The organism is Streptomyces sp. NBC_00005 (assembly GCF_045160215.1).
GTDB lineage: Bacteria > Actinomycetota > Actinomycetes > Streptomycetales > Streptomycetaceae > Streptomyces.
On record NZ_CP108316.1, the window covers coordinates 6,150,686 to 6,263,074 of the forward strand.

The 112,389-nt window shown below is 69.7% G+C and carries 109 protein-coding genes, 2 tRNA genes and 1 pseudogene (2 of these 112 only partly in view); 65 read left to right on the forward strand and 47 right to left on the reverse strand.

Annotated elements, in window-relative coordinates; all coding sequences use genetic code 11:
• A protein-coding gene (locus OG303_RS28310) for an MFS transporter (RefSeq protein ID WP_405871834.1) crosses the window boundary here: on the forward strand, positions 1-510 show its 3' end. It extends 681 nt beyond the left edge of the window; 510 of the gene's 1,191 nt are visible here — the last part of the coding sequence; the start codon falls outside the window, past its left edge; the stop codon is at positions 508-510.
• Here the strand turns inward: OG303_RS28310 and OG303_RS28315 are convergent.
• Positions 455-1,285, reverse strand: a complete 831-nt coding sequence (locus OG303_RS28315) for a slipin family protein (protein ID WP_405871835.1) — start codon at positions 1,283-1,285, stop codon at positions 455-457. The genes OG303_RS28310 and OG303_RS28315 overlap by 56 nt on opposite strands.
• Positions 1,286-1,418: 133 nt before the next feature.
• On the opposite strand from OG303_RS28315, the gene OG303_RS28320 reads away from it, so the two are divergent.
• Positions 1,419-2,873: a flavin-containing monooxygenase gene (locus OG303_RS28320; RefSeq protein WP_405871837.1), complete on the forward strand. Its 1,455-nt coding sequence runs from the start codon at positions 1,419-1,421 to the stop codon at positions 2,871-2,873.
• A 47-nt stretch (positions 2,874-2,920) separates the two neighbouring features.
• Here OG303_RS28320 and OG303_RS28325 read toward each other — a convergent pair whose 3' ends face one another.
• From OG303_RS28325 to OG303_RS28340, 4 genes are all read right to left on the reverse strand, one after another.
• The gene (locus OG303_RS28325; RefSeq protein WP_405871839.1) at positions 2,921-3,844 is read right to left on the reverse strand and encodes an N-acetylmuramoyl-L-alanine amidase; all 924 of its coding nucleotides are present in this window, start codon (positions 3,842-3,844) and stop codon (positions 2,921-2,923) included.
• A 112-nt stretch (positions 3,845-3,956) separates the two neighbouring features.
• On the reverse strand, positions 3,957-4,460 hold the full coding sequence (locus tag OG303_RS28330) for a hypothetical protein (RefSeq protein WP_405871841.1): 504 nt from the start codon (positions 4,458-4,460) through the stop codon (positions 3,957-3,959).
• A gap of 106 nt (positions 4,461-4,566) precedes the next feature.
• Complete coding sequence (locus OG303_RS28335) at positions 4,567-6,246, reverse strand: TROVE domain-containing protein (protein ID WP_405871842.1); 1,680 nt, start codon at positions 6,244-6,246, stop codon at positions 4,567-4,569.
• Between the two features lie 200 nt (positions 6,247-6,446).
• Entirely contained in the window at positions 6,447-7,055 is a 609-nt protein-coding gene (locus OG303_RS28340) for a TetR/AcrR family transcriptional regulator (RefSeq protein WP_405871844.1), read from the reverse strand.
• 61 nt (positions 7,056-7,116) lie between these two features.
• Between OG303_RS28340 and OG303_RS28345 the strand changes: the two genes are divergently transcribed.
• Positions 7,117-8,247, forward strand: a complete 1,131-nt coding sequence (locus OG303_RS28345; RefSeq protein WP_405871846.1) for an alpha/beta fold hydrolase — start codon at positions 7,117-7,119, stop codon at positions 8,245-8,247.
• A gap of 104 nt (positions 8,248-8,351) precedes the next feature.
• On the opposite strand, the gene OG303_RS28350 is transcribed toward OG303_RS28345, so the two are convergent.
• Entirely contained in the window at positions 8,352-8,582 is a 231-nt protein-coding gene (locus OG303_RS28350; protein WP_405871847.1) for a hypothetical protein, read from the reverse strand.
• Between the two features lie 42 nt (positions 8,583-8,624).
• A complete protein-coding gene (locus tag OG303_RS28355) occupies positions 8,625-8,846 on the reverse strand; it encodes a hypothetical protein (protein ID WP_405871849.1) in 222 nt (73 codons plus the stop codon).
• Between the two features lie 661 nt (positions 8,847-9,507).
• Between OG303_RS28355 and OG303_RS28360 the strand changes: the two genes are divergently transcribed.
• Both OG303_RS28360 and OG303_RS28365 read left to right on the forward strand, forming a co-directional pair.
• Positions 9,508-10,530 (forward strand): DNA-directed RNA polymerase subunit alpha, encoded by a 1,023-nt coding sequence (locus tag OG303_RS28360; protein ID WP_405871851.1) that lies wholly within the window; start codon positions 9,508-9,510, stop codon positions 10,528-10,530.
• 480 nt (positions 10,531-11,010) lie between these two features.
• Entirely contained in the window at positions 11,011-11,349 is a 339-nt protein-coding gene (locus tag OG303_RS28365) for a carboxymuconolactone decarboxylase family protein (RefSeq protein ID WP_405871853.1), read from the forward strand.
• 215 nt (positions 11,350-11,564) lie between these two features.
• On the opposite strand, the gene OG303_RS28370 is transcribed toward OG303_RS28365, so the two are convergent.
• A complete protein-coding gene (locus OG303_RS28370; protein ID WP_405871854.1) occupies positions 11,565-12,086 on the reverse strand; it encodes a hypothetical protein in 522 nt (173 codons plus the stop codon).
• Positions 12,087-12,846: 760 nt separating this feature from the next.
• Here OG303_RS28370 and OG303_RS28375 point away from each other — a divergent pair.
• A complete protein-coding gene (locus OG303_RS28375; RefSeq protein ID WP_405871855.1) occupies positions 12,847-13,215 on the forward strand; it encodes an amphi-Trp domain-containing protein in 369 nt (122 codons plus the stop codon).
• A 128-nt stretch (positions 13,216-13,343) separates the two neighbouring features.
• Here OG303_RS28375 and OG303_RS28380 read toward each other — a convergent pair whose 3' ends face one another.
• From OG303_RS28380 to OG303_RS28400, 5 genes are all read right to left on the reverse strand, one after another.
• A complete protein-coding gene (locus OG303_RS28380) occupies positions 13,344-14,654 on the reverse strand; it encodes a diacylglycerol/lipid kinase family protein (protein ID WP_405871857.1) in 1,311 nt (436 codons plus the stop codon).
• 1,130 nt (positions 14,655-15,784) lie between these two features.
• Positions 15,785-17,617: an endo alpha-1,4 polygalactosaminidase gene (locus tag OG303_RS28385; RefSeq protein WP_405871858.1), complete on the reverse strand. Its 1,833-nt coding sequence runs from the start codon at positions 17,615-17,617 to the stop codon at positions 15,785-15,787.
• A 565-nt stretch (positions 17,618-18,182) separates the two neighbouring features.
• Entirely contained in the window at positions 18,183-18,344 is a 162-nt protein-coding gene (locus OG303_RS28390; protein WP_405871859.1) for a hypothetical protein, read from the reverse strand.
• 31 nt (positions 18,345-18,375) lie between these two features.
• A complete protein-coding gene (locus tag OG303_RS28395; protein ID WP_405871860.1) occupies positions 18,376-19,044 on the reverse strand; it encodes a response regulator in 669 nt (222 codons plus the stop codon).
• Complete coding sequence (locus OG303_RS28400) at positions 19,041-21,077, reverse strand: ATP-binding protein (protein WP_405871862.1); 2,037 nt, start codon at positions 21,075-21,077, stop codon at positions 19,041-19,043. Before OG303_RS28400 ends, OG303_RS28395 begins: the two co-directional genes overlap by 4 nt.
• A gap of 210 nt (positions 21,078-21,287) precedes the next feature.
• Between OG303_RS28400 and OG303_RS28405 the strand changes: the two genes are divergently transcribed.
• Together OG303_RS28405 and OG303_RS28410 are read left to right on the forward strand one after the other, a co-directional pair.
• Positions 21,288-21,761, forward strand: a complete 474-nt coding sequence (locus OG303_RS28405; RefSeq protein WP_405871863.1) for a hypothetical protein — start codon at positions 21,288-21,290, stop codon at positions 21,759-21,761.
• A 624-nt stretch (positions 21,762-22,385) separates the two neighbouring features.
• Complete coding sequence (locus OG303_RS28410) at positions 22,386-22,760, forward strand: hypothetical protein (protein ID WP_405871864.1); 375 nt, start codon at positions 22,386-22,388, stop codon at positions 22,758-22,760.
• A gap of 313 nt (positions 22,761-23,073) precedes the next feature.
• Here OG303_RS28410 and OG303_RS28415 read toward each other — a convergent pair whose 3' ends face one another.
• From OG303_RS28415 to dhaM, 5 genes are all read right to left on the reverse strand, one after another.
• Positions 23,074-24,246: a hypothetical protein gene (locus tag OG303_RS28415; protein WP_405871866.1), complete on the reverse strand. Its 1,173-nt coding sequence runs from the start codon at positions 24,244-24,246 to the stop codon at positions 23,074-23,076.
• A 982-nt stretch (positions 24,247-25,228) separates the two neighbouring features.
• Positions 25,229-25,615 (reverse strand): hypothetical protein, encoded by a 387-nt coding sequence (locus OG303_RS28420; RefSeq protein ID WP_405871868.1) that lies wholly within the window; start codon positions 25,613-25,615, stop codon positions 25,229-25,231.
• Positions 25,616-26,430: 815 nt separating this feature from the next.
• Positions 26,431-26,850: an ATP-binding protein gene (locus OG303_RS28425; RefSeq protein ID WP_405871869.1), complete on the reverse strand. Its 420-nt coding sequence runs from the start codon at positions 26,848-26,850 to the stop codon at positions 26,431-26,433.
• 112 nt (positions 26,851-26,962) lie between these two features.
• Positions 26,963-27,256 (reverse strand): HPr family phosphocarrier protein, encoded by a 294-nt coding sequence (locus OG303_RS28430; protein WP_405871870.1) that lies wholly within the window; start codon positions 27,254-27,256, stop codon positions 26,963-26,965.
• Positions 27,240-27,632 (reverse strand): dihydroxyacetone kinase phosphoryl donor subunit DhaM, encoded by a 393-nt coding sequence (dhaM, locus tag OG303_RS28435; protein ID WP_405871871.1) that lies wholly within the window; start codon positions 27,630-27,632, stop codon positions 27,240-27,242. Before dhaM ends, OG303_RS28430 begins: the two co-directional genes overlap by 17 nt.
• Before the next feature lie 61 nt (positions 27,633-27,693).
• On the opposite strand from dhaM, the gene OG303_RS28440 reads away from it, so the two are divergent.
• The 10 genes from OG303_RS28440 to OG303_RS28485 all read left to right on the forward strand — a co-directional run bounded on the left by OG303_RS28440 (position 27,694) and on the right by OG303_RS28485 (position 37,993).
• Complete coding sequence (locus tag OG303_RS28440) at positions 27,694-28,473, forward strand: IclR family transcriptional regulator (RefSeq protein ID WP_266516198.1); 780 nt, start codon at positions 27,694-27,696, stop codon at positions 28,471-28,473.
• 292 nt (positions 28,474-28,765) lie between these two features.
• On the forward strand, positions 28,766-29,536 hold the full coding sequence (locus OG303_RS28445; protein ID WP_405871872.1) for an MIP/aquaporin family protein: 771 nt from the start codon (positions 28,766-28,768) through the stop codon (positions 29,534-29,536).
• Entirely contained in the window at positions 29,533-30,531 is a 999-nt protein-coding gene (gene dhaK / locus OG303_RS28450) for a dihydroxyacetone kinase subunit DhaK (protein ID WP_266516191.1), read from the forward strand. Before OG303_RS28445 ends, dhaK (OG303_RS28450) begins: the two co-directional genes overlap by 4 nt.
• A gap of 135 nt (positions 30,532-30,666) precedes the next feature.
• On the forward strand, positions 30,667-31,329 hold the full coding sequence (gene dhaL / locus OG303_RS28455) for a dihydroxyacetone kinase subunit DhaL (protein ID WP_405871873.1): 663 nt from the start codon (positions 30,667-30,669) through the stop codon (positions 31,327-31,329).
• The gene (locus OG303_RS28460) at positions 31,326-33,014 is read left to right on the forward strand and encodes a phosphoenolpyruvate--protein phosphotransferase (protein WP_405871875.1); all 1,689 of its coding nucleotides are present in this window, start codon (positions 31,326-31,328) and stop codon (positions 33,012-33,014) included. Before dhaL (OG303_RS28455) ends, OG303_RS28460 begins: the two co-directional genes overlap by 4 nt.
• A gap of 18 nt (positions 33,015-33,032) precedes the next feature.
• Entirely contained in the window at positions 33,033-34,025 is a 993-nt protein-coding gene (dhaK, locus tag OG303_RS28465) for a dihydroxyacetone kinase subunit DhaK (protein WP_405871876.1), read from the forward strand.
• 58 nt (positions 34,026-34,083) lie between these two features.
• A complete protein-coding gene (dhaL, locus tag OG303_RS28470; RefSeq protein WP_405871878.1) occupies positions 34,084-34,737 on the forward strand; it encodes a dihydroxyacetone kinase subunit DhaL in 654 nt (217 codons plus the stop codon).
• Positions 34,718-35,017 (forward strand): hypothetical protein, encoded by a 300-nt coding sequence (locus tag OG303_RS28475; protein WP_405871880.1) that lies wholly within the window; start codon positions 34,718-34,720, stop codon positions 35,015-35,017. Before dhaL (OG303_RS28470) ends, OG303_RS28475 begins: the two co-directional genes overlap by 20 nt.
• Before the next feature lie 170 nt (positions 35,018-35,187).
• Complete coding sequence (locus OG303_RS28480) at positions 35,188-37,221, forward strand: nitrate- and nitrite sensing domain-containing protein (RefSeq protein WP_405871882.1); 2,034 nt, start codon at positions 35,188-35,190, stop codon at positions 37,219-37,221.
• A 553-nt stretch (positions 37,222-37,774) separates the two neighbouring features.
• Positions 37,775-37,993 carry a hypothetical protein gene (locus OG303_RS28485; protein ID WP_405871883.1) on the forward strand — a complete coding sequence of 73 codons (219 nt, stop codon included), beginning with the start codon at positions 37,775-37,777 and terminating at the stop codon, positions 37,991-37,993.
• Between the two features lie 232 nt (positions 37,994-38,225).
• On the opposite strand, the gene OG303_RS28490 is transcribed toward OG303_RS28485, so the two are convergent.
• On the reverse strand, positions 38,226-38,414 hold the full coding sequence (locus tag OG303_RS28490; protein WP_405871885.1) for a hypothetical protein: 189 nt from the start codon (positions 38,412-38,414) through the stop codon (positions 38,226-38,228).
• Between the two features lie 286 nt (positions 38,415-38,700).
• Complete coding sequence (locus OG303_RS28495; protein WP_266517444.1) at positions 38,701-39,243, reverse strand: hypothetical protein; 543 nt, start codon at positions 39,241-39,243, stop codon at positions 38,701-38,703.
• Positions 39,244-39,755: 512 nt separating this feature from the next.
• On the opposite strand from OG303_RS28495, the gene OG303_RS28500 reads away from it, so the two are divergent.
• Positions 39,756-42,368, forward strand: coding sequence for an NB-ARC domain-containing protein (locus tag OG303_RS28500; protein WP_405871886.1), 2,613 nt, complete (start codon positions 39,756-39,758; stop codon positions 42,366-42,368).
• 349 nt (positions 42,369-42,717) lie between these two features.
• Here the strand turns inward: OG303_RS28500 and OG303_RS28505 are convergent, their stop codons facing one another.
• From OG303_RS28505 to OG303_RS28515, 3 genes are read right to left on the reverse strand one after another with little or no spacing between them, the layout of a single operon-like run.
• Entirely contained in the window at positions 42,718-43,113 is a 396-nt protein-coding gene (locus OG303_RS28505) for a hypothetical protein (RefSeq protein ID WP_405871887.1), read from the reverse strand.
• Positions 43,107-43,535 carry an ATP-binding protein gene (locus OG303_RS28510; RefSeq protein WP_405871888.1) on the reverse strand — a complete coding sequence of 143 codons (429 nt, stop codon included), beginning with the start codon at positions 43,533-43,535 and terminating at the stop codon, positions 43,107-43,109. Before OG303_RS28510 ends, OG303_RS28505 begins: the two co-directional genes overlap by 7 nt.
• Before the next feature lie 46 nt (positions 43,536-43,581).
• Positions 43,582-43,989, reverse strand: coding sequence for an NUDIX hydrolase (locus tag OG303_RS28515; protein WP_405877518.1), 408 nt, complete (start codon positions 43,987-43,989; stop codon positions 43,582-43,584).
• Between the two features lie 106 nt (positions 43,990-44,095).
• On the opposite strand from OG303_RS28515, the gene OG303_RS28520 reads away from it, so the two are divergent.
• The 11 genes from OG303_RS28520 (at position 44,096) to OG303_RS28570 (ending at position 51,166) form a co-directional block, all read left to right on the forward strand.
• Complete coding sequence (locus OG303_RS28520) at positions 44,096-44,884, forward strand: GntR family transcriptional regulator (RefSeq protein ID WP_405871889.1); 789 nt, start codon at positions 44,096-44,098, stop codon at positions 44,882-44,884.
• A gap of 168 nt (positions 44,885-45,052) precedes the next feature.
• Positions 45,053-45,424: a hypothetical protein gene (locus OG303_RS28525; RefSeq protein ID WP_405871890.1), complete on the forward strand. Its 372-nt coding sequence runs from the start codon at positions 45,053-45,055 to the stop codon at positions 45,422-45,424.
• A complete protein-coding gene (locus tag OG303_RS28530) occupies positions 45,424-46,800 on the forward strand; it encodes an FtsK/SpoIIIE domain-containing protein (protein WP_405871891.1) in 1,377 nt (458 codons plus the stop codon). Before OG303_RS28525 ends, OG303_RS28530 begins: the two co-directional genes overlap by 1 nt.
• An 85-nt stretch (positions 46,801-46,885) precedes the next feature.
• A complete protein-coding gene (locus OG303_RS28535; RefSeq protein ID WP_405871892.1) occupies positions 46,886-47,512 on the forward strand; it encodes a DUF2637 domain-containing protein in 627 nt (208 codons plus the stop codon).
• A 12-nt stretch (positions 47,513-47,524) separates the two neighbouring features.
• Positions 47,525-47,710 carry a hypothetical protein gene (locus OG303_RS28540; RefSeq protein ID WP_405871893.1) on the forward strand — a complete coding sequence of 62 codons (186 nt, stop codon included), beginning with the start codon at positions 47,525-47,527 and terminating at the stop codon, positions 47,708-47,710.
• Between the two features lie 2 nt (positions 47,711-47,712).
• Positions 47,713-47,904: a mobile element transfer protein gene (locus OG303_RS28545; protein WP_240865278.1), complete on the forward strand. Its 192-nt coding sequence runs from the start codon at positions 47,713-47,715 to the stop codon at positions 47,902-47,904.
• Between the two features lie 15 nt (positions 47,905-47,919).
• Positions 47,920-48,114 carry a hypothetical protein gene (locus OG303_RS28550; RefSeq protein ID WP_389294896.1) on the forward strand — a complete coding sequence of 65 codons (195 nt, stop codon included), beginning with the start codon at positions 47,920-47,922 and terminating at the stop codon, positions 48,112-48,114.
• Between the two features lie 23 nt (positions 48,115-48,137).
• A complete protein-coding gene (locus OG303_RS28555) occupies positions 48,138-48,383 on the forward strand; it encodes a SpdD protein (RefSeq protein WP_405871895.1) in 246 nt (81 codons plus the stop codon).
• 140 nt (positions 48,384-48,523) lie between these two features.
• Complete coding sequence (locus tag OG303_RS28560; RefSeq protein ID WP_405877520.1) at positions 48,524-49,837, forward strand: replication initiator; 1,314 nt, start codon at positions 48,524-48,526, stop codon at positions 49,835-49,837.
• Positions 49,830-50,012, forward strand: a complete 183-nt coding sequence (locus OG303_RS28565) for a helix-turn-helix domain-containing protein (RefSeq protein ID WP_405871896.1) — start codon at positions 49,830-49,832, stop codon at positions 50,010-50,012. Before OG303_RS28560 ends, OG303_RS28565 begins: the two co-directional genes overlap by 8 nt.
• Positions 50,012-51,166 carry a tyrosine-type recombinase/integrase gene (locus OG303_RS28570; RefSeq protein WP_405871897.1) on the forward strand — a complete coding sequence of 385 codons (1,155 nt, stop codon included), beginning with the start codon at positions 50,012-50,014 and terminating at the stop codon, positions 51,164-51,166. The genes OG303_RS28565 and OG303_RS28570 overlap by 1 nt, the downstream gene beginning before the upstream one ends.
• Before the next feature lie 68 nt (positions 51,167-51,234).
• Here the strand turns inward: OG303_RS28570 and OG303_RS28575 are convergent.
• The 3 genes from OG303_RS28575 to OG303_RS28585 all read right to left on the reverse strand — a co-directional run bounded on the left by OG303_RS28575 (position 51,235) and on the right by OG303_RS28585 (position 54,758).
• Positions 51,235-51,310, reverse strand: a tRNA-Arg gene (locus tag OG303_RS28575).
• Positions 51,311-51,438: 128 nt separating this feature from the next.
• A complete protein-coding gene (locus OG303_RS28580) occupies positions 51,439-53,151 on the reverse strand; it encodes an IclR family transcriptional regulator C-terminal domain-containing protein (protein WP_405871898.1) in 1,713 nt (570 codons plus the stop codon).
• 329 nt (positions 53,152-53,480) lie between these two features.
• Positions 53,481-54,758, reverse strand: coding sequence for a M6 family metalloprotease domain-containing protein (locus OG303_RS28585; RefSeq protein ID WP_405871900.1), 1,278 nt, complete (start codon positions 54,756-54,758; stop codon positions 53,481-53,483).
• 336 nt (positions 54,759-55,094) lie between these two features.
• Between OG303_RS28585 and OG303_RS28590 the strand changes: the two genes are divergently transcribed.
• Positions 55,095-55,739 carry a TetR/AcrR family transcriptional regulator gene (locus tag OG303_RS28590; RefSeq protein WP_405877522.1) on the forward strand — a complete coding sequence of 215 codons (645 nt, stop codon included), beginning with the start codon at positions 55,095-55,097 and terminating at the stop codon, positions 55,737-55,739.
• Positions 55,740-55,921: 182 nt separating this feature from the next.
• Entirely contained in the window at positions 55,922-57,463 is a 1,542-nt protein-coding gene (locus OG303_RS28595; protein ID WP_405871901.1) for an MFS transporter, read from the forward strand.
• A 107-nt stretch (positions 57,464-57,570) separates the two neighbouring features.
• Here the strand turns inward: OG303_RS28595 and OG303_RS28600 are convergent, their stop codons facing one another.
• The gene (locus OG303_RS28600) at positions 57,571-58,098 is read right to left on the reverse strand and encodes a MarR family winged helix-turn-helix transcriptional regulator (protein ID WP_405871902.1); all 528 of its coding nucleotides are present in this window, start codon (positions 58,096-58,098) and stop codon (positions 57,571-57,573) included.
• 98 nt (positions 58,099-58,196) lie between these two features.
• Between OG303_RS28600 and OG303_RS28605 the strand changes: the two genes are divergently transcribed.
• A complete protein-coding gene (locus OG303_RS28605; RefSeq protein WP_405871903.1) occupies positions 58,197-58,988 on the forward strand; it encodes a dioxygenase in 792 nt (263 codons plus the stop codon).
• A gap of 59 nt (positions 58,989-59,047) precedes the next feature.
• Here OG303_RS28605 and OG303_RS28610 read toward each other — a convergent pair whose 3' ends face one another.
• The gene (locus OG303_RS28610; protein WP_405871905.1) at positions 59,048-59,566 is read right to left on the reverse strand and encodes a GNAT family N-acetyltransferase; all 519 of its coding nucleotides are present in this window, start codon (positions 59,564-59,566) and stop codon (positions 59,048-59,050) included.
• Between the two features lie 203 nt (positions 59,567-59,769).
• On the opposite strand from OG303_RS28610, the gene OG303_RS28615 reads away from it, so the two are divergent.
• Together OG303_RS28615 and OG303_RS28620 are read left to right on the forward strand one after the other, a co-directional pair.
• Entirely contained in the window at positions 59,770-60,768 is a 999-nt protein-coding gene (locus OG303_RS28615) for an RNA polymerase sigma factor RpoD/SigA (protein ID WP_405871907.1), read from the forward strand.
• A gap of 517 nt (positions 60,769-61,285) precedes the next feature.
• Positions 61,286-61,933, forward strand: a complete 648-nt coding sequence (locus OG303_RS28620; RefSeq protein WP_405877524.1) for a TetR/AcrR family transcriptional regulator — start codon at positions 61,286-61,288, stop codon at positions 61,931-61,933.
• A 30-nt stretch (positions 61,934-61,963) separates the two neighbouring features.
• Here OG303_RS28620 and OG303_RS28625 read toward each other — a convergent pair whose 3' ends face one another.
• Complete coding sequence (locus OG303_RS28625; RefSeq protein WP_405871908.1) at positions 61,964-62,929, reverse strand: helix-turn-helix transcriptional regulator; 966 nt, start codon at positions 62,927-62,929, stop codon at positions 61,964-61,966.
• Between the two features lie 96 nt (positions 62,930-63,025).
• Between OG303_RS28625 and OG303_RS28630 the strand changes: the two genes are divergently transcribed.
• The 5 genes from OG303_RS28630 (at position 63,026) to OG303_RS28650 (ending at position 69,271) form a co-directional block, all read left to right on the forward strand.
• Positions 63,026-64,558, forward strand: a complete 1,533-nt coding sequence (locus OG303_RS28630; protein ID WP_405871909.1) for an MFS transporter — start codon at positions 63,026-63,028, stop codon at positions 64,556-64,558.
• 281 nt (positions 64,559-64,839) lie between these two features.
• On the forward strand, positions 64,840-65,601 hold the full coding sequence (locus tag OG303_RS28635; RefSeq protein WP_405871910.1) for a DeoR/GlpR family DNA-binding transcription regulator: 762 nt from the start codon (positions 64,840-64,842) through the stop codon (positions 65,599-65,601).
• On the forward strand, positions 65,598-66,545 hold the full coding sequence (gene pfkB / locus OG303_RS28640; protein WP_405871912.1) for a 1-phosphofructokinase: 948 nt from the start codon (positions 65,598-65,600) through the stop codon (positions 66,543-66,545). The genes OG303_RS28635 and pfkB overlap by 4 nt, the downstream gene beginning before the upstream one ends.
• 220 nt (positions 66,546-66,765) lie before the next feature.
• The gene (locus tag OG303_RS28645; protein ID WP_405871913.1) at positions 66,766-68,847 is read left to right on the forward strand and encodes a fructose-specific PTS transporter subunit EIIC; all 2,082 of its coding nucleotides are present in this window, start codon (positions 66,766-66,768) and stop codon (positions 68,845-68,847) included.
• Between the two features lie 181 nt (positions 68,848-69,028).
• Positions 69,029-69,271, forward strand: coding sequence for a hypothetical protein (locus tag OG303_RS28650; RefSeq protein WP_405871914.1), 243 nt, complete (start codon positions 69,029-69,031; stop codon positions 69,269-69,271).
• 58 nt (positions 69,272-69,329) lie between these two features.
• Here the strand turns inward: OG303_RS28650 and OG303_RS28655 are convergent, their stop codons facing one another.
• From OG303_RS28655 to OG303_RS28670, 4 genes are all read right to left on the reverse strand, one after another.
• Positions 69,330-70,076 carry a DUF6227 family protein gene (locus OG303_RS28655; RefSeq protein WP_405871915.1) on the reverse strand — a complete coding sequence of 249 codons (747 nt, stop codon included), beginning with the start codon at positions 70,074-70,076 and terminating at the stop codon, positions 69,330-69,332.
• Positions 70,077-70,273: 197 nt separating this feature from the next.
• Positions 70,274-71,506, reverse strand: coding sequence for an Ig-like domain-containing protein (locus tag OG303_RS28660; protein WP_405871917.1), 1,233 nt, complete (start codon positions 71,504-71,506; stop codon positions 70,274-70,276).
• Positions 71,507-71,607: 101 nt separating this feature from the next.
• A complete protein-coding gene (locus tag OG303_RS28665; RefSeq protein ID WP_405871918.1) occupies positions 71,608-72,699 on the reverse strand; it encodes a P1 family peptidase in 1,092 nt (363 codons plus the stop codon).
• Between the two features lie 39 nt (positions 72,700-72,738).
• On the reverse strand, positions 72,739-73,986 hold the full coding sequence (locus tag OG303_RS28670; protein ID WP_405871919.1) for a low temperature requirement protein A: 1,248 nt from the start codon (positions 73,984-73,986) through the stop codon (positions 72,739-72,741).
• Positions 73,987-74,141: 155 nt separating this feature from the next.
• Here OG303_RS28670 and OG303_RS28675 point away from each other — a divergent pair, with 155 nt between their 5' ends.
• On the forward strand, positions 74,142-74,312 hold the full coding sequence (locus OG303_RS28675; protein WP_405871921.1) for a hypothetical protein: 171 nt from the start codon (positions 74,142-74,144) through the stop codon (positions 74,310-74,312).
• An 85-nt stretch (positions 74,313-74,397) separates the two neighbouring features.
• On the opposite strand, the gene mscL is transcribed toward OG303_RS28675, so the two are convergent.
• The 6 genes from mscL to OG303_RS28705 form a co-directional block, all read right to left on the reverse strand.
• Positions 74,398-74,856, reverse strand: coding sequence for a large conductance mechanosensitive channel protein MscL (gene mscL, locus OG303_RS28680; protein ID WP_405871923.1), 459 nt, complete (start codon positions 74,854-74,856; stop codon positions 74,398-74,400).
• Between the two features lie 138 nt (positions 74,857-74,994).
• Positions 74,995-75,540: a hypothetical protein gene (locus tag OG303_RS28685; RefSeq protein ID WP_405871925.1), complete on the reverse strand. Its 546-nt coding sequence runs from the start codon at positions 75,538-75,540 to the stop codon at positions 74,995-74,997.
• A 268-nt stretch (positions 75,541-75,808) separates the two neighbouring features.
• Positions 75,809-76,642, reverse strand: coding sequence for an S-methyl-5'-thioadenosine phosphorylase (locus OG303_RS28690; RefSeq protein WP_405871926.1), 834 nt, complete (start codon positions 76,640-76,642; stop codon positions 75,809-75,811).
• Between the two features lie 100 nt (positions 76,643-76,742).
• Entirely contained in the window at positions 76,743-77,087 is a 345-nt protein-coding gene (locus tag OG303_RS28695) for an FmdB family zinc ribbon protein (protein ID WP_405871928.1), read from the reverse strand.
• A 67-nt stretch (positions 77,088-77,154) separates the two neighbouring features.
• Positions 77,155-78,417, reverse strand: a complete 1,263-nt coding sequence (locus tag OG303_RS28700) for an MFS transporter (RefSeq protein ID WP_405871930.1) — start codon at positions 78,415-78,417, stop codon at positions 77,155-77,157.
• 313 nt (positions 78,418-78,730) lie between these two features.
• Positions 78,731-80,266 carry a potassium/proton antiporter gene (locus OG303_RS28705; RefSeq protein WP_405877526.1) on the reverse strand — a complete coding sequence of 512 codons (1,536 nt, stop codon included), beginning with the start codon at positions 80,264-80,266 and terminating at the stop codon, positions 78,731-78,733.
• Between the two features lie 240 nt (positions 80,267-80,506).
• Here OG303_RS28705 and OG303_RS28710 point away from each other — a divergent pair, with 240 nt between their 5' ends.
• Positions 80,507-83,278, forward strand: a complete 2,772-nt coding sequence (locus OG303_RS28710; protein ID WP_405871932.1) for a penicillin acylase family protein — start codon at positions 80,507-80,509, stop codon at positions 83,276-83,278.
• A gap of 83 nt (positions 83,279-83,361) precedes the next feature.
• Here the strand turns inward: OG303_RS28710 and OG303_RS28715 are convergent, their stop codons facing one another.
• Entirely contained in the window at positions 83,362-83,982 is a 621-nt protein-coding gene (locus tag OG303_RS28715) for a 5-formyltetrahydrofolate cyclo-ligase (protein ID WP_405871934.1), read from the reverse strand.
• Between the two features lie 94 nt (positions 83,983-84,076).
• On the opposite strand from OG303_RS28715, the gene galU reads away from it, so the two are divergent.
• The 7 genes from galU to OG303_RS28750 all read left to right on the forward strand — a co-directional run bounded on the left by galU (position 84,077) and on the right by OG303_RS28750 (position 89,629).
• The gene (gene galU / locus OG303_RS28720; RefSeq protein WP_405871935.1) at positions 84,077-84,979 is read left to right on the forward strand and encodes a UTP--glucose-1-phosphate uridylyltransferase GalU; all 903 of its coding nucleotides are present in this window, start codon (positions 84,077-84,079) and stop codon (positions 84,977-84,979) included.
• A 5-nt stretch (positions 84,980-84,984) separates the two neighbouring features.
• Positions 84,985-86,307: a gephyrin-like molybdotransferase Glp gene (gene glp, locus OG303_RS28725; protein WP_405871936.1), complete on the forward strand. Its 1,323-nt coding sequence runs from the start codon at positions 84,985-84,987 to the stop codon at positions 86,305-86,307.
• A 131-nt stretch (positions 86,308-86,438) separates the two neighbouring features.
• Positions 86,439-86,951 (forward strand): cyclic pyranopterin monophosphate synthase MoaC, encoded by a 513-nt coding sequence (gene moaC / locus OG303_RS28730; protein WP_405871937.1) that lies wholly within the window; start codon positions 86,439-86,441, stop codon positions 86,949-86,951.
• Complete coding sequence (locus tag OG303_RS28735; protein ID WP_405871938.1) at positions 86,948-87,454, forward strand: molybdenum cofactor biosynthesis protein B; 507 nt, start codon at positions 86,948-86,950, stop codon at positions 87,452-87,454. The genes moaC and OG303_RS28735 overlap by 4 nt, the downstream gene beginning before the upstream one ends.
• Positions 87,451-88,077, forward strand: coding sequence for a GNAT family N-acetyltransferase (locus OG303_RS28740; protein WP_405877528.1), 627 nt, complete (start codon positions 87,451-87,453; stop codon positions 88,075-88,077). Before OG303_RS28735 ends, OG303_RS28740 begins: the two co-directional genes overlap by 4 nt.
• A gap of 185 nt (positions 88,078-88,262) precedes the next feature.
• Positions 88,263-89,465, forward strand: a complete 1,203-nt coding sequence (glpR, locus tag OG303_RS28745) for a gephyrin-like molybdotransferase receptor GlpR (protein WP_405871939.1) — start codon at positions 88,263-88,265, stop codon at positions 89,463-89,465.
• Between the two features lie 90 nt (positions 89,466-89,555).
• A tRNA-Ala gene (locus OG303_RS28750) sits at positions 89,556-89,629 on the forward strand.
• Positions 89,630-89,720: 91 nt separating this feature from the next.
• Here OG303_RS28750 and OG303_RS28755 read toward each other — a convergent pair.
• Both OG303_RS28755 and OG303_RS28760 read right to left on the reverse strand, forming a co-directional pair.
• Positions 89,721-92,189, reverse strand: coding sequence for an ABC transporter permease (locus OG303_RS28755; RefSeq protein ID WP_405871941.1), 2,469 nt, complete (start codon positions 92,187-92,189; stop codon positions 89,721-89,723).
• On the reverse strand, positions 92,183-92,920 hold the full coding sequence (locus OG303_RS28760) for an ABC transporter ATP-binding protein (RefSeq protein WP_405871942.1): 738 nt from the start codon (positions 92,918-92,920) through the stop codon (positions 92,183-92,185). Before OG303_RS28760 ends, OG303_RS28755 begins: the two co-directional genes overlap by 7 nt.
• Positions 92,921-93,087: 167 nt before the next feature.
• Between OG303_RS28760 and OG303_RS28765 the strand changes: the two genes are divergently transcribed.
• Positions 93,088-94,353 (forward strand): sensor histidine kinase, encoded by a 1,266-nt coding sequence (locus OG303_RS28765; protein WP_405871944.1) that lies wholly within the window; start codon positions 93,088-93,090, stop codon positions 94,351-94,353.
• Positions 94,326-94,987: pseudogene (locus tag OG303_RS28770) on the forward strand (response regulator). The gene OG303_RS28765 and the pseudogene OG303_RS28770 overlap by 28 nt, the downstream one beginning before the upstream one ends.
• Before the next feature lie 3 nt (positions 94,988-94,990).
• Here OG303_RS28770 and OG303_RS28775 read toward each other — a convergent pair.
• A complete protein-coding gene (locus OG303_RS28775) occupies positions 94,991-95,467 on the reverse strand; it encodes a GNAT family N-acetyltransferase (RefSeq protein ID WP_405871946.1) in 477 nt (158 codons plus the stop codon).
• A gap of 47 nt (positions 95,468-95,514) precedes the next feature.
• Here OG303_RS28775 and OG303_RS28780 point away from each other — a divergent pair, with 47 nt between their 5' ends.
• A complete protein-coding gene (locus OG303_RS28780; RefSeq protein ID WP_405871947.1) occupies positions 95,515-96,339 on the forward strand; it encodes an exodeoxyribonuclease III in 825 nt (274 codons plus the stop codon).
• On the opposite strand, the gene OG303_RS28785 is transcribed toward OG303_RS28780, so the two are convergent.
• A complete protein-coding gene (locus tag OG303_RS28785) occupies positions 96,336-96,968 on the reverse strand; it encodes a MerR family transcriptional regulator (RefSeq protein WP_405877530.1) in 633 nt (210 codons plus the stop codon). The genes OG303_RS28780 and OG303_RS28785 overlap by 4 nt on opposite strands.
• Positions 96,969-97,145: 177 nt before the next feature.
• On the opposite strand from OG303_RS28785, the gene OG303_RS28790 reads away from it, so the two are divergent.
• The 4 genes from OG303_RS28790 (at position 97,146) to OG303_RS28805 (ending at position 100,861) form a co-directional block, all read left to right on the forward strand.
• Complete coding sequence (locus tag OG303_RS28790; protein ID WP_405871949.1) at positions 97,146-98,705, forward strand: flavin-containing monooxygenase; 1,560 nt, start codon at positions 97,146-97,148, stop codon at positions 98,703-98,705.
• Positions 98,702-99,628 (forward strand): alpha/beta fold hydrolase, encoded by a 927-nt coding sequence (locus OG303_RS28795; protein WP_405871950.1) that lies wholly within the window; start codon positions 98,702-98,704, stop codon positions 99,626-99,628. Before OG303_RS28790 ends, OG303_RS28795 begins: the two co-directional genes overlap by 4 nt.
• Entirely contained in the window at positions 99,625-100,509 is an 885-nt protein-coding gene (locus OG303_RS28800) for an SDR family oxidoreductase (RefSeq protein WP_405871952.1), read from the forward strand. The genes OG303_RS28795 and OG303_RS28800 overlap by 4 nt, the downstream gene beginning before the upstream one ends.
• Positions 100,510-100,594: 85 nt before the next feature.
• Positions 100,595-100,861 (forward strand): hypothetical protein, encoded by a 267-nt coding sequence (locus OG303_RS28805; protein ID WP_405871954.1) that lies wholly within the window; start codon positions 100,595-100,597, stop codon positions 100,859-100,861.
• Positions 100,862-100,915: 54 nt separating this feature from the next.
• Here the strand turns inward: OG303_RS28805 and OG303_RS28810 are convergent, their stop codons facing one another.
• On the reverse strand, positions 100,916-104,305 hold the full coding sequence (locus OG303_RS28810) for a S41 family peptidase (protein ID WP_405871955.1): 3,390 nt from the start codon (positions 104,303-104,305) through the stop codon (positions 100,916-100,918).
• Between the two features lie 172 nt (positions 104,306-104,477).
• Between OG303_RS28810 and OG303_RS28815 the strand changes: the two genes are divergently transcribed.
• From OG303_RS28815 to OG303_RS28830, 4 genes are all read left to right on the forward strand, one after another.
• Positions 104,478-105,074 (forward strand): TetR/AcrR family transcriptional regulator, encoded by a 597-nt coding sequence (locus tag OG303_RS28815; RefSeq protein ID WP_405871956.1) that lies wholly within the window; start codon positions 104,478-104,480, stop codon positions 105,072-105,074.
• Positions 105,075-105,231: 157 nt separating this feature from the next.
• The gene (locus OG303_RS28820) at positions 105,232-107,460 is read left to right on the forward strand and encodes an MMPL family transporter (protein ID WP_405871957.1); all 2,229 of its coding nucleotides are present in this window, start codon (positions 105,232-105,234) and stop codon (positions 107,458-107,460) included.
• Positions 107,461-107,614: 154 nt separating this feature from the next.
• Positions 107,615-108,007 carry a hypothetical protein gene (locus OG303_RS28825; protein ID WP_405871958.1) on the forward strand — a complete coding sequence of 131 codons (393 nt, stop codon included), beginning with the start codon at positions 107,615-107,617 and terminating at the stop codon, positions 108,005-108,007.
• A gap of 41 nt (positions 108,008-108,048) precedes the next feature.
• A complete protein-coding gene (locus tag OG303_RS28830) occupies positions 108,049-108,600 on the forward strand; it encodes a cysteine hydrolase family protein (RefSeq protein ID WP_405871959.1) in 552 nt (183 codons plus the stop codon).
• Between the two features lie 4 nt (positions 108,601-108,604).
• Here the strand turns inward: OG303_RS28830 and OG303_RS28835 are convergent, their stop codons facing one another.
• A complete protein-coding gene (locus tag OG303_RS28835; RefSeq protein WP_405871960.1) occupies positions 108,605-109,027 on the reverse strand; it encodes an ATP-binding protein in 423 nt (140 codons plus the stop codon).
• 137 nt (positions 109,028-109,164) lie between these two features.
• Between OG303_RS28835 and OG303_RS28840 the strand changes: the two genes are divergently transcribed.
• The 4 genes from OG303_RS28840 to OG303_RS28855 are packed head-to-tail and all read left to right on the forward strand — an operon-like array spanning position 109,165 to position 111,593.
• Positions 109,165-110,010, forward strand: coding sequence for a helix-turn-helix domain-containing protein (locus OG303_RS28840; protein ID WP_405871961.1), 846 nt, complete (start codon positions 109,165-109,167; stop codon positions 110,008-110,010).
• Entirely contained in the window at positions 110,007-110,192 is a 186-nt protein-coding gene (locus OG303_RS28845) for a DUF397 domain-containing protein (protein WP_405871962.1), read from the forward strand. Before OG303_RS28840 ends, OG303_RS28845 begins: the two co-directional genes overlap by 4 nt.
• 49 nt (positions 110,193-110,241) lie before the next feature.
• A complete protein-coding gene (locus OG303_RS28850) occupies positions 110,242-110,751 on the forward strand; it encodes a YbaK/EbsC family protein (RefSeq protein ID WP_405871963.1) in 510 nt (169 codons plus the stop codon).
• The gene (locus OG303_RS28855) at positions 110,748-111,593 is read left to right on the forward strand and encodes an EamA family transporter (RefSeq protein WP_405871964.1); all 846 of its coding nucleotides are present in this window, start codon (positions 110,748-110,750) and stop codon (positions 111,591-111,593) included. Before OG303_RS28850 ends, OG303_RS28855 begins: the two co-directional genes overlap by 4 nt.
• Before the next feature lie 8 nt (positions 111,594-111,601).
• Here the strand turns inward: OG303_RS28855 and OG303_RS28860 are convergent, their stop codons facing one another.
• On the reverse strand, positions 111,602-112,006 hold the full coding sequence (locus tag OG303_RS28860) for a RidA family protein (protein ID WP_405871965.1): 405 nt from the start codon (positions 112,004-112,006) through the stop codon (positions 111,602-111,604).
• 153 nt (positions 112,007-112,159) lie between these two features.
• Here OG303_RS28860 and OG303_RS28865 point away from each other — a divergent pair, with 153 nt between their 5' ends.
• Positions 112,160-112,389 carry the 5' portion of a DUF1876 domain-containing protein gene (locus OG303_RS28865; protein ID WP_405871966.1) on the forward strand. It continues 46 nt past the right edge of the window, so only the first 230 of its 276 coding nucleotides appear in the window; the start codon lies at positions 112,160-112,162; the stop codon falls past the right edge of the window.

Here is a 112,389-nt window from a genome sequence, read left to right on the forward strand (position 1 = left end):
GGCCTGATGGTCGGCTGCGAGTCCCTCTACGTCTCCTACGCCCCGCACGCGGCGGGCGCACTGTTCGCGTGCGGGGCGCTGGGCATGTTCGTGGGTGACATGACGGTCGGCCGTCTTGTCCCGCCCGGGCTGCGCCGGCGGCTGGCCGTCCCGCTGCTCCTGCTGCTGGCGACGCCGTACCTGTTCTTCGTCCTGCAGCCGGGAGTCGCCCTGGCGGCGGCCGCCGCGACCGTGTCCTCCGTCGGCTTCGGCGCGAGCCTCGTGCAGCAGGAGCGGCTGATGGAACTCACCCCCGACGAACTCACGGGCCACGCCCTGGGGTTGCACTCGGCGGGAATGCTGACCATGCAGGGCGTAAGCGCCTCGCTGGCGGGTTCGGTGGCCCAACTCACCTCGCCCGCCACGGCGATGACCGTGATGGCGCTCGCGTCGGTGTGCGTGACGCTGATGCTGGCTACGGCTGCTCGACGGGGGGCGCCGGAGCCGGCACCGGCACTGCAGGAGTCGTAGGCGCCTCGGACCCGAAGTGCTTGGCCGCCTTGTCGAAGTACCGCAGCAGCTCCACCGGGAACGGCATCACGAGCGTCGAGTTCTTCTCGGCCGCGACCTCGACGACCGTCTGCAGCAGGCGCAGCTGCATGGCCTCGGGAGTGTCCGACATGATGCGGGAGGCGTTGGCGAGCTGCTGCGCGGCCTGGAACTCGCCGTCCGCGGTGATGACCCGGGCCCGCCGCTCGCGCTCTGCCTCGGCCTGCCGGGACATGGACCGCTTGAGCGACTCCGGCAGCTGTACGTCCTTGATCTCGACGCGGTCGATGTGGACGCCCCAGCCGGCGGCCGGGCTGTCGATCATCAGGGCGAGCCCCTCGTGCAGCCGCTCACGGTCGGACAGCAGGTCGTCCAGGTCGCTCTTGCCGATGATGGAACGGAGCGAGGACTGGGCGACCTGCCCGACGGCGAAGACGTAGTCCTGGACCTCGATGGCGGCCCGCAGCGGATCGGTGACCCGGAAGTACACGACGGCGTCGACCTTGACGGAGACGTTGTCCCGGGTGATGCCCTCCTGGGTGGGCACCGGCATGGTCACGATCTGCGTGTTGACCTTCCGCATCCGGTCGACGAACGGGATCAGGAACGTGACGCCCGGCTGCCGGTGCGAGGGCAGTGCCTTGCCCATCCGGAACACGACGCCGCGCTCGACCTGGTTGACCACCCGCATCCCGCTGCGCAGCACGATCAGGGCCGCCACGGCCACCAGGACGACCGCGACCACAGTGCCTTCCATGTCACTCCATTCCTCGTAAGGATTCCCCGTAGGGATTGAGACACGGAAGAGGACACCGAACGGGGCGGGTTGGATGCGGTCGCAAGCGTCAGGAGATCGTCAAGAAACGGGTCCCGCACCAAGGGTCGTCGTCGTGGGCGCGGGCTTCGGCGGCATCGCCGTGGCCGCCGAACTCCTGCGGCACGGGCTGGACGACGTGACCCTGCTGGAAGCGGCGCCCGGGCCCGGCGGCACCTGGCACCACAACCGCTATCCGGGCGCCGCCTGCGACGTGCCGAGCCACCTGTACTCGTACTCCTTCGCCCAACGCGCCTCCTGGGCCCACGTGTTCTCCCACCAGGGCGAGATCCTGCAGTACGCGCGGGAGACGGCGGACGCGCTAGGGATCACCCCGCGGATCGTCACGGACACGACGGTGACCTCGTGCACCTGGGACGACGGCACGCGCACGTGGACGGTGCGCAGCCGCCGTACGGGATCGGACGGGCCGCAGGAGGAGCGGGTGGCGGACGCCGTCGTCCTGGCCACCGGACAGCTCGACAAGCCGGCCCTCCCGGCCGTGGAGGGCCTCGCCGACTTCGCCGGGCGCAGCTTCCACTCCGCCCGCTGGGACCATGCGTACGATCTGCGCGGCAAGCGGGTGGCGGTCATCGGGACCGGGGCGAGCGCGACCCAGCTGGTGCCCGAAATCGCGCCGCTGGTGGGCCACTTGACGGTGTTCCAGCGGACCGGCAACTGGTTCCTGCCGCGCAAGGACCGCCCGATGCCGGCCGCCCTGGACCGGATCCTGCGCCGGCCGTGGGCGCGCCGGGCCTGGCGCCGGCTCCTCCACCACGTGATCGAGCTGATCACGCTCTGCGTACGGCATCCCCGTACCGCCGGCCGCGTCGGCGCCCTGTTCTCCGCCGCGCACATGCGCCGCCAGCTGCCCGACGCGGAACTGCGCCGCAAGGCCTGGCCGGACTATCCCTTCGGCTGCAAACGGGTCCTGCTCAGCTCCGACTTCCTGCCCGCCCTGCGCCGCCCGAACACCGAGCTGGTGACGGACCGCATCGTCCGCATGACGCCCGAGGGCCCGCTGACCGAGGACGGCCGTGTGCACGAGGTCGACTGCGTGATCCACGCGACCGGGTTCCGTACCCACACCTTCATGCTGCCGATGGAGGTGCGGGGCGCGGGCGGCCGCTCGATCGAGGAGGCATGGGCGCGGGGCGCCCAGGCCCACCTCGGCATCATGGTCTCGGGATTTCCGTCCCTCTTCCTCATGTACGGCCCGAACACCAACACCTCCGGCGGCTCGATCCTGTTCTTCCTGGAGGCCCAGGCCGGGTACGTCCGCCGGGCCCTGCACCTGACCCGCCGCGCCGGAGCGGCGGCCCTGGACGTCCGTCCGCAGGTGCAGGAGGCGGGCCTGAACGCCGTGCGCGCACGGTTCGAGGGCACGGCCTGGACGCAGTGCTCGTCCTGGTACCGCACCCCCGACGGCCGCAACGTCGCCAACTGGCCCGGCTACATGGGGGAGTACGCGGCCCGAACCCGTCGCCCGACCCCATCGGAGTTCAGGTTCATCGGAGTCCGGGTGCGATGAACCGTCCTGCCCTTACGACCTCCTACGACCTCCTACGGCCTCCTACGTCAGGCGACCACGGTGAACAGGCCGGTCCGGTCGCCGAGTCTGCCCAGGGAGATCTTGCCGGGGATGCCGTCGGCCTCGGCTCCGGTGTAGCCGAGGTGGCGCTGCCACTTGGCGTACGCGGCGATCGTGGTCGTACCGAAGGAGCCGTCGCCCGCGTACGTCTTGGCGAGATAGCCCAGTTCGGCCAGGGCCGCCTCGGTGAGGTTCGTGCCCGCCATGTACGTGACGTGGCCCTGCTTGGCGCCGGGGTCGGTCTTCGCCGCCTCGACGAGGCGGGAGACGTCGACGCGGGGCTTGCCCGGCTTGGCGGTGGGAGGGGTGGCGGTCGTGCCCGGCGTCGTCGCGAGCTGCTTCTTCACCTCGGCCCGGAAGTCGTCCATGTCGAAGCTGGGATCGATCTTGCCGGGCTGGGTCTCCTTGTGCCCGGCGACGGACTTCTCGGTCCAGCCGTGCGCCCGGCACAGGGCGGCGGCCCACAGCACGGCCTGCCGGTACTGCTCCGGCGGGTAGGGGTCGTTGCTCTTGCCGGTGTTCTCGATCTCCAGGCCGTACAGGGAGTCGTTGCCGTCCGCGGTGGCCCGGTCGTCGTGCGGGAGCGTCGCCTCGACGCGCAGGGCGCTCAGCACGTCGGGGTCGGCGAGCCCGGCGTGGTTGGCACGGCCGTGCCCGATCATCCACAGACCGTCGGTCTTGCCGAGCCAGGAGTGACACAGCGGTCCCGGCAGTCCGGGTCTGCCGTTGAAGCAGAGCTCCTTGTCGCCGTGCCCGGCGGTGTGGTGGATCAGCACGCCGATCACGGGTCCGAAGGTCTTGCCGGTCGCCGCGTCGCGGTTGTGGGTCGACCAGCCGTCGTGCTCGTGCACGGTGAGGCCCTCGGCCTTCAGCGCGGCGAGCGTCTCGGCGGCGGACAGGGGTGTGGCCATGGCTGCGGTCCTTTCGAGGCGGTACGGAACTGGGCTCCGCGTGAGGGGAGTTGACGCGTAGGGCCGCAGTGCGGGCGGCAATCGCTTTCGTACCGTGTCGGGACCGCGGAGGCTACGCGCCGCGCGGGGCGAAACCGAGCTGTTGCCCACGTCCGCCGTGGCCCGTGCCGCGGGTGGCCAGCCACACCCCGCGGAACAGCGCCCAGAGCACCAGCCCGGCCACCACCGGCCCGCCGAACATGAGCGTCAGGCCGGCCCCGATGTTGGCGCCGACGACGCCCGCGGTCATGATCCGCCACCCCACCCCGACCACCAGCCCGGCGAGGGTCAGCGGCCCCAGGACCTGCCACCAGCGCCGGTCCAGCGCACCGCGGAGCGTGGCCCGCGCGAGCAAGGTCACGCCAACCGCCGCCACCAGCAGGGCGGTTGCGCCGATCGCCGCGGCGGTGCCGTCCGCGACGGCCCACGGCTGGAACGCGTGGTCGAGTTCGGACGCCGACAGTCCCTCGGCGTCCTGCTGCCCCATCAGACCCCACGCGGCGACCGGAACGGCGGCGACGAGCGCGGTGCCGGCGGCGCCGAGAAGTGTTCCCGTGTGTGTTTCCCTGTGTGCCATGCGTCCATGGTCGTTTCGCCCGGCCGGGCGGACATGAGTACGTGTACTCAACGACGCCTGCACGGACACTCAGAGACGCTGCACAGGCCCTCAGCCGGCAAGGCCCTCAGCAGCCGTGGGCCTCCCAGGGCCACCGGGCGTCCCGGCCCGACTCCAGGAGCGGGATCAGCCGGAACGCGGCGTCGCCGAGGCCGCCGAAGGTGTGGCGGTGCGGCCCGGCCGCGCTGTGGGCCATGGCGTAGCCGGCCAGGTTCCAGGTGTACACCGGGACGCGCGCGGGGACCGCGCCGAGCGGGTTGGCCCACGGGGTCAGGTGGGTCTGTTCGTCGGTCACGAGGACCACCCGGTCGTGCCCCGCGTAGTGCCGGGTGACCGCGGCGGCCGTGTTGGTGCCGCCGAGATCGTGGAACCGGTCCAGGGCCCGCAGCACGGACTCGCCCGGCGCGAGTTCGACGCGGCGGCTGTCGGTCCCGAACTCCACCAGGTCGGCCCGCTCGGCCCGCATCGCCAGCGCCGTACCGAAGATGGCCGCGGAGTCCGCCCGGTTGAGCTGGGTCCGCTCGCTGGGCAGGTCGAACATCGAACCCGACCGGTCCACCAGGACCAGTGTGCGGCCCGGCAGTTCGGGAACGCCCGCGAGGGAGTGCCCGAGGGCCGCTTCCAGGGCCTCCTCCCAGCGACGCGACGGCGCGTTGCGGTGGGCGGCCAGATAGCGGAAGGGGAACTGGCGGGAGCGCAGCACCTCGGCCGGGTCGCTGATGCGCCGGGCCACGTCCTGCGCCGCCCGGTCGCCGACCCCCGCGAGGTCGAAGTTGCGCAGGTTGCGCACGAGCGCCATCGCCCCCATCGAGGGGATCACGGCCTCCCAGAGAGCCGCGTCCAGCGGGCCCTTCGACCAGCCCGACACCGCCTCCCAGGTCATCCCGGCCGCCGCCAGCCGCTCGGCCCCACCCTTCCCGGTCACCAGGGCATACCGCTCATCGACCGGTACGGCCATGAGCGCGTGGTGCGCCTGGAGCAGCACCTCACCGGCCGGCGGCACGGCACGGTGGGGGCGGTGCCGCCGGTCCAGCGCGTACCGGAACAGCGCGCCCTGCCAGGGCCGCCCGGGATCCGGGGAGGGATGGGTCAGCTCGATGACGTCACCGAAGCGGAATGCGTGCGACCTGGTGTCGTACTTGAGCAGCGCACGACCGGTGTAGAGCCGCCGCACGGCGTCCGCCACCCCGCGCTTGACGGGCTGCGGCAGCCGCCGCCCGTACCGGGACGTCCAGTATGCGATCAACTCGCCGGGTTCGTCGGCGCGTTGGAGTACGACGTCGACGGCCTGCCGCGAGAAACCGGCGGCCCCCGCCTCCAGCCGGGCCCGGACGAACTCGGCCGCGCCCACCACGGACGCGGTCCGCATGTGCGCCTCGGTGCGCAGCCAGCGCAGCAGGCCGAGGGTCCACTCCGGGTCGTTGACGGCGAGTTGACGTACCAGCCGCGCGTAGCGCTCGTCGCGGTCGTCGGCGCTCTCGTAGAAGCTGTGGTGTCCGACCATGTTGGCCACGGCCAGCAGGAAGAGCTCGGCCTTCGGCGTGCGGGCGTATCCGGCGCCGCCCTGGTGGTTGACGCCGTACGGCAGTCGGAGGACGGGCCGTCGGCCGGCCCGGGACCTCTGGACGATCCACTGCCCGTGGGTGGAGAGCGAGGACGTCGCTCCGCCTGCGGTCAGACCCGGTATCTCGGCCTGGATCTCATTCCTGGCCTCGGCCTTCGCCCGCTGACGGTTGAACTGGGTCATGCAGAAGTCCCCCTGGGAAACACCCCTGGAAAAACGGGAAGAAGGGCGCCTTCCGAGATCAGAGATCGGCACCGGTTGAATTTTTTTTTTGACAGGAAGTAACCGGGGCACGGCGCATCGGAAGGCGACGAATCAGGACGCTACTCCGGCCCCTTCGAAGGCGCATCCGAATTTCTCCGTCCCCACGCCGCCGGTGTCGGTCACGGCTCCCGCAGGGCGCGCAGGCACAACTGCTCCACGGCCTCGATCACCTGGGCCGTGGTGCATCCCTCGGGCGGGTCCAACAGCGCACCGTGCACCTGCGCTTCGATGCTCTGGACCAGCAGCAGCGCGGTGAGCCGCCGGTCCGGACCGCCCACGGCCAGACGGTGCAGATGGTGCTCGAGCTCGCCGGCGATCCACTTCTGGAACTCGCGCAACATGGCGGCCGTCTCCTTCGGCCGCGGTGCCTGGTCGTACAGCAGACGGTGCAACCCCGGTTCCGTGACGTGCACTTCGGCGACCGCACGCACCAGAGCCGAGACGATCTGCGGCAGGGGAGGGGCGATCCGGCGCAGCCGCGACAGCGTTGCCGACAGCCCCGCCGCGAGCCGGAGCATGTGCCGCTCACCGAGGGCGTACAGCAACGCGTCCTTGTCGGGGAAGTACTGATACAGCGAGCCGATGGAGACACCGGCCCGTTCGGCGATGTGGTTCGTCGTCGCCTTCGCCCGGCCGTCGCGCTCGAAAAGCTGAGCAGCCGCTTCCAGGATGGCGTCGTACGTCTCCTTGGACCGCTGCTGACGTGGTCTTTTACGGGGTGTGGACACGGTCGTTCCGAGTTGATTATGCGAGTTGTCAACAGTGAGTATTACTCGCACCCTTGAAGCCATGTTCACCTTCGAAATCGACCCCGTGGCCCTCTTCGAGGAACGCGCCCGCCAGTTCGTGGCCTGGGGCATACCGGGGCGTACGGTTGCCCACGCCCGCGGCCGGATCACCGACATGTGGGGCACCGGACAAGGGAGTTGGGTTCCGGTGTGGGCTCGCCTGGCCCGGGAGGCGGAGCGGGACGGACGATGGCTGCGCGCGGCACAGCTGTGGGGCGCGGCCCGCTTCCCGGCACTGGCCACCGAGGAGCGGCTCGCGGCGTACGACCGCCAGCGGGACTGCTACGCACGGGCGGCCGCCCGCTTCCCGGTGCGCTTCGAACGAGACGTGCTCGAGGTCCCCGGGGCGAACGGCACCGGGCCTCTGCCCGTGACCGTGCACCTGATCTCCCGCGCTCGCCGGAGGCGGGGTGTGCTGGTGCTGTCCGGCGGGGTCGACACGTGGAAGGTGGAGCTGCACCGGATGGCCGTGGCGACGGCACTGGCGACCGGCCTGATGGTCGTCGTCATCGACATGCCGGGCACGGGCGAGTCACCGCAGCCGCTCGCGCCGGACGGCGACGCCGTACTGGCCGGGCTGGTCGGCTTGCTGCGGGAGCGTTTTCCCGGCGAACCGGTGGCCTACTTCGGGGTGAGCTTCGGCGGCCACTGGGCGGTCAAACTGGCTGCTCAGGGGGTTGTGGACGCAGCCGTGGATCTGGGCGGTCCCACCGGAGCCGCGGGCCAGGAGATCGACATCCGGGCCCTCCCGCACGGCATGGCCGGCATCATCGGAAACGCCCTCCACCTGGACGCGATGCCCGACGCGGCAACCGCGGCGGCCCTGCTCTCCGCCTTTTCCCTCCGCGACCAGGGCCTTCTGGACGCGACAGACGGCGCGCCTCTTCTCGCGGTCAACGGCGCACACGATCACTACATACCGTCGGGCGACACCACGGGCCTGGCCTCCCGCCCGGACGCGACGGTCTGGATCGTGCGGGGCGCCACACACTGCGCGGCCGAGCGCATCCGGCCGGTCCTGGTGGGCACGTGGGGCTGGCTGCTGGCCCGCATGGGAGCGGGCACACGAACGGAAGCCCTGCTCCGTCTGCCGGTGCGCCGCCATCTCGATACGTCCGGGACGTCCGGGTAGCCCGTACGGCGCTGGGGCGCTTGGCCGGGTCAGGACCCTACTGTCACCGGTCGGAGCCGGCGGGGTGTCAACCGGGCGGAGCCGCGGGGTGTCACCGGTCGGAGCTAGCCGGCCTTGCGCCGAGCCGCGCCTGTGCCGGTGAAGGGCTCCTGCGCGTCCTCGACCGGGAAGGTCTCGTCCTCTCCGAAGTCCGGAGCCTGGAAGGGGTTCGTCGTCGGAGGCGGCGATACGGCGGTGGCACAGCCGGACGCCCCTTCCGGAGCGGAGAACAGCGAGGTCAGGTCGATGGGAGATCTCCAGGTCGGTACAGGGTCATGACCGTCGTACAGGGTCATGAAGGGGTGGGCCGGTCGTGCCCGTGACCGGGCACGACGGTCCTACAGCTTGCTCATCTTGGTGTACGGGCTCAGGATCCGCTGTTGCGTCGAACCGAAATCCACAAGCGCCGCGATCCCATCCTCGATGCCGATGACCCGGCCGAGGCCGTACATGTCGTGCGTGACCTGGTCGCCCACCGCGAAGTGCTTGGGTGGCGGCGCGACCGGGGCCTTGAAGGGGCTGGTGGGCAGATAGCGCTTAGGTGCAGCTGGCTTTGTCATTGCCCCCAGTATGCGCCTGCGTGCATCCGTTCGGTGCGTCCGTCCACATCCACTGTTGGCCCCCGGCCGCGAAGAACCGGCACCGTTTCGTCCGAGCGACGACGGCACGCGGCGGTTGACCTGCGGCTTCTCTGGACGATCGAGTGGGGGACGGATACGCCCGCGGTGACGACGTTCTTCATCACGAACCGATGACTGAGGGCCCACGGTCGGCCTGTCGGCCTTCCGGACCGCTGCTCGACGGGCCTGTCCGATGCCGAGGCTCGGTTTTTCGCCGGTCTGAAACCGTCCTGTAGCGGGAGAAAAGGATCGGGGCTGATCGCTGTCTGCGGGGTACGTGGATCTTTTTGCGGGGGTGAGTGCCCTGCGGGAATCGCCTTGGTGTGGCCGAGCGCCGGCCGGTCGAGCACAGGCCAGTCTCGGAGGGGGCGCAGGTGCGCGCGGCCGAGAACCAGAAACGGACATCAACTGACGAACCGCCCTTTCAGGGGCAGGAGTTGCTGATCGCCGGACTCCGCTCCAGCAAGAGCCGGACCCGCCGTACCGGCCGGCAGACGGCCATGGCCGGGCGGTTCGGTCTCTTCGGACGCCGTGTCGCCCGTACCCTTCATGGTGTCTACGGCGTCAGATAGCGGGCGCCCATCATTGGAGGCAACACCTCGTGCTCATTGCTCAGCGTCCCTCGTTGACCGAAGAGGTCGTCGACGAGTTCCGTTCCCGGTTCGTGATCGAGCCGCTGGAGCCGGGCTTCGGCTACACCCTCGGCAACTCCCTCCGTCGTACGCTCCTTTCCTCGATCCCGGGTGCGGCGGTCACCTCCGTCCGGATCGACGGCGTCCTGCACGAGTTCACCACCGTGCCGGGCGTCAAGGAGGACGTCACCGACCTGATCCTGAACATCAAGCAGCTGGTCGTCTCCTCGGAGCACGACGAGCCGGTCGTGATGTACCTGCGCAAGCAGGGTCCGGGTCTGGTCACCGCCGCCGACATCGCGCCCCCGGCCGGTGTCGAGGTCCACAACCCCGACCTCGTCCTTGCCACGCTCAACGGCAAGGGCAAGCTGGAGATGGAGCTGACGGTCGAGCGCGGCCGCGGTTACGTCTCGGCCGTGCAGAACAAGCAGGTGGGTCAGGAGATCGGCCGTATCCCGGTCGACTCGATCTACTCGCCGGTGCTGAAGGTCACGTACAAGGTCGAGGCGACCCGTGTCGAGCAGCGCACCGACTTCGACAAGCTGATCGTCGACGTCGAGACCAAGCAGGCCATGCGCCCGCGCGACGCCATGGCCTCGGCCGGTAAGACCCTGGTCGAGCTGTTCGGTCTGGCGCGTGAGCTGAACATCGACGCCGAGGGCATCGACATGGGCCCGTCGCCGACGGACGCCGCCCTGGCCGCCGATCTCGCCCTGCCGATCGAGGAGCTCGAGCTCACCGTTCGGTCGTACAACTGCCTCAAGCGTGAAGGCGTCCACTCCGTGGGCGAGCTCCTGGCACGCTCCGAGGCCGACCTGCTGGACATCCGCAACTTCGGTGCGAAGTCCATCGACGAGGTCAAGGTGAAGCTGGCCGGTATGGGCCTGGGCCTCAAGGACAGCCCGCCCGGATTCGACCCGACCGCCGCCGCCGACGCCTTCGGCGCCGACGACAACGTGGACGCCGGGTTCGTGGAGACCGAGCAGTACTGAACCCCGCGCCGAGTCACGGGGGAGCCGGGAAGGCAGAGGAGCCGGCGATGAACACCGGCCGCCCGCACCCGGCTCCCCCAGCACGAAACAGCCCTTTCGGAGGTCACTCCGAGAGGGCTGTTCGATTTATAGCGCCTGGTCATGCATGGCGCCCTCGGCAGGATTTGAACCTGCGACACCCGCTTCACACGTGGCTTTCTCCCGCCCTGTCGGGTCGGGATCGCCGACCGGGGTCCGGTGGGTCCAGTCGGCGGTCACGCGGCCGCGGGGGGCTGCCGCGCTGATGCCGCTCCCTGCGGGGCCGTAAACGAGGACCGCCGTGCCCACACGGTCAGAGCCGGGTCTCATGGCTCATCGCGCGCAATGCCCGGAACACTTCTACGGTTGAAGGAGAGCGTGGCGTCTGCGGATGCCTGTTCTGTCCGCCTCCGTCACGCCCCCCGTCTCGGCGCCGTCAGCGCCTGAAGGAGGCCATTCCGCATGTCCACTGCTTCTGACACCCCGGTCCTGGACACCCTCGCCGCCATGACGGTCGACTCTCTTGAGCGATGCGGGCTGCCCCCGGACACACTCATCCTCACGCGCATTGCCGCGCTCGCCGCCTCGGACGCGCCCCCCATCTCCTACGCCGCCCACATCGATCCCGCTCTCAGGGCCAACCTGACTGTCGCCCAGGTGCAGGACGTCCTGGTCGCCATCGCACCCATCGTGGGCACGGCCCGTGTGATGACGGCATCGGGCAACATCGCCACGGCGCTCGGCATCGCGATCGCGGTGGCCGACGCCGAGATCGAGTCCGAGACCAAGGGCAAGGGCTGAGGGGACACACCCCAGCAAGTCACCGTGAGTCCGATGTCCTGCCGTTCCGGCCCTCGGCTATCGGTACGGCCGTCGTCGGTGCCGCCGTCGGTGGCGTGAGCGGTCACCTGTGGCGCGGCATGTCCCGGGCAGACATCAAGGAGTTCGGCGACCTCATCGACGAACGACGAGGGGCAGATCGAGGCCCTTCCGTTCTCGGCCTCGGCTGTGTGGTGTCAATACCGCAATGCATCGCGGACCTCGGTGGACACTGTGCCGGTCAGGTCCCGGTTGCTCCGAGCTGTGGCATGGGCGGTCCCCCCTGCGGCGACCTGGGAGACGTTGAGGACGACCACGTCGGCCAAGTTGCCCGACTGGTCCTTGAAATTGACCACGACGACGTAGCTTCTCGACTTCGAGTCGTGGTTGGCGATGGTCACCGGGACCTGCGCCTTGCCGTCGGAGCCCGTCGCGACGCTGCCCAGGGTGACGTCCGACTTGGCGTCCAAGCCGCCCTTCACCTCATCCAGCGCAGACGAGGCAGCCGCCTCCGCGGAGGTGGCCGCAGAGGCCACCGCGGACGCTGCCGCGCTGCTGGCCGCAGAGGCAAGCTCGGACGCACCCGACTTCACTGCAGAAGCCGCCGAGGAAGCAGGAGAGCTTGGAGACTCGTCGTCGGACGAGCAGCCGGTCAGACCGGCCCAGCCGAGCAGGACGGCCACCCCAACAACAGCACATCGGTTGGTCTGGCGTTCCATGGCTTCTCCCACCTCGACGGCACTTTCCCGTCCAGCGTCGGCCCACCCGGTGGGTCGTACCAGCAGGACGCGGCACCCGGGTGACGTAGCTGACGACAGCTCTGGCAGCAACGGCGGCACCCGGACACCCGGGGTCGGCTGACCTGAGCCTTCGGGTGCGGCGGCCCTGGATGAACGGTTGTAGGAAGTTCCCCCTCCATGGCCTGGACGGCCACGACCACACCGAGTGCCCACAGCACCGTGGATGTGCCGTCATCGGCCGGGGCGACCAGTACGGCCACCGGGCCGGACAAGAACGCCCCCGCAATGGGATGTAGGTGGCGCCCAGGAACACAAGGGCGCCCGGCCCGGCAGGCCCGGGGCACGCCGAGGATCACCAGTCCGGTGAAAGTGGATTCATGGGTCTGCTCTCCACGCTGAAAGGGACAAGGGCCGGGGGCCCACGCCGCTGGAGTGCGCGAAAGAGAGCTGGGATGGCCCGCTCGCAGAGTTTCTCGCCGCCCTAGACCCCGGCAGCGCTCACGATTGGGTGCGCGCTGTTGTCGGTGAGCCCTCCCGCACACACCGCGACCAGTGACGGACAGCGCCGGCCCCGGGCCGGTGGATCTCCTCGGGGGCTGCACACCTGAGACGCCTCCCGTTCCGCTGGGAGCGTGGGCCAGTAACGAGCAAGCGACCCCGCCGGCCATGAGGATGTCCGACCCGGCACATGACACCAGAATGGGTGTTATCCACTCTTTCTGTCGGATCGGAGACACCCATGAAGGACCTCAAGTTTGAGCAGAAGCGCTCGCTGTCACGCCTTGAGGCGGCTGACCAGCTCACGGCACTCGCAGCCGCGCTGAGGGAAGGCGGGGATGCCGAACTGGAACTCAGCCCCGGAACGCTGAGCCTGCGGATCCCCGACGACCTTCGCAGCGAGGTAGAGGTCGAGATCGGCAATGGGGAGATCGAGCTGGAGATCGAGTTCAAGTGGCCGACTGCACCGACCCGGACAGCGCCATCGCGGACGGTCGCAGGCACCGAGAAGGCCACGAAGCGGAAGAAGGCGGCCGTCAAGCCCGTTCGGAGCGGCACGGGCGCCAGCAGGAGCAAAAGCGCGAAGCGGTCTGCTACGAAGACGCCCTGAGTCGTGCCGGGGACCTCGGGCTGACCACCACGCCTCGTTCGGCGCGCAGCCGGCCTCGTTGTAGGCCGGTCAGCCGGGGGCGTTCGCAGACGGGCCTACCGTGCACGTCCGGAAAGGACGACGACCTCTCAGCTCAGGGCCAGCTTTCGCAGCCGCCGCCAGTCCATGGGGGCCCTCGCCCGGGGCACGCCGGGGCGGTGGCGTGGTACGCGTACGCGCAGAGCCCGGGGGTGGATCGTGCACTGTACGGGCGTCGGCAGGGTCAGTGCCTCACCGTCGACCCCGGCCTCGATCTCGGGCTCGTCCGCATCGATGACGACCTCCTGGGCGGTCAGGCTGGTGAGGCCGGGCGCGTGCTTCTCCGCGAGCAACTCGGCTGCCTGCGCGGCGTTGTCGACGTTGACGCCCAGGACGCCGAGGGCACCTGAGTCCAGGACCTCACGGTGTCCGAGGCCGGCGAGGTCGCCCATCCGGTAAGGGTTGTTGCTGACGAGCACGGCCTGGGGTCCCTCGATGGCCGTGTCCGCGGCGTGGACGGCCAGCCGGGGACCGCGTCGGTGGGTCAGCAGGTCGGGAAGCATCTGGAGGATGGTGCGGACCTTGTCGTCGCGGTAGGCGGGACTTTGCACCACGGCTGCGTAGGCGCCGAAGGACGCGTTGTTGACAAAGGCCCGCTCACCGATGAAACCGAGGTCGACGCGGAGTTCGACGCCGTCGGTGAGCGCGTCCAGGCAGGTCGACGGGTCGTCCCGGTCCAGGCCGAGGTCGAGGGCGAAGTGGTTGCGGGTTCCGGCCGAGATCACCATGAAGGGAATGCCGTGCCTGGCGGCGACTCCGGCGACCAGGGCCTGTGTGCCGTCACCGCCCGCGACTCCGAGAAGGTCGGCGCCACCTTCGACTGCCTTGTCGGCGAGCGCGACCACGTCCTGCTGATGAGTCGTGTCCAGCAGGAGGACGTCGGCGTCGAGTGCCTCGGCCTTCTCCTTGAGGTGGAACTTCCCCACCTTTCCCCCGCCGGATCGTGGATTCATGATGAGGAAGGGGCGCTCGGGAGGAGCAGTCCGCAGCTCCGGGGGCCCGGCCGGCTCGATGTCGCTGCTGAGTGCCGCTCTGCCAACAGAGACCCCGAGGGCCCACAGGGCAAGGGAGACGAGTACGACCCACAGCAGATCCGCCCACGCGTAGAGCGCCAGCACCGCGAGCGGGGCGACGGCGGCCAGGGTGAAGGCGAGCAGCCTGCCGATGCCACGCAGGGTCAGGGCCCACCACAGGCTCGCTCCCGATATGGCCAGCCCGGCCAGACCGGCGCCCAGGAGCGCGATGCTCTGGATTCCCGCGAACACGAGCAGGATCGCTACCGCAGCGAGCCCGGCCACGAGGGCAAGCCGTGCGGACCAACGCTGTACGAGGCGATCGCGCGCCCCGGAGTCCCTGTGCATGGAGCCTCCTGCCCGGTCGGGGGGCACGACCGACGCGGCTGTGCGTGGCACCGCGTCCAGCGGTGTCCAGTGGCGATCCCAACTTTTGTCCGAGCGGAGCGGGGCAACGGCGAACCAGCCCGGTATCCGGGGCTGTCGGGGCCGCGATTCGGGCGTCCGCCTCGTTCGCCACCTCACGGGGAAACACCTTGGCGGCGGCAGTGCGGTCTGCCGATGGCCGCGACTTGATACGGCTGCGACGAGGCCGGACTCGCTGCGGTGCAGTTCCACGCAAGGGCAGCCCCGCCACCATGTCCATTGCACCACCCGGTGGTGTGCGCCGCACGCGCACCATCACCGCCGCCGCCGCACTATGTACCGCGGTGATCCTCCGCCCGACGAGTTCCCTTGGCTCCTGTACAGGGAAATGGCGGTAGCGGCGATCTCCTCGGGCACCTCCTGCTCGTCGAGCACGAAGAGGCGGCCACCGGCGAGACGTGTGGTGATCTTCCAGTTGAGACGGCGCCCCGCCTCCCGAGCGGCATGCCGAACGTCCTTGAGTGCGCCCATGTCCATCTTTCGCCCATGTCCGTAAGGTCATCGCCGCTCAGGATCAGCTGCCCGTAGTAGCCCTCGTACTGCGGTTTGAGTGCGGCCGTCATCAGCGACTCAAGGCGGTCGATCAACTTCTCGTACCGGCGCCGGGCCAGCTCGTCCTCGACGGGCATCTCGCCACAGCCCCCCACGGCACGTGTGCCGTGTGTGCTGCAAGCGCAGGGGCCCTCCCGTCCGCCGGACGGAAGGGCCCCTGACCAGGTGTTTCTCTGTTCCCCCGGCAGGATTCGAAACTGCGACACCCGCTTTAGGAGTCTTCCCTGGGTGGGGCTGTGACCTGCGGAAACGTCGGCTGTAGGCTGCCCGGCCTGCGAAAACGCCTCTCAGTGGTTCTCACGTGTTCACGGGGTTTCCCGCCCTCATGTGTGCCGGATCCGTTCTGGCGGGGCCTGCCCGGCCGTCTCTTCGGTGATCTCCCGCAGCGTGACCTGGGAGACGTCCGCCAGTCGGCGCGCTCTCCGGCACACCGAGGAAAGCCGCCACCTCACCCCGGCCTCCGCTCCCACTGACGTGTCCCGTCGGTCGACAGGCTCTGATCAGCAGGTCTTGTGGAGGTAGCCGCTTGCGCCCTTGGGTGCGACCTCCTGGTCGCGGCGGACAATGCTCAGTTGGCTGCTCCAGCTGGAGCACGCTTTCGACATGCCCTTCGCCGTGTACTCGACCACGAACACGTTGTTGTCGAACGCCTCCGCGAACTCGCCGCACTCGTCCCACCGGCCGCACTCCTCCACCACGGCGAAGTCCAGGCCCACCGACGCCCGGTCGCGCACGAGTTCCGCGGTGTTTTTCTGGGCGACGGCCAGACCCTTCGCGTGGGCGTGTGCCACCAGCAGCTTCATGAGCGCCTCGGCCTGGTCGGCTGTGAGGTATTTCGGGAAGCGGGTGAAGGAGTCGTAGTTGTCAGGCTCGACGGCCTTGTACCCGTTGGCCGCGCACTCGTCGATCCACGTGTTCAGCTTGGCGGCGATGCGCTGCCGCTTGGCGTCCGTGCGGATGTCGAGGACCGCCTCGCCCCAGTCCTTGTCGTAGACGACATCCCCGTTGGCGTCGCGCAGCAGCAGGTCGGAATCCCAGTCACTCTCCGCGTGCTCCTGCGCCTGAAAGGCGTTGATATTGCAGATGTTGTACGCACGCGGTGCGGCCGCATCCTCGTGGCTGCGACTGACCACCCGCACACCCGTCGGCAGGGGGTACGCGCCGCCGATCTGGTAGTCCCACGGCACGTGCTTCGGCGGTAGGACCACCGCGTTGGCGGGTGCGGACGTGGATGCGTGGGCAGTGGGCGACTGAGAGCCGCCGGTCTGGTGCGACCCGCTTTTTACGGCCGTGATGCTCAACCCGGTGACGGCCACAGCTGCGGCGAGGCCGACGAGGATGCGCCGCCCTCGGCGTCTGTTTCCGGTGCGGGCCCTGTCCATTCGCCTTCTCCCCAGGGCGGTGGCCGGGTCTCGGGGATCGGAGGGTGTACGGGAAATCTGGTGGTGGGTTTCCGCTGCGTCGACCACTCCGGGCGCGACGGCCGCGTTCGGCACGACCGGCGCGACCGGCGTGACTGGCGCGGCAGAATCCCGCAACGCCCGAAGCATCTGCTGCAGTTCGGCGAGTTCGGGCCGGGCGGCCGGATCCTTGTCCAGGCAGCGTTCGGCGATGCTCCGGAGCGGTTCGGCGACTCCGTCCAGGTCCGGTGTCTCGTACATCACCTGATAGCCCGTCAGATACGGGCTGCTTCCGTCGAACGGACGGTTGCCGGTGGCCGCGTACACCAGTAGCGACCCCAGCGAGAAGACGTCCGAGGCTGTGGTGACGTCCCGCGGTGTGGCGAACTGCTCCGGGGACATGAAGGGCGGGGTGCCGATCAGCCGCCCGGTCACCGTGAGGGCCTCATTGTCGACGGCGTGCGAGATGCCGAAGTCGATGACACGGGGTCCGTCCTCGGCCATCAGGACGTTGCTGGGCTTCAGGTCACGATGCACGACACCCGCCCGGTGGATGTCCCGCAGTGCCTCGACAAGGCCCAGCGCGAGTGTGCGCAGCTCGCGTCCGCGCAGTGGGCCGTCCTTGGCCACGATGTCCGACAGCGTGCGGCCCGGCACATACAGCGTCGCCATCCACGGCTGTACGGCGTCGGGATCGGCGTCCACCACCGGGGCCGTGAACGCCCCGCTCACCCGGCGGACCGCCGCGACCTCCTGCCTGAAACGCGTCCGGAACTCCTCGTCCTGCGCGTACTGCGCGTGCACGACCTTGACCGCGACCCGCCGCCCCGATTCCGAGTGGCCCAGATAGACGACACCCATGCCGCCGCTACCGAGCCGGTCGACGACCACATAGCCGCCTATGGACTCCGGATCGCCGGGGCTCAGCGACATCACCGGTCACCTTTCGCATGTGCCGTGCTTCGAAAAGCCGTTGAGGGTGATCAGACTAGTACGAGGTCTTTTCGTCGAGATGGCCTGGGCGAGTTGTGCTGATCTTCCATTGCGGGATGAATCGGATGTGTGCCCCGGCCTCCGGCAGATGCGAAGCCGCTGAGGGAAGCAGGTCTCACGACAAGATCGGGCCGGCTCGGCCGGAGTCCGGCAGCTGTCCGGGCCGTGGCAACCGGACGGGCCGGTCATGGGGTCGAGGGGTGCAGGGCCTGTGGGACGGGCCCTTTCATCTGGCACAGCCTCGAACGCGACAAAGGGCCAGACGGGGAGGAAACCCCTCCTGATCTGGCCCTTCGCACTGTGCCCCCGGCAGGATTCGAACCTGCGACACCCGCTTCAGGAGGGCAACAGAGCCTGTAGCCAGTGGCTCCTACCTGCATCTTTCGTCTTCATGGTGGCATCTGGAGTGTCTGTGGGTGCAGGTTTCGCCTGTGGTTCACGGCTAGGAACACGGCTACCTCAAAGGTTCTGATGAACTTCTGAGTGTCCTGTCGGAACCTACCGATCATGCTCGCCCACGCCGCGTTCGTGGCCCATAGAGGATGGGCGCACGCTCGACGTCCTGCGCCGCCGCCTGGCGCCTCATGCTCGCGTCCCAGTCCGGGAAGATCAGGTGGTAGTCGGGGGCCAGGTCGTCGTAGAAGTCCGTCGTCGAGTCAGGGGCCATGCGTGCCACGGTCGTGCGTGGCAGGGGTCGTTCACTCGTCGCGGCCCAGGCCGGCCTCGCGGGCGCGCAGCGCGGCGGCGGTCCTGTCATGCACCTGGAGCTTCAGCAGGATCGCCGAGACGTGGTTGCGGACCGTCTTGTCCGAGAGGCTCAGGCGGCGAGCGATCTCCCGGTTGCCGCAGCCGGCCGCCAGCAGGTCCAGGACGTCGCGTTCGCGGTCGGTGAGGAGGGGGAACGCCCGCATCGCGCAGTCCGCCGCGCTGCGGGAGGTGAAGAACTCGGCGATACGGCGGGCCACGGACCCTCCGTAGGCGGCGCCGCCCGCGGCGACCTGGACCACGGCGGCGACGATCTCCCCCCGGTCGGCTCCTTTGACCAGGTAGCCGCTCGCCCCCGCGCGCAGGGCCGCGAAGACGCTGTCGTCGCCGTCGTGCATGGTGAGGGCCAGCACGCCGGTGCCCGGGCTGTGCTGCCGTATGGCCCGGATGGCGTGGATGCCGTCGGTGCCCGGCATGGACAGGTCGGTGATCACGACGTCGGGAGTGTGCAGCCGTACGGCGTCGAGGAGTTCCGCCCCGTCCGCCGCCTCGGCGAGGACCTGGACGCCGGGGTCGCTGTCGAGGGCGGCCCGCAGTCCGAGCCGGTACATGGGGTGGTCGTCGGCGACGACCACGCGGATCGGTGGCCGCTCGGGTGTCATGACCGCTCCTTGAGGGGGAGGTGTGCGGTGACCGCCGTTCCGCCGAGGCGGCCGGGCGAGTCCACGACGAGTGTCCCGCCGTGCGACGCGACACGGGCCCTCATGCTGTCGAGGCCCACTCCGGTGCCGGCCGGGGGCGGGTCCGGCCGGTGCCGCAGACCCTGGCCGTCGTCCTCCACCCGGATGGTCAACTCGCCGTCGGTAAAGGCGAGTTCGACGAGTGCCCGGGTGGCCGCTGCATGCCGCACCACGTTGGTCAGCGCCTCGCACGCGATTCGGTACGCCGTCGTCTCCACGTCCGGGGGAAGCCGGGCCGGCCCGGCCGGGCCCGTCACCCGGACCGGCAGATCCGGTGCGAACGACCGCGCGCGTTCACGCAACGCACCGAGCAGGTCCAGGCGGTCGAGGGTTCCCGGGCGCAGGTCCTGGATGATGCGCCGGACCTCGGCGCCGGACGCGTCGGCCTCGGCCCGGGCCGCCTCCACCATGCGCCGGGTCGTCGCGCCGTCGCCGGCCTCGAGGGAGTCCGCGGCGACCTGGAGCGCCAGGGCGATTCCCATGAGGGCGGGGCCGAGGCCGTCGTGCAGGTCCCTGCGGAAGCGGTCGCGCTCGGCGCGGGTGGCGTCGATGACCCGGTCGCGCTCCGCCGCCAGCTCCTGGGCGAGGGCATCGGCCCGTACGGCTGCGGCCATCGAGGGGGCGAGGGCGTGGAGCACCTTCAAGTCGGCGGCCGTGTACGGCTCCTGGGTCGTCCGGTCGGCGATCCGCAGCGTGCCGACCGGCGTTCCGGACAGCCGCAGCGGGACATCAGTGGCGGGTGCGGAACCGGCCGGCCGCGCGCCGCACCGGGCGAGCAACTCGCCGTCCGCACCCAGGAGTTCGGCGCCGGGAGCCCGTACGGCCTCTGCGGTGGCGGTGAGCACCGCGGTGAGCACGCCCCCGTCGGCCTCCTCGGCGCCGGTCGCGAGCCGGTCGCCGACGCGGGCCAGCGCCCGCAGGGGGTCGCGGCGGTCGCCGTACACGAAGCGGTCCACGGCCCGCTGCAGCCGGTCCCGCAGCGGGGCAAGCCCCACCGCGACCAGCGCCGCCGCCACCACGCCCGGCAGGACTCCGTGCCCGAGGGTGGCGCCGGCGAGCGCGGTGGTGCCGAGGTAGGCGGCGACGACGGCCGCGGTCAGGGTGCCGTACACCAGCCAGCGGCGCAGCACGAGATCGATGCCGAGCAGCCGGTGGCGCAGCACGCCGACGCCGATGGCCACCGGCAGCAGCATGCTGATGGCGTTGGAGACGATCCGGTCGGTGAAGAACGTGGTGATGCCGATCGGCGGCAGGACGGCCACCAGCCATGCCAGTTGCTGCCGTTGCGGTGGTCGCGAACGCACCAGGCGTACCCCGGTGTCGACCCAGATGGCGGGCGTCGCGGCGGCGAGGAGCACGAGACCCGTTCCGAACGCCGCGGAGCGCAGGACGGCGGGGGCGTACAGCGGCGGTTCGCCGTGCGCGACCATGTCGTCGTAGAAGGACGGGCTGAAGACACCGGCGACCACCACCAGCGCGAGCCCGGCCGTCGCCGTCCACGCGAGCACCCGTGCACGGGGTCCCTGCGGTCGGCCCTCGGGATACAGCACCAGCAGCACGCTGTACGGCAGCAGCCAGGCGGGCAGCCACAGCGTGCTGAACAACTGGGCGGCCAGGCGGGCGGCGGGCCATGCCGGGTCGGCCACCGAGGCGCCGTACGCGCCGTACGCCTGGAACAGCGCGGTGAGCGCGAGCAGGAGACTCACGGCGGTCAGCAGCCGTCCGACGGCGTTTCCGGGGCGCAGGGTGGTGAGGGCGGCTCCGGTGACGGCCCAACTGACGGCGGCGAGCGTGATGCTCAGGGTGTCGCGCCCGAACTCGCCGGTGTGCGCGAGCAGTCCGTGGTCCGGGAGGTACGCGATGAACGTGCCGCCGGCTCCCGCGAGCGCGGTGACGGCGGCCGGGGCCCAGGCGAGGGCCTGGTCGTGTCGCTGTCGCGCGGTGTTCTCGGCCATGGCCACCACACACCTCCGGGCCCGACCGCGGTCGGAGCGTGCCCCCAGTCTGGCAGCGGACGTGTCCCGGTGACCCGGGACCGGAGTCCTTGCTCCGCCGGGTCAACTGCCCGGCCGGGTCGGGGTCGTTGTCAGCGGCGGGGCCGCGGGTGGCGGGCGCACGGTGGTGGCCGAGTGGTCCGGCAGGGGCCGCCGACCGGGGGAGGACCCGTGGAATCCACAAAGCCGATGCCGATGCCGAAGGGAAGCGACAACGTCGTGCGTACGGCCGTCGCGGTCGCCGCCGTCGCTCTCGGCGTGATGCTGGTCGGTACGTACGTGCGCACACCGCTGAACGGCGACACCTGGGACGTGTCGACCAGCCAGCACGGGCTCGGAGTGCTGCCCCTGCTGGTCGCGTTCGCCGTGGTGGGCAGCGCCGTGGTGTTCGGAGTGGTCGTGCGGCGTGCCGCGGCACGGCCCGCCGAACGCACCGGTCTCCGCGCCTTGTTGCTGGCCGTGCTCGGTGCGGCCACGATCGTCGTGTTCTGGACAGGGCTGCCGGTGATCCTCGCGGTGGGGGCGGCCGTCCTGGCCAGGTCCTCGCACGCCCGGACCGGCCGGTGGAGCCCGCCCGCGGTGACGGCCGCGGTCCTGGCCGGGGTGACGCTGCTCATGGCGGGGTGGCTCGCCTTCGCGGGCTGAGGAGTCGTCACCCGCGGGGGCCGGGCCCGGCTACGGGGGGCGGGCCCGGTCTCCCCGGCGGTGGATTCCTTGTATTGTTCGGCGGAATATTTCCGCGGCTCGCCACCATCGAGGAACCCGAACACCGTCAACTTCTCCGGCACTTCGGGTTTGCCGGTGACGACGGAGACAGCGACTAATCCCGTTCCCTCTTCGAGCCGGGGCGGGTGTGCGGGAACATTCGGCAGTATCAACGGTCATGGATCTTCAAGGCATTGGTTCTCTCGCCTCCGCGCTGGTCGCCCCCACCCTGGGGGCGTTCCGGAGCCGGCGGACCACCCGCTGGAACAACTCCGACAGGTCTTCCGGCGCCAACCGTTCGACAAGCGCAGCAGTCGTCACCCCAGACTGCCGCAAGATCACGCCAACTGAAATGACGTCATAGCCGTATTCACCTGCGTCGAGTCATTGCCGGCGTGTCCGGAGGTCGGCTGGCCAGCTCATTTCGTTCTGGATCGAAGTGATCGGCTTCGGCAGCCGCAGCATCAAGGATGGGCAAAGCCGTCGGGAGAGCGGCCGGGAGACCGAAGGCCCGTGCCGCCCCGGCGTTCCATCGCCATGTCACGACCTCAAGGGGGAAGAATCATGCGTCGTCGCAGTGTTGGCATCCTCGCCGCGGCCGGTGCACTCACCGCATCCGTCGCGGTGTCCGCCCCGGCCTCGGCCGAAGTGAACCATCGAACCTGCCCCAAGGGCGCCTTCTGTGTGTACTCCGGCAACTGGGAGCAGGGCAGACTGCTCCTTGCGACACAGGGCAACTGGTCCGGCACCATCTTCAACGTCCAGTCCACCTTCAACAACGGCTACCCCGACCCTGGCGCCGACCATGTCCAGCTCGACTACGAGGCGAGCGGCATCAGCTACTCCACCTGCATCCACTACGCCCCCGGCTCCGGCCAGTACGAACACAACTGGGCCGACATCACCGTCAAGTCCGTGACGTGGCGCGGCGAGTGCTGATCCGGCCTGCCCCAGTGCACTCGAATTGACCCCGCACTACGCGCAGTTGCTGGCACGCATGGCCGAGGCGCATGCATGGGCGGCGGAACGGCATTCAGCGCAGCCGGGAGTCAAGCAGGACGCATCTGGCGGTGGCCGGGTAGCAGCCCAGCAAGCTGAAATGACGAACGGGGGGAACGAACCTCAAGTTTCACGGCAGCCACTGCGCAACAGTCCACGCTGACACCGGTAGCTCGGACAGGGAACACACTCCGACGTGATGGCTACGGCGGCCCGGACCGCATGGTCCGGGCCACTGGCGTGCTGGGCGCGGTCAGGCGGCGATGGCGTCTCGTGCTGCGTCGATGAAGCTGATACGGGCCCCGATGAACTGCTCCTTGGCGGTGGCGACGTTGGCGTTCGCGTGATCGATGCTGAACTCGAGCAGAGGCGTGAAGAGACCAGCCATTTGCGGCACCACCGTGTTGAACTGGGTGAACTCTTCCATGGCCCTGATGCCGAGAGCTCCCATACTGGAGTCCCAGACTGTCCCGGCGAGGAAAGCGGTGAGGGGGTCGTGGGCAGTGGCGGCCGCCAGTTCGTCTCCCACGGCCAGGTGCTGCTGCATCTCCTCTATGACCTGGAGAGGACTGGCGAGTGGCTGCATCGACGCCGTCAGGTCCTGGAGCACGGTGAGGAGCTCTGGTGGCAGGTCGTCGGGGTCGACGCCTGCGGGAATGGGGTTTTGGAGTCTGTCGCGCAGGTTGGCGAAGACGCCCAACAGGGCGGGCAAGGCCGCGGATATGGCGGCGAGCGCCTGATCGTTGGCGATCGGCTGGCCTGCCTCCATAGCCCGTGCCAGAGCGCGCAGTTCGACCACCGGCATGAACGACAGGAACGGCTCGATGAGCGGCCGGAGCTCAGGGTTGTCGTCCATTCCCCGTCTCAGATCGCTCATGGCCGCCCGCGCTGCCGGCGGGTCATCGAGGGCTGCGCAGACACGGATCAGGTCGGTGACAACAGCGCTCCCTCTCAGGGTGGCCTCCGCTTGGGCGGTGAACTCCGGTAAGCCGAGTGGCGCGGCCAGCCGGTCGTACGCGGTGTCCAGGTCGTCCGTCGCGGCCTGGATGCGCTCCTGGGAGAAACTGTCGGTCTGGAACACGCCTCCGAGCACTGATCGGTGGACGCATGCGGCGTCCAGGTGCAGGACCGCCCCGGTCATCTCCATGGCCGCTGCGTAGAGGTGTTCACCGGCCTCCGTCACCTCGTGCGGGCCGTGCATCGCGACGGCGGGCAGGGCGTTTTGGATGTCGCGCATCGCTGTCTTCAAGGGCTCGTACAGGGTCGGATCAAGACGCTTGCGGGATTCGATGTCACGGCGGCGGGTGTGCGCGTATTCGGGCCGTGCGACGGCTTCCCAGGCGTGCGTGGCCGCTTCGATGAAGTCGGTGGCCGCGTCGGTGAGTCGGCTGGAGGCGCTCTGGCGCTGGGTGCGCAGCCACTGCATGTGTTGATCTTCGGCTTGCCGGCGGGCGACTCCGCGTCCGACGGGGTAGGCGATCGCGGCGGTTATGAGGGTGGCGGGGACACCGATGAGGGCGGCGAGGACTTCAGGCTCCATACCGGCTGATCCTCGCTCACCGTCAACTCCCTGTCACAGATTCGGATCAGTCGTCTGTTCAGCGTTCAGCTCTCTTCTCTACGTTCGCAGCGTCCCTGGGCTTCCCGTTCTCGCGTGCGGCGAGCAGTTCCTCGATTGACATCGTGCGGCCGTGGTTGAGGATGATGTCGGTTATCCGCAGCTGCTTACCGCCGCTCATCCAGCGGACATGACCGCACCCGGCTTGGCGCTGTGATCTCGGTTGAGCACAGCTTCGCCGCCGCCCGGCCAGCGGATGGTTCAGTGGCGCTCTACCGGCTACGATCCGTCACGCTCGGCCCGGAGTGGAAAGCGCAATTCATCTACGTGCATACGGTCGAGGTGTCCTGAGCACCGGCGGCTTTCTACCGGGCGGCCCCTCGTCAGTGCACCCATCCGCGCAGGCGACGGCTCTGAACCACGGCCGTGGGTTACGGAGCGGTGCCTTCACCCTTCGCCCGGCTGCTGCCGAGACGCTTCAGCCGGGCGACGAGAGGCGTGCCAAGGGTGTGCCATCTGTCAGAGAAAGCGCAGCTAGGAGTTTTCTCGGGGCGGGGCTGTGACCTGCGGAGACGTCGACTGGTGGGCGCCTGGCCTGGGACAACACCCCTCGGTACTTCTCACGTGTTCACGGGGTTTCCCGGCCTCATGTGTGCTGTATCCGTTCCGGCACGGCGCAACCCCGGATCCCGTTGGTAGTCACTGGGTGCGAAACCGTACGCCGCCCGGCAAATGAAACCGCCTGAACCACTACAGAACAGCCACACCGCCCCATGGCGAAAGAGATAGGGCGCCCCCGGGTCCGGGCCCCGGTGTCGGGCGTCCGGCTCGGCGCCGGGGCCCGAGTGAGCTACTTGCCGAGGACGAGGGTGTTGTCGCACCCCAGGCGTGAGCCGATGTTGGTGGTTTGCGGGCCGGGTGAGACCTCGCCGTTGGACCAGTTGCCGTACGCGGACTCGCCCTGTACGTCGGTGTTCTCGTCGGTCGCACTGCATGAGGTGCTCTGGGTGATGACGATCGTCTTGCTCTCCTCGCCCTGGCGCTTGTGCACGTGCCCCTTCCCGTGCACGTGCCCCTTCCCGTGCACGTGCCCCTTCCCGTGCACGTGCCCCTTCCCGTGCACGTGCCCCTTCCCGTGCCCCTTCCCGTCCCCGTGGGCGTAGGCGGTGCCGGCGCCGAGGAAGCCGATGGTGCCGAGGAGGACGGCTACGACAGCCGTCTTGCGAGTCTTGCGCATGTCTTCTCCGAGCGTTGAAGCGGACGCGTATGCGATCCGCCACGTCATAAGATGGCGAGAGGTTAATAAGTAAATGTCTGATATCGGCTCGTCGGCACGCCGGATCGTCTGATCAGCGAGCGGGGCGTCGGCTCGGCGGTCGGCTCAAGTTCCCTGTGCGGTCAAGGCATTACGAGGCCGAACGCGGGCGTAGGCGCTCCGCGCCGAACCACCCGTGTGGCCGCGCCGCGAGCGCGAGGCGGCGTGGGCCATTCGGCGCTGAACCAGGGGCACCGACGAAACTCCCGGGTGGTGTCGGCGAGTTCGCCTCACGACGGCGCAGCTCGACGGCGTCACGCGCCGTGTACGACGGGGAGCGACCTCCGACAGCGCGGTGAGCGACGAACTGGGTCTGGTCCATAGTGGCACGCGTGTGGCACGACCTCTGAAACGCCGAAGGGCCGGCCTGGGAGGCCCCCCTGGGCCGGCCCTTCTCACTGTGCCCCCGGCAGGATTGGAACCTGCGACACCCGTTTCAGGAGTGGGATCGAATCCTTGACCGAGGGTGTTCGCTCGTGCCGGATGGTGCCGTCCTCGCAGGTCAGTGCCGACCGGCAGCACGATCGGTCCTGGCTGAGGCGGATTGTGCTCCGCCGTCCGCTCACGCATCGCGTACGCATGGCAGTGGGCACGCTGCCGGGGCGATGGCCGGGCACGGCCAAGTGCTCGTGTCTGCCGGACGGCGCCGCGGCACAAGGCGGCACCTCGCCGGTTCGGCCGTTCCTCGTGGCCTGCCGCGAAGTGCCCAGGGAGGTATGGCTGCCGTCCATGGCTGGTCAAGCCCCCATCTGGAGAACCGCCCATCGGGTGGTCCTCTTGGGGTGGCGTGATATCCCGTGTCGTGCGGAGAGGGCTGCCACGATGCCGGTCCCACGACCGTTTTCCCTGTGTTCGGCAGGGTGGGGGCTGTCGTGCGACGGGCGTCGTCGAGGCACCGGCCCCGAGTCCGTGACCTCGATGCACAGGGCGCGGCGGCCGCCGACCTCGGGCAGGGACAACCGCAGCACTGCCGGCGGCAGTGCGTGGACGATCGCGTTGGTTGCCAGTTCCGAAATCACCAGGAGGGCGTCGTCGGCTGTCGGGGTGGGCACGCGCCACTGAGCGAGGGCGGTGCGTGCCCGTCGGCGTACGGCGGAGACGGCCTCGGGGATGTGCGGCAGCCGGCAGACGTGCTCGACCCGTGCGGGCGGGTCCACCTGGGGGTCAGACGTGCTCGTGGCAGGTGCGCCCACTCTCGGCCATGTCCACCGGTCTTTGCTCCTCATGTCGGAAGCAGCTGCTGGCTTCATGCCGCTGCTGGCGGCCGGGTCACTCGGCATTGGAGAGGATCTGGGCCAATGTCGTGACGGCCTGTTCGGCGTCGTGGCCTTCTGCGCGGACGGTCACGGTGCTGCCGACGGTGGCGCCCAGGCCCATGACGGCGAGGACACCGGTCGGGTTGACCGTCCGGTCGGCGTACTCCAGTTGTATGGCACTGGTGAATGTCGCTGCGGCGCGGGCGAGTTGGCCTGCGGGACGGGCGTGGAGGTTGGCGGGCAGGACGACGGCCGTCTCGTGTGTGGACGGGATCGTCGCGTTCGTGGACTCAGAGCTTGTGGACATGACGGGCCTCCTTGGCGGCGTCGGCGACGGTCTTCAGGTCGGCGCCGGACGCGGCGGTGACGACGGCTGCAACGGCTCCTTCGACGAAGGGCGCGTCGACGATCAGCACGTCGGGGTGGGGATGGTCTTCCAGGACGGTGCGTGCGGTCAGGACGGAGCTGCCGAGGTCGGGCAGGACAACGACGCCGGCTCCGCGGTCGACGCTGCGGATGGCAGCGAGGACGAGGTCGTAGCTGGTGCCGATCCGGCCGTCGTCGGTGCCTCCGGCGGTGCCGAGGGGAACCGTGTCGGAGCCGATCTGCTCCACCAGCAGGCGAAGGCCCGCGGCGAGCTCGGCGCTGTGGGACACGAGTACGATGCCGACAGATGTGCTCATGAACAGCTACGTTAAATGTCGGAACACTGTTCAGCAATAGTGAACTAAGGAGAAAATTTCGATGGTGCAGGCGGTGCAGCGGGCGGTGCAGATCCTGCGGGAGCTCGCGTCCACCGGTCCCCGGCTCGGAGTGACCGAGCTGGCCGACCGTCTGGGCGTGGCCAAGCCGACCGTGCATGCGCTGCTGCGCACGCTGGAGGCCGAGGGGCTGGTCGTACAGGACCGGGACAGTTCGAAGTACCAGCTCGGTCCTGATCTGGTGCAGCTGGGTAATGCCTACCTGGACACCCAGGAGCTGCGGACCCGCTCACTGACCTGGGCGGACCAGCTCGCGAACCGGACGAATGAGGCGGTCTGGGTGGCCGTGCTCACCGGTGACCACGTCCTGGTGGTGCACCATGCGTTCCGGCCCGAGGGGGCTGTGCAGATTCTCGAAGTGGGCGCCAGCATCCCGTGGAGCACGTGTGCTCTGGGCAAGGCCATCGTGGCCTTCCTTCCGGTCGGCGAGCGTGAGCGGCTGCTCGCGGGTGAGCCGGCGGTGCTCACCGGTGCCAGCCTCACCGATGCCCAGGAGCTGGCAGGTCAGTTGAAGGAAGTCCTCAGGACGGGGTACGCAATCGAGGACCAGGAGTCCGCCATCGGGGACGCGGGTATCGCGTCTCCCGTCTTCGACCGTTCCGGCGAGGTGGTCGGCGCTCTCGGCATCGTCGGGCCCGTCGAGCGGTTGCTCGCGGAATCGGCACGTCAGGAGCTTGCGGTCGCCGTCCGGGAGACCGCCCGCAATCTTTCCCGCGACCTGGGCGCCCCCCGTGGGACGGCCGCACGCAGCACGGTGACCTGACCCGCCCCTCTGATTCAGGCCCCTCGGCAGCTGCCGAGGGGCCTTTTTCGTATCGACGGAACGCGAGGGCTGCCGAAGCCCTTGACAGGCCGGAAACGCGGCCTTAATTTCCAGAACAACGTTCATCCATGATGAACGCTTTGCAGCCGGAAGCTTAGAGCTCCCCGGCTTCCCCCTGAGCGGCCGCCAGGTTGCCCGACCCTGACCACCTGGCGGCCACCTCCCCCTTCACAGCCCGCTCCACGCGAGGAGGTGAGACGCCCAAGCCGCCGCTCGGCGCTGGGCGCCTTCCATGGAAGAAAACACTTACTCACAGAAGCTCGTGGCCGAGACGCTGGGCACCGCAGTGCTGGTGTTCATCGGCGTCGGCTCGGTCCCCGCGACGCTCATCGTCGGCGGCGACGCCCCGTTCACCATGGCGCAGCTGGGAATGATCTCGCTGGCCTTCGCCACCGCCGTCATCGCCATGGTCTACGCGATCGGCCATGTCTCCGGCTGCCAGATCAACCCGGCCATCACCCTGGCGCTGGCCGCGACGAAGAAGATGCCCTGGCGGGACGTCCCCGGCTACATCGCGGCCCAGGTGGCCGGGGCGGCGCTGGGAGCTCTGGCAATCGTCGGGGTGTTGGGGAAGAAGGCGGTCGACGTCGGCCTCGGCATCGCCGCCTACGGCAGCGGAGTCGGCGCCGGCCAGGCCTTCTTCGCCGAAGCCGTGGGCACCTTCATCCTCGCCTTCATCGTCTTCGGTGCCATCGATCGCCGCGCGGCCGGAGGTTTCGCCGGTCTGGCCATCGGCCTCGGCGTGTTCGCGATCATCATCCCGGTGGCCCCGGCCACCGCGGCGTCCATCAACCCGGCCAGGACGCTCGGTCCGATGATCACCGGCCAGTTGTTCGGCGGCACGGTCCACTGGAACCAGCTGCCGGTCTATCTCGCCGCCGAAGTCATCGGCGCGGTCGCCGCCGGTTTCCTTTACGTCGCCCTGAACGCCCGCCGCGGCGTCACCACCGCCACCGAGGCAACGACCGCGCCGGTCGCCGCCGCTGAAGGAGCCCTGTCATGAAGAAGCTGATCAACGCCCCTGAAGCGGTGCTGGCCCAGGCACTGTCCGGGATCGCCGCCGCCCACCCCGGCCTGAAGGTCGACGCAGAGAACAAGGTGATCGCCCGCGCCTCGGGTACCAAGCCGGGCAAGGTCGCCCTCGTCTCCGGCGGCGGTTCCGGGCACGAGCCCCTGCACGGCGGCTTCGTGGGCGGGGGCATGCTCGACGCGGCCTGCCCCGGCGAGGTCTTCACCTCGCCCGTGCCGGGTCAGATGCTGGCCGCGGCCCAGGCCGTCGATGGTGGCGCGGGCGTGCTGTTCATCGTGAAGAACTACACCGGCGACGTCCTCAACTTCCAGATGGCCGCCGAACTGGCCGTCGACGAGGGCATCACGGTGGAGACCGTCCTGGTCGACGACGACGTCGCCGTCCAGGACTCCACCTACACCGCAGGGCGCCGCGGCACCGGAGCCACCGTCTTCGTCGAGAAGATCGCCGGAGCCCTCGCCGAGCAGGGCGGCAGCCTCACCGAGGTCGCCGAGATGGGCAAGCGGGTCAACGCCGCATCCCGGTCCTTCGCGGTGGCGCTGACCGCCTGCACCACCCCCGCCTCCGGCAAGCCCGGTTTCGACCTGCCCGAGGACGAGATGGAGGTCGGCGTCGGCATCCATGGCGAGCCCGGCCGCCGCCGCGAGAAGCTCCGACCCGCCAAGGACATCGTGGCGACCGCGCTGGACGCGATCCTCGCCGACCAGCCACTGAGGGCCGGTGACGAGACCATCGTCATGGTCAACGGCCTGGGCGGCACCCCGCTCATCGAGCTGTACGTGGTCTTCAACGAGGTAGCCGTCGCACTCGCGGACAAGGGTGTGGTCATCGCCCGCAACCTCGTCGGCAACTACGTGACCAGCCTCGACATGGCCGGTGTTTCCGTCACCGTGTGCAAGGCCGATGCCGACATGCTGTCCCTGTGGGACGCTCCCGTGAACACCCCGGCCCTGCGCTGGGGCATCTGACCGAGCCGGGGGCCGGGCCACGCGCGACGCGAGGGCCGGGCCGGTCCTTCCCGCCGTCCGCCCGCCCGGACCGCACCCCTCGTGTCTTCCCCCGGCCCTCGGCTCACCCAACCTCCGAACAGCCCCGTACCGACCATGAACGGAGTCTCCGTGGACACCGACCTCGCCCGCACGTGGGTGCAGGCCATCGCAGCCGCCGTGGACAAGAACAAGGACCACCTCACCCAGCTCGACTCGGCCATCGGCGACGCCGACCACGGCACCAACATGCACCGTGGCTTCTCCGCCGCCGTCACGGCCGTGGCCGACTACGAGCCGGACACCGTAGGGGCCGTACTGGTCAAGACCGGCACCACCCTCATCTCCACCGTCGGCGGCGCCTCCGGACCGCTCTATGGCGGTGCCTTCCGCGCCATCGGCAAGGCCCTGGACATCCCGACTGCTGACTCACCGCAGTTCGCCGCCGCCCTGGCCGCCGGCCTCGCGAGCGTCCAGAAGCTCGGTGCGGCCGCACCCGGCGACAAGACCATGATCGACGCCTATGCCCCGGCACTGGCCGCGTTCCAGCAACAGGCCGACGCCGGAGCCGACTTGGCCGCCGCGGCCGTGGCCGCCGCCGACGCCGCCGAGGAGGGCATGCGCGCCACCACCCCGATGCAGGCCCGCAAGGGCCGCGCCTCCTACCTCGGCGCCCGCAGCGTCGGCCATCAGGACCCCGGCGCCACCTCCACCGCCCTCGTCTTCCGCGCCCTCGCCGAGACGGTGGGGGACCACGCCGAGACACCGGGGGCCCGATGACCGACCGCCGCACCTACACCGGGCACGCCGCCGCACCCGGCACAGCCCTCGGCGTCGTCCACCGCACCGACCGGCCACTCACCAGGACAGCGCTGCCGCACCGCATCGGCGGCGACCCCACGCAGCAGATCACCGACGCCTTCGACGCCGTAGCCACCCGACTGCTCGACCTGTCCACCTTGCTGCGCGAACAGGGCAAGGACGAACAGGCCGACATCATGGAGGTCAACAGCTACATCGCCCAGGACCAGGATCTGCGCGACCAGGCCGTCAAGAGGGCGGACGACGGCCAGCCGGTACCCATCGCCGTCCGCCAGGCCATCGACGCCTACGCCGGAACCATCGCCGCACTGGACGATCCCACCCTCGCCGAACGGGCGGCGGACGTCCGGCAGGTCGGCCGCCGTGTGCTGGCCCACCTGCACGGCGAGACGGGCCCCGCCCCCGACCAGCCGCTCGTCCTGGTCGCCCACGAGATCGGCGCCGCCGACCTGCTGGAACCCGGCCTGACGGTGACCGCCGCCATCTCCGTGACCGGCGGCCCGAACTCCCACGCCGCGATCGTCGCCCGTTCGCTGGGCATCCCCTTCCTCCTCGCCGTCAACCCCCTGCTGCTCGAACTGCCGGACGGGCAGGAGATCCTGCTCGACGCCGGTCAGGCCAGCGCAGTCGCCCACCCCGACGACGAGGAACGCACCAGGGCTCTGCGAGCCATGGAGACCGCCCGAGCGCGCAGGCGCGCCCTCGCCGAAGAACGTCACCTGCCCGCAGAGACTCTCGACCGGCACCGCATCGTTCTGCGGGCCAACGTGGCCACCCCGGCCGACACCCGCGCGGCCCTGACCACGGGCGCCGAAGGCATCGGCCTGCTCCGCACTGAGCTGCCCTTCCTCAACCACCCCGCCTGGCCCACCCGCGAGCAGCACGCGGCCACCCTCGTCCCCGTCCTGCGCGTTCTCGCCGGGCAGGTCGTCACGGCTCGCACGCTCGACTTCGCCGACGACAAACTGCCGCCGTTCCTCGCCGAAGGCCGCGAGGGCGGGCGGCTCGGGCGCGGCCTCCCCCTCATGCTGGCCCAACCGGACGTCTTCGCCGACCAGTTCCGCAGCCTGCTCAGCGCCGGAGCCGACACCGACCTGCGCATCATGATCCCCATGGTGGCGAGCGTCGACGAACTGCGCGCCTGCCGACGCCTCCTCGAGGCCGCGGCCACCGAGGCCGGCGTTCCGATACCACCCCTGGGCATCATGGTGGAACTCCCCGAAGCGGTCGCCGCGGCCGACGACCTCGCCCGGGAAGCCTCCTTCTTCTCCATCGGCAGCAACGACCTCACCTGCCAGATCCTGGGCCTGGACCGGCGCGACCCCACCGCCACTCCCGCCATGACGGCACACCCCGCCGTACTCGACGCCATCTCACGGGTCGTCACCGCCGCCCACCGACACGATCGTCAGGTCTCCGTCTGCGGCGACGCCGCCGCACACCCCCTCGTGACACCCCTCCTCATCGGCCTCGGCTGCGACAGCCTCTCGGTCGGCCCCGCCGCCCTCGACGAGGTCCGGGCCCGCATCCGCCGGCTCCGCCACGACACCTGTACCTCCCTGGCCGCCGTCGCCCTCACCCGCGAAACCCCCGACGAGGTCTGGCGACTTGTCGAGCAGTGCGGCCAGCTCTCGCTGCCGTGAGAAGGAGAGGCCGGAAGCATGAAGAAGCTCATCAACTCGCCCGATCACGTGCTCGACGACGCTCTTGTCGGTGTGGCCGCCGCGCACCCGTCGCTGACGGTCAACACCTCCGACCGCTACATCGCCCGCGCGGGCGGGCCGACCCTCGGGAAGGTCGGCCTGGTCTCAGGCGGCGGATCCGGGCACGAACCCCTGCACGGCGGTTTCGTCGGATACGGGATGCTCGATGCGGCCTGCCCCGGCGAGGTGTTCACCTCTCCCGTGCCGGACCAGATCCTCGCCGCCACGCGCGCCGTGGACAGCGGGGCGGGGGTGCTGCACATCGTGAAGAACTACACCGGCGACGTGCTGAACTTCCAGATGGCCGCCGACTTGGCCGCCGACGACGGCGTGCGAGTTGAGGGCGTCGTGGTCAACGACGACGTCGCCGTGGAGAACAGCACGTGGACGGCGGGCCGGCGGGGCACCGGGGCGACCGTGTTCGTGGAGAAGATCGTCGGTGCGGCCGCCGAACTCGGCGCGGACCTGGGCACGACCGCGGCTCTGGGCCAGGAGGTCAACGACCGCTCCCGATCCTTCGGAGTCGCGCTCACGCCGTGCACCGTGCCCGCATCCAGCAAACCCGGGTTCGAGCTGGGCGAGGACGAGGTCGAGCTGGGCGTCGGTATCCACGGCGAGCCCGGTCGCGCCCGCGGCAGGCTCGCCTCCGCCAGGGAACTGGTCGGTGTCGCACTGGACGCCATCCACACCGATATGCCGCTCTCGGGCGAAGTGCTCGTGATGGTCAACGGCCTGGGCGGCACCCCGCTGATCGAGCTGTACGTGGTGTATGCCGCGGTCGCCGAGTGGCTTGCCGGCCGTCGCGTGTGGATCACCCGCAACCTGGTCGGCAACTACGTCACCAGCCTGGAGATGGCCGGCTGCACGATCACGGTGTGCCGGCTCACCCCACAGCTCATCCATCTGTGGGACGCCCCGGTCGTGACCCCCGCGCTGCGCTGGGGACGCTGAGCGGCCAAGACCATCGACGCCGGACCGTACGAGACCGTACGAGGGAGCAGGGACGACGATGGACGCAAGCATGTTCCGGGCCTGGATCCATGAGGCCGCCCGATCGGTGACCGAGAATGCCGATCACCTGACCCGCCTCGACTCCGCTGTAGGCGACGCCGACCACGGCATCAACATGCGCCGTGGCCTCCAGGCGGCGGTGGCGATGCTGGACGAAACCAACCCTTCCACCCCCGGTGCAGTGCTCGCCACCGTAGGCGGGGCATTGATAAGCAAGACCGGCGGCGCATCAGGACCGCTGTACGGCACCGGGTTCCGGCAGGCCGCGCAGACCCTGGGCCGGCATCCCGACGTCTCCGCCGCACAACTCGGTGCGGCGCTCGCGGCCGCCCTCACCGGCATCCAGCGGATCGGCGCGGCGCTGGAGGGAGACAAGACCATGATCGACGCCCTCAGCCCTGCCGTGACCGCCTATCAGGCCGTCATCGACACCGGCGGCGAGCTGACCGGCGCCACCCGCGCGGCGTCCGACGCCGCCGTGCGGGGGCTGAAGCAGACCGCCGACATGCAGGCCCGGAAGGGCCGCGCGAGCTATCTCGGAGCCCGCACCATCGGCCACCAGGACCCCGGCGCGGCGTCGACCGTGCTCATTCTGTCCGCACTCGCGACGGTCTGCTCGGCAGGCGAGCGGCGTGCGGACGGTCTTCAGTAAGCCCCTTGCGCGCTTGGTTGGCCCCGGTGGCGAAGGCGGCCTCGCCACCGGCAAAGACACGACCAACCTCGCCGCCGATGCCAAGCCCACCCCGCCTGGCGAACACGACGGACGGCTGAGCCCCGGTACTGAGCGGATCGCCACAGCGACCCCCGCCGAGGAAGTGGTCGAGGTCTCGAACAGCTCCGAGGCCGACGCGTGGTTCGCGTCCGCAGGAACCTGCCGGCGGACGGACGAGGCGATGGCCTCATCCATCGACGGCACGTTCATCACGACGTGACACGACACGACATCACACGACAAGCGCACTCGCGCGATGAGCGGTGTGCCTGCGACACGTGGACGCGCCCCTGAATCGCGCACGTTCTAGGGCGGGGAGAGAGGGTACGAGGGCAAGTGCAAGCACAACCTGGCAGCAACCAGAGGCGGTTCACCCCGAGTGACTGGAGCGTGCGCACCCAGCTGCTGGCTGTGGTCGTCATCCCGATCGTCACCGCGCTCGTACTGGGCGGTCTGCGGGTCGGATCCGCCGTGCACAAGGCACGCGACATCGACAAGGCCCGTCAGCTCGTCCGCGTCGTCGACAAGGGCACGGCGCTGTTGCAGGAGATCGAGGACGAACGCGATCTCACCGCCGTCCACGTCGCCGCAGGCCGTACGAGCAACACGAGCCGAATCGACACGCAGCGCTCGAAGACAGACACGGCGCTGGCCCGGGTCCGTGGCGAAGCCGTTCGTGTCCACCGAAGGACGAACTCGGTCCTGGGCACTCAGCTCGCGGTGCTCGACGCCCTCGGCCCGAAGGTCGCGTCGCTGCGCCACACGGTGGCCCGAGCGACGATGCGCTGGCCGACCGTGGTCGACGCATACACGGTCTTGCTCACCGAGCTCACCGACACCCTTGACCTTCTGGCGCCGGACATCGCCGGCCCGGCCCTTGTCATGAGGGCCGGCACACTCGAGACCTTCGCCCAGGCCACGGAGAAGGCGTCCCAGCAACGCGCACTGCTCGGCGGCGCACTGGCCGATGGACACTTCGATTCGAACGAGGCCCAGAGCCTGACCCTGGCCGGCCGTCGGCAACAGGCATTGATCGACCAGTTCCTGTCCGGTGCGCCGGCCGCCCAGCGTCAGTTCTACGAGCGCACCCTCACCGGAAGGGACGTCGACAGGGCCGACACGTTCCAGAAGCAGGCACTCGCCCTGCAGGGCACCCGTCGCCCCAGCCTCGACGCCGACGTGTGGTTCGACACCATGACGAGCAAGCTGGACCTGATGCGACGGGTCGAGCAGCGGCTCGTGGGAATGGTCGAGGACGAAAGCTTGCGCGAGCAACGCCAGGCCGAGCGCTCACTGCTCACAGCGTCGCTCGTCGAGCTGTTGATCCTCCTGCTCGTGATCGTTGTGACGCACGTCCTCGTGCAGTCGATCGTCGGGCCGCTGCACACCCTGCGTGCCTCCACCCTCGATATCGCTCAACGCCGCCTGCCCGAGGTGGTCCGGTTGCTGCGGGAGTCCAGCGGCACCCAACTCAAGCCCATCGAGGTCGAATCCACGGCCGTCGACTCGACCGACGAGATCGGAACTGTCGCCCGCGCGTTCGACGATGTCCATCGCGATTCCGTACGGCTGGCGTTCGAGCAAGCGCACCTGCGCGGGCGCATCAACACGATGTTCGTCAACCTGTCGCAGCGCAGCCAGAGCCTCGTGGAACGGCAGCTGGAGCTGATCGACCACCTGGAGAACGGCGAACAGGACCCCGACCTGCTCGCCAGCCTCTTCAAGCTCGACCACCTGGCCACCCGCCTGCGCCGCAACGGGGAGAACCTGCTCGTCCTCGCGGGCGAGAAGGCGGGCCGCCGCTGGAGCGCCCCGGTCCGGCTTGTGGATGTCCTCCGGGCCGCCATCGGCGAGATCGAGCAATACCAGCGGGTGCAGCTGCGCGGATTGGTCACCGCGGACGTCGACGGCCGGGCGGTGAACGACATCGTTCATCTCATCGCGGAGCTACTGGAGAACGCGACTACGTTCTCCTCTCCGGATACCGAGGTGCAGGTCACCTGTCAGCTGCTGTCCGGCGGCGGCGCGAAGGTCGAGATCCAGGACAACGGCATCTGCATGTCCGCCGAGGACCTTGTAGAGGCCAACGAGAGGCTCCTGAACCCTCCGGTCGTCGACGTCGCGGTGGCGCGACGCATGGGCATGTTCGTCGTAGGCCGGCTTTCCGGCCGCCACGACATCCGCGTCCAGCTCCGCAGTTCATCGCCCCACGGCATCACAGCAGTGGTCATGCTGCCCCAGCAACTGGTCCGGGAACACGAAGATCACATGGATCCTCCCGGACTGTCAGCCAGGTACACCCCGGAAGGACGCCTCACCGGCTGGCGCAACTACGACACGGCCGAGCAACCCGATGAAAGTGCGCCGGCCAGACGCACACGCCGGAACCGCCGTCCCGGCACCAGCCCCGCCAACAGGGAGTAGCGCTGCCGCGACCCACGCCGAGCCATGGGCTGTCGGACCGGCACCATGTCCTGAACGCGCCGACCCCGGTGGAACGGCGGCTCGTCGCTCGGCCTGCCACTCCTTCCGCTCACGCAAACGGCCCCGGACGAGGAGTCCGAGGCCGAATGGAGCGCCTCCTTGGGGGGAAACCCCAGTTCAGCGGCTCAATGCGTTGTGCCCCCGGCAGGATTCGAACCTGCGACACCCGCTTTAGGAGTTCGATCCGGGCCTGCTCCGGCTGACACTGCTCAGAGACACGACGGCCGGGCAGGGACGCTGGGGTACGCCGCCGTCCGGCGCCGTTGATGTCAACCGTGGATGTCAGAGACCTTCTGATCCGTAGCTCTACAGAGATCGGTCAGTGGAGGTCATACAGGTTGCCCGGGGGCCTATGAGAGCCGGTGTGGAGTGCTGCCGGTTGCTGGGGTTGCTGTACTTCGCTGCTGTACCGCGCAACCACGGAGCGGCAGGGTGGTCTCTCCTGGGTCGCCCCGATCTTGCGCACCGCCCGCGTCCCCGATACAACCGTCTGGTGACAAGCAACTCCGAGCCAAAGGCGCGGTGGACCAAGGACAAGGCCGGAGCCGCCCTGGCGGCCACAACCGGCTTCTTCTTCAGTCGCGGGCCGGCTCTTGAAACGGCGAAGCAACTGACCCAGGAGTATCCGAATACAGCCGCTGCGCTCGTCAGCCTCGCGGTTGCCGCCCTCGCGTACTGGATCGGGTTGCGGGTGATGAAGAAGCTCCCCTAACGGCTCCCACCAGGTCAGTGACGCTGGCAGCGACCTGCCGCGGTGTCCTCGTCCAGATCTTCCGGCCCGCTCAGGTTGGGAAGCTGCGATCATTTGGGGGCGGTTCAAGCGCTGACCTGGGCAAATGGTTACGGGGGCCCTGGCATGCCGTGGTGCTTTCCCCGCGGTTACCCGCCCTATCCGGTGCGGTTGTAGTGCGGCTTCCGTCATCCACGCTCCGGCGCTGCGCTGTCTACCGCTTCTGCACCCTGTAGCGCTTCATCAGCACGGTGATCCGTGCGTGGTCCGCCTCGCCGTTGAGCTCGGCCAAGAGGTCGTCGGGGCACAACTCGTAGAGATCACCCCACCATCGATGTCCTCGGTTGTCCCAGATCCGGTAACCGCCGGGCACGCCCCTGGCCACGTAGCGTCTCCTGCTCATAGGCCCCCTGCTCCCACCGTTCGACGTCCTTGAGCGAGTCGTCCCCGACGCGTGACCATACGCGCGCTGCCACCGACCGGCGAGGGAGTATCCAGCTGCCGACCTACACGCTTTCCAACTGTGTTGGCGCCTCGCGGGGCCGCGTACAGGGTCGTTCACCTGCGTTCACGGTCGGCTGGTCGCCGGAGCGGCTACGGGCTTCGGTCCCGTCTGAACGTCCGCGAACGGCGCTGAATGAGACGGAAACTGAGACGGCCTCGGTCACGCCCGGTGGGCCCGGGCTCCCCTATGAGAGCGGATCTTCGCAGTACTCGGCGAGCAGAGTGATGGTGCCTGAGCTTGCTGGATCGGCGACGGCGTCCAACTGCCGCTGGAAGGTGGCTATGTCGTCAGCCGAAGCCAGTTCCGCCGCTTCGGCTGCGTTCTCCGCCGTCGTTTTGGCTCTCAAGCCGCCGTCGCGGTTCAACTCCTTGGACGCCTGGCACACGGTCTGCCTGTTCGGCTTGCCACTGTTGCCGGTCTCAATTCCGCACACTGATTCGGAGACACTCTTCAGGTCCTGAGCCTGCTTCACGATTCGTCCCGCTGCGGTCAGGGTCTCGTCACTCAAGGACACTGCGGTCACCAGGAGCACACCAGACGCTGACAACGCTTGGTCGGCTTGTGCAGATGCCTGGCAGGCAGGAACGGTGGGAGACGCGGTCGCCGCGTTGCTAGCCGCTGCCGTAGTGGTACTGGCAGACGAGGTCTGGCTGGATGCCGCGGGCGTGGGTGAGCAACCTGCGGCGCAGATGCCAGCCAACAGCACGACCATGACGAAGCGACGCACGGCTCACTCCTGGAACAGACGTGGGAGACGGCTGAGGATACGGTGACAGGTCCGCAGCAGACCTAGCCGACAGGGAGATTGCCTACGCTCTGAGCTTGAGAAGCTGAGGCGTTCTGGGGGTGACTGCCGCTCTGACCTGCACTAGAGCGGCGTCGGCTCTTGGTAGGTGGCCGAGTTCCCCGGCGTTCCCCGTGGTCCCCCCCGGCACGAACTGGCACGCGTCTGGCAAAAGAGTCCATTGCGCTCGACCGGCCCCCGTTGTGAGCCGGTCACCCTTCTGAACCGGCTGACCGTTCCCGAGAACTGGGTCCGCCCCCGCCCACAAGGGGGCGACTTCTGCACGTTCGGGTGACATGAGCACTGGCCGGTGGCAACATCTTAAGTGTGGCGGTGCGAACCTGGGAGACTGAGTGATTCCGCATACTCGAATGACGCGTTCCCGGCTTTACGTTCTGGTGGACTCAGTTGAATCCGATATGCGGAATTTTCTAGTCCGTTACGTCCTTGACCATATGGACGAAGAATCTGCACTGGGTCCCAATTACGAGAAAGCTAACTTGCGTCGTGAAGCTGAGGAGCTGGGCGATTCCGTTAGCGCAGTTCAATATCTGGACATGCGCGAAGCTTACGACGTGCTGAATAGGCATCGAGAGGTTCTCCCAGCGGATCTTGGTCGAGAACTGCGAGAGAATACGCCATTCATGGATTCGCTTGTTCCCATCAGGAACCGAGTCATGCATGGCCGACCCCTGCAAGCTGGTGACCCTGAGACCGCCGTGAGTGTTTGCAGGAATTTTCAAACGCGATACTGGACCACACTCAAAGGTATTGTGGATCACCTAGACGCAGATCCAACCTGGGAACCAGCCTTTGAAAATCAGGGTCGACGTTCAGACCGAATTCTTCACAACCTACCCCTGTCAGAGTACGACGAGACTGGATTGATCGGCCGGGCCGAAGATTGCAAGAAGATCGTCTCACATCTCCTCAAGCGGCGGGAATCGATGCTGACGATCACAGGCGAGGGGGGTATCGGAAAGACAGCTACTGCCCTGGAAGTGGCTTACTCACTTGTCGATAACGTTGAATCGCCCTATGAATGCATACTTTGGGTATCACTCAAGACGGAACGGCTCACTGCCTCTGGTGTAGTTGGAATTGTGAACTCCATTAGGGATCTAACAGGTGCAGCGAGGAAACTAGGGCAGGCATTCGATACAGATTTTCGGGGAGGGATCAACGAGCTGGCAGAGGCTCTAGAGGGAATTGAAACTCTTCTCGTTATTGATAACCTGGAGACCGTTGACGGTGAAGAGGTCATAGCACTATATGAGCGACTCCCGGATAGCGTGAATTACCTATTCACAAGTCGAGTCGGAGTAGGGCAATTCGAGCGTCGTATCCCTCTTGGTCCCTTGAAAGAGAAGGACGCAGCCAGCCTGTTCCGTCAATTCGGACGCTCTAGGGATGTCTCTCGACTGGTACGCTTGGCTCCTAATACCGTCAATGAAGTGGTTAAGAGGCTCAGGTTCAGCCCATTGGCTATTAGGTGGTACGTCCTTTCTGTAGAGGCCGGCCAGCAACCAAACCTTGCACTGGAGAACCAGGAAGACCTCTTGGACTTCTGCGTGAGGTCAGTGTATGAAGGTATGACGCCGAGCACGCAAGGTGTTCTCTTAACGCTTTTTGCGCTCGAAAGAGACGTCACGTTCGATGAATTGGCTATCCTTTCGGACGCCTCTATTGATTCGTTGCGTCGCTCAATCCATGAACTTCTAAACGGTTCTATGGTTCGACTCGACAACGATCCGGATGGCTCGCTCGTTTCGAGGGTAAGTCTCACAGAAGCAGCAAAGTCCTACCTGAGGCGAGTTAATACGCCGAATCCAGTTGCAGTTAACGCTATTCTGGAAAAAGAGCAAGAATTCAGACGTTCGGCCGAGCGCCGGCGTAACGATGAAAAAGCCCGGAAGCTCGCGCCCAATGTGGTGCGTACACGCACAAGCAATGATGAGCCGGTTGCGCATCTGCTCAGGAAAGCGCTATCAGATTCGAAGGATGGCGCTTTCGGGCCGAGTCTTGACTTGGTTGAGAGGGCGCGATCCATGAGTCCTGACTTTTGGGAAGTGGATCGAGTTCAAGGATTCATTCTTTCGGCTCAAGGTAACGTTGATGCGGCGACCTCTGCCTACCTCGCGGCAATTCGAAAAGCCAGGGCTAGCGACGATAGCCTCGCTGAGGCTGTTGTAGCGTATTTCTTTGCTGGCCATCTCGCGAGGAAAGCTCACGAAGTTCAGAAAGCTGCGGACTATGCCCGGATTGCTCACGGGTATTTCAATAGTCCGGAGACTGCCCAAACGCTCGGATCCTATCTGACGTGGATGCGGGAGTTCAGCGAGGGTCAGCATTTCCTTGAATGGGCCCTGGAGCGAGCTGCAGGCAGGATTAAGCTGATCACTCTCACGGCTCTTGTCGACTCTTGGCGCCGTTGGTCTGAGTACCTGCTTGATCACGAGCATCGAGCATTGGAAGCTGCGGACAAGGCTCAAGCTGGGTTTTCGATCGGGGATCAAGAAATCCGAGGCGGCATTTCCGATATACGCCTTTTTGATGCCGTGTTGGAAAGTTTCTCCCACTATATTCGATGTGTTACTTCGCCTGGCGCCGATGGCGCTACGAGAGACCAGCAGACTGTTCGCATGATAAAGCGCGTCAGTACGCAACTGTTCGCTTTCGAGGCCTGCCGAGGGTGGCGTAATTTCCCGGGTCATGTGGCCAAATTGAGGCGCACATCCAGCAATCCTGAGATTCAGGATTTGTGTGATCGAATCTTGGAATATGCTCGACCTGCAACAGACTCAGAAGTGGCTACTAATGAGTCGCAGCGGGACGAGATAGCCGAAGGGGTGGTGAAGGCGTGGTGTGAAACCTACGGGTTCATCGCTCATCCGCGGTTCCCTAAAGATGTGTTCTTCCATGGATCATCTGTAGAGAATCGCCCAGAGAAAGGCCTGGACGATCTCACTGGTCTGATGGTTCGATTCATTCCCAAAATCGAAGCTGATGGACGCGTTCGGTCCAATTGGGTGCAAATTATTCGAAGTGACGGCCATGGCGCAACGTAAGCCAAGAGGTCGGTGGAGTGGCTTTGGGGTGGCGCTGCTTTGGCGCGAGTGATCATGGCCCCGTAAGCTTCCGGCGGGTCGGGCAGTCTGTGGACCTGCCCGGTAAAGCACGACGTTGGGGCCATGATCTTCGAGGCTCGCGCCAAAGTGGCTCCGTAAAGCCGCGGAGCCGACCGCCCCAGCCACGACGCATCCCTTCTCTGGCCTTAGGCGGCTGATTGTTGTGAGCGCGGCACGGGCGCCGGCCGGGCTGGAGCGGGGCGGAGACAGGAGCGCAGGCCCGGCCGGGGGCCGGGCCGCGCGCGGGGAGCGGAGCGAGCCGCCTTGAACCAGTAGAGAAAGTTGTAACTCAGTCGGTCGCGCGGGTGGTGTGGGGCTTGAAGTCGTATGCGCAGGCTGGGAGTTTGATGCCTTGGCGATGTGCGAGCGGCAGGAAGAGTACGGGTCGGATCGTCCAGGTGATGCGTGTGCCGGCTTGGGTTACCGATACCGAGCAGGGCTCGAACCGCAGGAGTGCTCGTCTCGTCTTGATGCGGCCGAAGTAGAGCCAATGCCATGCCTCGTCGGAGGCGTCAGGGTCCAGGGCCGGTGTGATCGTGCGGAGTGTGATGGCAACCCATCTGTCGGCCTGGGGTGCTGAGTAGGCGTCGAAGGATGCCCGGAGGGTCGGCTGTTCTGCGTCGTTGGTGAGGTCTTCGGTCCAGCATTCGCACCAGAACCCGGGCCAAGGTTCGTCTTTCAGCACGGGTGGCCTCCCGTGCGCGTATCGGTGAAGAGCTCCGCGGTGACCGTGTGGCCGCCGTCGCTGTCGTGGACCACGACCCGGTGGGCGATCGCGCTGACCATGCCTAAGCCCCGGCCGTGCTCGGCCTCCTGGTCCTGGTGCTCGGCCTTCGGGGTCGTGCCAGTACATCCGTCGTCCGTGACCGACAGGGCGATCGCCTGGGCCGACACCGCAAGCGCGAGGTGGAAGCTACCGGAGTCCCGGCCGCTGGCCGTGTGGAGGATCGCGTTCGCGCTCAGCTCGCTCACGATCAGCTCGGCGTCCTCCGCTAAAGGCGAGCCGCGCAGGATGTCGCGGGTCCAGCGGCGGGCCCGGCTCACTTCTTCCGGGAATCCTGGGCAAGTGAGCCCCCAAACCCGGGCTACACTCATATACTCGTGCATACAAGTTCCTTCGTGCTGGTAGGCCGCCATGTGCAGCGGGTTTGGGCTAGACGAGTTTCACGCCGTCGTGGGCGCGGATGGCCGGCGGGGACGTCGCGTCGAGTGCGTCCAGGACGCGGATCGCGTATGCCTCGTCGGCGAGTTCGGAGACTTCTTCACGGGTGGCCCAGCGCAGCGCGCGGGTTTCGTCACCGGTGGTGGGCGTGCCGTCGGCCGCCTGGCAGCGGAAGACCAGCGAGACGATCAGGCCCGTCATGTTCTTGTAGACGCCGGTCAGGGTCGCGGGAAGTGCGATCTTGATGCCGGTTTCTTCGAGGACTTCGCGCTGGAGGGCCTCGGGGATGGTTTCCTCGCGTTCGAGGACTCCGCCCGGGGGTTCCCACTTGCCGTTGTCGCGGCGCTGGATCAGGAGGGCCCGGCCCTGGGCGTCGACGACGACTCCGGCGACGCTCACGGAGTGCGGACGATCCATGCTCACGTTCCTCGGCCCTCTCGCTGGCTAGGCTCTCCACCGTAGCAACAAGACTCGCCCACACGTCTAGATACCTAAAGGAGTACCTGTGAGTCCTCTTTCTTCCGGCCTTCTCGGCGATCTCGACCCCACGAGTGATCGTGCGGTCTTCCGGCAGATCGCCGACCAGCTGCGCGAGGCCATCGACCGTGGGCGATTCCACGAGGGCGACAAGCTGCCCTCGGAAGCTGACCTTGTCGAGCATTACGGGGTATCCCGTATGACGGTTCGAAACTCCTTCTCCATCCTCCAGGGGGAAGGGCTCGTGCACGCCGAACACGGCAAGGGCGTCTTCGTGCGGCCCCGGCCGCCCGTTCGGCGTCTCGCCTCGGACCGCTTTGCGCGCCGACATCGGGAGCAGGGCAAGTCCGCGTTCATCGTCGAGGCGGATGCGGCCGGCAGTCACCCGCAGGTCGACAGCCTGGAGGTCAAGGAGGAGAAGGCCAGTCAGGACGTCTCCGCACGGCTCGGGTCGGTGCGGCGGGTGCTGGCCCGTCGTCGGCGGTATCTGCTGGACGGGCGGCCGGTGGAGTTCGCCACCTCCTACCTGCCCCTCGACATCGCCCGGGGTACGCAGATCGCCGAACCCAACCCCGGCCCTGGCGGCATCTACGCCCGCCTCGAAGAACTGGGCCATCGCCTCGACCACTTCGAGGAGGAGATCCGTGCCCGGATGCCCTCGCCCGCCGAGGTGAAGACGCTCCGGCTGGCCTCCGGCGTGCCGGTTATTCACCTCATCCGAACCGCCTTCGACACCGAGGGGCGAGCCGTCGAGGTCTGCGACACGGTCATGGCCGCGGACGCGTACGTGCTGTCATACCAGCTCCCGGCGACCTGATCGTCATGGTTTGCGGTGGTGCGCGGGGACGCTTTCCCAACTCGTACACCCCAACAGGCATACTCGTATAGACGAGTGGGCAAGTTGTGTGGCAAGGTGGTCCGCACGTTCCCGGAGATCGGGTTCGTAGGACACATCATGTATAGACGAGTAGATAGGGGAACTCCCTTGCGCACCATCCGTGTTGAGACCTCGGCCGCGACGATCCTGCTGACCGAGGCTCCGGAACCGAAGGTCCGCGACCGGCAGACCGGCGAGATCGCAAAGGACGCTGTCAGCGGTGAGGCGCTGATGACGATCGGTGTCGTCCACATCGAGGACGGCGAGTCGTCGCTGATCAAGGTCACCGTTCCCGAGAGCGGTGTGTCCGAGGGCCTGGCCCTCGGGGCGCCCATCTCGCTGCCGGGGCTGGTCGCCCGGCCGTGGGAGAGCGTCTTCAACGGGCAGCAGCGGCATGGCATCGCCTTCCGCGCCGCCGCTGTCACCCCGGCTGCCTTCCCGGCGGTCGTCACCGGGACTGACGCCGAGGCCGCCGCCTGATGTCCGACCTGACGACGCTTCTGGAGGTGGGTGGTCCTGTCGCCGCGCTCGGCGGCGGGGCCACCTACGCCCGGGCCAAGCACCCGGGGCTCTACTGGTCGACCGTCGGCCTGCCTATATCCACGGCCCGGCTGCTCGGCTCGTACGGCTCGGTCATGGAGGCGTGCGGGCTGACAGTGGCGCCGTCCCGGCTGCGGGTCCTCGCGGTCAAGGCCACCACCCGCCGTGAGGTACGGCCCATCCCGCCACGCCGGGGCATCATCCGGCCCACCTCGACCGGCCTGCGCATCCGGCTACGACTCGCCCCGGGACAGGAACCCGCCGACGTCGCCGCCTCGGCCGAACGGCTGCGGCATGCCTGGGGCGTTCACGCCGTGTACGTCACCACCGTCAAGCCCGGTGTCGTCGAACTGCGGCTCGTCGGCTTCGACGTCCTGCGGCGCGTAAGGATGCCCCGCAAGGTCGACTCCGGGTACCTGCGCATCCCGGTCGCGCTGCGGGAAGACGCCATGCCCTTCGTACGCGACTACCGCACCATCCCGCACCAACTCACCCTCGGCGCCACCCTGTCCGGCAAGTCCATGTACCTGCGCCACCTGATCACCGGACTCGCCCGACAGCCGGTCGCCCTCGTCGGCATCGACTGCAAGCGGGGCGTGGAGCTGGCGCCGTTCGCCTCCCGGCTCTCGGCACTCGCAACCGACCCGGACGAGGCCGCCGAGTTGCTGCCCGTGCTCGTCAAAGAAATGGAGGACCGCTACGACCTGATCAAGGCCCGGCAGGGCATCGCCCCGGGCACCCCCGACGAGGAGATCACCTCCGACATCTGGGGCCTGCCCGAGCGCGAACGCCCCACGCCCGTCGTGCTGTTCGTCGACGAGGTCGCCGAACTCTTCCTCGTCGCCACGCGCAAGGACGAGGAACGGCGCGACGAGATGGTCACCCAACTCATCCGCCTCGCCCAACTCGGCCGCGCCGCCGGCATCTACCTGGAAGTCTGCGGGCAACGCTTCGGCGCCGAACTGGGCAAGGGAGCGACCATGCTTCGGGCCCAGCTCACCGGCCGCGTCTGCCACCGCGTCAACGACGAAGCCTCCGCCAAGATGGCACTCGGAGACATCGCGCCCGAGGCGGTCATGGCCGCCTGCTCCATCGCCCCCGAACGGCCCGGCCTGGCCGTCGCGGGCGACACCTCCGGCGGCTGGTCCCGTATCCGCACGCCGTACCTCTCCCTCGGCGACGCCGCCGAAATCTGCCGCGACTCCGCGCACCTGGCCCCCGACCTGCCTGCGCTCAAGCCCTTCCAGCCCGACGCGCCCGTACGACCGGTCGAGGCCCCGGCTCCGCAAGTCCAGCCGCGCCCGGTGACCGACTGACCTGCGCCCTCCAACCCCGGTCGGCGTGACCGCCTCACGCCACGTCCCTACCCCTCCCATGCCTGAACCCGGAAGGAGCCGCACCATGCGTGCCCAACTGGCCCGCGTCGACGCGGTGCTCGTCCAGGCGCTCATCGCCGCCGCCCTGTCCTTCGCCCACCTGCACGACGTCGCCTCGGCAGCCGGACAGGACGGCTGGAAAGCGTGGGCCTACCCGATCAGCGTCGACCTGCTGCTCGTCGCCGCCTGGCGTCGACTCCGGTCCGGCGAGGCGAAAGCGTCCGGGTGGTGCTGGTTCGTCATCGCGCTCGCCGCGTCCCTCGGTGCGAACGTCGCCACCGCCGGGCTGCTCGACCTGCACCGTGTGCCGGCATGGCTGCGCATCCTCGTTGCGGGCTGGCCCGCGGTCGCCTTCCTCGGCGGAACGCTCCTCGCTCACTCCGCGCCGACGGCACCGGTCGATGACGTCGAGGTCGTCGAGGATCAGGAGGACGCGCCCGAAGCCGCTCCCGAGCTACCTGCCCAACCGGCCACCAAGGCACCAGCCGAGCGGCCTGCCGTGCTGGTCCCGTCCGCCCTGGTCGAACACGCCCGCAAGGTCGCCGCCGAGCATCACACCCGCACCGGAACGCCCATCGACACCCCAACTCTCCGTGCTCGCCTCGGCGTCCCCGTGCCCATGGCCGAGGCAATCGCCGCCCAACTCGCCTGAACGGGAGGAACCATGCCGCTCTTCTGCTTGAGCACAGCCGCCGACTACCTCGAAGCAGCGCGCCAGATGGCCGCCACCGGTCGCCCGACGCTGGCCCGGCTCCTCGCCGAAGAAGCCGCCGACCAGACCTCAGATCCCGCCGAAGCCGCCCGCATCCTGCGCGAATTCACGGGACCTAGCCTGCGACAGGAGGACTGACCATGACCGCAAACCGCCGCTTCCGCGACGTCACCCGCATCGGCCCCGTCCAGGTCGGCACCGCCTACGACAACCGGGGCCAGGAGAAGCACACCGCCGCCTGCACCGCTCCGCGTTGCGGCTTCTCCGCCGACTACGACAGCCGCGCCGCCGCCGAACTGGCCGCCCGCACCCACCGCTGCCCCGTCCGCTGAGAGGACCCCCACCCCGTGACCGTCAGCCTGCCGCTCGTGTTCGTCCTCGGCTTCTTCGCCTGGGGAGCGGTCAAGTTCCTCGGCGTCCGTACCTGGGTCGTCGTCCTGATCGCGCTCTTCGGCTTTTGGCTCTCCCACACCTTCATGGCCCCCGCCATCGAGTCGGGCACGCGCTCCGGCGTGGACGTCATAAACGGCTCACATAACTAGACGAGTAGATGAGAAGGGGCGCCGTGTTCCTGCCCAAGTACCCCGACAACCCGACTCCGCCGCCCGCGCACACCCACATCCCGACCGACCCGATACCCGTACGGCGCTCGGTCCCGCCGGTCTCCATCGACCGCAACACCGTCGTCGCCCTGGTCGTCGGCGGAGTCGTCCTCACCGCGCTCCTGGCTGCCGTCGCCGTCACGGCCATCTCTGTAGCCGCCGCCGCCGTCGTCCTGCGATCCCTGCTCCGCGAACACCACCGGCGCTGAACCGACCCTGGCCGCCGGGGCGGCGGCACACGACCAAGCAGACGCCGCCCCGGGGCCTTTTCCTCCCGACCGAGCCAGCCTGAAGGAGAAACGCCATCTTCACCCGCACCACTCCGGCCCCACTCCCGGAACTCGCGAACCTGGCCTCGCAGGGCACGCTCCCGGGTATCCTCCGCCAGCTCTCCACCCTCGGCGGCTGCACCAACCCGATCCGCCTCGACGGCCACCGCACCGAGTACGACGTCGACACCACGACCGGCGAAATCGGCGCCGTCCTCCATCACCTCAACTCCACCAGCCTCCCGGCCGGCCAACTCCTCGTCCGCTGCAACAACCGCCGCACCACTCGCTGCCCGGCCTGCGCCGAGGTCTACCGCCGCGACACCTTCCAGCTGATCACCTCGGGCCTGCGCGGCGGCAAGGGCACCCCGGAACACGTCGCCGTCCACCCGCGCGTCTTCGCCACCTTCACCGCACCCAGCTTCGGCCCGGTCCACAACCGCCCCACCGGCCCGGCCGGAACGGTCCGCCCGTGCCGCTGCGGCGTCACCCACGACCAGGACGACGACGCACTCGGCACCCCGCTCAACCCGGACACCTACGACTACGAAGCCGCCGTTCTCTGGAACGCGCACGCCGGACTGCTCTGGCGCCGCTTCTCGACCTACCTGCGCCGAGAGGTCGCCAAGAGCGCAGGCCTCTCCCAGCGCAGGTTCCGCGACCACGCCCGCGTCTCCTTCGCCAAAGTCGCCGAGTACCAGAAGCGCGGCGCCGTCCACTTCCACGCCGTCATCCGCCTCGACGGACCGGGCGGCGGCGACACCCCGCCTCCGCCCTGGGCCACTGCCGATCTGCTCACCGACGCCATCGGCGCTGCAACGGCCAAGGTTCGCGTGGACGGCCCGGTCATCGACGGCCGTACGCACGCCTTCACCTTCGGCCGCCAACTCGACGTCCGCACCATCCGATCCGCCGACTTCAACGACGGCCAAGAGCTCACCGAACGCGCCGTCGCCGCCTACATCGCCAAGTACGCCACCAAGGGCGCCGAAACCGCCACGGGTGCTCTCGATCGCCCGCTGAAGTTCGTCGCCGAACTCGCCCAACTCGACATCAGAGACCACGCCCGCCGTCTGATCCGCACCGCATGGACCCTCGGCGCCCGGAAGGAACTCGAACACCTCCGCCTACGTGCCTGGGCTCACATGCTCGGCTTCCGCGGTCACTTCTCCACGAAGTCCCGCCGCTACTCCACCACCCTCGGCGCCCTCCGCGACGCCCGCGCCGAATGGCGCCGCGCCCAAGCCATGGCAGCAAACGGCCCCGAGACCGACACGACGTACGTCCTCGCGCACTGGGTCTTCGCCGGAACCGGTCTGTCCTCCGCCGAAGCCTGGCTTGCCGCATCCCTCGAACCCGCCCCCGGAACGGAAGGAGAGCCCACCGGTGCATGAAGAGGAGCTGCTGACCGTGCCCGACGTCATGACTCGACTGAAGCTCGGCCGATCGACGGTCTACGACTTGATCCGCTCCCGTCGGCTCCCCTCCCTCACCATCGGCCGATGCCGGCGCATTCCGGCTCGGGCTCTGCGCGACTACATCACCAACGAACTGGAGGCGGCCGCCTGATGGCCCAGCAACGCAAGCGGAACCCCAACGGCGCCGGAACGATCACCAAGCGCAAAGACGGCCGCTTTCAGTGCGCCGTCTACGTGCTCCAGCCGGACGGCACCCGCGCCCGCAAGTTCGCCTACGGCAAGACCTGGGCGGAGTGCGATGCCAAGCGCCGTGAACTGCTCGCCAAGGTCGACCAAGGAGTGCCCGTGCCCACTCGCTCCGCCAAGCTCGCCGAGTGGTTGCCGTACTGGCTGGACAACGTCATCAAGCCCCGGCGCAAGCTCAGCACGTACGACAAGTACGAGACGCACGTCCGGCTCTACCTGGTGCCCCTGCTCGGCGCCAAGCGGCTCGAAGCTCTAGGCGTCGCCGACGTACGCCGCTTCCTCGTCCGCCTGGAGAAGGACACCACCGCAGCAACTGCCAAGGAATCGCACCGAGTTCTGCGCTCGGCGCTGTCCTCCGCCTGCCGAGAGGAACTGATCACGCGCAACGTCGCCAAGCTCGTCGAGCCGCCCCGTACCGACAATCGGGAGCTCAAGCCCTGGACCCTCGACGAGACGCTCGACTTCCTGACCGCCTCCCGCAAGGACCCGCTCTACGCGGCCTTCGTGCTCGCCATCGCGATGGGCCTGCGCCGAGGAGAGATCATCGGCCTCCGCTGGTCAGACATCGACCTCGACGGCCGCGTGCTCTACGTCCGCCAGCAGATCCAGCGCCGCCGTGGCGTCCTCTACGACGACGATCCGAAGAGTCGCCGTCGTCGAGCCGTCCCGCTGCCAGCCCTCTGCATCGCACCCCTGCGCTGGCACCGCATGCGGCAGGCGGACACCCGGGCCAAGGCGGGGGAGAGGTGGCAGGAGTCGGACTACGTCTTCACCACCCGCACCGGCCGCCCGGTCGAGCCCCGGAACGTCTACCGCTCCTTCACCCGCGTCGCCGAGTCCGCCGGCATCCGGGTCATCCGGCTCCACGATGCTCGCCACGGCACCGCGACCCTCCTCACGGCGGCCGGAGTCGCGCCCCGGGTCGTGATGGAGATCCTCGGGCACTCCCAGATCAGCATCACCATGGACGTCTACACCCACGTCGTCCAGGACACCCAGCGCGAGGCCATGAGCCACATGGACCGGCTCCTCCGGAAGAGGCGTCCCGGTCGTCAGTGACCGCCCTCGTTGATGTCAGAAGTAGATGTCAAAGGCCACCTACCAAGATTGGTAGGTGGCCTTTTGCCTGGTGCCCCCGGCAGGATTCGAACCTGCGACACCCGCTTTAGGAGAGCGGTGCTCTATCCCCTGAGCTACGAAGGCGCGAAGGCGGAGCTGTAGCCGCGAGGGCCACAGGCGTCAGCGTACCGGATCTGTTTCGTGAGGGTGTGGCGGTCAGGGCACCGGCAGGTCCCGGCACCGGCAGGTCACCGCACCGGGACACCGGCCCGTCAGGACACCGTCACCCGCGTAAAGCGCCCCGCCACATGCAGATCCCCCTCGATGCGGCCTGCCGTGGCCCGTAGCGCGGGCAGGATGTCCTGCTCGCATTCCTCGACCGTGTGGCGGGCCGCGTGCATGGCTACGTTCAGGGCCGCGATCACCCGGCCCGTGTGGTCGCGGATCGGGACTGCGATCGAGCGCAGGCCCTCCTCGAGTTCCTCGTCGACCAGGGCGTGGCCCTGGGCCCGTACGTCGTTCAGGAGGCGGGTGAGGGACTCGGTGTCGGTCAGGGTGTGGGGGGTGAGGGGGCGTAGGGGGTGGGGGAGGTGGCGGTCTGCTGGGGGGAGGTCTGCCAGGAGTACGCGGCCCATCGACGTCGCGTACGCCGGCAGGCGTGTGCCCACCGTGATGTTCACGCTCATGATGCGGCTCGTGGCGGCCCGCGCCGTGTACTGGATGTCGGGGCCCGACAGGACGGCCAGGGAGGTCGACTCATGGACCCGGTGGGCCAGTTCGGCCATGTGGGGGGACGCGATCTCGGGGAGCGACGTCTGGGACAGGGGTGGGAAGCCCAGGGACAGGACCTGCGGTGTCAATGCGAATACGCGGTCCTGCGCCTGTACCAGCCCGAGGTGTTCGTATGTGATCAGTGCCCTGCGTGCCGTCGCCCTTGCCAGTCCCGTCGTCTTCGCGACCTCTGTGAGGGTCAGTTCGGCGCGGCCCTCGCCGAAGGCCGTCAGTACCGTCAGGCCGCGGGCCAGGGATTCGACGAACTCCCTGCCCAGTTCCTGCTTGGAGGCGCCGGTCCAGGTCGCGAGCCCGGAGGGTGCGGCGGCCGGCTGCGCGGCCGGTACCTCGCGCAGGTCGTCCTCCATCGCCCGTACCGCTGCCCGCAGGCGGGGGAGCAGGGTGTCGCGCAGGTCGGCCGCCGTGTGCCTGCTGGTGTGGCTCACCACGCTCGCCGCGCAGGCGATACGGCCGGTACGGGGGTCCCGTACGGGCACGGAGACGGCGACCAGGCCCGGTTCGATCAGTTGGTCGTCCAACGCCCAGCCGTCCACGGCTGATTGAGCGGATCGGTGCTCGAAGTCCTCGTCCACTCGCGGGTGTTGGCGTGGTGGTACTGCCGGGAAGTCGATCCCGTCCGGGTCCGCCGTCCTGTGCTCCCGCCAGGCCCGCCACTCGTCCTTCGTCCACTCCGTCGCGAACAGCGAGCCCGGCGCGGTGCGTTCGGCCGGCAGCAGGTCGCCGATGCGGAAGCTCAGGGACATCGCGCGGCGGCGGGTGGCCTGGTGGATGAAGCGGATGCCGTCGCCGTCGGCGACCGCCAGCGACACCGACTCGTCCAGTTCGTCGGCGAGGGCGTCGGCGCGCGCGTCCAGCAGCGCGGGCAGGCGCAGGGCGGCGAGGTAGGCGTTGCCCAGTTCCATCAGGCGGGGAGCCAGTACGACGTCCCGGCCGTCCAGGCGGACGTATCCCATGCGGGCGAGGGTTGCGGTGATCCGGTCGACCGTGGAGCGGGCGAGGCCCGTGGTGCGTTCGAGGCCGCTCGGGCTCAGCGTCCCGCCCGCCTCGGTCAGCCGCTGCAGTACAGCGACTCCACGGATGAGCGGCGCCACCGCCTCGGCCGGTACGGCGGGAGAAGCGGCGGCGGCGTCCAGCGTGGGCTCGGCGGCGTCCGTCGCGGGCTCGTCGGCGTCCATCGTGGGCTTCGCGGGCATCGGGTCTCCGGTACGGCGGTCGGGGCACGCCTACCGTAATGCGCGGACCTGCCCCCTTCACTCCCGCCCGCCCCTCATCCCGTCGCGCCCTCTCGCCCCGTCCACGCGCGCCTTCGCACCCCGTCCACTCCCGCCTGCCACCCCCACCCCCTAGCGCCTTCGAGCCCCCCGCCCAATCCCGCCCACTCACCCCAGCCCACTCCCACCATGGCTCCCCCCGATCACTCCCACCCCCACCTGCTCACCGCTGAGTCACCCGCACCCGGTAATTCCCGCCCGGCTGCTCACCCCCCGAGTGACCCGCACCCGGCATTTCCCGCCCGGGCCGCTCACCCCCGAGTGACCTGCACCCGGTAGTTCCCGGCCGGGCTGCCCGCAGCCACCGTGACTCGGATCCCCTTCTTCGGGTCCTTGAAGACCTCGCCGGGGGTGAAGGTGGCGTCCGAGAGTTCCGCGTGGACGTTGGGGCTGCGGGTGCAGCCGCCGCTGTCGCGGTGGGAGTCGTACACCGTCACCGGTCCCATGCCGGTGTCCACGTCCGCGTCGACCTTGTAGATCAGCACGCCCGGCCGGCAGACGGCCTCGTCGTTGCCCTCGCGGGTGCGCACTTCGACGGCGTAGCCGGTCCGGCCGCCGAGTGGTACGAAGACCATCTTCGGGCCGCCCGCGCGCTCCAGCGGCGTCAGCTTGTACTGAGTCGTGCCGTGCGTCGACGCGCAGCTGACCTGGGACGTGTCCAGCCAGCCGAGCTTCCACTTGTGCCAGCCGAGCAGGTCGTTGTTGGCCCCCCAGTCCTCGCTCATGATGTCCCAGTGCCCGACCGCGCCCCCGCCCTCCTGGGTGTAGAGGTCGGGCAGGCCGAAGACGTGGCCGTTCTCGTGCGGCAGCACCCGGTAGCCGGTCTTGTCGTAGGAGCCGGAGCCGTCGTCCTGGCGGGAGTAGACGAAGGACGCGTTGGAGACCGGGACGCCGTCGGCGACCGGTGCTTCCGTGTTGCCGGCGAAGGTCACCGACAGGACCGTGTCCAGGGCGGACGGGCCGGCGTTCGGCGTCACCAGGACGTTCAGGAAGTCGTACGTCCGGAAGTCCACCTCGGGGTCGGCGGCGCTGACGATGTCCTGGACGAGGTCGCGGTAGCCGGAGTCGAAGGGGGCGCCGCGTTCTATGCCGTACGCCTTGAAGGGCTTCGGCATGCGCAGCCAGTGCGCGATGGGGGTTTCGGGGCGGTAGTCCAGGCGGCCGTAGGAGGCGGTGCGGAACCACTGCTGGGTCTTGGGGAAGAACTCGTGGAAGCGGTCGAGCGCGTTGCCCCGGCCGGGGGCGTCGGAGAAGTCGACCATCAGGGTCAGGGCGCGGACGGTGCCCGTGGAGCGGGCGTAGCCGACGCTGGTCGGGACGCCCTCCGACAGCTGGATGGCGCGGCCGCCCCTGATCATGCAGGGGCCGAGCGCGGTGTTGCGGGCCAGTGCGATCGGACCCGCCCCGGCCGCCGGGGTGCCCGCCGTGAGGTGCCCGGTGCCGGCCGAGGTGCTGACCGCGAGGGTCAGGGCGGTGACGGAGGCGAGGGCGGCCACGCGACGCGGGCGTATGCGACGGCAGAGCGGCATGCACGGGTCCTTCGTCCATGGCAGCCGCCGGTCTCGGGCTGCGCCCTTTCGATCACCCTGGGTCGGGGGATGCGGGGGCGCGCGCTGGAAGAGCCCGAACGTGGGTTTCTCGATCGGAGGGGCGCGAAGGGGTGCGCTGTGAGACGCCCTCTGGAGATGGCCCGAGGCACCCCCAACGCACCTCCAAGAGGCATGTGACTCAGGTCACAGGAATTCTCTTCGGATCAGGGAAATAACCGGGGAACCTCTCCCCGTTTAACCATGCGTCCGAACGAAACGGGGATTGCGTCCCCGGATCGCACAAACCACTGGCCCGAGGAGTACGCCGTGCCGACCGTGACGACCGCGAATCCCGTGCAGCGCAGGGTGACCCGGCCGCGTGCCGACGCACTGCGCAACCGGGAGCGGATCGTCGCCGCCGCCCGGGAGATGTTCACCGAGTACGGCGCCGATGTGCCGCTCGACGAGATCGCCCGCCGGGCCGGCGTCGGCAACGCCACGGTGTACCGCCACTTCCCCGACCGCGACGCACTCGTCCGCGAGGTCGTCTGCTCCGTCATGGACCGTACGTCCGAGGCGGCCGAGCTCGCGCTCGCGGAGACCGGGGATGCCTTCGAGGCGCTGGAGCGCTTCGTGCACGCCGCCGCCGACGAACGGATCAGCGCGCTGTGCCCGATGGTCGCCAGCACCTTCGACCAGCACCACCCCGACCTGGAAGCGGCGCGCGAGCGCGTGGAGCAGATCGTCGAGGGGGTCATGGACCGCGCCAAGGCGGCCGGTCAGCTCCGCCCCGATGTCGGCGTCGGCGACCTGATGATCGTCGTGGCCCAGCTCAGCCGGCCCCCGGCCGGTACCGACTGCATCGTCAACGACCGCTTCGTACACCGCCATCTGCAGCTGTTCCTGGACGGACTGCGGGCCCCGGCCCGCTCGGTCCTGCCGGGCACGCCCGTGACCGTGGAGGATCTGCGCCGGCCCTGACCGATTAGTTCAGCACCTCGATCCAGTCAGTACACACACTGACTCACCGGCACACCGACCTACCGGCGCACACAGAATGACCGGCCACACACCGACGTACCGGCCGTCACGGTGGGCGAGCCGGCGAGCCGTCCCCTTACGACACCTTTTTTCCGTCACGAAGTCCCGAAGTGGGTATCCCCATGTCTGAAACAGCCTCAAAGGCTCCAGGCGCCGTCGAGAAGAGCGGCGACGCCAACCGCTGGAAAGCGCTCGTCTTCATCGCGCTCGCCCAGCTGATGGTCGTGCTGGACGCGACCATCGTGAACATCGCGCTGCCGTCCGCCCAGACCGACCTGGGCATCTCCGACGGCAACCGGCAGTGGGTCGTCACGGCCTATGCCCTCGCCTTCGGCGGTCTGCTCCTGTTCGGCGGCCGGATCGCCGACCTGTGGGGCCGTAAGCGCGCCTTCGTCATAGGCCTCGTCGGCTTCGCCGCCGCCTCCGCGCTCGGTGGCGCGGCGACCACCGGCGCCATGATGTTCGGTGCCCGCGCCCTGCAGGGTGTCTTCGGTGCCCTGCTCGCCCCGGCCGCGCTCTCCCTGCTCGCCGTGATGTTCACGGACGCCAAGGAGCGCGCCAAGGCGTTCGGCATCTACGGTGCGATCGCCGGTGGCGGTGGCGCCGTCGGCTTCATCCTCGGTGGCGTGCTCACCGAGTACCTGGACTGGCGCTGGACGTTCTTCGTGAACATCCCGTTCGCCATCGTGGCCGCGCTGGGCGCGTACTTCGTCATCCGTGAGCCGGAGGGCGGCCGCAACCGCAACCCGCTCGACATCCCCGGCGTGCTCCTGTCCACCCTCGGCCTGGTCTCGCTCGTCTACGGCTTCACCCGCGCCGAGTCCGACGGCTGGGGCGACTCCATGACGGTCGGCCTGTTCGTCGCGTCGGCGGTCCTGCTGATCTCGTTCGTCGTCACCGAGGCCAAGGTCAAGGCCCCGCTGCTGCCGCTGCGCGTGATCACCGACCGCAACCGCGGCGGCATCTACCTCTCGCTCGGCATCGCCATCATCGCGATGTTCGGCACGTTCCTGTTCCTCACCTACTACCTGCAGGTCGTGCAGGGCTTCTCGCCGATCAAGACCGGCTTCGCCTTCCTGCCGATGATCGCCGGCATGATGATCGGTTCCACCCAGATCGGCGCCCGGCTGATGACCCGGGTCCCGGCCCGGGCGCTGATGGGCCCCGGCTTCCTGGTCGCCTCGGTCGGCATGCTCCTGATGACCCAGCTGGAGATCGGCTCGTCGTACGCCTCGATCATCCTGCCGGCGATGGTGCTGCTCGGTCTCGGCATGGGTACGGCGTTCATGCCTGCCATGTCCCTGGCCACCCTGGGTGTCGAGCCGCGTGACGCGGGTGTCGCCTCCGCGATGGTCAACACCTCGCAGCAGGTGGGCGGCGCGATCGGTACGGCCCTGCTGAACACGATCGCCGCGTCCGCGACGACCGCGTACATCAAGGACCACATCGGCGGTGCGGCCTCCAAGACGCAGCAGCAGTTGGTCCAGCTGGAGGGGCAGGTGCACGGCTACACCAACGCGATCTGGTTCGCCGCCGGCATGCTGGTGCTCGCCGCTGTGATCGTCGTGGCCCTCGTCAACGCCGGCCGCCCGGACACCGGTGTCGTGACCGGTTCCGGTGAGGGCGTCGAGGACGAGGTGCCGGTGCCGGTGGTCGCCCACTGACGGCGACCGTCCGGTCGTACCCCTTCGGAACCACCCGTGCGTAGGAGGAAGGGGACGCCTCCTACGTACGACCCCCAGGACCTGCCCCGGCCCCCTGAGCGAGCGGCTCAGCGGAGCCAGGGCAGGTCTGCACCCGCATCGCTGGGCTGCAGGCCCTCGGCGACGATCTGCATGATCTCGCCGAGGGCTTTCTGCTGTTGCGGGGTCAGCCGGTCGAACACCGCCTGCCGTACGGCCGTCACATGGCCCGGCGCGGCCCGCCCCAGCGTCTCGGCGCCCTGGTCGGTCAGCACCGCGAACTGGCCCCGTTTGTCGGAGGGACAGTCCTCGCGGCGAACCCAGCCGTTCTTCTCCAACCGGGCGATCGCGTGCGAGAGGCGGGAACGGGTGATCTTCGACTTCATCGCCAGTTCCGTCATCCGCAGCCGGCGCCGCGGCGCCTCGGCGAGGGCGACGAGCAGGCCGTAGTAGATGTGCGGCATGCCCGCGTCCCGCTGGAGCTGGCGGTCGAGGTGGTCGTCGAGGAGCGTGGTGGCGTGTACGTAGGAACGCCAGATGTGCTGCTCGTCGTCGGTGAGCCAGCGGAGTTCTGCAGCGGGTGCCGCGTCTGCAGCGGATGTGGATGCCGTGTTCATGTATCCATCGTACGAGAGCGCTTCTTGAAGATTAAACAAATGGGGCGTATTCTCTGAAGTGGGTAGTTTGAGAGTTCAAGCATTTGGGAGTGAACGTCATGTCCGCCGCCACCGAGGAGCGCATGCCCGCCCTCTATCTCAGCCACGGAGCCCCGCCGCTCGCGGACGACCCGATCTGGCCCGGCGAACTCGCCGCCTGGTCCGCCGACCTGCCGCGCCCCAAGGCGATCCTCATGGTCTCCGCCCACTGGGAGGAGGCCCCGCTCGCCCTGGGCGCGGTGCGCACGATCCCGCTCGTCTACGACTTCTGGGGCTTCCCCGAGCATTACTACCGGGTGACGTACGAGGCTCCGGGCGCGCCCGAACTGGCCGAGTCCGTACGGAAGTTGCTGCGCGCCCCCGGCATCCCCGTGCAGGACATCCCGGACCGCGGCCTCGACCACGGCGCCTACGTCCCGCTCGTCGAGATGTTCCCGGCCGCCGACATCCCGGTCCTGCAGATCTCCATGCCGACCCTCGACCCGGTGAAGCTGATGGAGATCGGCCGCAAGCTGGCGCCGCTGCGCGACGAGGGCGTCCTGATCGTCGGCTCCGGCTTCTTCACCCACAACCTGGCCGCCCTGCGGCATGCCGGCTCCGGAGTGCCGAGCTGGTCGTCGGAGTTCGACGACTGGGGGAGGCGGGCGCTGGAGTCCCGCGACTGGGACGGGCTGCTCGACTTCCTGCGCAAGGCCCCGGCCGGGCGCTACGCCCACCCGCGCACCGAGCACTTCGCCCCGCTGTTCGTGACCATGGGCGCGGCGGAGGTGACCGGCGAGCTGGACGCGCAGAAGTCCGTGATCGACGGCTTCTGGATGGGGATGGCGAAGCGGTCGGTGCAGTTCGGCTGACGGCACCGGGACCAGGGCCAGGGCCAGGACTGGGGCCGGGGACCGGGGACCGGCTGGGGCTACAGGCCCCTCTCGTACCAGGCCACGTCCCAGTACCGCCCGAACTTGCGGCCCACTTCCCGGTAGGTGCCGACGTGCCGGAACCCGAAGCGTTCGTGCAGCCGCGTGGACGCTTCGTTGGGCTGGGCGATGCCCGCGTACGCGCGGTGCAGGTCCTCGTCCGCCAGGGCCTCGAAGAGCGCCTTGTACAGGAGTGTGCCGATGCCGCGGCGGCCCGCGTGCGGGGCGACGTACACCGTGACCTCGACCGAGGTGTCGTAGGCGGGTTTCGCGCGATAAGGGCTGGATGTGGCGTAGCCCAGAATCTCCTGTGTGTCCGTATCCGTGGCAACCATCAGCCGGTGCGGGCCGTCTTCAGGGTGGGAGAGCAGCCAAGGAAGCCGCTCTTCCGAGGTGAAGACGGCGGTATCGAATGTGATGGGCGTCTCACGTACATAGTGGTTGTAGATGTCGGTGAGGGCATCGAGGTCTCCCTCGACTCCCGGCCTGACCTGCACCTCTGTACGTTTCGACGGCATCAGGCCTCCTCCTGTGGCCGCACAGGGTACTGCATGATCAGAAAAATCGGGGGGCGGGTTGGGAATTCTGTCCGGATTCCAGTCGTTGTTTCCTTCAGAAGCAGGGCACCCGACAAGGGTGCTCAGTGGTACTCGGGTACTCGCAGGCGAGTACCCGGCGTCTGAAAGACCACCCGCCAGCCCACCATCGCAAGGGAGCACGCATGGCAACCCGTGCCGTCGCCCGTCGTAAGTCCGCCTCTGGCGAGACGGCCGACAGGGCAAGCAGTGTTCGCGCCCGCGCCGGCGAGATCGCCGACCGTGACCTGGTCGGCATGTACCTCGACGAGATCGCGCGCACACCGCTGCTCGACGCCGCCAAGGAGGTCGAGCTGTCACAGATCATCGAGGCGGGTGTGTTCGCGCGGCAGGTCCTGGAGGGGGACGAGGAGTCCAAGGCCGAGGCCTCCCGCGAGGAGCTCGAGGCCCTGGTGGCCGACGGCGAGCGGGCGAAGGACATCTTCATCCGTTCCAACCTCCGCCTGGTCGTGGCCGTGGCGCGGCGCTACCCCCGTAGCGGCCTCCCTCTCCTGGACCTGATCCAGGAGGGCAATGCCGGCCTGGTGCGCGCGGTCGAGAAGTTCGACTACGCCAAGGGCTTCAAGTTCTCGACATACGCGACCTGGTGGATCCGTCAGGCCATCACCCGCTCCATAGCGGACCAGTCGCGCACCATCCGTCTGCCCGTGCACCTGGTGGAGGAGCTGGGCCGGATCCGCCGTGTGCAGCGCGAGTTCAACCGCGAGCACGGCCGTGACCCGGAGCCCGCGGAGATCGCCGCCGAGCTCGGTTCGAACGCCGACCGCGTGGTCGACGTCCTGGACTGGGCCCGCGACCCGGTCTCCCTGAACATGTCGGTGGACGACGACGGCGACACCCAGTTCGGCGACCTGCTCGAGGACACCTCGGCGGTCTCTCCCGAGCAGTCCGTCCTGACCCTGCTGCGCAGCGAGGAACTCGACCACCTCATCGGCCGCCTCGACCCGCGCACGGCATCCATCATCAAGATGCGCTACGGCATCGACGACGGCCGCGAGCGCACGCTGACGGAGGTCGGCAAGGAGCACGGCCTGACGCGCGAGCGGATTCGGCAGATCGAGAAGCACGCGCTGCTCGAGCTGAAGAAGCTGGCACGCGACACGGGCTTCGAGGCAGCGGCGTAACGGCATCGAAGGGGGCACGTGCGTCACTCGGCGAGCGCCGGGCGGCGTACGTCGCCTGCCGCCGCGCACGCCGGGTGGCGGAAGACCGCGCAAACATGGCGATGTAACGCCGCTTCAAGTGCCGGACCCATGGGGAAAAAGACTTCAGGGCACAGGAGTTCGGCCCTGCCCCACCCCCTTGAACCAAGTCCCGACGCACATCCCCCCCGGCGCCGGGACTTCCTGAGTCGGGCTTCGGTGTCCCTCCCCCCGGGCGCCGGGGCCCGGCTCTTTTCTCGCTCTGCGTGCGCTGCGCGCGCTCTTCGTGCCGCCCGTTCGGCTGCCTGTTCCGGCGCCGGGCATGCTGGTGGGCGGGGCACCCCGGACCTGAACCCCGGGGTGGCCCGCCGGATGGCAGATTGTGCCACATGGGCATAGCCTGCAGGGTGTGAGCAGCCCCACCCCCGCATCGAAACCCCGTGCTTCCGCCCCGACGGCGCCGCCCTCCCTCACAGAGCGACGCAAGGCGGCGACCCGTATGGAGATCGCCCGCGCGGCCGCGGGACTCTTCGTGACACGGGGTCTTCGCGCCACCCGCGCCGAGGACATCGCCCAGGACGCCGGGATCGCCCCACGCACCTTCTACCGCTACTTCGCCACGAAGGAGGAGGCCGTCGCGCCCCTCTACGCGGCGGGCGCCCAGCGCTGGGCGGATGCGGTCGCCGCGGCCCCGGCCGACCTGTCCCTCCCGCAGGCCCTGGAACACGCGGCACGCCACACCCTGACGCCGGGCGCCGGAGTCTCCGCGGCCTCCTGGGAACTGGTCCGCACGCTGATCCGCATGACCGACACCAGCCCCGCGCTGGGGAAGGTGTATGCGGAGGTGTGCCACACGTCGGAGGGGAGGCTGGCGGAGGTACTGGCGGGGCGGGGCGCGGGCGGTGCCGGCGATGTCGACGGTGCGGACGGTGCCGACAACGTTGGCATGGGGGCCACCGCCGGTCTCGGGAACTCGTCCGCGCCGCGGTTCGCTGCCGCCGTCGCCAGTGCTGCCGTGCGCGCGGCGGTCGAGAGCTGGGCGGCGGGCACGGCGCCGGCCGGCGGGGCGCAGGGGCCGGCCGCCCTGGCACTGGGGAACCTGGCGGCGCTACGAGAATTTCCGTGGACGGATCTGCTGGGGGCGTGAGCTGTGGCCGTTCGGCCGCGGGCGCGGCTGTCACCCGCCGGCCGCTCGCGACAACCTCCCGCCCAACTCCCGTACGCACTCCACCAGTTCCGTCGGCTCCCGCACCGTGAAGTCGAAGCCCAGCAGGGCCAGTCGGGCCGCCAGCCACTCCACCGCGTCGCCGGTGCGTCCGCGCAGGCGGCAGGTTTCCGCGTCGAGGGGTTCCGGTACGCCCAGCCAGGACGGGACCTTGACCGCGACGGCGTCCGCGGGGGCGCCGAACGTGACGTCGAAGTCGTACGACTCCTGATGCCGCTGCATGGAACGGCGCAGATACTCGGCCGCGCTCCCCGTCGGCAGTTCCCGCGGGGCGAACCGTGCGCCGGTCGCGAAGGGCTCGCTCACCCGGTCGACGCGGAAGGTGCGCCAGTCGGTGCGATCGAGGTCGTAGGCGACGAGGTACCAGCGGCGACCGGTCGAGACGAGTCGATACGGCTCGGTCAGGCGCCGTGACTCGGTTCCGTCCCCGGCGCGGTAGGCGAACCGCAGCCGCTCGTGTCCGGCCACCGTGGACGCCATGACGGTCAGCGTCTCGGGTGCGATGCTCGCCCCGTCCCCGCTCGTCAGCGGCGTGGTCGCGGCCTGGAGTGTGGAAACGCGGTGGCGCAGGCGCGAGGGCAGCACCTGTTCCAGCTTGGCGAGGGCCCGTACGGACGCCTCGTCCACGCCTTCGAGGGCGTGCCCGGCGCCCGCCCGCAGCCCGACCGCGATCGCCACCGCCTCCTCGTCGTCGAGCACGAGCGGCGGCATCGCCTTGCCCGCGACCAGGCGGTAGCCGCCCTCGGAGCCCAGGGTGGCCTGCACGGGGTAGCCCAGTTCGCGCAGCCGGTCGATGTCGCGCCGCACCGTGCGCCGGGACACCCCGAGCCGGTCGGCGAGCTCGCCGCCGGGCCATTCGCGGGGCGTCTGGAGGAGGGAGAGGAGCGTCAGGAGCCGGGCCGGGGTGTCCGTCGTCATGAGTTCACCGCCGTCATGAGTTCTCCGTTGTCATGAGTCCGAGGATGCCGGAGAAGTAGGACACGATCTGGCCTAATGGGCCTCTAACTTCTAGGTATGACCTTCACCGAGACGACCAGTACGACCGACCGCAGGCGTTGGTTCGCCCTCGCCATCGTGATGACCGCGGCCTTCATGGACCTCGTCGACGTCACGATCGTCAACATCGCGATCCCGTCGATCCAGCGGGACGCAGGCGCGTCCGTCAGCCAGATCCAGTGGATCACCGCCGGCTACGCCCTCGCGTTCGCCGCCGGCCTGATCACCGGCGGGCGGCTCGGTGACATCCACGGCCGCAAGCGGCTGTTCCTCATCGGCATCGGCGGCTTCACGCTCGCGTCGGCGCTGTGCGGTTTCGCCGCGAACCCGGAGATGCTGGTCGCCTCCCGCATTCTGCAGGGCGGTATGGCGGCGATGATGGTGCCGCAGGTCCTGTCGATCGTGCACGCCACCTTCCCGGCGGAGGAACGAGGGAAGGTCTTCGGGCTGTTCGGCGCGATCGTCGGGCTGGGGGCGGTCTCCGGGCCGCTGCTCGGCGCGCTGCTGACGGAGTGGAACCTGTTCGGCCTCGAATGGCGGCCCATCTTCCTCATCAACCTGCCGGTCGGCATCGCGGGCCTGATCCTGGGCAGCCGCTTCATCACCGAGTCGAAGGCCCCGCGCGCGCTGAAGCTCGACCTGGTCGGAGTCGCCCTGGTCATCCTCGGCCTGACGATGCTGCTCTACCCCCTGACCCGCGGCCGCGAGCTGGGCTGGCCGCTGTGGGGGTACCTCTCGATGGGCGGCGCGCTCGTCGTCTTCGCGGCGCTGGTGGCGTACGAGAGGCGGAAGGCCGCGCGGGACGGCTCGCCGCTGGTCGAACTCTCCCTGTTCCGCGTGAAGAGCTTCGCGGCCGGTATCGCCGTACAGACCGTCTTCGGGGTCGCGCTCGGGGTGTTCTTCCTGGTGTGGACGCTGTACATGCAGACCGGCCTGGGCTGGAGCCCGCTGCGGGCGGGGCTGACCGGCGTGCCGTTCTCGATCGCCGTCTCGACGGCGGCCGGAATGTCGGTGCAGAAGCTGGTGCCGCGCTTCGGCGGGCGCCGGGTGCTCCAGACCGGCGCGCTGCTCATGGCCGCGGGCGTCCTGCTCTACATCTGGGAGGCCGACCGGTACGGCATGGCGGTCGCCTCCTGGCAGATGGCGCTGCCGCTCGTCGTGATGGGAATCGGCATGGGCCTCATCGTCGCCCCGCTGACGGACGCGGTGCTGTCGGACGTGCCGCGCGAGCACGCGGGGTCGGCCTCCGGACTCATCAACACCGTGCAGCAGATGGGCAACGCGTTGGGCCTCGGTCTGGTGTCGGTGGTGTTCTTCGGCGAGATCGGCGACCGGCTGACGCGGGCCCAGGTGGGGCCGGCCTTCGTCAACGCCTTCCAGCACGCGCTGGGTTGGGTCGCCGCGGTCATGGGCGTCATCTTCCTGCTGATGTTCGCCCTGCCGAAGCGGCCGGGACAGCAGGCCGAGGGCGGGGCGCAGCCGGAGGGCGAGCACGCCGAGGGCGCCGGCGGTGCGCCCACGCGTGAGGGAGAGCCCGAGCTGGTGGGGTGAACAGGGAACTTCAGGGAGATGTCGGAATGCTTCTCCAGGTTCGCTGACACTTCCGACCGGCGCCAGCTCTCTCCCGACCGGTGCCAGGTCTCTCCCGACTGGTGCGAGGGGCCTCCGACTTGGGTCGGAGGCCCCTCGCGTTCTCCCGGGCGTGCCCTCCCGTTCCTTAGAGATGCCCGTTTGTGTCTGTCTCGTGTCCGAACCCGTTTACTTTTCGGAAATCCGGGCGTAGCCTCCCGATTGAAACCACAAGTTCGGGCACTGGTCGGAGGCGAACGGACATGTACGCACCGGAGCGGCAGCAGGAGATCCTCCGGCTCGCTCGTGACGGCGGCCGGGTGGACGTGGTGTCGCTGGCCGAGGAGTTCCAGGTCACGGCGGAGACGATCCGCCGGGACCTGAAGGCCCTCGACCGCGCGGGACTCGTCCGCCGGGTGCACGGCGGTGCCATCCCGGCCGGGCGCCTCGACTTCGAGCCGGACCTCGCCGAGCGCGAGGGCACCTCGGCGGACGAGAAGGACCGCATCGCCAAGGCCGCGCTCACGGAACTGCCGAGCGAGGGCACGATGATCCTCGACGCGGGCTCGACCGTCGCCCGCCTCGCCGGCGCGCTGCCCCTGGAGGCCTCGCTCACCGTCGTCACGCACAGCCTGCCGATCGCGGCCCGCCTCGCGGACCACCCCGGCATCCAGCTCCACCTCGTCGGGGGGCGCGTACGGCACCGTACGCGCGCCGCCGTGGATGCCTGGGCGCTGCGTGCGTACGGCGAGATCCGGGCGGACGTCCTCTTCGTGGCGGCCAACGGCTTCTCCGCCGAGCACGGCCTGACCACCCCCGACCTCGCCGAGGCAGCCGTCAAGCGCGCGGCGGTCGCCGCTGCCCGCCGCGTCGTGCTGCTCGCCGACTCCTCCAAGCACGGCCAGGAGCACTTCGCCCGCTTCGGCGACCTGGGCGACGTGGATCTCCTGGTCACCGACAGCGGGCTGAGCCCAGAAGACGCCACCGCCATCGAGCGCGGGGGCACGGAAGTAGTGCGCGCATGATCCTCACCGTCACCCCGAACCCGTCCCTGGACCGTACGTACGAGGTCCCGTCGCTGGAGCGCGGCGAGGTCATCCGGGCCACCGGCGAACGCATGGACCCGGGCGGCAAGGGCGTCAACGTCTCCCGCGCCGTCGCGGCCGCGGGGCAGCGCACGGTCGCGGTTCTGCCCCTGGGCGGTGCGCCGGGCGCGCTCGTCGCCGATCTGCTCGACGCGCAGGGCATCGAGGTCGCGCCGGTCCCGGTCGCCGGGGCCACCCGCTCGAACATAGCGCTCGCGGAGGCGGACGGGGTACTGACGAAGATCAACGCGCCGGGTCCCGAACTGTCGGCCGCGGAGCAGGAGTTGCTCCTGGAGACGGTCCGCACGCACTCGCGCGACGCGGCCTGGATCGCCTGCTGCGGCAGCCTCCCGCGGGGCCTCGCACCGGCGTGGTACGCCGACGTGGTCGCCCGGGCGCACGCCGGCGGCGCGCGGATCGCGCTGGACACCTCCGGGCCCGCGCTGCTCGAGGCGCTGCGCGAGCGGCCCGACGTGGTGAAGCCGAACGCCGAGGAACTCGCGGAGGCCGTCGGGCGCCCCCTGGCGACCGTGGGCGACGCGGTGAAGGCGGCCGAGGAGTTGCGCGAGATGGGCGCGCGCGCCGTGCTCGCGAGCCTGGGCGCCGACGGGCAGTTGCTCGTGGACGACGCGGGCGCCTGGTTCGGCAGCGCACGCGTGGACGCCGTACGCAGCAATGTGGGCGCCGGCGACTCCTCCCTCGCCGGCTTCCTGATCGCGGGCGGCAGCGGACCGGAGGCGCTCGCCTCCGCGGTCGCGCACGGCGCGGCGGCCGTCCAGCTGCCGGGCAGCGTGATGCCGACCCCGGGCGACCTGGACCCGGCGGCGGTGACGGTCACGGCCGACGTACCGGTGGATCGCGTACTGAAGGAGCCGGTGTCATGACGAATCCCGTGCTGCGACGACCGGCCCCGAAGCGGCGAGACTCCGTGTTACTCGCCGTGGAAGCCGGGAGGCAGGGCCACCTGAGCCGCCCTGCCGCCCATGGGAGGCGGGGTTTCCCCGGCCCCGCCTCCGCCGGCACTGATGCAACCCCCCACTGCACCCCCGTCCCCATCCCCGCCCACCCCACTCCCCGGGCGATACGCGTGCGAAGGAGCCCGCGATGAGCGACATGATCACCGCGGACCTGGTCGATCTCGACCTGTCCGCCGAGACCAAAGAGGCGGCGGCGCGTGCCCTCGCCGAGCGCATGGTGGCCCTGGGCCGGGTGACCGGCCTGGACGGCTTCCTCGCCGACGTGGCCGCCCGCGAGGCCCAGATGCCGACCGGCCTCGACGGCGGCATCGGCATCCCGCACTGCCGCAGCGAGCACGTCACCGAGCCGACGCTCGCCTTCGGGCGCAGCGCCGCCGGCATCGACTTCGGCGCCCCGGACGGCCCCGCCGACCTGATCTTCCTGATCGCCGCACCCGCCGGCGCCGACGACGCCCACCTGACGATCCTGTCGTCGCTGGCCCGGCAGCTGATGAACGCCGAGTTCACCGACGCCCTGCGGTCGGTCGGCGACGCGGCGGCCGCGGCCGCGCTGATCCGCGGCGACGAGGCACCTGCGGCGGCCGGTTCCGCAGACTCCGCTGCGGCTTCGGAGGCGGCCTCCTCCGAAGCCGCAGCGGGCAGCACGGCCCCGGCCCCGGCCCCGTCCTCGGACGAGCCGGACGGAGCGGACGAGCCGGCTGAGCGCCCCTTCCGCATCGTCGCCGTAACCTCCTGCCCCACCGGCATCGCCCACACGTACATGGCGGCCGAATCGCTGGAGAAAGCGGGCCGCGAGGCGGGCGTCGAGGTCGTCGTCGAGACGCAGGGCTCGGCCGGCTTCACCCGGCTCGACCCGGCCGTCATCGCGGCGGCGGACGGCGTGATCTTCGCGCACGACGTCCCCGTACGCGACAAGGACCGCTTCGCCGGCAAGCCGACCGTCGACGTCGGCGTCAAGGCCGGCATCAACCGCCCCGGCCAGCTGATCACCGAGGTGCGCGGGAAGGCGGAGCGCGGTGAGGCGACCGCGGGCGCCGCCCCGGGCGGTACGCCGGTCGAGCGCGCCGGCGACTCCACCGAGGGCTACGGCACCAAGCTGCGCAAGTGGCTGATGTCCGGCGTGAGTTACATGGTCCCGTTCGTCGCTGCGGGCGGTCTGCTGATCGCCCTCGGGTTCGCGATCGGCGGCTACAAGATCAAGTCGGCGCCGTCGGTCATGGACCACTTCGTGTGGACGCAGACCGACAGCTGGGCCGCCCTGATGTTCCAGATCGGTGCCGTGGCCTTCGGCTTCCTGGTGCCGGTCCTGGCGGGCTACATCGCCTACGGCATGGCGGACCGGCCAGGCCTGGTCCCCGGCTTCGTGGGCGGCATGATCGCCTCCACGATCAGCGCGGGCTTCCTCGGCGGTCTGGTCGCCGGTCTGCTCGCCGGCGGCGTGGTGATGGCGATCCAGAAGATCAACATCCCGGCGGTGCTGCGCGGCATCATGCCCGTGGTGGTGATCCCGCTGATCTCCTCGGCGATCGTCGGATTCCTGATGTTCGTCGTCGTGGGCAAACCCATCGCCTCCGCGCAGAAGGGCATGACCGACTGGCTGAACAGCCTCTCCGGTTCCAACGCCATCCTGCTCGGCGCCCTGCTCGGCCTGATGATGTGCTTCGACCTCGGCGGCCCCGTCAACAAGGTCGCGTACACCTTCGCCACCGCCGGCATCGCGGTCTCCAGCCCGAGCGAATCCGCGATGAAGATCATGGCCGCGGTCATGGCCGCCGGCATGGTCCCGCCGCTCGCGATGGCGCTGGCCACCACGGTCCGCGGCAAGCTCTTCACCGAGACCGAGCGCGAGAACGGCAAGGCCGCCTGGGTCCTCGGCGCCTCCTTCATCTCCGAGGGCGCCATCCCGTTCGCCGCGGCCGACCCGCTGCGCGTCATCCCCTCCTCGATGGTGGGCGGCGCGATCACCGGAGCCCTGTCGATGTCCTTCGGCGCCACCCTGCGCGCCCCGCACGGCGGCATCTTCGTCGTCCCGCTGATCGGCAACGCCTTCCTCTACCTGATCGCCATCGCGGTCGGCGTGTGCGTCACCACGGCACTGGTGGTCGTCCTGAAGGGGATGCGCAAGCCGGCACCGGGAACCGTGAGCGCCGAGACGGCGGGCGACAAGGCCACGGCGACGGCCGAGGCGAAGCAGCCGGTGGCGGCGTAACCGGCACACTCCCGCAACCGAACAGCGGCCGGCCGTAGTCCCTCCCGCGGGACTACGGCCGACCGCATGTCCCTTTGGCGCGCTGTGAGTTGTTCACGGCGTCTAAGTGGCAAGTGCGGCTGATGCGATATACGTCACGGTCCGGGACCAAAGTCCCAGGCGGTGGTGTCTACTGGAGCGCATGCCCGATGAGCACGTCTCGATCCTCCAGTCACTGGGCGTGGCCGTTCTCGCCCTGGCGGCCGTCGTCTGGGTGTTCGGCCTGATCAGCCTGCTGCGCGGCCGCTCCGGTGCCGGCGGCCCCACCCTGTACGGCTTCCCGTACCAACGCCAGGCCGCACCGCACCTGGAGTCCGTCGAACTGACCCCGGCGGAGCGGGACGCCTTCGCGGGACTCGTACGACAGCTCAACGACGGCCGCTGAGACACCGGGCGCCGCCTTCCCTCCCAGGCCCAGGGTCGGGGCCGGCTCGGGTTCGGGCTCAGGAAACCCGCGCCGCCCGCCGCTCCATGGCATCGCGGGCCGCGTCCTCGCTGACGTACACCTCGCACATGTGCCGCCCGTCCGGCGTCGCCGTGTGCTCGGCCTCCCAGAGAGACACCTCCTCGCCGTCACGCAGCAGGAAAGCGTGCTCGTAGAGCGAGAAGCAGAGCCCGGCGCGGCCCGCGCGGCACGGGCGCCCGAAAGCCTGGGTGATCTGGTGCGCGCACGCCGTGGCGAGCAGCGCGGCCGTCTCCGCGCCCGGCCGGTCCGGGTTCTCCGCTCTGCGCAGCAGCCGACGCGCGTGATCCGCCGAGTCGTCCGGCAGATACGCGTGCCGCGGCGCGGGGATCGGCGACAGCTGCACCGTCACCGGCAGCTCGAAGTCCGGTGCGTCCGGCGGCAGGGGCAGCCGCGCCGTCGCGGCGCGCAGCTCCTCCTCGTCGACATACACCTCGTGCTGCGCGGCGCTGCCCGGGGCCGTGTTGTGCACGAGCTCCCACAGCGTGAGCGCCGAGCCGTCGACGAGCAGCCAGGTGTGCCGGTACGTCTCGCGGTGCAGGCCCGCGCTGTGGTGCGCGGAGTGCAGCGAACTGTCGTGCGCCAGCGCGCAGTCGAGCCGCCGTATCGTCTCGTCGGGCAGCTCGAAGGAGTTCAGGGCACGACCGAGGAGTCGCGCGAGGTGCTCCTCCGGAGACTCGGGCGACTCGGGTGGTTCGTACGCTGCCGTCTCGTACGGAACGCTCAAGGTTTCTCCCGGCGTTGCTGCATGTCACCTTGTGGGTGCATACCGTAGCCCCTCGGTCGGACATCATGTCCGGGAACCGAGAAAACGTACGCACAGAAAACGCGCGGGCCGTGTGAGAAGTTCCCACACGGCCCGACGATCTGTCAGAACTCGCTGTTCAGGCAGCCCTTGAGACGATCATGCACTGCTCGCGCCGATCAGGCGGCGCTTCCCGCGACCCACTGGCTCCACGCCATGTTCCAGCCGTTGAGCCCGTTGTCGGGGGAGACCGTCTTGTCGGGGGAGTTCTTGACGATCACGACGTCCCCGATGAGCGAGTTGTCGTAGAACCACTTGGCGTTCGTGGCGCCCTGCGCGCCCTGCACGTCCGGGAGCCCGACACAGCCGTGGCTGGTGCCGGTGCGGCCGAAGGGCGGGTTCGCCTTGTTGTACCAGTAGTTGCCGTGGATGAACGTCCCCGACGAGGTCAGACGCATCGCGTGCGGCACGTCCGGGATGTCGTACTCGCCGCCCAGGCCCACCGTCCGGCTGTTCATCCGCGTCTGCGTGAACTTCTCGGAGATCACCATCTGCCCGTTGTACGTCGTGTGTTCCGGGCTGCCCGACGAGATCGGCACCGACTTGAGGGTCTTGCCGTCACGCACGACCGTCATGGTCTGCGTGTTCACGTCGACCGTGGAGACCTGGGAGCGGCCGATGGTGAACGTGACGGTCTTCTTCTGCACCCCGTAGACGCCGTTCGCGCCCTCGACGCCGTCCAGGTCGATCTTCATCGTGACCTTGGAGCCGGCCTTCCAGTACTCCTCGGGCCGGAAGTCGAGCCGCTGCGCCCCGAACCAGTGCCCGACCACCTTCTGCCCGTTGGTGGAGCTGACCGTGATGTGCGACTGCACGGCCTTCTTGTCGCTGATCACCTTGTCGAAGTTGAACGACACCGGCATGCCGACGCCGACCGTGGTGCCGTTGTCCGGCGTGTACGTCCCGATGAAGCTGTTCGCCGAACTGACCGTCGTGAAGATGGAGTTGGCGGCGGCCGTACGACCGCCTGAGTCCTTGGCGGTCGCCGATATCTGGTACTTCGTCCCGCGCTCCAGCTGCTGCTTCGGCTTCCAGTCACCGCCGTTCGCGGACATCGAGCCCGGCACGGCCTGTCCCGACCCCGCCACCGTCATCTTCACGTCGGTCAGCTTGCCCCCGCTGACCTTCACACCCGTCGAGTTGATCGACGCGTCGGTCGAGCCGTCCTTCGCCGAGATGACGATCTTCGCCGCGGAGGTCTTGGTCGCTGAGTCCGCGCCGCCCTTGCTGTCGCTCGAGGAGTTGGCGTCGGCGTTGGCGTTGCCACCGCAGGCGGTGAGGGTGAGGGCGCCGACCATCAAGGCGGCACAGGCCCCCAGTACGCGCCGCGCTGCAATGTCCGGCGTTGTCACGGGCTGCTCCAGGTTCGTGTGATGTGCGTGATCCGCTCCAGTGCGTGAACAAAGAGGGACTTGACGACCGCCGGGGTTCCCGCTGTACACGGCGAACGCGATCACGTGACAGAACCGGGACAATCGGGGCCCGCCGTCCCCGCCCCCCGCCCCCGCCCCCAGTCACCGCCCCCGTACAACTCCTCGTACGACGGCCACACCCCGCCCGCCGTCACCACCGACTCTGCGGCGCGTACGGCGTTCACGATCGCGCGGGTCACCACGTCCGCACCCGCCGCGAGGATCTCGTTCAGCGCCAGGGGGTGCTCGGTGTCGAGCGGGCGCGCCCCTGTCGCGAGCGTGAAGACCGTGTCGCCGTCGTGGAGCAGGTGCACCGGCCGGACGGCGCGTGCGATGCCGTCGTGCGCCGTGCCGGCCAGTTTCTGCGCCTGGGCCTTCGACAGATCCGCGTCGGTGGCGACCACGGCGAGCGTGGTGTTCAGCGGCGGGCGCCCGTTCTTCGCCGCGCTCTCGGCGATGCGGCTGCGCGCGGCCTCGTGGACGTGTGCCTCCGGGTAGTTCACCCGCCCCTGGAACAACTCCCCGTACAGGACGCCTGTTTCCGGCTCCGTCACCGACCCCGCCGCGTTGGCCACCACCAGCGCGGCCACCGTGATTCCCGAGTCGAGGACGATGCTCGCCGAGCCGACCCCGCCCTTCATCGGCCCCACAGCCGCTCCCGTACCGGCGCCCACGCATCCTTCCGTCACGCGTGCCCCGGCCGGGCTCGCCGCGGCCGCCTCGACCGCGGCCCGGCCGGTGGCCGCGTCGGGCCGAGCCGAGAAGTCCCCTCCCCGCCCCAGGTCGAAGACGCAGGCGGCGGGTACCACCGGCACGACGTGCGCCGGGTCCTCCCCGACACGTACCCCGCGCCCCTGTTCCTCCAGCCAGGCCATCACTCCGGACGCCGCGTCGAGCCCGTACGCGCTGCCGCCGGTCAGGACGATCGCCTCGACCTTGCTCACGAGGTTGCGCGGGTCGAGGGCGTCGGTCTCCTTGGTGCCCGGACCGCCGCCCCGCACGTCCACGGCGGCGACGGCCCCGCCCTCCGGGGCGAGCACGACCGTGGTGCCGGTGAGCCAACCGTCGCCGATGCGCGTCGCGTGGCCCACCCGCACACCGGCGACGTCCGTCAAAGCGTCAAGTGTCGTCATGGGCCCAGTCTCGCCCGGCCCGGGGCGTGGAGGACCTCGTCACGCGGCGGGGGTCGTGGCGTGCTCCCCGCTCGCCCCCCGCTCCCTGGCGCTCATGCGCGCCGTCAGCGTCGTCCCGGTCGCCACCGCCAGCGCCGACACCAGCCCCGCCGCGAACACCGCCCAGTCGCCCAGGAACGTGCAGACGATCACCAGCAGCGCCGTGCTCGGCAGCACCAACTGCTGCGCGATGCCCACCTTGTAGAAGCGGGAGTGCAGCGCCCAGACCGTGAGCAGGAACAGCGCCGTCGGCAGGGTCACCGCCGCCGAAGCGGCCAGCGTGGAGATGTGCGCCTTGCCGACCGCTTGCTCCACCGCCACCTCCAGGCCCGCACCGATCGCCGCCGCCGACGCGAAGATCAGGTAGTGGCCGTAACCCCAGAGGAAGGACTGCCGGTTGGAGCGCAGGTGCCCGTGGATCGGCACCACGAAGTAGATCCACCAGGCGGCGAAGATGATCAGCAGTCCGCCCGCCGCGATCGGCAGCAGATCGCCCAGCGCCTCGTTCTCGTCCACGCCCGACTTCACGGCGATGGTGGCCGCCGCGATGGTCTCGCCGAGCACGATGATCGTGAACAGCCCGTAGCGTTCGGCGATGTGGTGCGGGTGCCAGGACGTGGCATGCGCCTTCTCCGCGACCAGCGGCACGGCCATCTCCAGAGGCGCCATCACCAGGAAGACCCATGGCCGGGCGCCCTCCGGCAGGACCACCAGCCCCAGCCAGCCGACCAGGCACAGCAGCACACCGCCGGCGTACCGCAATGCCATGGTCCGCTCGCCGCCCCGGCTCGACCGTGCCACGCGCAGCCACTGCGCCGACATGGCGAGCCGCATGATCAGATAGCCCAGCCAGACGACCAGGAACTCGTGCTCCTCGAACGCCCGCGAGACCCCGGCCGCCAGGACGAGCACTCCGGCGATCTGGACCAGCGTGACGACCCGATAGAGCGCGTCGTCGTTGTCGTACGCCGAGGCGAACCAGGTGAAGTTCATCCACGCCCACCAGATGGCGAAGAAGATCATCGCGTAGTTGAGGATCCCCTCGCCCGCGTGCCCCTCGGCCATGGCGTGCACCAGCTGGGCGCCCGCCTGGGCGATGGCCACGACGAAGCACAGGTCGAAGAAGAGCTCGAGCGGTGAGGCGACACGGTGCATCTCGTCGCGGCCGCGAGCCGTGAGCCTGCGCAGCGGTCTGTGGCTCGCGGGCGGCCCAGAGGGCGCCGGCGGCGGAGTCGGACTGCTCGTCATGCGTTCCAGCACACCAGATAAGCGGCGGAAATTCCTGTGAAGCGCCCAGGTCAGACGACGTGACCGCGCCGGTCGCCGGCCTGCGGGGCGACTCCAGGCCCGAGCCCGCCGTCATGCCCGACGGTGGCCGCTGTCCTCCCCCGTACCCTGGAGGCATGACCTCCGCCCCCGAGCCCCCCGCGCCCAAGCCCGCGCTGATCTTCGACGACCCGCTGGACCAGCAGACCTCGGACGACACGGACCGCGGCTGGGGTGAGCGGCCCGGCTCCGACAGCGCGGCCGACCTGAAGCGCTTCCTCGACGAGAAGCCGCCCCACCACATCTGAGCCGCGCCGGACCACCTCTGCGTCGCGCGGGACCACCTCTGAGCCGTGTCGGCTCCGGCCCGCCGGACCCGGCGGGCGAGCGCAGCTAGCGCTCGTCGTGCCCGGACCCCCGCTGCGCGACCAGCGCGTCGCGGATCTCCTTGAGCACCTCCAGCTCCGTCACCTCGATCACTTCCTGCGTGCCCTCCTTCGCCTTCCTGCGGGCCTCCTGCCGCGCCAGGTACTTCGACATGGGCAGCACCATCAGGAAGTAGACGACGGCCGCGGTGATCACGAACGTCAGGGTCGCGCCGAGGACCGAGCCCCACAGGAGCTGGATCCCCTGGTCGCCCTTGCACGACTCGCTCAGGCACGAGCTGTAGCTGTCGAGGTTCTGCGTGCCGATCGCTCCGACCAGCGGGTTGATGAGCCCCTTCACCACCGAGTTCACGATGTTGGTGAAGGCGGCGCCGATGACCACCGCGACTGCCAGGTCGACGACGTTCCCGCGCATCAGGAAGGCCTTGAAGCCCTGCCAGACGCTCGGTTCCTTCTTCTCGCTCACCTCGGGGCCTCTTCTCACACGCGCAGGTTGGGGAACAAACAGTTCCGCAACCTACGTCAAGGCGAGGCCGCCCTGTCCAACTGGGTGCCTCTAACGAGGGACTTGACAGGATGTCGCGCACGATTCGCACAGCACGGATCAGCACACCGTCACCGCCAGCCGTGCCGTCGCGCCCGCACCGGCGAGGTGCGCCGCGGTGGAACGAGGAACCGAGAGCACGACCAGCGCCCCGCTGTCGGCCGCTTCGTCCAAGGGCTCGGGAACCTTGGTCACCCGCGCCCCGCGCGCGACCACGCGGGCGTCGCCGCCCGTCGCCGTGTCCCGGGCGGCCACGACGTCCACCCGGTCGCCGGGCCGCAGCAGCCGGACCGTGGCCCCGTCGGCGATCCGCACCGGCGCGGCCACCATCTCGACGGCACGGTGTTTTCGTACAGGATCCGCCACCGGATGGCCACGCGTCGCCCGGTCGATGTCCCGCGGGCCGGCTGCCACCAGCGCGGCCGCGGTCACGGCGAGGCCCACGGCCACGGCCCGCCTCCGGTGCCGTACGAGCCGTTGCAGCTGGTACCGCCCGCCGCGCACCCGCACGGGAGCGAAGTGCGGAACCTCGCACGTGGCGGGGGCATCGGTGCCGGGCGGGTGCGGAGAAGAAGCGGGGAAGGGCAGAGAGGGAGGAAGGGACATGCGGATCACCACCTGCATCGAGGAATCGGCCTGCAAGCCCACGATGAGGCTTCTCGCCGCCGCTCGCCGAGGCCGGTGGACTACCGACGGGTTGTGGAAAACTCCCTCACCCGAACGGGAAGTTCCGCACGCCTCAAGCCCCCCCCGTGCGCCTCAAGCTCCGCACGCCTCAAGCCCCGCACGCCTGTGGTTCGGCACGCCTGCCGTCCGCATCCCGGCCGTCCGCCCGCCGGAGGCCCACGCAGCCCTCTTCCAACTGCCCCCTGCGTTACGGCAGTTCGAACCCCGGATCCATCCCGCCCAGCGCCTTCGTGCACAGGCAGTCCCGGTCCTCGTTCGCCGGCAGGGCGGCCACCGCGTCGAAGAGCACGCCCCGCAGCCGGTCCACGTTCGCCGCGAACACCTGCAGCACCTCGTCGTGCGAGACGCCCTCGCCGGTCTCGGCGCCCGCGTCGAGGTCGGTGACCAGGGTCATCGACGCGTAGCAGAGCTCGAGTTCACGGGCGAGCGCCGCCTCGGGGTGGCCGGTCATGCCGACCACCGACCAGCCCTGCGCCTGGTGCCACAGCGATTCGGCGCGGGTCGAGAAGCGGGGCCCCTCGACCACCACCAGCGTGCCGCCGTCCACGGGCTCCCAGTCCCGGCCGCGCGCGGCCTTCAGAGCGGCAGCCCGTCCGGTGGGGCAGTAGGGGTCGGCCAGGGACACGTGCACCACGTTCGGGACACCGCCGCCGGGCAGCGGCAGCCCGTCGAAATACGTTCCCACCCGAGACTTCGTACGGTCGACCAGCTGGTCCGGCACGAGCAGCGTGCCCGGCCCGTACTCGGCGCGCAGACCGCCCACCGCGCACGGACCGAGGACCTGGCGCACACCGACCGACCGCAGCGCCCACAGGTTGGCCCGGTAGTTGATCCGGTGCGGCGGCAGGTGATGGCCGCGCCCGTGGCGGGGCAGGAAGGCGACCCGCCGTCCGGCGATCCGGCCGAGGAAGAGGGAGTCGCTGGGTGGCCCGTACGGGGTGTCCACCTGGACCTCGGTCACGTCGTCGAGGAACGAGTAGAAGCCCGAGCCGCCGATTACACCGATCTCTGCGTTCGCCATGGCCAGCACAGTATCCGGCCCTGGCGGGCGGCAGAGAGCGGGCCCGGAGACACCGAAAACCCTGCCGTCGTACGACGGCAGGGTCCCGAGAAAACCGGTGCTACGCGGCGCTGCTGCCGGCCGAGGAGCCGGCGCCCGACGACTTCGAGTCCGAGGACGACGAGGACGACGTGGATGAGGACGACGAAGACGGCGACGAAGAAGACGGCGTCGACGACGACGAAGTGGACGTCGACGGCTTCGACGACGGCGAGCTGCTCGACGAGGAGCCGCGGCTGTCGTTGCGGTAGAAACCGGAGCCCTTGAAGACAATGCCGACCGCGGAGAACACCTTCTTCAGGCGGCCAGCGCAGTTGGGGCACTCGGTAAGGGCGTCATCGGTGAACTTCTGCACCGCCTCGAGGCCCTCGCCGCACTCGGTGCACTGGTACTGGTAGGTGGGCACTGTCTTCCTCCTGGCACTCTCACTCAATGAGTGCTAACGAGGGTCCATAGTGACGTATTCCCGAGGATCAGTCCACCGTCACCGGCACGCGGTGACCGACGCCACGTGCGACGGTCAGGCTGCGGGGCCGTGTGGCGAGGTGTGACCGCAGGGCCACGAGGGTCGCCAGGGCGAGCACTGTGCCGCCCGCGGGCACCAGGAATCCGGCGCCGCCCCAGAAGCGGTCCTCCAGTTGTCCGGCCAGCGTGACGGCCGCCGCCTGGCCGAGCGCCACCGCACCGGTCAGCCAGGTGAAGGCCTCGGTGCGGGCGCCGGCCGGGACCAGGCCGTCGACCAGTGTGTAGCCGGTGATCAGCGCGGGCGCGATGCACATGCCGACGAGGAGGCCGAGACCGGCCAGGAGGAGCACCGAGTGGGCGGCCCACAAACCCGAGGCTGCCAGCGCGAGGGCGCCGTACCCGACGACGAGACGCCGCTGCGGGGCCACCTTCCAGGCGACGGCGCCGCAGACGATCCCGGAGAGCATGTTGCCCGCGGCGAAGACGCCGTACAGGGCGCCGTTCAGGCCGGGTTCGCCGATCGACTCGGTGAACGCGGCCAGCGAGACCTGCATGCCGCCGAAGACGGAGCCGATGCCCAGGAAGGCCACGATCAGCACGCGCACACCAGGGATGCGCAGAGCGGAAACGTGCTCCACGCGTGCGTGCCCGGCGTCGGCGACAGCGGGCTGCGTGCTCTTCTGTGCCGCGAAGAGCAGACCGCCGAGCAGCGTCAGGGACGCCTCCGTCACCAGACCGGCGGCCGGCGTGACGGTGGTGCACAGGGCGGTGGCCAGCAGCGGGCCGAAGACGAACGTCAGCTCGTCCGTGACGGACTCGAAGGCGGCCGCGGTGGTCATCAAAGGCGTGCCCTGGAGCTTCACGCCCCAGCGGGCGCGCACCATGGGCCCGACCTGCGGCACCGAGGCGCCCGTCGGCACGGCCGCCACGAACAGCGCCCACAGGGGCGCGTGGGCCAGCGCGAGCGCCGTCAGGGTCAGGCCCGACAGCGAGTGGAGGAGCACGCCGGGGATCAGCACGGTGCGCTGCCCGTAGCGGTCGGCGAGACGGCCGCTGTAGGGCGCGAACAGCGCCATGGAGACGCCGGTGACGGCCGCAGCGGCGCCCGCCGCGCCGTACGAGCCGGTGGTGTGCTGCACGAGCAGCACGATGGAGATGGTGAGCATCGCGAACGGCTGGCGTGCCGCGAAGCCGGGGAGCAGGAACGTCCAGGCGCCGCGGGTGCGCAGCAGCTGTCCGTAGCCCGGGCGGGAGGTGACCGTGGATGCCACGGCCCGTGCCTTTCTGCCGCCTGGTAGCGCGCCTGTGCGGGGGCGCCGAGAGCTGTCCTCTTGCGCGGACTGCGGTAGATACCGGAGGCCGCCCGGAGGTGGAGGGCGCCACGGCCGCCATGCGGTCGCGCCAGCTCTGCGTCAGGCAGAGTTGGTTTCGATCAGAAGTCTGCCTTCATTGTACAGGGATCAATGCCTGATGCGCCTGTGAAAACGAGCACCATGGGGCCGCCTGCCTGCGATTGCCGGAGGGTGCGAATCACGCGAAACGTGTCGTTTACGGCCGCGCGCCGCGCACCCCCCGTCGCGCCCCTCAGCGCCCAGCGCCCGCCCCGTTCGTCCCGAGCCATCCGGCCAGCTTGCCGCCGTGGCCCACCGAACGCAGCCGCCGCTCGGCCGCGTCCCGCACCGGATCCGTCGCGACGACGAGCAGTTCGTCGCCGCGCCGCAGCACCGTCGTCGGCAGCGGAACAAACGATTTTGCCTCGCGTACGACGAGGGTCACGGCGGCTCCGGCCGGCAGGCGCAGCTCGTTGACCTCGACGCCGTGCATCTTCGAGCCCTCGGGGATCGTCACGGACAGCAGGTGTCCGCGCAGCCGCTCCAGAGGGGCCGACTCGATGCCGAGGTCGGCGGCCTCGGGGTCCCCGCCCAGGCTGAGCTTGCGGGCCAGCCACGGCAGGGTCGGCCCCTGGACCAGCGTGTAGACGACGACCAGGACGAAGACGATGTTGAAGATACGGCGGCTGGCGTCGACGCCCTGCACCATCGGGATCGTCGCCAGGATGATGGGGACCGCGCCGCGCAGCCCGGCCCAGGACATGAGGGTCTGCTCCTGCCACGGCACCCGGAACGGCGTCAGGCACAGCACCACGCTCAGCGGCCGCGCCACCATGGTCAGCACCAGGCCGATGACGAGCGCGGGCCACACGTCGTCGCCCAGCTCGTGCGGGGTGACCAGGAGGCCGAGCAGGACGAACATGCCGATCTGGGCGATCCAGCCGAGCCCGTCGGCGAACCCGCGGGTGGCGGGCCAGTGGGGCAGCTTCGCGTTGCCCATCATCATCGAGGCGAGGTAGACGCCGAGGAAGCCGCTGCCGTGCGCCAGCGCGCCCCCCGCGTACGCCGTGACGGCGATCGCCATGACGGCGATCGGGTAGAGGCCGGAGGCGGGCAGCGCCACGTGCCGCAGGCCCCAGGAGCCGAGCCAGCCCACCGCGAGGCCGATGGCCGCGCCGATGGCCAGTTCCAGCGCTATCTCGCCCAGCAGCACGTACCACTGGTCGACCGGGCCGGCCGTCGAGAACGCGACCACCAGGATGACCACAGGGGCGTCGTTGAAACCGGACTCCGCCTCCAGAGTGCCCGTCACGCGCGCGGGGAGGGGGATCTTCCGCAGCACCGAGAACACCGCCGCCGCGTCCGTCGAGGAGACGACCGCCCCGATGATGAGCGCCTGACGCCACTCCAGCCCGATCAGGTAGTGCGCGGCCGTCGCCGTGACCCCGACGCTCACCGCGACCCCCGCCAGTGCCAGCGCGGAGGCGGCCGGCAGGGCCGGCTTGATCTCCTTCCACTTCGTGCCCAGACCGCCCTCGGCCAGGATCACGACCAGGGCCGCGTATCCGATGACCTGGGTCAGTTCGGCGTTGTCGAAGCGGATGTCGCCGATGCCGTCCTGGCCCATGGCGATGCCGATCCCCAGGTAGACGAGCAGGCTGGGGAGCCCGCTGCGCGAGGAGATCCGGACCGCTGCCACAGCGACGAGCAGGACGAGCGAGCAGACGAGCAGGAGCTGGTTGAGGTGGTGGACAGTCAGCGGCCGTTCCCTTCCCTGGCTCACGCGCATCCCGCGCGGGAGCTCACGTACATAGGACACGAAGTCGAGAAACTCCGCACCCAAGTACTTCGTTACCTTACCTAACTCTTGACGATTTCTTGACACTCCGGGAGGCAAGATCGAACTCTCGTCCGCGCCGGTTCCCGACACCGCGTCAAGGGCCCCAAGGCCCTGCGCCTATGGTTGCTCCAGCGCTCATCCACAGTCACAGACCCGCCTGCCGCTCGCGTGAGGACAGCAAGGACAGCGATGCCCCCCAACACCACCGCCACAACGGGTCACAAGCCCGCCAAGTCCGGCAGGAAGAAGGGGCGCAAAGCCCGATTGGTCGTGCTGGTACTGGTTCTGGCCATCATCGGTGGCGTTGCCTACGGGGCGTACTGGTCCATCAGCACCGTCCGCGCGTCGTTCCCGCAGACGAAGGGCTCGATCACACTCGACGGCCTGTCGGGCCCCGTCGACGTCAAGCGCGACAACTACGGCATCCCGCAGATCTACGCCTCCTCCGACGAGGACCTGTTCATGGCGCAGGGCTACGTCCAGGCGCAGGACCGGTTCTACGAGATGGACGTGCGCCGCCACATGACCTCCGGGCGCCTGTCGGAGATGTTCGGCAAGGGCCAGGTCAAGAACGACGAGTTCCTGCGCACCCTGGGCTGGGACCGCGTCGCCAAGAAGGAGTACGACACCAAGCTGTCGGCTTCCACCAAGAAGTACCTCCAGGCGTACGCCAAGGGAGTCAACGCCTACCTCCAGGGCAAGGACGGCAAGGACATCTCCCTGGAGTACGCGGCGCTCGGTTTCACCAACGACTACAAGCCCGCGAAGTGGACCCCGGTCGACTCGGTCTCGTGGCTGAAGGCGATGGCCTGGGACCTGCGCGGCAACATGCAGGACGAGATCGACCGCGCCCTGATGACCAGCCGCCTCGGCCCCAAGCAGATCGCCGACCTGTACCCGGATTACCCGTACAGCCGCAACAAGGCGATCGTCCAGGAGGGCCAGTACAACGAGCTCACCAAGACGTTCCAGCAGAACGGCAGCACGTCCGGCAGCGGCACGTCCACGAGCGGTACGTCCACGGGCGGAACGACGGGCACGTCCTCCTCGTCGGCCGGCTCGGCCCTGCAGAGCCAGTTGTCGGGCCTCTACAACGTCCTGGACAACGTGCCCACGGCCGTCGGCGTGAACGGCCAGGGCATCGGCTCCAACTCCTGGGTCGTCGCCGGGAGTCACACCATCACCGGCAAACCGCTGCTGGCCAACGACCCGCACCTGTCGGCCTCGCTGCCGTCCGTCTGGTACCAGATGGGCCTGCACTGCCGCACCGTCTCCAGCAAGTGCCAGTACGACGTCACCGGTTACACCTTCGCGGGCATGCCCGGCGTGGTCATCGGCCACAACCAGAACATCGCCTGGGGCATGACCAACTCCGGTGTCGACGTCACCGATCTCTACCTGGAGAAGCTCAGCGGCGACGGCTACCTCTACAACGGCACCGTGAAGCCCTTCAAGAGCCGCGAGGAGACCATCAAGGTCGCCGGCGGACCGTCCAAGAAGATCGTCGTCCGCCAGACCAGCGACGGCATGCCCCTGCTGTCCGACCGAGACGACGAGCTCGTGAAGGTCGGCAAGAAAGCCACCGTCGACACCGCGGCACCCGACCGCGGCGACGGCTACGGTGTCGCGCTGCGCTGGACCGCGCTCGACCCGGGCACCTCCATGGACGCCGTCTTCGCGATGGACAAGGCCTCGAACTGGAGCGAGTTCCGTTCCGCGGCCTCCCTGTTCGACGTGCCCTCGCAGAACCTGACGTACGCGGACAAGACCAACATCGGCTACACGCTGCCCGGAAAGATCCCCACGCGCGCGTCCGGCGACGACGGCTCGATCCCCGCGCCGGGCTGGGACTCCAAGTACAAGTGGACCGGCTACATCAAGCAGGACGAGCTGCCCTACGAGTACAACCCCGAGCGCGGCTACATCGTCACCGCCAACCAGGCCGTGATCGACAAGGACAAGTACCCCTACACGCTCACCACGGACTGGGGCTACGGCACCCGCAGCCAGCGCATCACCGACCTGATCGAGTCGAAGATCAAGGGCGGCGGCAAGATCTCCACCGACGACATGCGCCAGATGCAGCTGGACAACAGCAGCGAGATCGCCAAGCTGCTCGTGCCCAAGCTGCTGAAGCTCGACCTCAAGGACAAGGACGTCCGCGAGGCGCAGGAACTGCTGGAGGGCTGGGACTACACCCAGGACGCCGACTCGGCGGCGGCCGCCTACTTCAACGCGGTCTGGCGCAACATCCTCAAGCTCTCCTTCGGCAACAAGCTGCCCAAGGAGCTGCGGGTCAAGGGCCAGTGCCTGTTGGTCGATCCCGTCGACACCACCGGGCCCGCGGACGAGACGAAGAAGGTCCGCGAGTGCGGCCAGCGGGACGCCGACCAGGCACAACCGGACGGCGGCGACCGCTGGTTCGAGGTCGTCCGCAATCTGATGGACGATCCGAACAGCGACTGGTGGAAGACGCCCGAGTCGGGCACCCGCCCCGCGGCGAACAACCGTGACCAGCTCTTCGAGCGCGCCATGATCGACGCCCGCTGGGAGCTGACCGCCAAGCTCGGCAAGGACATCGACACCTGGAGCTGGGGCCGGCTGCATCGCCTGTTCCTGAAGAACCAGACCCTCGGCACCGACGGCCCCGGTTTCCTGAAGTACGTCCTCAACCGCGGCCCCTGGAAGCTCAGCGGCGGCGAGGCGACGGTCAACGCCACCGGCTGGAACGCCGCCGGGGGTTACGGCGTCGTGTGGGTGCCGTCGATGCGCATGGTGGTCAACCTCGGCGACCTCGACAAGTCGAAGTGGATCAACCTCACCGGCGCCTCGGGGCACGCCTACAGCGCCCACTACACCGACCAGACGGGCAAGTGGGTCAAGGGCGAACTGCTCGACTGGAACTTCTCGGACAAGGCCGTCGAGGACAACACGAGCGACACCCTGGTCCTGAAGCCGTGAGCCACCGGCCGTAGGGCGGACAGACCGCGGAAATGGCCGTCCACGCGTGCGTGGACGGCCATTTCGCATGCAGAGGGGCGGTGTCAGCCGCTCTGGAAGCGCCGCACGCCTGCCGGCGTCACCACCGCGTGCACCGGCCGGTCGTGTGCCTCCTCCGGGACGTGCTCAACGACCTCGGAGCCGTACAGGAGAACCACCAGTGCGGGGTGCGCGCCCGCGCGCTCCAGACGCGCGAGGACGCGGTCGTACGACCCTCCGCCGCGTCCCAGCCGCATTCCGCGCGCGTCGACCGCCAGCCCGGGCAGCAGCACGACGTCGGCGCCGGTGACGGCGTCCGGGCCGAGACGTTCGCCGCTGGGCTCGAAGAGGGCCATTTTTCCGCCGTGTTGGACGCGCGCGAGGGAGCCCTCTCCGGCGTACGCACCCCAGTCCAGGTCGTTGTCGGGCAGGAGCGCCGGGAGCAGCACCCGCACGCCCCGCGCGCGCAGCGCGTCCAGCAGCGCGAGCGTCCCCGGCTCGCTCCCCACGGAGACGTACGCCGCCACCGTGCGGGCCTGCGCCAGTTCGGGCAGCTCCAGCGCGCGCCCGGCCAGCGCGTCCGCGGCTTCCCGCACGTCATCCGGTGTCAACCTGCTTCTCACCGCGAGGAACTCTCGCCGCAACATTCGCTTGTCAGGCTCGGCCGCACGTCCGAGGTGACTCATGGGTCGCACCCGTACCCTTCCTAATGTGCTCATATGAGAGCCAATTAACCGGAGCCACAGATTCCCTCCCAAGGCACCGGATAGGGTTACCGGTATGACCCAGTCGCACCCCAGGATCAGCAAGGCTGTCATCCCCGCAGCAGGCCTCGGCACCCGGTTCCTGCCGGCCACCAAAGCCACTCCCAAGGAGATGTTGCCGGTCGTGGACAAGCCGGCGATCCAATACGTGGTCGAAGAGGCCGTGTCGGCGGGCCTCGACGACGTTCTCATGATCACGGGCCGCAACAAGCGCCCCCTCGAGGACCACTTCGACCGCAACTATGAGCTCGAGTCCGCCCTTCAGAAGAAGGGTGACGCAAGCCGGCTCGCCAAGGTGCAGGAGTCCAGCGACCTCGCGACCATGCACTACGTGCGCCAGGGCGACCCCAGAGGTCTCGGCCACGCGGTGCTGTGCGCCGCCCCGCACGTCGGCCACGAGCCCTTCGCCGTCCTGCTCGGCGACGACCTGATCGACCCGCGCGACCCGCTGCTCGCGCGCATGGTCGAGGTCCAGGAGCGGCGCGGCGGCAGCGTCATCGCGCTCATGGAGGTCGCGCCGGAGCAGATCCACCTCTACGGGTGCGCGGCCGTCGAGACCACCGAGGACGGCGACGTCGTCAAGGTGACCGGCATGGTCGAGAAGCCCGACCCGGCGGACGCCCCCTCGAACTACGCGATCATCGGCCGCTATGTCCTCGACCCGCACGTCTTCGACATACTGCGCCAGACCGAGCCGGGCCGCGGCGGCGAGATCCAGCTCACCGACGCCCTCCAGCAGCTCGCACAGGACGAGAAGGTCGGCGGCCCGGTGCACGGCGTCGTCTTCAAGGGCCGCCGCTATGACACCGGCGACCGCGGCGACTATCTGCGTGCCATTGTCAGACTCGCGTGCGAACGTGAAGACCTGGGCCCGGATTTCCGGACCTGGCTTCGCAGTTACGTAGCCGAGGAGATGTAGCAACGTTGAGCAGCGCCGCGACCCGCCCCACCGGCCAGGACCACCTCTGGTCGGTGGACGAGCACCTGGAGGACATCCTCGCCACCGTCCGCCCCCTCGAACCCATCGAGCTGCAACTGCTCGACGCCCAGGGCTGCGTCCTGGTCGAGGACGTCACGGTGCCGGTGTCCCTGCCGCCGTTCGACAACAGCTCCATGGACGGGTACGCGGTGCGGGTCGCGGATGTTGCGGGCGCGAGCGAGGAGTTCCCTGCCGTCCTGGACGTGGTCGGGGACGTCGCGGCGGGCCAGGCCGATCTGATCCGCGTGGGTCCTGGCCAGGCCGCCCGCATCATGACCGGCGCTCCGCTGCCGCCCGGCGCCGAGACCGTCGTCCCCGTCGAGTGGACCGACGGAGGCCTCGGCGAGGGCCCGGTGACCGGGATGCGCGCCCGGGCGCTGGCCCCCGAGGGCGCCGAGGGACACGTGCACGTGTACCGGCCCGCCGAGGCACGCGCGCACGTACGCGCGAAGGGCAGCGACGTGAAGGCGGGCGACCGCGCCCTCGAGGCCGGCACGGTCCTCGGCCCGCCGCAGATCGCTCTGCTCGCGGCGATCGGCCGCGGCACGGTCCGCGTGCGCCCGCGCCCGCGCGTGGTCGTCATGTCCACCGGCACCGAACTCGTCCAGCCCGACGAGGAACTGCGCAACGGCCAGATCTACGACTCCAACAGCTTCGCCCTCACCGCCTGCGCCATTGACGCGGGCGCCATCGCCTACCGCGTCGCCGCCGTCCCGGACGACGCCGAGACCCTCCGCTCCACCATCGAGGACCAGCTCGTCCGCGCCGACCTCATGGTCACCACGGGAGGCGTGAGCGTCGGAGCGTACGACGTCGTCAAGGAGGCGCTGTCGTACGTCGGCGACGAGGACGAGCCGGGCAGCGGCATCGACTTCCGCAAGCTCGCCATGCAGCCCGGCAAGCCCCAGGGCTTCGGCTCCATCGGCCCCGACCACACCCCGTTGCTCGCGCTCCCGGGCAACCCGGTGTCGTCGTACGTCTCCTTCGAGCTGTTCGTCCGCCCCGCGATCCGCACCCTGATGGGACTCGACGACGTCCACCGGCCGAGGACAAGGGCGACTTTGACCACCGGCAAGGCGCTGACCTCGCCGAAGGGCCGCAGGCAGTTCCTGCGGGGGACGTACGCCGACGGCTCCGTGACCCCCGTCGGCGGCGCCGGATCCCACCTGGTCGCGGCCCTCGCGCACGCCGACGCGCTGATCGTCGTCCCCGAGGACGTGGAGTCCGTGGAGCCCGGCACCGAGGTCGAGGTCGTCCTGCTCGGCTGAGCCCACGCGCGTGTGCCGGCCCATGGGGCAGTCCTGGTCCGATGTTTGCGCCGACTTGGCGGTACCGTGTCGCGCACAACAGGCCCACGCGCCGTACCGCGAGGGGCCCGGACCGGGAGCGCCACGAAACCATGACTGTGCCTTCACGGGGGGAGACCCCCGGACCTCCTGCGCAGGACCGACTGACGCACATCGACGACGCGGGTGCCGCCCGCATGGTCGACGTGTCCGGCAAGGACGTGACCGCGCGCACCGCCCGCGCCAGCGGACGCGTCCTCGTCTCGCCCCGCGTGGTCGAGCTGCTGCGCGGCGAAGGGGTCCCCAAGGGCGACGCCCTCGCCACCGCGCGCATCGCGGGCATCATGGGAGCCAAGCGCACCCCGGACCTCATCCCCCTGTGCCACCCCTTGTCGGTGTCCGGTGTGAAACTGGATCTGTCGGTCGCGGACGACGCCGTCGAGATCCGGGCCGCCGTGAAGACCACGGACCGCACGGGCGTCGAGATGGAGGCCCTCACCGCGGTCTCCGTCGCCGCGCTCACCGTGATCGACATGGTCAAGGCGGTCGACAAGGGAGCGGTCATCACGGACGTACGGGTGGAGGAGAAGACGGGCGGCAAGTCGGGCGACTGGAGCCGGACATGACGTATCGCGCTCTGGTGGTCACCGCCTCCAACCGTGCTGCCGCCGGCGTCTACGAGGACCAGGGCGGCCCGCGGATCGCCGCCGGCCTCGAAGGCTTCGGCTTCGCCGTCGACGGTCCGCAGGTCGTCGCCGACGGCGACCCCGTGGAGGCCGCACTGCGCGCGGGCGCGGCGGCCGGATACGACGTGATCGTGACCACCGGCGGCACCGGCATCTCGCCCACCGACCGCACACCCGAGGCGACGAACGCGGTGATCGACTACGAGGTGCCGGGCATCGCCGAGGCCATCAGGGCGTTCGGACGGGAGAAGGTACCGACCGCGGCGCTCTCCCGGGGCCTGGCCGGAGTGGCGGGAGGAACGCTGATCGTCAATCTGCCGGGTTCCACCGGCGGGGTGAAGGACGGACTGGCCGTCCTGGAACCCCTGCTGGTCCACGCCGTCGACCAGATCCGCGGCGGCGATCACCCCAGACCCGGCGTCACCAGTGGGGGTGCGAGCTGAACAGCCCATCCTGGCCCGTCGAGCTGGCGGACGGCGACATCGTCCTCCGGCCGATAAAGCTGCGCGACCAGCGGGCCTGGCGCGAGGTTAACCGGCGCAACCGGGACTGGCTGCGCCCCTGGGAGGCCACCATCCCGCCGCCCACGCCGACCGGGCCGATCGCGCACCGGCCGACCTACCGCCAGATGGTCCGGCACCTTCGCTCCGAGGCCAACTCCGGCCGGATGCTGCCGTTCGTCATCGAGTATCAGGGGCGTCTGGTCGGGCAGTTGACGGTCGCCGGAATCACCTGGGGCTCCATGTGCTCGGGGCATATCGGTTATTGGGTGGACGAGTCGGTCGCCGGACGCGGTGTGATGCCGACCTCGGTGGCACTTGTCGTGGACCACTGTTTCCGAACGGTCGGGCTGCACCGCATCGAGGTCTGCATTCGCCCCGAGAACGGGCCCAGCCGCCGGGTCGTGGAAAAACTCGGATTCCGTGAGGAGGGCCTTCGGCCGCGTTATCTCCACATCGACGGAGCCTGGCGCGACCACCTCGTCTTCGCCCTCACCGCGGAAGAGGTCCCCGACGGGTTGCTCAACCGTTGGCGGCGGGCACGTACACAGGGGAATCCCGCATAGCCCGGAAAATTGAATAAGTGTTCGAAATTGATCGCGCGGCGACCGCCTCAAGGCATTAAATTCACGGCCTCGGTGGGCTGCTGATCGCATCGGTCACAAAAAAAGTTCGAAATATCAGCCAGATCGTGCGACACACCGGCGCAATTGGCAGATGGCCTCACGCAAACCCCTCTACCGTGTGAGGCGTGAGCAGCAGCGGCCTCATCTACGCAGTCATTGTCGGGGCCTGGGCCGCCTACTTGGTGCCGATGTGGCTCCGTAGGCAGGACGAGCTGAACGAGGCCCGTCCGACGGAACGCTTCAGCACCGCCATCCGGCTCCTGTCCGGACGGGCGGGTATGGAGCGCCGATACGCCAAGGACCTGCAGGCGCGCTCCACCGAAGAGGAGGAGCCCAGCGCCGGCCAACCAGACGCCACCGACTCGGTGGACGTCCGGGCCTTCGCCATGCCCCCGACCCGTCCGCAGGTACGCGCAGAGGTGCAGGCGCAGGCCCCGGCGCGTGCACAACCGGCGCGCGAACAGGCGCAGGCCCCGGCGTCCGCAGCGGGCCCCGCTCCGGCGCGCAAGCGGGTGCCCCCGGCCCGGCGCACACCCTCCGAGGAGGCAGCCGCAGCCCGCGCTCGGCGTACGAAGGCGCTCGCGCGCCGTCGGCGCACCACCGTGATGCTCTTCATCGCGTTCACGCTCGGCGCGGTCGTCGCCGCGGTCGGAGGGCTCGCGTTCCTCTGGGCGCCCGGCGTACCCGCCGTACTGCTCAGCGGCTACATCATGTACCTGCGCTCCCAGGAGCGACGCCGCTTCGCCTACCAGATGGACCGGCGCCGAGCCGAGGCCGCCGCGCAGCGCCTGCGGGAGCGCTCGCGCCAGCCGCGCCGGCGCGCGGCCGCCACCGAAGCGGACGCCGACGACCCGGACGAAGGACGAGGGCAGGAGACCGACCCCGGACTGTCCGCGCTCGCCGCCGACCGGCGCGCGCTCGTCGAGCAGACCGACCACGCCGAGTGGGTGGACCAGCAGCGCGAGCGGCAGCGCAGGCCCGGGCACGGGGACAGCTGGGACCCGGTGCCGGTGCCGCTGCCGACGTACGTGACCGCGCCGGTCGCTCCGCGGGCCACCTCGGACGTGGACCTCGGAGCGCCGGACGCCTGGAGCTCCGCGCGGTCGAGTTCCGTCGCCCGCGACCAGGAGGAGCAGGCTGCCTCCGAGGCCGAGCGGAGAGACGGCGCGGAGCCGGACGACGCCGCCTGCGAGGACGAGAAGGCGGACGGCGACGGGCGCAGTGACGCCCGCCGGGCGGCTTCCGCGCGGCGGGCACGAGAGCGTGGCCGTACCCCGTTGTTCGACCAGTACGAGGACGGCGACCGGCCGCGGGCCGCCAACGAGTAGCCCCCGCCCCACCTGTGCTGCTGTCCTCGGGCGGGCGGGAACGGATTTCCAAGCACCCTGATCGGGGTGCTAGAGTTTCACTCGTTGCAAGGGCCTGTGGCGCAGTCTGGTAGCGCACCTCGTTCGCATCGAGGGGGTCTGGGGTTCAAATCCCCACAGGTCCACCGCAACAACTGGTCAGGGAAACCTGGGGCAGTTGATGAGATCCCGTCCGATCGGTTGATCGGGCGGGATCTTTGTTTTGCTGACGTTCTGTCAGAGGGTCGCCTCCAGTGCACTGCGGCGCAGGGCTGCGGCCGCCGGCGGCAGTGCCGCGACGACGGCGAGGAGTGCGCACGCCGCTGTGGCGGTGCCGAGGGCCGGCCACGGGAGCCGGAGGGGGGTCCACACCGACTGCAGGGCCAGGGCGGTCCACAGGCCCAGCAGGTTCAGTACGGCCACCAGCAGGCCCAGCAGGGCGCCGACCGCCACGACCGTCAGGGACTCCGCGGTGATCAGGCGGAGGACCTGTGCTCGCGTGGCCCCGGTCAGACGCAGCGACGACAGCTCGGGCAGCCGGTCGGAGGTCGCCATGACGAGGGTGTTGACCAGCGAGATGCCGGTGTAGAGGAGGGCGATGCCCAGGACGAGGAGGAAGCCGAGGCGGGTCGTGCGGTCGCCGGGGGCCCAGATCCCCGAGGGGGCGGTGCTCCGTATCCACTGCCGCCGGGTGAGGACCTCGGCGTCCGTCCGGTCCGTGGTCGCCTTCAGGGCCGCTGCCACCCGGGGTGCGTCCGCGCCCTTCCGCAGCTTGACCTCCACCTGGTCGACGGGAGCGCGCGGGGCGTTGGCGGGGGTGACGTAGGCGCCGTTGTCGCCGGTGCCGACCGGCATCACGGCCGCGATCCGCAGGGACTTCCGGGTGCCGTCGTCGAGCCAGACGGTGACCCGGCGTCCGACCGTGTGCGTCTGCCACTCCTCGTTGACGATGATCGAGTCGTCGTCGAGGGCGGTGACGCGGCCGGCGGTCAGGGGCAGGCGCACCGTTCGCGCGAGCGCTCGAGGATCGGCGGCGCGGGCCTCGGACTTGATGAGGGCCACGCCGTCCTCGAGGACGTAGACGGCGCTCGACGCGGTGGGGGAGACCTCGGTGCCGGGGATCGTGCGCAGGTGGCGCAGGGTTGCGTTGTCGAAGCCGGCGGGCGATGTCAGGACGAAGTCGGCGGCGGTGCGGTGTCGCGTCTCGGTGGTCCTCGCCCCGTTCAGCGTCGCCGCGGCGCCGAGCAGTGAGCCCGTCAGAGCCACCGTGACCAGGACCGGAGCCGCCACGGCCGCCGTGCGGCGGACGCCTGCGGCGGCGTTCTCGCGCACCAGCATGCCGACCGCGCCGGGCAGCCGGGCGATCAGCCGGACGAGCGGGCGCACCAGGGCCGGGGAGAGCAGCGCCACCGCGGTGATCAGGAGCATGGGGCGGCTCACGTACGTCTTGCGGTGCAGCAGGTCGCCGGGGTCGGTCAGGAGGGCGAGCGCCGGCGTCGCCGCGGCCGTCGCGAGCAGGGCCGTACCGGACCAGAGGCGGCCTCTCGTCAGGGTTTCGCTGTCCACCGACGCCTCGCGCAGCGCCTCGGTCGGGGCGGTGCGGCCCGCTCGCCAGGACGCGGCCGTCGCCCCGCACAGGGACACCAGCAGGCCCGTCCAGAAGGCCGCGTGGTACGGCCAGGTGGGGGCGCCGATCGTGAACCAGGACGGGGCGAGGCCGCCGTCGACCACCCAGGACGCCAGATGCGGGGCGGCGTACGCGCCCAGCGCGCAGCCCGTGGCCGAGGCGAGCGTGCCGACCAGCAGCGCCTCCGCGCAGACCGTCCGGCGGATCTGGCCCGCAGTCGCGCCCGCCGTGCGCAGCAGCCCGAACTCGCGGCGCCGCTGGGCGACCGCGAAGGCGAACGTGGACGCCACGACGAACACCGACACGAAGCCGGTGACTCCGCCGGCCGTTCCGAACAGGGCGTTCAGCGCCGTGAGGGCTTCGCGGTCCCGGTCGGGATCGGCGTCCGCGAGCCGGCGTCCGACCCCCGTGAGCACCTCGGCGCCGGTGCCGACCACCCGCCGTACCGCCGCCGCGTCGGCGTCCACGACGAGCTGCGTGCTCAGCGGTGCGAGCCGGGCGGCGCGGGCGTCGGTGTAGAAGAGGGCGTTCTTGAAGGCGTGGTCGGCTGCTTCGGAGGTCCCGGCCCCCTCCACTTTCGCCATTCCGACCACTCGAACCAGCCCGCCGCCCGTGCGCAGGCGGCTTCCTACGGACGTCCAGTCGCCGGTGGCCACGACCTCGTCGGAGGCCTTGGGGGCGCGTCCCGCGGTCAGTTCGTAGGGGGCGTACGCCGCCGTCGACCAGGGGTGGCCGACCAGGTCGTGCGGTGCGCCCTCGGCCCGTACGGCGAAGGAGCGGTCCTCGGTGACCCGGCCCAGCCGGCGCAGGGCGGCGACGGTCTTCGCCGGTACCGGGCGTGGTTGCGCGAGCTTCTCGGTGCGGATGCCGGCGGCCGTCGGGACGCGCAGGGTGTCCTGCCCCCGCACCATCACCGGGGCCTGCGCGAACCGCTCCGGCCGGCGTTCGGGGGCGTCCGTTGAGGAGGCGAGGGCCAGGCCCATGACGGTGATCAGCGAGACGCCGAGCGCGAGCGCGACGAAGCTGCCCGCGAAGGTGACCCAGCGGGTGCGCAGGGTGCGGATCGCGATGCTCAGCACGGCACGGCCTCCAGGGTCGTCATGCGCCCCGCGATGCCGGCCGCCGAAGCCCCGGCCAGCTCGCCGTTGACCTGCCCGTCCACCAGGAACACCACCCGGTCCGCATACGAGGCCGCGACCGGATCGTGGGTCACCATCACGACCGTCCGGCCCTCCGCGTCGGTCATGGCGCGCAGCAGGGCGAGTACGTCCCTGCCGGTCCGGGTGTCGAGGGCGCCGGTCGGCTCGTCGCCGAACAGGACCTCGGGGCGGGTGATCAGGGCGCGGGCCAGAGCGACGCGCTGTTGCTGGCCGCCGGAGAGCTGGGTGGGGCGGTGGCGGGCCCGCGCGCCGAGACCGACCCGCTCCAGGACCTGGCGGACCTCCGCCCTCGGTACGCGGCGGCCGGCGAGACGGAGGGGGAGCGCCACGTTCTGTTCGGCGGTGAGGGAGGGGAGGAGGTTGAAGGACTGGAAGACGAAACCGATGCGTTCGCGGCGCAGGAGCGTGAGCTTGCGCTCGTTCAGGGCCGTCAGCTCGGTGTCGCCCATCAGGATCGAGCCCGACGTGGGGCGGTCCAGACCGGCCGCGCACTGCAGCAGAGTGGACTTGCCCGAGCCGGACGGGCCCATGACGGCCGTGAAGGTCCCGCGTGGGAAGGCGAGCGAGACGTCGTCGAGTGCTCTCACCCGGCTGTCGCCGGAGCCGAACTCCCGCCGTACCGCCCGTAGTTCGATCGCGTTGGTGGTCATCTGCCCTCGTTCCCCGTGTTGTTCGGTTTCGGTGGGAACACGAAACCGTGGGACGGGGCGGTGAATCAGTACGGCGGAGACGAGACTTGGGGTAGGGCCAGGCATACCCTCCGACCTCGCCCGGGACGTATGGCCCGGGGCCCCGCACCGCTTCTACCGTGATCGCCATGAACCTGTGGCAGGCGCTGGGCGGACGCGGATACCTGTGGTCGGTGTGGCCGTGGCGGGCGGTGGCGTTCCTGGGCAGCGGCGCCCTGTTCGGGGCGGTCGTCCTGGTGGTGACCGTCTGTGGGGCCGCGGCCGGGGGCGCGCTGGCCGTCGTACTCGTCGGGCTGCCGCTGCTGGTGCTGACCGCGCTGATCGGCATACCCGTGGCTGCCGTGGAGCGGTCGCGGCTGCGGCTGGTCGGGATGGGGGCGGTGGCCGGCGGACAGCACCGGGTGCCGGAGGCGCCGGGCCTCGGGGCCTGGCTGTCGGCGCGGCTGCGGGAGACGGCGACGTGGCGGGAGCTGGCGTACGCCCTGCTGCTCGGGGTGGTGCTGTGGCCGCTGGACGCGGTGGTCGTCGTCCTGGCCGCCGGGGTGCCACTGTCCATGGTCGCCGCGCCCGTGCTGGTCGGCGTCCAGGGCGAGGCGAAGGTGGTGAAGCTGTGGAGCGTGGACACGTGGGGCGGCGCGATCGGGGTCGCGTGCGCCGGAGTGGTGCTCCTGGGGGCAGGGGCGTATGCCCTCGGCGTGGTGGCCGGCGGGCGCGCCCAGCTCACCCGCGCGCTCGTCGGTGCACGGGACGACAACGAGCGGCTCACTGAACTCGTGCGCTCCCGGGCCCGGTTGGTCGACGCCTTCGAGGCGGAGCGGCGGCGCATCGAGCGGGACCTGCACGACGGCGCGCAGCAGCGGCTCGTCGCCCTCACCATGACGCTGGGCCTGGCCCGCCTCGACGCCCCGCCGGGACCGCTCGCCGGTCAACTGGCCAAGGCCCACGAGGAGGCCGGGCAGGCACTCGCGGAACTCCGGGAGCTCATCCACGGCATCCACCCCCAAGTGCTCGCCGACTACGGCCTCGAAGCCGCCGTGGCCGATGCCGCCGACCGCAGCCCGGTCCCCGTGAACCTGGACCTCGACCTGCCCCGGCTGCCCCAACCCGTCGAATCCGCCGCGTACTTCGTCGTCCGCGAGGCCCTCGCGAACATCGCGCGGCACAGCGGGGCCGGACGGGCCGAGGTCGGCGGCGGGTACGAGGGCGGACGGCTGGTCCTGCGGATCGGCGACGACGGACGCGGCGGCGCCGACCCCGACGGCGGCAGCGGGCTGACCGGACTCGCCGACCGGGTGTCGGTCCTCGATGGCAGACTCACCTTGTCCAGCCCACCGGGCGGACCGACCCTGCTGCGTGTGGAGATCCCTTGCCGGCCGACAGACCCCTCCGCATAGTCCTCGCCGAGGACAGCGTGCTGCTCAGGGAGGGACTGATCGCGCTCCTCAACCGCTTCCGGCACGAGGTGGTCGCCGCCGTCGGCGACGCGGACGCGCTGCTCGCCGCCGTCGCCGAGCACGAGCCGGACGTGGTCGTCACGGACGTCCGTATGCCGCCCGGCTTCCAGGACGAGGGGCTGCACGCGGCCGTACGGCTGCGCGAGGAGCGGCCCGGGCTGCCGGTAGTGGTGCTCAGCCAGTACGTGCAGCGGGCGTACGCCGCCGAACTCCTCGACTCCGGCGACGGGACCGGCGTCGGCTATCTGCTCAAGGACCGCGTGGGGCAGGTGGAGCAGTTCGTCGACGCCCTGCGCGAGGTCGCGGCCGGCGGCACGGTGGTCGACCCCCGGAAGTCGTACGGCAGCTGCTGCGCCGCCGCCGCGATCCGCTCGCGCGGCTCACCCCGCGGGAGCGGGAGGTGCTGGCGCTGATCGCGGAGGGGAAGTCGAACGGCGCGATCGCCCGGACGCTGGTCGTGTCCGAGGCGGCCGTCGGCAAGCACATCGGCTCCATCCTCACCAAGCTGGACCTGCCGCCGGCGGACGACGTCCACCGCCGCGTCCTCGCGGTGCTGGCCTACCTCCGGGGCTGAGCCTCACAGAGCCTTCGCGAAGCACCGGCTGTCCTCGTAGTGGCGGTAGTAGCCGAACTTCCCGCAGGGCTCGTACCCGCTGGACGTGTACAGGGCGATCGCCTCCGGCTGCTTCGCGCCGGTCTCCAGGACCATCCGCACCCGGCCGGCCGCGCGGGCGTCCTCCTCCAGGGCGGTCAGGACGAGGCGGGCGAGGCCGCGGCCCCGCGCCCCCTGCACCACGTACATCCGCTTGAGCTCGGCGTCCCCGTCGACGTTGCCCTCGTCGTTCGTGTCCTGGGAGCGCCAGCCGCCCGTGGCGAGGGGGCTGTCGTTCTCGTCGTACGCGATGAAGTACACGCCGTTCGGCGGCTCGAAGTCCGCCGGGTCCAGGACTGTGGCGTCCCCGCCGTCGCCGTAGCGCACGTGGTACTCCGCCTGGACCTCGTCGTTCAGCTTGACGGCGTCCGGGTGGTCGAAGGAGACCTGACGTATATTCATGTAGCTGACCGCACACCTATGCAAAGTGGGAATCTGGACTCGGTCCAGTGTGCCGGTATCGTTCCCGCGTGCTCACTGTGACCTCTGTCAATGTCAATGGACTGCGCGCCGCCGCGAAGAAGGGCTTCGTGGAGTGGCTCGCCGGCACCTCCGCCGATGTGCTCTGCCTGCAGGAGGTGCGCGCCGAGCCGCAGCAACTGCCCGAGCACGTGCGCACACCCGACGGCTGGCACGTGGTGCATGCGCCGGCCGCCGCCAAGGGGCGCGCCGGCGTCTCCCTCTACACCCGCCGCGAGCCCGACCGGATCCAGGTCGGCTTCGGGTCGGCCGAGTTCGAGACCAGCGGCCGGTACGTCGAGGTCGACCTCCCGGGCGTCACGGTCGCCTCCCTCTACCTCCCTTCCGGTGAGGTCGGCACCGAGCGGCAGGACGAGAAGGTCCGCTTCATGGACGAGTTCCTCGCGTACCTGAAGGACCTGCGCGAGCGGGCCGCCGCCGACGGCCGCGAGGTGGTCGTCGGCGGCGACTGGAACATCGCCCACCAGCAGGCCGACCTCAAGAACTGGCGCGGCAACACCAAGAACTCCGGCTTCCTGCCGGAGGAACGGGAGTGGCTGGGGCAGGTCTTCGACGCGGAGGACGGGGGGTACGTCGATGTCGTGCGGGCGCTGCATCCGGGGGTTGAGGGGCCGTATACGTGGTGGTCCTATCGGGGGCGGGCCTTCGACAACGATTCGGGATGGAGGATCGACTACCAGGTCTCCACACCCGGTCTCGCCGCCAAGGCCGTCAAGGCGTACGTCGAGCGGGCGGCCACGCATGACGAGCGGTGGTCGGACCATGCGCCGGTGACCGTGGTGTACGACCGCTAGTCGATCCTCTGGTCCGGCTTCCGCAACCGCCGGTCCAGCGCCAGTGACAGCTCCGCCTCCACCACGCTCCGGGCCAGGGGCCGCAGGCGCTGGAGGTCGTCCTCGGTGGTGTGGCGGAGGACCAGTTCGGCGAACATTTCCGCCATGGCGTCGACGTGTTCGCGGACTCGGGCGCCTGCCTTGAGGACCTCTGCGAGGGGGATGCCCTCGCGGACCAGGGCCGAGGAGACGTCGAGGAGGCGGCGGCTGATGTGGACGATCTCGTCGCCGTCGGTGCCCAGGTAGCCGAGGTCCAGGGCGGCCGCGAGGTTCTCGGGGGTGACCTCGCCCTCGAAGCGGGCGGCGAGTTCCTCCGGGGTCAGGCGGACCGGCTCCTCCTCGGTGGGGTCGGCGACGCCCAGGACGTCGGCGACGTCCCGGCCGTGGTCGAGGGCCTCCGCGAGTTCCGCGATGCCGGTGAGGGTGTGGCCGCGGTTCAGAAGCGCCGCGATCGTGCGCAGGCGGGCCAGGTGGTGGTCGTCGTACCAGGCGATGCGGCCCTCGCGGCGGGGCGGCGGGATCAGTTTGCGTTCGCGGTAGAAGCGCAGGGTGCGCACCGTGATGCCGGCCAGCCCGGCCAGCTCCTCCATGCGGTACTCGCGTCGTCCGTCTTCCCCTGCCACGTGGGCAGCCTATGTTGTACCGCCGGTAACTTTCTTTCCCCCTGTTCCGACCGACCCCTACCCATCGGTACGGAGCTGCTCTACGCTCCCACTGCGCCAGTGTTCACTGGCAGAGTCCGAAGAGCGAGGCGTGGAGGCTACGGGATGGCCGAGCACGAACATGTACGCGTGGCGGTGGTCGGATCCGGGTTCGGCGGGCTGGGGGCCGCCGTGCGGCTGCGGCGCGAGGGCGTCACCGACTTCGTCGTACTCGAACGGGCCGGGAGCGTGGGCGGCACCTGGCGCGACAACAGTTACCCCGGGTGCGCGTGCGACGTGCCGTCCCACCTGTACTCGTTCTCCTTCGCTCCCAACCCCGACTGGCCGCGCACCTTCTCCGGGCAGGGGCACATCCGGGAGTACCTGGAGCACGTCACGGACGTCTTCCGGCTGCGGCCGCACATTCGCTTCGACTCCGAAGTGAAGATGATGACGTGGGACACCGAGAAGCTTCGGTGGGAGATCGAGACCAGTAGTGGGCGGCTGTCCGCGGACATCGTCGTGTCCGCCACGGGGCCGTTGTCCGACCCGAAGGTCCCCGACATCCCGGGGCTCGACTCCTTTCCCGGCGAGGTCTTCCACTCCGCCCGCTGGGACCACGACCACGACCTGCGCGGCAAGCGGGTCGCGATGGTGGGGACGGGCGCGTCCGCCATCCAGATCGTGCCCGCCATCCAGCCCCAGGTCGGCCGTCTCACCCTCTTCCAGCGCACCCCGCCGTGGGTCATGCCGCGTATCGACCGCGCCATCAGCGGCGCCGAGCGGGCACTGCATCGCGCGCTGCCCTTCACCACGCAGGCCCGGCGCGGACTGCTGTGGGGGATGAGGGAGTTGCAGGTCCAGGCGTTCACCAAGCACCCCAACGAGCTCGGTTTCATCGAGCAGTTGGCCAAGCGCAACATGGCGCGGGCCATCAAGGACCCGGCCCTGCGCGCCAAGCTCACCCCCGACTACCGCATCGGCTGCAAGCGGATCCTGCTGAGCAGTGCGTACTATCCGGCGATCGCGCGGCCGAACGTCGACGTCGTCGCGAGCGGGTTGAGCGAGATCCGGGGCTCCACCGTCGTCGCCGCCGACGGGACCGAGGCCGAGGTCGACGTGATCGTCTTCGGTACGGGGTTCCACGTCACCGACATGCCGATCGCCGACCGGGTGGTGGGCGCGGAGGGCAGGACGCTGGCCGAGTCCTGGAAGGACGGGATGGAGTCCCTGCGGGGCGCCTCCGCGGCCGGGTTCCCCAACTGGATGACCATCATCGGGCCCAACACCGGGCTCGGGAACTCGTCGATGATCCTGATGATCGAGTCGCAGCTCAACTACATGGCCGACTTCGTACGGCAACTCGACGTCCTCGGCGGGCGGGCGGCCCTCGACGCCCGGCCGAGTGCGGTCGCCGCCTGGAACCACCGGGTGCAGGAGCGGATGAAGCGGACCGTGTGGAACACCGGCGGCTGCACCAGCTGGTACCTCGACGCGAGCGGGCGCAACACCACCATCTGGCCCGGTACGACGACCGAGTTCCGGCGGGCCACGCGGCGGGTGGATCTCGCGGAGTACGAACTCCTCCGCGCGCCCGCCCAGGAGAAACCCGTCCAGGAGAAACCCGCGCAAGAGAATCCTGCCCAGGACAAGCCCTCCCAGGAGACGGCGGAGGTGGACGCGTGAGTCGGCTCATGCACGTCTCCTCCGGGCCGTACGCCCCGCCCGCCCCCGCCCGTGAACTCGTCGCGGTCTCCGCCGACGGCGCCCGTCTGCACGTCGAGGTGCACGGGCCCGAGGGCGCGCCCGCCGTCGTCCTCGCCCACGGCTGGACCTGCTCCACCGCCTTCTGGGCCGCGCAGATACGGGACCTGGCCGCCGACCACCGCGTCATCGCCTACGACCAGCGCGGGCACGGGCGCAGTCCGGCGAGCCCGGCGTGCAGTACGGACGCCCTCGCCGACGACCTCGAAGCCGTACTGGAGGCGACCCTCGCGCCGGGCGAGAAGGCCGTGATCGCCGGGCACTCCATGGGCGGCATGACGGTGATGGCCGCCTCCCGCCGGCCCGGGTTCCAAGAGCATGCGGCGGCCGTGCTGTTGTGCAGTACGGGTTCGTCGCGGCTGGTCGCCGAGTCGACCGTCGTACCCCTCGGTGCCGGGCGGCTGCGGACCTGGCTGACCAGGCACATCCTCGGGGCGCGGGCGCCGCTCGGTCCGGTCACGCCCCTCGCCCGGCGGATCCTCAAGTACGGGACGATGGGGCCGGGTTCGGCGCCGCACATGGTGGAGGCGTGCGCGCGGATCGTGCACGCGTGTCCGCGCAAGGTGCGGTACGCCTGGGCGCATGTGCTCGCCCTGCTCGATCTCGACCACGGCGTACGGGAGTTGAGGGTGCCGACGGCTGTGGTGGTCGGTACGGCGGACCGGCTCACGCCTCCCGTGCAGGCGCGGGCACTGGTCGCCGCGCTGCCGAACTGCGTGGGCGACACCGAGCTGCCGGGGCTCGGCCATATGACGCCCGTAGAGGCGCCGGAGCTGGTCAGCGGCCGGATCCGGGAACTCGTGACGACGTACGCGACGAACGGGACGATCAAGGAGGGCGCATGAGCAGGGTCGGCCTCGAAGGACAGGTCGCCGTCGTGACCGGGGCGGCGCGCGGCGTAGGGGAGTTGCTCGCCCGCAAGTTGTCCGCGCGCGGTGCCAAGGTGGCGCTGGTCGGTCTCGAACCGGACGCCCTCAAGCAGGTCTCCGAGCGGCTGCACAGCGACAGCGACCACTGGTACGCCGACGTGACGGATCACGAGGCGATGGCCCGGGTGGCGCGGGAGGTCAAGGAGCGGTTCGGGAAGGTCGACATCGTCGTCGCCAACGCGGGTGTCGCGACCGGCGGTCCCTTCGTGGACTCCGATCCGGAGGCCTGGCGGCGGGTCATCGAGGTCAATCTCATCGGGTCCGCGGTGACCGCACGGGCGTTTTTGCCGGTGCTGATGGAGAGCCGGGGCTATCTGCTGCAGATCGCCTCGCTGGCCGCCATCACGCCGGCGCCCATGATGACCGCGTACTGCGCCTCCAAGTCCGGTGTGGAGGCGTACGCGCACAGCCTGCGGGCCGAGGTCGGCTACAAGGGCGTACGGGTCGGGGTCGGTTATCTGTCGTGGACCGACACGGACATGGTGCGCGGGGCCGATCAGGACGAGGTGATGCGGGAGTTGCGGCAGCGGCTGCCGTGGCCGTCCAACAAGACGTATCCGCTGGGGCCCGCGGTCGACCGGCTCGTCGCCGGGATCGAGCGCCGGTCGAGCCATGTGTACGGGCAGTGGTGGCTGCGCGGGATGCAGGGCGTGCGGGGGTATCTGCCGGGGCTGATCGGGACGGTGGGCCAGCGGGAGATGAAGCGGTTCGGAGCGCGGTTGGAGGGCATGCGTTCGGGGCTCGTCGGCGCAGGTGGGGCGGCGGACGAGGAGTCCCGCGCTACGCACCGTAGTTGATCGAAATGCGCGCTTTGTCGACCCGTGTGAATCTGGTCGAGGCCCGATCAAGGGCCTTTCCCACCCACTACGGGAGTGAACCCACATGGGTATGAAGGACCAGTTCCAGGACAAGTCGGAGCAGTGGCAGGAGCAGGCCAAGCAGAAGGCCCAGCAGGCCCGCGAGCAAGGTCAGCGTGGCCGTCAGGGCGAGGAGCGTGGCCGTCCCAGCGAGGAGCGTGGCCGCCCCGGCGAGGAGCGCACGCGTCCCGGCCAGGGCCAGGGCCAGGGTCGCGACCGCATGCGCGACGAGGAGTCGGAGCGTCTCCACCGCGAGGAGCAGGACCGCTTCGACCAGGACTACGACGCCTGACGTCGACGTCCTGCACTGACGGGAAAGGGTGCCCCTGACGAGGGGCACCCTTTCTCATGTACTCCTCGGCGGCAGCTTCGGACGAGACCGGTCCGGGACGTTCGAGTAGTCCGGGGGGGTTGCCGGAGGGTTCGTCTCCAGGAGGTCCACTGCCAGTTGGACCGCGTCGTCGAGCTGGGCGTGGCGGCCCTCCGCCCAGTCCAGGGGGGTGCGGAGGATCTCCAGGTCGGGGGTGACACCCCGGTTCTCCACGCCCCAGCCGTAGGCGTCGAACCAGGCCGCGTTCATCGGGACCGTGATCACCGTGCCGTCGCCCAGGCGGTGGCGGCCGGTCATGCCGACGACTCCGCCCCAGGTGCGCTGGCCGATGACGGGGCCGAGTTTGAGCAGCTTGATGGCTGCCGTGATCATGTCGCCGTCGGAGGACGTCGCCTCGTCCGCGAGGGCGACCACCGGACCACGCGGGGCGTTGGAGGCGTACGACACCGGCTGGGCGTTGCGGGTCAGGTCCCAGCCCAGGATCGTGCGCGTCAGTTTCTCCACCACCAACTCGCTGATGTGGCCGCCCGCGTTGCCGCGTACGTCGACGATCAGGGCGGGCCGCGACACCTCCATCCGCAGGTCTCGGTTGAACTGGGCCCAGCCCGAGCCGCCCATGTCCGGGATGTGCAGATAGCCGCAGCGGCCGCCGCTCAACTCCCGTACGACAGCCCGGCGCTTGGCCACCCAGTCCTGGTAGCGCAGGGGGCGTTCGTCGATCAGGGGGACCACGGCCACGCGGCGTGCGCGGCCCGTCTCGCCCTCCGCCGGCGTGAAGGTGAGTTCGACGGTCGTGCCGCCCGAACCGGCCAGGAGGGGGTACGGGCCCGTCGCCGGGTCCACCGGGCGGCCGTCGACGTGGGTCAGTACGGCGCCTTCCCTGATGCCGGTGCCCGCCAGCGGTGAACGCGCCTTGGAGTCCGAGGAGTCGCCCGGCAGGATCCGCCTGACCACCCACCCCTCGTCCCTGCGGACGAAGTTGGCGCCGAGCAGGCCCTGCAGGCGCTGGTAGTGCGGTGGGCCCTCGTTGCGGCGGGCGGCGGTGACGTACGCGTGCGACGTGCCCAGTTCGCCCAGGACCTCACGGAGGAGATCCGCGAACTCGTCCGGGGACGCGACCCGTTCGACCAGCGGGCGGTACTGGTCGAGCACCGCGGCCCAGTCGATGCCGCACATCCCCGGCTCCCAGAAGTAGGCGCGGATGAGGCGGCCGGCCTCCTCGTACGACTGGCGCCACTCGGCGGCCGGGTCGACCTCGTGCAGGATGCGGCGCAGGTCGATCCAGACCGTCGTGTCGCCGTCGCCGGACTCGCCGGAGGGGACGGCCCGCAGGTCGCCCTCGTCGACCACGACCAGCCGGCTGCCGTCGCCGCTGAGGGCGAACCAGTCCAGGTGATCGACGAGTTCGGACTTCTTCGCCTTGCTGATGTTGAAGTACTCGAGGGTCGGGCGGCCCGTCGTGTCGTCCGGGTTGACGAACGTCTCGCCGAGCGCGCCCGAGATCGGCCAGCGCAGCCAGACCAGGCCGCCGCCCGCCACCGGGTACAGCGCCGAGTACTTGGAGGCGGTGACCGGGAACGGGGTGACCCGGCTCTCCAGCCCCTCGATCTCGACCGTGACCGTGCCGTCGCCGCCCTCCTCGTCCTCCACCGGATCCAGGCCCCCGGCGGCGGGCCGGCCCTCCGGGTTCAGGGCGAAGGGGGAGGGCGTGGCGGAGGACAGCGGGACCAGGTAGGGGCGGCAGCCGAGCGGGAAGGACAGGTCGCCGGTGTGGACGTCGTAGACCGGGTCGAAGCCCCGCCAGGACAGGAACGCCAGGTAGCGGCCGTCCCGCGTGAACACCGGGTTCTCGTCCTCGAAGCGGCCGTTGGTCACGTCGACGATCAGCCGCTCCCCGCTTCCCTTCGGGGAGACACGGGCCATCTTGATCTGCCGCAGTGACCTGCCGATCCCCGGGTGCGACCAGGTCAGCCACCCGCCGTCGGGCGAGAAGGCGAGGTCGCGCACCGGGCCGTTGACCGAGCGGATCAGCTCCGTCACCTCTTCGTCGGAGTCCTGCGTCCCCTCGGCGGAGGCCGCATCGTCGGACACAGTGATCAGCAGCAGCCGTCCGTCGTGCGCGGCGATGGCGATGCGCTCGCCCTGCGGGTCGGCGACCAGCTCCAGGACCCGGCCCAGCTCGCCCGAGGCCAGCCGGCGCGGCGCGCGGTCGCCGGTCGCGCGCGGCAGATAGGCGATCTCGATCGCGTCCTCGCCCTCCGCGTCCGTCACATACGCGACCTGGCCGCCGGAGCCCAGCATCTCCGGCAGGCGGACCCGTACGCCCGGGGTGTCGGTGATCGTGCGGGCCGGGCCGTCGCGGTGGGTGAGCCAGTACAGGCTGCCGCGTACGACGACGGCGCTCGCGCGGCCCGTCTCGTCCACCGAGATGCCGTCCACGTGCTGGGCGGCCGGGACCTGGTACGTGCGGCGGCCCGCGCGCGGCCCGGCCAGGCGTACGTCCAGGCGGCGCGGTGCGGAGTCGGCGGCCAGGTCGTCGACGATCCACAGGTCGCCGGCGCACTGGTACACCACCCGGGTGCCGTCGCTCGCGGCGTGGCGGGCGTAGAAGGCGTCGTGGTCGGTGTGGCGGCGCAGGTCGGAGCCGTCGTAGGAACAGGAGTAGAGGTTGCCGATGCCTTCGTGGTCGGACAGGAAGGCGATCCGGCCGCCGACGAACATCGGCGAGTGCAGATGGCCCTCCAGGTCGGCGAGCAGCCGCTCGCCGTGCAGCCAGAGGCGGCCCATGGCGCCGCCCCGGTAGCGCTTCCAGGCGGCCGGTTCGTGCGGTGGGGTGCCGGTGAGCAGGAGCGTTCTGCGCTCTCCGTCGATCTCGGCGACCTGGATGTCGGAGACCGGGCCCCAGGGGAGTTTGCGGCCGGGGTCCCCGTCGCCGTCGGTGGAGACCTTGTAGGCCCAGGTGAAGTACGAGAAGGGCTCGCCGTGGGAGGCGACGGCGAGGATGTTGCCTCCTCTGCCTCCCCCCTTGCCGGCCCGGCCGCCCTGGCCGTCCCGACCTTCCTGGCCTCCTTGGCCTCCTTGGCCTCCTTGGTCTCCTTGTTCTCCTTGGTCCCCCTGGGAGGGAGTCCAGCCGCAGACCTGGGTGTCCGCCGAGCCCCAGTGCGTGAGTTGGCGGCCCGGCCCGCCGTCCACCGGCACGGTGTGGATCTCGGGGACCAGACTTCGCCAGCTCGTGTACGCGATGGTGCGGCCGTCCGGCGAGAAGCGCGGGTGGCCGACCTTCGTACGGTCGACGGTGAGGCGCCAGGCGCGCCCCGGCCCGTCGAGAGGGGACAGCCAGAGGTCGTCCTCGGCCACGAAGCACAACAGGTCACCGCTGATGTGGGGCAGGCGCAGATAGCTCACCTCCCCATGCTTTTCCGGGGGATGGACCGGAGCAACTTGTGAAAATTCCGGACGCCCCGACCGGGCGTGACTCAACACACGTACGAAACGGTTTCGTTTCTATCGGGGCTGCGCTACATTCGTCACGTACGAAGACGAAACCGTGTCGTTCGGAGTGGGAAGGGTGAGTGGCATGACTGAGGTCGCAACGGCGCGTCGCAGTCGGATCACGCCCGAGCGTGAGGCCGAGTTGTACGAGGCCGTGCTCGACCTGCTCCGGGAAGTCGGTTACGACGCCCTCACCATGGACGCCGTGGCCGCCCGCACCCGGTCCAGCAAGGCGACGCTCTACCGCCAGTGGGGCGGCAAGGCCGAGCTGGTCGCGAAGGCGGTGCGGCACAACAAGCCGGGCGGCTCGGCCGACGAGGTCGACACCGGGTCGCTCAGGGGCGACCTGCACGCCCTCACGATGCGCTCGGACGACTGCGAGATGGAGCAGAGCTCCGCGCTGATGCGTGGACTGGCCATGGCGATCCATGGCAGCCCGGATCTGCTCAAGGCGTTCCGGGAGCATCTGATCGAGCCGGAGATGGCGGAGTTCCGCCGGGTGCTGCAGCGGGCGATCGACCGGGGTGAGGTCCGTGCGGACAGCCCGGCGATCGACTTCATGATCCACATGATGATCGGCGGGTTCGCGGCCCGCTCGCTCATCGACGAGCGGCCGCCGACGCAGGACTTCCTCCTCTCGTACATCGACGCCGTGGTCCTCCCCGCCCTCACCGCGCGATAGATCCCCGCAGTTCCCCTTGGTTCCCCTTTAGTTCCCCGTAGTCCCCGAGTACCTGACGTCACCGCTCAAGTCGTCGGGACGATCACCCCTGCCCACCCTGCCGGGTTGATCACCCCTGCCCTGAAACACCACACGACCTGACCGGGAGTACGCCCTCGTGGCCACGTTCCTCTACAAACTCGGCCGGTTCGCCTTCAGGCGACGGCACTTCGTCGCACTGTTCTGGGTGGCGCTGCTGACGCTCGCGGGCGTCGGCGCGGCCAGCGCACCCGCCGCGGGCTCCACGTCCTTCTCGATCCCCGGCACCGAGGCGCAGAAGGCCTTCGACCTGCTGGAACAGCGCTTCCCCGGCACCAGCGCCGACGGAGCGACCGCCCGCGTCGTCTTCAAGGCGCCGGCCGGCGAGAAGATGACCGACTCCGCCAACAAGGCGACCGTCAAGAAGACGGTGAAGGAGCTGGCCGACGGCTCCGAGGTCACCTCCGTCGCCGACCCCTACAAGGCGAACGCCGTCAGCAAGGACGGCTCGGTCGCCTACGCGTCCGTGAAGTACAAGGTCTCCGGCATGGAGCTCAAGGACGCCTCGCGGGACGCTCTGGAGGACACCGCCCAGCAGGCGCGGGGCTCCGGGCTGACCGTCGAGATCGGCGGTGACGCGCTGCAGACGACGCCCGAGACGGGCTCCACCGAGGTCATCGGCATCGCGGTCGCCGCCGTCGTCCTCGTCGTCACCTTCGGCTCGCTGATAGCGGCCGGACTGCCGCTGCTGACGGCGCTCATCGGCGTGGGCATCGGCGTCTCGACGATCACGGCCCTGGCGAACGTGCTGGACCTCGGCTCCACGACGTCCACGCTCGCGATGATGATCGGCCTCGCGGTCGGTATCGACTACGCCCTGTTCATCGTCTCCCGCTTCCGGGCCGAGCTGGCCGAGGGCCGGGAACGCGAGGAGGCGGCGGGGCGGGCCGTCGGCACGGCGGGCTCCGCGGTGGTCTTCGCCGGCCTGACGGTCGTGATCGCGCTGGTCGGTCTGTCCGTCGTCAACATCCCGATGCTGACGAAGATGGGCATCGCGGCCGCCGGTACGGTGGCGATCGCGGTCTTCATCGCGCTGACCCTGATCCCGGCGCTGCTCGGGTACGCGGGCCGGAAGGTGAAGCCGGCGGGCGAGAAGAGCAAGCTGCTGGGCGGTGCGCGCGCCGCCAGGAAGGCGTCCACAGGCAAGCCGAACATGGGCACGCGCTGGGCGAGCTTCGTCGTACGGCGTCCGGTCGCCGTCCTGCTGCTGGGAGTTGTCGGCCTGGGTGCCGCGGCCGTCCCGGCGTCCTCGCTGGAACTGGGCTTGGGCGACGACGGCTCGCAGCCGACGTCCACGACCCAGCGCCGGGCGTACGACCTGCTGTCCGAGGGCTTCGGGCCCGGGTTCAACGGCCCCCTGATGATCGCTGTCGACGCGAAGGCGAGCGACTCGCCCAAGGATGCAGTGTCCAGGGTCACCGACGACATCAAGGGCCTCAAGGATGTCGTGACCGTCACGCCGGCGCAGTTCAACAAGTCCGGCGACACGGCGATGATCACGGTCATCCCGAACTCCCAGCCGTCCTCGGTCAAGACCGAGGACCTGGTCCACTCCATCCGTGACGCGGGCGTGGACATCAAGGCCGACACGGACGCGAAGGTGCTGGTCACCGGCTCGACGGCGATGAACATCGACGTCTCGCAGAAACTGAACGACGCGCTGATCCCCTATCTGGTCCTGGTCGTCGGCCTGGCGTTCCTCCTGCTGATCGTCGTCTTCCGCTCGATCCTGGTCCCGCTGAAGGCGGCCCTCGGCTTCCTGCTGAGCGTGATGGCGGCCCTGGGCGCCGTGGTCGCGGTCTTCCAATGGGGCTGGCTGTCCGGCCTGCTGGGCGTCGAGGAGACCGGTCCGGTCATGTCGATGATGCCGATCTTCATGGTGGGTGTCGTCTTCGGCCTCGCGATGGACTACGAGGTGTTCCTCGTGACCCGGATGCGGGAGGCGTACGTCCACGGGGAGAAGCCCAGCCAGGCCGTGGTGACCGGCTTCAAGTACGGTGCGCGGGTCGTGACCGCGGCGGCCGTGATCATGATGGCGGTCTTCGCGGGCTTCATCGGCTCCAGCGAGTCGATGATCAAGATGATCGGCTTCGGCCTCGCGATCGCGGTCTTCTTCGACGCGTTCGTCGTGCGGATGGCGATCGTCCCGGCGGTACTGGCGCTGCTCGGGAAGAAGGCATGGTGGCTGCCGAAGTGGCTGGACCGGGTGCTGCCCAACGTGGATGTCGAGGGCGAGGGTCTGAAGAACCTCGGCGGCGGCTCGAAGGACACGGATCCGGACGAGGACCGGGAGCTGGTGCGGGCCTGACGCCCGTACGTACGGCGGCCTCCTGAACCCATGGTGTAGTGCGCTACACCATGGGTTCGGGAGGCCGCTCTCTCGTTGCGGCGGGCGCCGGACGGGATCGTGGAGGACAGATCGCAGGACATCCCCTCCCCTTCTCCCGTAAGGAAAAACAGCCGTGAACTCTCCCTTCGCCGCCGTCAGGAAGTTCGTCGCCAACGCGCTCCTGTGGAGCTCTTTCGCCGCCGGTCTCGCCGCGAGCGTCGGCGCGGGCGCCGTTCTCGACGGCGACCAGAAGAACATCGCCACCGTCGTCGGAGGCGTCGTCGCGATGATCGCCGGCTCGCTGATCGCGAAGAAGCCGAAGATCAAGGCCTTCCTGGGCCGGCCCGGCACGCTCTGGTTCCTGTTCCTCTTCAACGGCGCCACCGCCGCGGCCATGTACCTCACGATGGACGGCGTGAAGGGCGTCATCGGCGCCGCGTGCATGGGCCTGGTCTCGCTGGGCGCGGCGGGCGGGCTGGTGGCGGGGCGGCGGAAGCGGGCGGAGACGGCGGCCCTGCGGGCCTGATCGCGGAGCGGTTGTCAGTGGCGGGGTCTAGCGTGATCGTCATGACCACACTGCCTGAGCGACCCCACACGGCCCTGCTCGTCATCGACGTTCAGAAGGGCGTCGTGGCCGATGCCCACCAGCGCGACACGATCGTCGCGGGCATCGGCACCCTCGTCGACAAGGCGCGCGAGGAGGGCATACCGGTCGTCTGGGTCCAGCACTCCGACGACGGCCTGGTGAAGGGCAGCGAAGCCTGGGAGTACGTCCCCGAGCTGACCCGCCGCGCCACCGAACCCCTGGTCCACAAGAACTTCGGCGACTCCTTCGAGGGCACCGAGCTGGAGGACGTCCTCGCCGGCGCCGGCGTCGGACACCTCGTGGTCACCGGCGCGGAGACCGACGCCTGCATCCGCTCCACGATCCACGGCGCCTTCACCCGTGGCTACGACGTCACACTCGTCGCGGACGCCCACACGGCGAACGACAACAGCGAGTGGGGCGCCCCGCCGCCGGACCAGGTCATCGCCCACACGAACCTGTACTGGCAGTGGCAGTCGGCGCCGGGACGCACGGCGGCGGTGGCGAAGACGAAGGACGTCACGTTCTCCTGAGACCTCACACCCTCAGCTCCGCCCACACCGTCTTGCGTGGATACGGCCCCTCCGCCACGCCCCACCGGTCCGCCAGGGCGTCCACCAGGACGAGCCCGCGGCCCGACTCCGCCTCCAATCCGCCCGGCGCAAGGCGGGGCAGGCGGTCACCCCGGGTGTCCGACACCTCGATACGGAGGGTGTCGGCCACGATGTAGAGGGTCACGCGGAAGTCCCTTCCCGGTACCCGCCCGTGCGTCGCCGCGTTGGCCGCCAGCTCGGCGACGACCTGCGTCGCCTTCTCCAACGGGACTTCCCAGGTGCGGAGTTGCTCCGCCGCCAGGAGGTGGGCGATGCGGGCACCGCGGGGTGTGGGGGACAGGAGGACCGTGAAGTTGCGGATGGGGTTCTCGAGTTGGCGGTGGGCCTCGACGGTTCCTTGATTCATGTCACTCAGCGTGGCCGGTTCTGCCTACTCTGATCAGTAGCTGGGCGTGTACGTAGGGTTACTGTCCCGGCTTTGTCCTGTGCTGTCTCGGCTGTCTCGGGAGTTGTACGGGTACCAGTGCGCGGTGGAGGTGGGGCATGAACGAGGTTGCGGACGAGGCGGGTTGGGATGTTCAGCCTGGGGACGAGATCGCGCCGTTGGTGGAGGCCGTGGGCCGCTTGCTCAGGCTGTGCCGGGAAGCGGCGGGCGTGCGGGTGGCCGATTTCGCGGAGGCCATGCGCTATGGCGAAGACATGATCCGGAAGATCGAGCGAGGGGCGCGGATTCCTCGGCCGGAATTCCTGGACAGGGCGGATGAGGCGCTGCGTGCGGGCGGCCATCTCAAGGCGTTCATGGAGGACATGCGGAAGGCCCGCTATCCGAAGAAGGTGCGGGAGTTGGCGGATATGGAGGAGCGGGCCGTCGAGTTGCTGATGTACGGCAACTACGACCTCCATGGGCTGCTCCAGACCGAGGAATACATCCGGGCGCTGCTCGCCACATGGCGTCCCGCCTACCTGCCGGACGAGCTGGAGCGCATGGTGGCTGCGCGCATGGCTCGAAAGAGCATCTTCGAGCGCTCGCCGGCGCCGGAACTCAGCTTCGTCCAGGAAGAGGTGACGCTGCGACGCCCGATCGGCGACACAATGGTGTTGCGCCGACAGCTCGAACATCTGCTGGAGGTGGCTCGGTTGCCTTCCGTGGAGCTTCAGGTGATTCCGACGGCCCGCGCGAACCACCCCGGCACGGGAGGCCGGATCCAGGTGCTGAAGTTCGGCGACGGCACCGGAGTCGGGCGCACCGATGGCGACTTCGGAGGTCGGCCGGTGTCAGATCCTCGGCAGCTTCAAGTCCTCGATCTCCGATATGGCATCATCCGAGCTCAGGCGCTCACGCCAGAGGAGTCTCTGGCCTTCATCGAGCAAGCGCTGGGAGAACTATGAGCACCCCGGAACTCCGCTGGTTCAAGAGCAGCTACAGCGACAGCAGCAATGGCAACGACTGCGTCGAGATGGCGACCACCCCCGCCACCATCCACATCCGCGACTCCAAGACCCCCGAAACCCCCCACCTCACCGTCACCCCGGCGGCCTGGTCGGCTTTCCTCGGCGGTGTTTCCGAGTAACGGAGAACTCGGTCGCGTGCCTCGTACACGTACCGCTAGCGTGCCGTGCATGACGACCGCCGATGAGACCGATCGCTCCGGAGCCAACCCCCGTTTCGCCGACGCCCTGCGCGAACTGGGGCTCGACGACCTGCACAGCCGTATCCGCCGCTTTCCGGACGCGACCCGTACCGCCGTCGAGGCCGCCGCCGCGATCGGCTGCGAGTTGAGCCAGATCTGCAAGTCGCTGATCTTCGCGGCGGACGGGGTGCCGGTGCTGGTGCTCATGGACGGGGCGTCGCGGGTGGACGTCGAGCGGGTGCGGCAGGAACTCGGTGCCGAGAAGGTGACGCGGGCCAAGGCGGACGTCGTACGGGAGACGACCGGGTACGCCATCGGCGGAGTGCCGCCCTTCGGGCACCGGACGAAGACCCGGGTGCTGGCTGATCGCTCGCTGCTCGGGCACGACCTCGTCTGGGCCGCGGCCGGCAATCCGCACGCCGTCTTCCCCATGGAGCCCAAGGACCTCGTCGCCCACGCCGGTGCCACCCTCGTGGACGTGCGCGAGCACACCTCGTGACGCCGCTGGTCGCCGCCGCCGTCCTGTTCGCCGCGGTCACGCACGCCAGTTGGAACGCGATCGCCCACCAGATCACCGACAAGCTGGTCGGGTTCACCCTGATCGCCGGTGGCGGCATGCTCATCGGGCTGGCGATGGTGCCGTTCGTGGCGTTCCCGAAGAGCGACGCATGGCCGTATCTCATCGGCTCCGCCTTCATCCACGTCGCGTACTACGTGCTGCTCATGCGGTCCTTCCGGCTCGGCGACTTCGGGCAGGCGTACCCCATCGCACGCGGCACCGCGCCGCTCGTGGTCACGCTCCTCGCCGCCCTCTTCGCACACGAGGTGCCGAACGGCTGGGCGGCCGCGGGGATCACGCTGTCCTGCGCGGGCCTGACCGGCGTCGCGCTGTGGGGGCTGCGCGGCAGTCACCCCAACTGGGCGGCGATCGGCGCGGCACTCGCCACCGGGCTGACCATCGCGGCGTACACGGTCGTGGACGGTCTGGGCGTACGGGCCTCCGGCTCCTCCCTCGGCTACATCGCCTGGCTGATGGCGGTGGAGGGAGTGGCGATCCCCCTGTACGCCCTCACCCGCCGGCGCGGCGAACTCCTCACCGTCCTGCGGCCGTTCGCGGGCCTGGGGCTGCTGGGCGCCGCCCTGTCCGTCCTCGCGTACGGGCTGGTCCTGTGGGCCCAGACCAAGGCGGAACTGGCCCCGATCGCGGCCCTGCGCGAGTCGTCGATCATCGTCGGGGCCGCGATAGGAGCCGTGTTCTTCAAGGAACGGTTCGGAGCGCCCCGCATAGCGGCGGCGATGCTCCTGGTGGCGGGGATCGGCCTGATGCTGCGGGCCGGTTAGGGCAGGCCCTACGGCCGTACCGCCACCGCGTCCACCTCGAACAGCATCCCCGGCAGTGCGAGCGAGGCGACACCGCTCAGTGTCTGGGCCGGCAGGCGGTCCCCGAAGCGGGCGTGCAGCGCTTCGCCCAGGACCTCCAGCTTGGCGAGGTCGTGGTCCACGATGAACGTGCCGAGGCGTACGACGTGCTCGTAGCCGAGACCCACCCCCGCCAGCGCCTGCCCCAGCCGGTCGAAGGCCAGGTCCACCTGCGCGGCGAAGTGGCCGGGCACGGGCGCGCCCGTCGCGTCGGAGGCGTACTGGCCGCCGATGAAGACGAGTTCGCCGGGCGCGGAGACGGCGTGGCTGTAGCCGAACGGCGTCGGGTCGTGGAGCGCGGGCGGGTTGGTGATGGTGCGTGGGTCGGGCGTCATGAACGGTCGAACGCCCCGGCCCGCCCCGTCCATTCCACCGGGCCGTTCCACCGGGCCCGCCCCGGCCGTTCCGTCGGCGGTTCCTCCGTCCCAGTGGTGCGTACGGGCCCTTCGAGGAGCACTCTGGAAGCAGGTGTTCCGGAGGTGATCGTCATGATGCACACCACTGTGGGATGGCATGTCGAGATGGAGTTCCAGGAGGACGAGCAGCACACCCGGGCGGTCGCGATGGTCCGCTTGCCCGACGGGACCGAGGTACGGGCCCACGGTCACGCGAGCCGTCACCAGAGCGACTCGAATCAGCCGAGGGTGGGTGAGGAGATCGCCGGTGCGCGGGCGCTGAACGAACTCGCGATGCAGATGCTGACCAAGGCACACGGAGA

What these genes read in the sequence shown, in the direction of transcription:
- OG303_RS28315 (WP_405871835.1), bottom strand. Translation starts at nt 1,285, where the DNA reads ATGGAAGGCACTGTGGTCGCGGTCGTCCTGGTGGCCGTGGCGGCCCTG.
- OG303_RS28325 (WP_405871839.1), bottom strand. Translation starts at nt 3,844, where the DNA reads ATGGCCACACCCCTGTCCGCCGCCGAGACGCTCGCCGCGCTGAAGGCC.
- OG303_RS28330 (WP_405871841.1), bottom strand. Translation starts at nt 4,460, where the DNA reads ATGGCACACAGGGAAACACACACGGGAACACTTCTCGGCGCCGCCGGC.
- OG303_RS28335 (WP_405871842.1), bottom strand. Translation starts at nt 6,246, where the DNA reads ATGACCCAGTTCAACCGTCAGCGGGCGAAGGCCGAGGCCAGGAATGAG.
- OG303_RS28345 (WP_405871846.1), top strand. Translation starts at nt 7,117, where the DNA reads ATGTTCACCTTCGAAATCGACCCCGTGGCCCTCTTCGAGGAACGCGCC.
- OG303_RS28350 (WP_405871847.1), bottom strand. Translation starts at nt 8,582, where the DNA reads ATGACCCTGTACGACGGTCATGACCCTGTACCGACCTGGAGATCTCCC.
- OG303_RS28355 (WP_405871849.1), bottom strand. Translation starts at nt 8,846, where the DNA reads ATGACAAAGCCAGCTGCACCTAAGCGCTATCTGCCCACCAGCCCCTTC.
- OG303_RS28365 (WP_405871853.1), top strand. Translation starts at nt 11,011, where the DNA reads ATGTCCACTGCTTCTGACACCCCGGTCCTGGACACCCTCGCCGCCATG.
- OG303_RS28370 (WP_405871854.1), bottom strand. Translation starts at nt 12,086, where the DNA reads ATGGAACGCCAGACCAACCGATGTGCTGTTGTTGGGGTGGCCGTCCTG.
- OG303_RS28375 (WP_405871855.1), top strand. Translation starts at nt 12,847, where the DNA reads ATGAAGGACCTCAAGTTTGAGCAGAAGCGCTCGCTGTCACGCCTTGAG.
- OG303_RS28380 (WP_405871857.1), bottom strand. Translation starts at nt 14,654, where the DNA reads ATGCACAGGGACTCCGGGGCGCGCGATCGCCTCGTACAGCGTTGGTCC.
- OG303_RS28385 (WP_405871858.1), bottom strand. Translation starts at nt 17,617, where the DNA reads ATGTCGCTGAGCCCCGGCGATCCGGAGTCCATAGGCGGCTATGTGGTC.
- OG303_RS28390 (WP_405871859.1), bottom strand. Translation starts at nt 18,344, where the DNA reads ATGGCCCCTGACTCGACGACGGACTTCTACGACGACCTGGCCCCCGAC.
- OG303_RS28395 (WP_405871860.1), bottom strand. Translation starts at nt 19,044, where the DNA reads ATGACACCCGAGCGGCCACCGATCCGCGTGGTCGTCGCCGACGACCAC.
- OG303_RS28400 (WP_405871862.1), bottom strand. Translation starts at nt 21,077, where the DNA reads ATGGCCGAGAACACCGCGCGACAGCGACACGACCAGGCCCTCGCCTGG.
- OG303_RS28410 (WP_405871864.1), top strand. Translation starts at nt 22,386, where the DNA reads ATGCGTCGTCGCAGTGTTGGCATCCTCGCCGCGGCCGGTGCACTCACC.
- OG303_RS28415 (WP_405871866.1), bottom strand. Translation starts at nt 24,246, where the DNA reads ATGCAGTGGCTGCGCACCCAGCGCCAGAGCGCCTCCAGCCGACTCACC.
- OG303_RS28420 (WP_405871868.1), bottom strand. Translation starts at nt 25,615, where the DNA reads ATGCGCAAGACTCGCAAGACGGCTGTCGTAGCCGTCCTCCTCGGCACC.
- OG303_RS28430 (WP_405871870.1), bottom strand. Translation starts at nt 27,256, where the DNA reads ATGTCCACAAGCTCTGAGTCCACGAACGCGACGATCCCGTCCACACAC.
- dhaM (WP_405871871.1), bottom strand. Translation starts at nt 27,632, where the DNA reads ATGAGCACATCTGTCGGCATCGTACTCGTGTCCCACAGCGCCGAGCTC.
- OG303_RS28440 (WP_266516198.1), top strand. Translation starts at nt 27,694, where the DNA reads ATGGTGCAGGCGGTGCAGCGGGCGGTGCAGATCCTGCGGGAGCTCGCG.
- OG303_RS28445 (WP_405871872.1), top strand. Translation starts at nt 28,766, where the DNA reads ATGGAAGAAAACACTTACTCACAGAAGCTCGTGGCCGAGACGCTGGGC.
- dhaK (WP_266516191.1), top strand. Translation starts at nt 29,533, where the DNA reads ATGAAGAAGCTGATCAACGCCCCTGAAGCGGTGCTGGCCCAGGCACTG.
- dhaL (WP_405871873.1), top strand. Translation starts at nt 30,667, where the DNA reads ATGAACGGAGTCTCCGTGGACACCGACCTCGCCCGCACGTGGGTGCAG.
- OG303_RS28460 (WP_405871875.1), top strand. Translation starts at nt 31,326, where the DNA reads ATGACCGACCGCCGCACCTACACCGGGCACGCCGCCGCACCCGGCACA.
- dhaK (WP_405871876.1), top strand. Translation starts at nt 33,033, where the DNA reads ATGAAGAAGCTCATCAACTCGCCCGATCACGTGCTCGACGACGCTCTT.
- dhaL (WP_405871878.1), top strand. Translation starts at nt 34,084, where the DNA reads ATGGACGCAAGCATGTTCCGGGCCTGGATCCATGAGGCCGCCCGATCG.
- OG303_RS28490 (WP_405871885.1), bottom strand. Translation starts at nt 38,414, where the DNA reads ATGAGCAGGAGACGCTACGTGGCCAGGGGCGTGCCCGGCGGTTACCGG.
- OG303_RS28500 (WP_405871886.1), top strand. Translation starts at nt 39,756, where the DNA reads ATGGACGAAGAATCTGCACTGGGTCCCAATTACGAGAAAGCTAACTTG.
- OG303_RS28510 (WP_405871888.1), bottom strand. Translation starts at nt 43,535, where the DNA reads ATGCACGAGTATATGAGTGTAGCCCGGGTTTGGGGGCTCACTTGCCCA.
- OG303_RS28530 (WP_405871891.1), top strand. Translation starts at nt 45,424, where the DNA reads ATGTCCGACCTGACGACGCTTCTGGAGGTGGGTGGTCCTGTCGCCGCG.
- OG303_RS28535 (WP_405871892.1), top strand. Translation starts at nt 46,886, where the DNA reads ATGCGTGCCCAACTGGCCCGCGTCGACGCGGTGCTCGTCCAGGCGCTC.
- OG303_RS28540 (WP_405871893.1), top strand. Translation starts at nt 47,525, where the DNA reads ATGCCGCTCTTCTGCTTGAGCACAGCCGCCGACTACCTCGAAGCAGCG.
- OG303_RS28545 (WP_240865278.1), top strand. Translation starts at nt 47,713, where the DNA reads ATGACCGCAAACCGCCGCTTCCGCGACGTCACCCGCATCGGCCCCGTC.
- OG303_RS28570 (WP_405871897.1), top strand. Translation starts at nt 50,012, where the DNA reads ATGGCCCAGCAACGCAAGCGGAACCCCAACGGCGCCGGAACGATCACC.
- OG303_RS28580 (WP_405871898.1), bottom strand. Translation starts at nt 53,151, where the DNA reads ATGCCCGCGAAGCCCACGATGGACGCCGACGAGCCCGCGACGGACGCC.
- OG303_RS28585 (WP_405871900.1), bottom strand. Translation starts at nt 54,758, where the DNA reads ATGCCGCTCTGCCGTCGCATACGCCCGCGTCGCGTGGCCGCCCTCGCC.
- OG303_RS28595 (WP_405871901.1), top strand. Translation starts at nt 55,922, where the DNA reads ATGTCTGAAACAGCCTCAAAGGCTCCAGGCGCCGTCGAGAAGAGCGGC.
- OG303_RS28600 (WP_405871902.1), bottom strand. Translation starts at nt 58,098, where the DNA reads ATGAACACGGCATCCACATCCGCTGCAGACGCGGCACCCGCTGCAGAA.
- OG303_RS28605 (WP_405871903.1), top strand. Translation starts at nt 58,197, where the DNA reads ATGTCCGCCGCCACCGAGGAGCGCATGCCCGCCCTCTATCTCAGCCAC.
- OG303_RS28610 (WP_405871905.1), bottom strand. Translation starts at nt 59,566, where the DNA reads ATGCCGTCGAAACGTACAGAGGTGCAGGTCAGGCCGGGAGTCGAGGGA.
- OG303_RS28615 (WP_405871907.1), top strand. Translation starts at nt 59,770, where the DNA reads ATGGCAACCCGTGCCGTCGCCCGTCGTAAGTCCGCCTCTGGCGAGACG.
- OG303_RS28620 (WP_405877524.1), top strand. Translation starts at nt 61,286, where the DNA reads ATGGAGATCGCCCGCGCGGCCGCGGGACTCTTCGTGACACGGGGTCTT.
- OG303_RS28625 (WP_405871908.1), bottom strand. Translation starts at nt 62,929, where the DNA reads ATGACGACGGACACCCCGGCCCGGCTCCTGACGCTCCTCTCCCTCCTC.
- OG303_RS28630 (WP_405871909.1), top strand. Translation starts at nt 63,026, where the DNA reads ATGACCTTCACCGAGACGACCAGTACGACCGACCGCAGGCGTTGGTTC.
- OG303_RS28635 (WP_405871910.1), top strand. Translation starts at nt 64,840, where the DNA reads ATGTACGCACCGGAGCGGCAGCAGGAGATCCTCCGGCTCGCTCGTGAC.
- pfkB (WP_405871912.1), top strand. Translation starts at nt 65,598, where the DNA reads ATGATCCTCACCGTCACCCCGAACCCGTCCCTGGACCGTACGTACGAG.
- OG303_RS28645 (WP_405871913.1), top strand. Translation starts at nt 66,766, where the DNA reads ATGAGCGACATGATCACCGCGGACCTGGTCGATCTCGACCTGTCCGCC.
- OG303_RS28650 (WP_405871914.1), top strand. Translation starts at nt 69,029, where the DNA reads ATGCCCGATGAGCACGTCTCGATCCTCCAGTCACTGGGCGTGGCCGTT.
- OG303_RS28665 (WP_405871918.1), bottom strand. Translation starts at nt 72,699, where the DNA reads ATGACGACACTTGACGCTTTGACGGACGTCGCCGGTGTGCGGGTGGGC.
- OG303_RS28670 (WP_405871919.1), bottom strand. Translation starts at nt 73,986, where the DNA reads ATGACGAGCAGTCCGACTCCGCCGCCGGCGCCCTCTGGGCCGCCCGCG.
- OG303_RS28675 (WP_405871921.1), top strand. Translation starts at nt 74,142, where the DNA reads ATGACCTCCGCCCCCGAGCCCCCCGCGCCCAAGCCCGCGCTGATCTTC.
- OG303_RS28685 (WP_405871925.1), bottom strand. Translation starts at nt 75,540, where the DNA reads ATGTCCCTTCCTCCCTCTCTGCCCTTCCCCGCTTCTTCTCCGCACCCG.
- OG303_RS28690 (WP_405871926.1), bottom strand. Translation starts at nt 76,642, where the DNA reads ATGGCGAACGCAGAGATCGGTGTAATCGGCGGCTCGGGCTTCTACTCG.
- OG303_RS28705 (WP_405877526.1), bottom strand. Translation starts at nt 80,266, where the DNA reads ATGCGCGTGAGCCAGGGAAGGGAACGGCCGCTGACTGTCCACCACCTC.
- OG303_RS28710 (WP_405871932.1), top strand. Translation starts at nt 80,507, where the DNA reads ATGCCCCCCAACACCACCGCCACAACGGGTCACAAGCCCGCCAAGTCC.
- OG303_RS28715 (WP_405871934.1), bottom strand. Translation starts at nt 83,982, where the DNA reads ATGAGTCACCTCGGACGTGCGGCCGAGCCTGACAAGCGAATGTTGCGG.
- galU (WP_405871935.1), top strand. Translation starts at nt 84,077, where the DNA reads ATGACCCAGTCGCACCCCAGGATCAGCAAGGCTGTCATCCCCGCAGCA.
- moaC (WP_405871937.1), top strand. Translation starts at nt 86,439, where the DNA reads ATGACTGTGCCTTCACGGGGGGAGACCCCCGGACCTCCTGCGCAGGAC.
- OG303_RS28735 (WP_405871938.1), top strand. Translation starts at nt 86,948, where the DNA reads ATGACGTATCGCGCTCTGGTGGTCACCGCCTCCAACCGTGCTGCCGCC.
- OG303_RS28760 (WP_405871942.1), bottom strand. Translation starts at nt 92,920, where the DNA reads ATGACCACCAACGCGATCGAACTACGGGCGGTACGGCGGGAGTTCGGC.
- OG303_RS28765 (WP_405871944.1), top strand. Translation starts at nt 93,088, where the DNA reads ATGAACCTGTGGCAGGCGCTGGGCGGACGCGGATACCTGTGGTCGGTG.
- OG303_RS28775 (WP_405871946.1), bottom strand. Translation starts at nt 95,467, where the DNA reads ATGAATATACGTCAGGTCTCCTTCGACCACCCGGACGCCGTCAAGCTG.
- OG303_RS28785 (WP_405877530.1), bottom strand. Translation starts at nt 96,968, where the DNA reads ATGGAGGAGCTGGCCGGGCTGGCCGGCATCACGGTGCGCACCCTGCGC.
- OG303_RS28790 (WP_405871949.1), top strand. Translation starts at nt 97,146, where the DNA reads ATGGCCGAGCACGAACATGTACGCGTGGCGGTGGTCGGATCCGGGTTC.
- OG303_RS28800 (WP_405871952.1), top strand. Translation starts at nt 99,625, where the DNA reads ATGAGCAGGGTCGGCCTCGAAGGACAGGTCGCCGTCGTGACCGGGGCG.
- OG303_RS28805 (WP_405871954.1), top strand. Translation starts at nt 100,595, where the DNA reads ATGGGTATGAAGGACCAGTTCCAGGACAAGTCGGAGCAGTGGCAGGAG.
- OG303_RS28815 (WP_405871956.1), top strand. Translation starts at nt 104,478, where the DNA reads ATGACTGAGGTCGCAACGGCGCGTCGCAGTCGGATCACGCCCGAGCGT.
- OG303_RS28830 (WP_405871959.1), top strand. Translation starts at nt 108,049, where the DNA reads ATGACCACACTGCCTGAGCGACCCCACACGGCCCTGCTCGTCATCGAC.
- OG303_RS28835 (WP_405871960.1), bottom strand. Translation starts at nt 109,027, where the DNA reads ATGAATCAAGGAACCGTCGAGGCCCACCGCCAACTCGAGAACCCCATC.
- OG303_RS28840 (WP_405871961.1), top strand. Translation starts at nt 109,165, where the DNA reads ATGAACGAGGTTGCGGACGAGGCGGGTTGGGATGTTCAGCCTGGGGAC.
- OG303_RS28845 (WP_405871962.1), top strand. Translation starts at nt 110,007, where the DNA reads ATGAGCACCCCGGAACTCCGCTGGTTCAAGAGCAGCTACAGCGACAGC.
- OG303_RS28850 (WP_405871963.1), top strand. Translation starts at nt 110,242, where the DNA reads ATGACGACCGCCGATGAGACCGATCGCTCCGGAGCCAACCCCCGTTTC.
- OG303_RS28860 (WP_405871965.1), bottom strand. Translation starts at nt 112,006, where the DNA reads ATGACGCCCGACCCACGCACCATCACCAACCCGCCCGCGCTCCACGAC.